Consider the following 115,343-nt stretch of genomic DNA (forward strand, 5'->3'; position numbering starts at 1 on the left):
GACGCTGTATCGGTACGCGCGGACAGCGGTTCGTCGAACCATGTGACGATATCGGCGAGTAGCGGCTCGAGACCCGGTGGCGGCGGTTTCTGGCCGTTGAACAACGCGGCCAGCGGGTCGCTGATCGCTGACATGATCGGCATCAGCAATTGCATCCGCCCGCGCAACGCCTGCGCCCGCGCGAGCACGTCGGGCCGGGTGTGGTCGTAGGCAAGCTGGCTCAGCAGGAACTCAAGCGCGTTGACGGTGACCGCGAGCCGTTGCCGGCACGCCGAGATGGTCTTGCCGCCCACGCGCCCGGAGAGCGTCTCTTTCGCGTAGAACGCGGCGTCTCGGAACCAGGCGTCGGTCCGTTCGATCAGCGTAGGCGCGAGACGGCTCGGCAAGATGGCGCTGCCGACCACGCTGGCGCACACGATCCCGAGCACGATCTCCTCGGTCCGCGATACCGCAAGATCAAAGATCCCCGCCGGGTTCATCACGGAGGGCAGTGCGATCAACGGCATGGTGTACGCAGCCAGCATGAACACATAGCTGCGCGCGGTGCGGTCCGAGATGGCGAGAAGCAGCAGCGTGCCCGTCCATAACGCGACCACCGCGCTAAAAAGGTAGGGCGACTCCACGAAGGGCGGCACGAACAGCACGGCAGCCGATGCGCCGATCATGGTGCCGAGCGCGCGATACAGCGCCTTGGAACGCGTCGCGCCGACGAACGGATTCGACACGATATAAACCGTCGCCATGGCCCAGTAAGGGCGCGGCAGCTCCAGCTTGAGGCCGATATACAGCGCCAGCATGGATGCCGCGAAGGTCTTGACCGAAAATATCCAGTCCCGCGAAGTGGGGTACATCATGGTGCGCTAGACGCCTTCTTCCGTATCGGTGCCGGCCGTGCCTTGGGGCGACACGTGTGTTGGAGCTTGCGACGGATCTTGCTGAGTTTGACTGGACGCGCCAAGTTTAAACGCAGCGAATACCCGCAGGGTCGCTTCCAGGTCTTCCCGGCTTACATCGTTCAGCACGCCGGCGCGCAGTCCGACCAGTTCTTTCTCGATCTTGGCGGTGACCGACCGGCCTTCGTCGGTGAGGGAGATGATTTTCGCGCGCCGATCGTCGGGATCTTCGTCGCGTCGCACCAGGTTGGCCGCGCACAACTGATCGAGCAGACGCACCAGCGACGGCCCTTCGATTCCCGTCAACTCGGCGAGTGCAACTTGCCGGATAGGCGCATCAAGCCGCGCCGCGATCAGCAGCGGCGTCGCGCAGGCTTCCGAGACGTTATAGGCCGCGATTACGTCGTGGCTCGTGCGCCGCCACTGGCGGGAGGCGATCACGAGCGCGCTGCTGACGGATTGACGGAGGACATCGATTGTTGGCATGGCGCGCATTGTATTTCGACGACAATTCGTTAGCAAGCTATTGAATTAATTTTTTGGGGCGGGATGAGCCTGGAGCGCGGTGGGGTGGGTAAAAGAGCGGCTTAGTGCCTGTCATGCCTGTAGCCGCGCTTGAGCAGGAGTTGGCTAAGCACCGTGAACGCCATCGTGGGGAGTTCGTCAAGTTTGCGCACAACAATGTTATGCGCATAAAACTTTTCTACGGCGTCGTCGAGAAGTCCGATGCCAATCAGTTCTATCCCCGCGTTTGTGATCTCGTCGATGCGCGCCCGCAGGTCGGTCCGCAATATCACGGGGTGACCGTCGCCCGTGGCGGGGTAGCCGTCGGATAGCACCATCAGGATGCGCCTGCCGGCGCGTTGTGCAGCCAGACGTTCGGCTGCCCACGCCAGCGCCTCGCCGTCCGGATTCTCGTGACCGCAATCAATTGCGCTCAAACCTGCCGGATTGTTCGAACCGAAGCGCTTGTAAATCTGTAGATCGAGCCGTTCGACGCGCCGGTTGAAACGGTTCACATCCACACCTTCAGCCAGCTTCTGCTCATAAAGTGCCCGCATTTCCGGCGATTCGACCGAGCTGTAGCCAAGCGCTTCGCACTTGAACGAAAGCTGCATCAACGCGTCGCAGAGCGCAGCGGCGCAGAGTCGGGCGAGCGCAATCTTTTCGCCGGCCATGGAGCCGCTGCGGTCAATCAGCAATGTGACGGCGGCGTCCCGGCCTTCGGTCGTTCGTTTGACGCGAAACGGCGTCCGGTATCCCGGCGATACAACCAGCTTCGCCAGCGCCGGCCGGTCAATTTCCCCGCGTTCCTGTTCGCGTTTCCAGTGCGTCTGTTCATCGGCTTTCAGCGCACGTTCAAGGCGCGCGGTCAGCGGTGCGGTTTCCGCGCGTGAGAGCGCGCGCAGGTTGCGCCACGCGGCGGCGTCGCCCAGGCCGGTGAGGTCGGTGATGACATCGAATTCGGTCGTGAGCGGAATGGAACGGCGAGGGCGACCATCGATCATGTCGATATCGAAGGTCATCGGCGCGGCCGGCGAGCGTGCTTCCGACGCCTCCGCGCTGGCGTCCGAGGGTGCTTGGGCCATGCTGGCGGCATCGGAGGAGGCTGCGTCGGACATTTCCTGCGACGCCGCATCCAATGCATCCGGATCGCCCGATACCTGCTCGGCGTCCAGCGCTTCGTCGGCGTCGGCGGTAAACATCATGGTGTTCACATCGCCGGCTGCCAGCGACCTGATCCGTGCCACGAGCGCTCGCGCGCCCACCACGCTTTCAAGAGTCGAGCGGCTGGCACGGGAGGTCTGAAGCAGCTCGCTCACGGCGCCGAGCGTGGCGATGAGGGCCGGAGTTCGTTCGGTTAGGTCGAGCGCTTCGTCCCAGAGCGCGCGTTCGATAAACCAGATCAGCTTGTCGCGCCAGGCCAGGGTCGGCCAGCGTTCATGTGTGTTCCGCGCCGTTTGTTCTCGCAGTTTCCCGACAAATCTGCGCGCACCCGGATAGTCACTGAATAGCCGCTCACAGACGCGCCGGTCTTCGATCGATTGTGCAATGCGCTGAGTGACGCCCGAATTGAGCGCGCTGATTTCACTGAGGGTGGAATACTTCGAACGGGCCACCAGCAAGTCGAGCTGGCCGGTGAGCGCGTCCAGATCGACTGCACCGGAAAGCTCCGGCAACACGATTCGATCACGTTCCACGCGCGGCCCGGATGTGTCGAACGATACCGTCACGCCGTATCGGCCCGTCAGCACGCGCGCCATCTTGCCGAGCATGGTTTGCGTCGTGTCGGAATGGGTCAGGTCGGAGGCGGCCACATTGGTTACCGGCAAGACGCGGTGGCGTCGCGCTTCAGGCTGTTTTCCACGTCGGCCGACTTGAAAATAGTGCTGATGGTCGGGGAGCATCGCGCAAAGCGGGCTTGATTGAGCATAAGTTCGTCGTTCATTCGTCGAACGCAATGTGATGCCGGATGATGCTGCGAATCAGCGCGGCGTCCTCGGCGCTTACTTTCGCGTAGATCGCCGGGCCGGCGGCGCGCTCCGGGTCGCCGGAGCGCAGCATCAGGTCGGCCCAGTCGAGCAGACGCCGCGTCGAGAACGCGCTTGCCAGATCTTCGCGGGCGAACGCTGCGCGGCAATCGGCGGCAATGGCCGCGAGCGTTTGCGCCATCGGCCGCGTGAAGCGCCCGCCAAGCGTGCGCATCAACACTTCCGCCTCCTCCTCGGGCGACAGGTAATTCATCAGATACACGCGCCAGCGATCAAGAAACGCCTCGTTCATCAGGTTGGCGCCCTGATACAGATGCCGATAAACGCTCATGGCTCCGACCGCGTTTGCGGTTGCGAACAGCCGGAAGGACGGATGCGGAGCCACCAGCTCGTTGCCTTTCTCCTTCAGCAACAAGCGGCCATGAGGTTCGAGCACGGCGGTGAGAACGGCGAGAATCGAGGGTTCGGCGAAGTCGATTTCATCGACGACAAGCCACAGGCCTTCGCGCATGGCTGTCGGCAGCACACCGTCCACCCAGAGCGTTTCACCACCTTTCACCGTCCAGAAACCCACGAAATCGCCGATGGTCGTCTGGCCGTTCATATTCGCCCGCAGCACGCCGTGTTGCGAACGCGCCGCGACCTGCTCGATCAGGCTCGTTTTTCCCGCGCCGGTATGGCCGATCAGCAGCACGCGCCGGTTCTCCACGATGTCCTGGAGGATGTCGCCGAAACGCTCGGGAAAGAGGTAGGCGGGGTTCAGGCGCGGCACGAGCGGACCAGGCTGGCCGACAGGCATGTCCACCGGGCCGATCGTCGTTGTTGCTTCGCTTGAATCCGGATTCGCAGCTTGAGGCGTTTGGCGAACGGCGTGCCGGAGTTCTTTCAGGAAGCCGGTTCGTCCTTGCGCGGGCAGCGGTGCGAGCGCCGGATCGTTGGGTCGAAAAAACCCCTCCCGATGCCACTTTTGCAACTTCGACTTGAGGTTTTCCAGGTCAACGACCGTATCGATATTGGCCGGCCCGTCGTCGTATCCATGTTCGATCCGATACATCTGCGGCCGATCGGAGAGCGTCACTTGCCACCACTCGGCGGCCTGTCCCGTCGAGCGCTCATAGCGGCCAATGTGAGGATCGTCTTGCAACTTTGGTTCGGGCGCGTTCATTGGCTTGCAGGCATGGGCAGGTGAATGGGTAAGGCGGAATGTTTGAAACTTTACACGGTCGAGGGTGGGAGTCTGCGTGATGGAGCGGTTTCGGGATGCACACCAAGGGAATTTTTAGGGCTGGAACAGTGGATGATTCTCGGCGCTAATTTAACCGATAAAGTGATTTAAATAGTTTGTGTAAGTTGTTGATAGTTAATGGATTTTGCGAAAAATTTTTCGGGTATTTCTAAAAATTAGAAATTAGTTTATAAAAGCTCTATAAGCCTATGTTTTGGAAAGAAAAATTTGTTTTATAGGGGTGGCTTCCTGAAGTGCTTTATCAAACATTTCTCATGCTCCTGCTTAACTGAAGAAAATCCATCTAACCAATTGATTTTATTAGTAAAATAATATTTATTTAAGTTTTAGATCAACTATCTATCATATCTATATGATTTTTAACGATTAAATCAGAAAATTAAGCACTGAACCCCGTCTCCGATCTCGAAACCCAATGAACTCCCACACGTACAACCTTGATCTTCCAACGCACGCTGCGCCACCTTGCCTCCCCATGATGGCAAAATACCCGCTCCACCCATCAGGAGCAGCAATGAGCACCCCGATCCAGCATGATTTCCGTTCCGACACCGTCACGCGACCCAGCCCGGCCATGCGCGCGGCGATGGCATCGGCGGAAGTTGGCGACGATGTCTTCCGCGACGATCCCACCGTCACGCAACTGGAAGCCGCGATGGCAGAGCGTTTTGGCAAGGAAGCGGCGGTGTTCCTGACCTCGGGTACGCAGTCGAATCTGGTTGCGCTGATGGCGCATTGCGAGCGTGGCGACGAGTACATCGTCGGGCAGCAGGCGCATTGCTATCGCTGGGAAGCGGGCGGCGCGGCGGTGCTGGGAAGCATCCAGCCGCAACCGTTGAACAATCAGGCGGACGGCTCGTTGCTGCTGGCGGAGATCGAAGACTCGATCAAGCCCGACGATTCGCATTACGCGCGCACACGACTGCTGGCGCTGGAGAACACGATCGGCGGGAAAGTTTTGTCGCGGGAGTACATGGAAGCGGCGACGGCGCTGGCTCGTCGGCACGGTCTTGCTACGCATCTCGACGGTGCCCGGATCTTCAATGCGGCCACGGTGTTGAATACGCCCGTTGCCACGCTGACGCGCTCCTTCGATACGGTGTCCGTGTGTTTATCGAAGGGATTGGGTGCGCCGGTCGGCTCGGTGCTGGTCGGCAGCGAGCAGTTAATCGCGAAGGCGCGGCGCACGCGCAAGATGGTGGGCGGCGGTTTGCGGCAGGTCGGCATTCTCGCGGCGGCCGGGCTTTACGCGCTGGAGCATAACGTGGCGCGCCTCGCCGACGACCACGCCAACGCGACAACGCTGGCTAAAGGCTTGGCGGCATACGAGCAACTGAAGGTCACGATGCCGGACACGAACATTGTGTTCGTAGAAGTGGACGGCACGATTGCCGCTGACTTCAAAGAACATTTGGCGGCGCGCGGGATTGGCATTACGTCGGCCTACAGCGCGACGAAACAGCGCTGGGTCACGCATCTGGACGTGGACAGCGCGGCGGTGGAAAACGCGCTGGCCGCGGTCCGGGCGTTTTTCTCGGAACGCTAATTGCCACGCGCGCGTTCAATCTTCCTTGATGAAGTCGATGAACGCGCGCAGCGGCGCGGGCATGTGCGTGCGGCTCTGGTAGTACAGAAACGGCCCTGAAAAACTCTCCCACCACTCGTGCAGCACGGGCACGAGTGCGCCGCTTTGTATCGCCGGCCGCAAGAATTCCTCGAACGTATAGATCATTCCGAGGCCCGCTGTCGCGGCGCCGACTTCAAGCTCCATCACCGACGCCACCAGCGGCCCATTCGGCGTGAATCGAACCTCTTCGCCAGCACGCTCGAAGCGCCACGCCGCCAGCACGCCGCTTGCAAACCGATGCCCGATGCACGCGTGCTCCAGTAAATCGCGCGGGTGTTCAGGCCATCCGTGCGCGGCAAAATACGCCGGCGCGCCCGCGGCCACGAAATGCTGCGTGCGCGGGCCGATCGGCACGGCGATCATGTCGCGCTCCAGGCGTTCGTCGTAGCGGATGCCGGCATCGAAACCTGCTGCCAGCACGTCGATAAACGTATCGTTCGATACCACCTCCAGCGTGATCCCCGGATGCGCGGCGAGAAAGCGCGCGACGATGGGCGGCAGCACGTGCATGGCTACGATAGTCGGCACGTTCAGGCGCAAGGTGCCGGTCGGGCTGTCGCGGAAACTGTTGATCGCGTCGAGCGCGCCGGCAATCTCGCCGAGCGCCGGCGCGAGCCGTTCCAGCAGACGCTGGCCGGCTTCCGTCACCGTGACGCTGCGGGTGGTGCGGTTCAGCAAACGCACGCCGAGCCGCGCTTCAAGCCGGCGAATCGCTTCGCTCAGCGCGGAAGCCGATACCCCGCGCAAACGCGCCGCGGCCCTGAAACTGCGTACCTTGGTGATGGCCACGAAGGCGCTGAGATCGGAGAGATCGGGATCGTTCATTGTGCGTTTTTTCGTACAGCCCGTGCTGTGAAGGCCGGATTGTCGCACGACAGAACGCCTCGCATACTCTCGTCAACGCTCGCAATCACGCGATGCCAGACCCCAGGAGACTTGACATGAACCATCTGCAACTCGGCGCGACCGGACCGCGTGTATCGGCATTGGGACTCGGCTGCATGGGCATGTCCGGCATGTACGGACCGGCCGACCGGAGCGAAAGCATCGCCACGATTCACGCGGCGCTCGATGCCGGCATCAACCTGCTCGATACCGGCGATTTCTACGGCAGCGGCCACAACGAAGCGTTGATCGGCGAAGCGCTCAAGGGCACGAAACGCGACGCCGCCATCATCAGCGTGAAATTCGGCGCGCTGCGCGATCCGAGCGGCGGCTGGGTCGGTTATGACGCGAGACCGGCCGCTGTGAAGAACTTCCTGACGTATTCAATGCAGCGTCTCGGGGTGGATTACATCGATATCTATCGGCCGGCGCGACTCGATCCCAATGTGCCGATTGAAGACACCGTGGGCGCGATTGCCGAGATGGTGAAAGCAGGTTATGTGCGTCACATCGGGCTGTCCGAGGTCGGTGCCGAGACTATCCGGCGCGCGGCGGCGGTACACCCAATCGCTGATCTGCAGATCGAGTATTCGCTGATTTCGCGGGGTATAGAAGGCGATATTCTCTCGACGTGCCGCGAACTCGGGATTGGCGTGACGGCTTACGGCGTGTTGTCGCGAGGGCTGATCAGCGGCCATTGGCAGGCGGCGCAAAATTTGGCCGGCAACGATTTCCGCGCGCACAGCCCGCGTTTTCAGGGCGAAAACGCGGAACGCAACCTGCAACTGGTCGAAGCGTTGCGGCGGATTGCGGAAGCCAAGGGCGTATCGGTGGCGCAGATCGCGATTGCATGGGTCGCGGCGCAGGGCGCGGATATCGTGCCGCTGGTTGGCGCACGGCGGCGGGACCGGTTGACGGAAGCGCTGGGGGCGCTGGATGTCGTGCTGACGCCGGATGATCTCAGTGCAATCGAATACGCCGTGCCGAAGGGCGCCGCAGCCGGTGACCGTTACGCTGCCGCGCAAATGGCCCATCTCGACAGCGAAGTCCGTCACGGATAACTGTTCGGGTCAGACTCAGGGCGGGTCAGACTCAAAGGCGTTGGCGCGATCCGATTGCAAGTTGGCGCGATCGGATTAGTGTTGCGGAGAGCGCGCTCCTAGAATCCGGTGGACGCAGTACTCATCGTTCACTGTTAAAGGAATCACGCTCATGTCTTCAGTCTGGTTTATTACGGGCAGTTCTCGCGGCATCGGCCATGAATTGGCGAAGGCCGTCCTGGCCGCGGGTCATCGTCTGGTCGCGACCGCGCGCCGTCCCGACGATCTCGCCGCGCTCGTGAAGCAGTATGGCGAGCGCGTGCGCGCCGTCGCGCTCGATGTGACTGACCCCGCCTCGGCACGGGCCGCCGTGCAACAGGCCGTGGCGTCTTTCGGCCGTCTGGATGTCGTTGTGAACAACGCGGGTTACGGCAACATCGCGTCGATCGAGGAAGGCGACGACGCCGATTTCCGCGCGCAGATGGAAACCAATTTCTACGGCGTCGTCAACGTGACGCGCGCCGCGTTGCCGGTCCTGCGCACGCAGCGCAGCGGCCATATCATCCAGATTTCATCGATAGGCGGACGCGTCGGTTCGCCTGGCCTTGCCGCGTATCAATCGGCGAAATGGGCCGTGGAGGGATTCTCCGAGGTGTTGTCGAAGGAAGTTGCGCCGCTTGGGATCAAGGTGACGATCGTGGAGCCGGGCGGCTTTCGCACGGATTGGGCCGGTTCGTCGATGACCATCCACGCGCCCGGCCCTGATTACGCCGCGAGCATTGCGCCCTTGCTCGAATACCGCGCGTCGCATAAGCCAGTCGGCGATCCGGTGAAAGCGGCGCAAGCAATCCTCGGCATAGCGGGACTGGACGAACCGCCGCTGCGTTTGCTGCTCGGCAGCGACGCGGTGCATATCGCAGGACAGGTGCATGAAGCGCGCGGCGCGATGGACGCCAAGTGGCGTCACGTGAGTTTGTCGACCGACGCCAGCGATGCCACCGAATGGCGCGGATTGATCGATAAACTCGAGATCGTGAAGCAGCCGGTAAAGGACTGAAAAGGGACTGAAAAGCTGATGAAAACCGATGGCGTTCCGATCAGCCACGCACTGCTCGTACGGCTAGAGACGCTGGGCGTGGATGTGCCGCGGACGTTCCGCGCGGCGGGCCTGCCCGTGCCGGCGACGACGAACGCCGAGGCGGGCCGGTTGCGGCTGACGACGCAGAAATATTTCGCGCTGTGGGAGGCTATCGCGCAGGTGAGCGGGGACCCGGCCATCGGCTTGCGGATTGGTGCTGAAACCTCGCACGGGCAACTCGACGCAATGTCGCTCGCGGCGCTGCATTCCGCCAATTTCGGCGAGGCGCTGGCGAAGCTCGGGCGTTACAAGCGGCTGAGTTGTCCGGAGGAGGTGGTGGTCAGCGTGCAGCGTGACGAGGCGGCTGTGACGTTCCGCTGGTTGCTCGCCGATGGTTTTATCCCCGACCTGCTGGCGGACGCCATGTTCGCTTCCGCGCTTGCGATGGCGCGGCGCGGATCGGGTGTGCCGATCAAACCGCGTCGCGTGGAGCTGACACGGCGGACGGCCAACCGGGCGATGTTCGCGCGCGATTATGGTTGCGAGATCGTGTTCGATGCCCCAAACGATGTGCTCGTATTCGATGCGGTAAGTCTCGCGTTGCCTTTCGTGACGCATAACGTTGATTTGCTTGCCGCTGTGCTGCCGCAACTCGATGCCGGACTGGCCGCGCTGGCCCGCGAGCAAACTTTCACCGATCACGTCGATGCCGTGCTCGCGCGGAACATGCGCGGCCAGCGGCCGAGTGTTGAAGCGCTGGCGCGGGAGCTGGGGATCAGTACACGCACGCTGCAACGCAAGCTTGCGCTCGATGGGACAAGTTATCAGCAGCAGTTGGACCGCGTGCGCAACCGGATAGCGCGCCGCTTGCTGGGGAGTACGGATCTCGCGGCCGGTGAGATTGCGTGGTTTTTGGGCTTTGAAGAGGTTAACTCGTTTTCACGGGCGTTTAACCAGTGGGAGGGAATGACGCCTCAGCGGTGGAGAGGGCACGAGGGTGAGGGCCGCGGTCGGTTGTTTCCGGCACCCGTGGTTTGATTCGGGATACTGATTAATAGTCCGCAGCGCTGAAATTAGGAATGAAGCTTCGTCAAGCCATCGGCCAGAATTAGCTGCTTCGTCGCTTCATTCCGGTTCGTGATTATCGGACACACGCCACGACGCACAACGATAAAATCCCCGTCCTGCAATAAACTATGACACTCGAATCCAGTCGCGGCCGTCATGGTAACCGTCTGGTCCCGGAATTCCCGTTTGAAAAGGACCGATCTTGCTTCACATCGAAACCCCGTTGATCCTGCATCCCGGACTGTCTACGTCCACGCGCCGCATCTGGCTCAAGCTTGAAAACCTGCAGCCCAGCGGCTCGTTCAAAATGCGCGGGATGGGCTTGCTGTGTTCGCGGGCGAAAGCGGCCGGCAAACTCCGCGTAGTGTGCCCGTCGGGTGGCAACGCCGGATTTGCAACGGCATTTGTGGCGCGCTTGCTCGGCATGCAGGCTGAGATCGTGGTGCCTTCCACGACGCCTGAAAACACCCGCAAGCGGGTTGCCGCGCTCGGCGCGACGGTGATCGTCCACGGCGATGTCTGGGACGAAGCCAACGAGCATGCGCTGGCATTGTCGGCCTCCGATGAAGTCGAATATGTGCCGGCTTTCGATCACCCCGTGTTGTGGGAAGGTCATAGCACGATGATCGATGAGATTGTCGCGGTGCTGCCGCAGGTGGATGCGGTCGTGGCTAGCGTAGGCGGGGGTGGTTTGCTTGCCGGCATCTTGACCGGTTTGCTGCGCCATGGCCGCACGGATTGTCGTGTGGTCGCGTGCGAGACGACGGGCGCGGCGTCATTTCGCGCGGCGCTCGATGCAGGGCATCCGGTGAAACTGGATCGTATCGACAGCATCGCAAAGTCGCTTGCTGCGCTTCAGGTGGCGAGCTGGCCGGTCAGTGCCATCAGGCAGTTTCCGCATGAGTCGGTTGTGCTGACGGATGCCGATGCGATCATGGGCGTGACGCGTTTCGCCGATGACCATCGGCAACTCGTGGAACCGGCGTGCGGGGTATCGCTTGCTGTCGGATACCTCGATCATCCGGCGATTGCTGCCGCGCACGATGTGGTGATCGTGGTGTGCGGCGGAGTCAGTGTGGATGCGCAGATGGTGGCGGACTGGGCGAGGTAATCGCTCATGCCGGACCTTTGACGGTGACGCGCTGTGCAGCACAAATACAAACACGCCAGCGCAACGCCTGGCGATCGTATTCGTCTTTAATCGCCTGATCGTCCTCGCCTTCGGTGATCACAAGCGGCATGACCGGAATGGACCCGGCAATGGGTTCTTCGATCTCTCACTATCTGCTCGACGTCATAGAGCGTGTGACGACAGCGAAGAAACCACGCCGCTGATCTAACCCGGATCGACGAATCAACCGCGGCGACCCGCCTCCCAGCGCTGGTAAACCCGCCCCTCTGCGCGAGCAACAAGCAATCGCGCCACCGCCCCTCAGCGCAATCCCATTCGCCCCAATCCTCGGTCGCGAAATCTCCTGCATCGCCCAAACGCTCTTCATCGCATCGCAGCAAAAAAAACGGCAAACCTGCCGCAGCGCCAGCGTTTCCGCCTCAATCGCACCGCACCACTCTCGACCCGCCAAACAAATCCACTTGACTAATACTGTGTGTGGAATATTGTATATCACAAACCAAACAACGCCAGCCAAGGAGGAGAGACGCTATGGCAGAAGTACTGAACCACCCGCAGACCGCCACTACAGCCGAGACAGCGAAGCAAGAAACCCCGGCGACCACCGACGGTTTCCATCTGGTCATCGATGCCCTGAAACTGAATGACCTCAACACGATCTTCGGGCTGGTCGGCATTCCCATTACCGATCTGGCGCGCCTCGCGCAAGCCGAAGGCATGCGCTTCATCGGCTTTCGCCATGAACAGCACGCGGGTAACGCGGCCGCCATCGCCGGCTACATGACGCAAAAGCCCGGCATCTGCATGACTGTTTCGGCGCCGGGCTTCCTGAACGGTCTAACGGCGCTCGCCAACGCGACCACCAACTGTTTCCCCATGATCCTGATCAGCGGATCCAGCGAGCGTGAGATCGTCGACTTGCAGCAGGGCGACTACGAGGAGATGGATCAGCTCAACGCCGCCAAACCCTACGCGAAGGCCGCGTACCGCGTCCTGCACGCGGAAGACATCGGCATCGGCATTGCGCGTGCGATCCGTGCGGCCGTGTCGGGCCGTCCCGGCGGCGTCTACCTGGATTTGCCGGCGAAACTGCTGTCCCAGACCATCGACGCCGTGAAGGGCAAGCAGTCCCTGGTCCGCGTGGTCGACGCGGCCCCGCGCCAGCTTCCGGCGCCTGACTCGGTCAAGCGCGCGCTCGATGTGCTGAAGGGCGCAAAGCGTCCGCTGATCCTGCTGGGCAAGGGCGCGGCTTACGCCCAGGCCGACGCGCAGATTCGCGAGCTCGTTGAAAAGAGCGGCATTCCTTATCTGCCGATGTCGATGGCCAAGGGATTGCTGCCCGATACCCACGAGCAATCGGCGTCCGCCGCGCGTTCGTTCGTGCTGCAGGAAGCCGACGTCGTGCTGCTGATCGGCGCGCGCCTGAACTGGCTGTTGTCGCACGGCAAGGGCAAGACGTGGGGTGGCGCACCGAAGCAATTCATCCAGGTCGACATCTCGCCGACGGAAATCGATAGCAACGTGGCAATTGCGGCGCCGGTGATCGGCGATATCAGCTCCTGCGTGTCGGCCTTGCTCGGGGGCATCGATGCCAGCTTCCCGAAGCCCCCCGCCGAGTGGACGGGCGCGATCTCCGAGCGCAAGAACAAGAACCTGGAAAAGATGGCCGCGACGCTGGCCAAGAACCCATCGCCGATGAATTTCCACAGCGCTCTGCGCGCGATCCGCGACGTGTTGAAGACGCGCCCGGATATCAATGTGGTCAACGAAGGGGCGAACACCCTCGACTACGCCCGCAGCATCATCGACATGTACGAGCCGCGCAAGCGTTTCGACTCGGGCACGTGGGGAATCATGGGTATCGGCATGGGCTTCGCGATTGGCGCCGCTGTAACAAGCGGCAAGCCGGTCGTCGCCATTGAAGGCGATAGCGCGTTCGGTTTCAGCGGCATGGAACTCGAAACCATCTGCCGCTACGACCTGCCGGTTTGCACCATCGTCTTCAACAACAACGGCGTGTATCGCGGCACGGATGTGAACCCGACCGGCGGCAAGGACGTTGCCCCGACGGTGTTCGTCAAGGGCGCGCGCTACGACAAGATGATTGAAGCATTCGGTGGCGTAGGCCGCCACGCCACGACGCCGGAAGAGCTGACGAAGGCGCTGCAGGAAGCCATTGCGTCCGGCAAGCCGACGCTTATCAACGCGGTTATCGATGAAGCCGCTGGTACCGAGAGCGGCCGCCTGACGAATCTGAATCCGCAAAGCACCGCGATGAAAAAGTAGTCCGGTTCGAGGACATCAGTGGCACGCGTCGCCGATGTCTTTGGAACAGCCGCAAGAACATGAGTAACCCACCTTTAGCCAGTGAGTCAGGAGACAGGAATCATGAGCAAGCCACTCGAGGGAATCAAGATTATCGACTTCACGCACGTGCAGGCAGGCCCGGCCTGCACGCAGTTGCTTGCGTGGTTCGGCGCCGACGTGATCAAGGTGGAACGTCCGGGCTCGGGCGACGTCACCCGCACACAACTACGCGATATCCCGGACGTCGACGCGCTGTACTTCACCATGCTCAACAGCAACAAGAAGTCGCTCACGCTCGACACCAAGAAGCCGGAAGGCAAGGAAGTCCTGGAGAAGCTTATTAAGGAATCCGATGTGATGGTGGAAAACTTCGGTCCGGGCGCGCTCGACCGGATGGGTTTCCCGTGGCAGTACATCAAGGAACTGAATCCGAAGATGATCCTGGCGTCCGTGAAAGGCTTCAGCGATGGCCACCATTACGACGACCTGAAGGTCTACGAAAACGTCGCTCAATGCGCGGGCGGTGCGGCGTCGACCACGGGGTTCTGGGACGGTCCGCCGACCATCAGCGCAGCGGCGCTGGGCGACAGCAACACCGGCATGCACCTCGCCATCGGCATCCTGACGGCGCTGATCGGACGCGACAAGACGGGCAAGGGACAGAAGGTCGCGGTATCGATGCAGGACAGCGTGCTGAACCTGTGCCGCGTGAAGCTGCGCGATCAGCAACGCCTGGACCGGCTCGGCTACCTTGAGGAATATCCGCAATACCCGCACGGCGAATTCAGCGATGTCGTTCCGCGCGGCGGCAATGCCGGTGGCGGTGGTCAGCCGGGCTGGGTGCTGAAATGCAAGGGCTGGGAAACCGATCCGAACTCGTACATCTACTTCACGATCCAGGGTCACGCCTGGGCGCCGATTTGCCGCGCGATCGGCAAACCCGAGTGGATCGAAGACGCGAACTACAACACGGCGACCGCGCGCCAGCCGCATATCTTCGACATCTTCAAGACGATCGAAGAATGGCTCGCCGATAAAACCAAGTTCGAAGCGGTCGACATCCTGCGCAAGTTCGATATTCCGTGCGCGCCTGTGCTGACGATGAAAGAGCTGGCCAACGATCCGTCGTTGCGCGAAAGCGGCACGATTGCTGAAGTCGCGCACAAGGAACGTGGCTCGTATCTGACGGTCGGCAGCCCGATCAAGTTCTCGGACATGAAGCCGGAAATCACGGCATCGCCGTTGCTGGGCGAGCATACGGACGAAGTGCTCGAGAGCCTGGGTTACAGCAGCGCGCAAATCGCCAACCTGCATCAGCAACAAGCCGTTTAAACGCGAAAGCACAGCGCCGTGGATTGCCTTGATGGACCCACGGCGCGGCCAGAATCGCCATGAATAGACAAGGCCATTTCAACAATGAATAGCGCCGTGCATACAAAATCCCCTATCGATTTCGAGCAACTGGTTGGCGTGATCGGCGACGCGGTTGTCATCTCAGACGCCAGTGGCGCGATCACCCTATGGAATCCCGCTGCCGAGCGCATGTTCGGGTTCACGCCCGAAGAAGCGCTGGGCAATTCGCTGGACCTCATCATTCCCGAGCGCTTGCGAGGGCGTCACTGGAGCGGCTACGAAAAGACCATGGCGACCGGCGAGACGCGTTACGGACACGACGTGCTGCGCGTACCGGCCGTGCACAAGGACGGCCGATCCTTATCGATTGCATTCACAGTTGCGCTGTTGCATTCAGCGGGACCGGAGCCGGGTGTGAGCGGCATCGTAGCCGTCATACGCGATGAAACCAGCCGCTTCACCGAAGATCGAAACTTGCGCAAGCGCCTCGCTGAACTCGAAGCAAAATCCGGCGCGTGATCCGAATACAGGGACGCTCGCGCGGGACCGCACTACGGTAAATGGAGACAACAATGACCGCCCAAGCGGACGTGAAACGTTACGAGCTGCTGATTGGTGGCCAAGCAGTGGCGCCCGGTGGAGGCGCGTATTCCAGCATTATCGATCCATCGACGGAGACGCCGATAGCAAGCGTTGCCCAGAGCACCGCGGCGGATGTCGACCGTGCCGTGCAGGCGGCGCGCGCCGCGTTGAAGCCATGGAATGCAATCAGGGCGTCCGAGCGCGGCCGAATCCTGATGCGCTTTGCAGAATTGATGCGCACGCATCAGGATGAAATTGCCGCGGTAGAAAGTCTCGACGCCGGCAAGCCGATTTCCGGCGTACGGCGCCAGGATGTACCCGCTGCCATCGACACCCTCGCGTATTACGCGGGCTGGTGCGACAAGATCAATGGACAAGTGGTGCCCACGCGCCCGGACGCGCTGACGTACACCGTGCGCGAACCGGTTGGCGTGGTCGCGGCCATCGTGCCGTGGAATTTCCCGTTGATGATCGGCATGTGGAAGATCGCGCCCGCGCTTGCCTGCGGCTGCACGCTGGTCGTCAAGCCGGCGGAGCTGACGCCGTTATCGGCGTTGATGCTCGGCCGTCTCGCGCTGGAAGCAGGCGTGCCGCCGGGCGTACTCAATATAGTCACCGGCAAGGGCTCGGTGGTCGGCGACGCGCTCGTGGCGCACCCGGGTGTGGACAAGGTCACGTTCACCGGTTCGCCATCGGTCGGGCGGGGAATCTTGCAGGGCGCGGCAGTCAACTTCAAGCGGGTAACGCTTGAACTGGGCGGCAAGTCCGCCAACGTCATTTTCGCCGATGCCAATCTCGATCAAGCGGCGCGCGCGGCTGCATCGGGGATATTTTTCAACGCAGGGCAGGTGTGTTCGGCAGGCTCGCGTGTCCTCGTCCAGCGACCGGTCTATGACGACATCGTCGAACGTCTGGCGCAGCGGGCGAAGTCAATCACGCTGGGTGATCCATCGCAGAAAGAGACGTCCATGGGGCCGCTTATTTCCGCGAAGCAGATGCAGACGGTGCTCGATTACGTGGACATTGGGAAGAGCGAAGGGGCGTCGATCGTGTCGGGGGGCAGGCGTTGGGGCGAGCGCGGCTATTTTGTCGAGCCCACGGTGTTTTCCAATGTCGAACATGAGATGCGCATCTCGCAGGAAGAGATTTTCGGCCCTGTGGTCAGCGTGATTCCTTTCGATGACGAAGCCGACGCCGTACGCATTGCCAACGGGACGCTGTACAGCCTCGCGGCGGGTGTGTGGAGCGCGGACATAGGCCGGGTGCACAGGATGGCGTCAGCGCTCAGGGCAGGGACGGTCTGGGTGAATACGTACGGTTATACCGATGTGCGATTGCCGTGGGGCGGCTCCGGTGATTCAGGCTTTGGCCGCGAGCACGGGGATGTGGCTATCGAGAACTTCACGGAGCCTAAGAGCGTGTGGGTGTCGTTGGCGCAATGAGGCTGGATGCAACGAGAAGAGGGGCGGGTTGATTAACCCGCGCCCTTTGAGAGCTTGGTACCTGTCAGGCGCGAACAACTCTACGCGACAAGCGACAAGCCTCAAGCGGCTTGCGCGTGTGGGCTGTCGCAGTCCGGCCGCCACATCTGTGCGCCGCGTGTGTCGTCGGCGCGGGCGATGGTCGTGGCACGGCACGCTTCGTAATACGCGTTCTTCCTGCTCACGATGGCCTGGCACAGGAACTCCGCGCTGTACGCCTTGAGCAAGTGTGGGCAATGCAGTTCGATGTACTGCGCAATGCGCGCCTGATCGCTCGCAGCGTGCGCCAGCGACCGAAGTGTTTCGACGTCCCAGCGGAACATCAGGTCAAGTTCTTCGAAGGCGCTGTTGTAGGCGCAAAGCTGGGTCTGGAGTTCGCGTGCGTCGGCGATCGTGGTTTGTGAACGGTTCATGGTCGTCTCCTTGTTAGCCATGAATGACAGCGTGATGTAGCTGCGTGGCTTAACTGCAGGATAGAAAGAACCATCCATATACGATAGTCACTTGTTTTAAGCCTAACTATTAAAGATACCTAATAGATGGTTTACCCGATATGCGTGATGGCCGAGATTTGCGCCGCCCCTTCTTCGATGAGGAATTGCTTGAACGCCATCGCCACTGCCGGAAGCCGCTTGTTATGACGATGCACGAGATACCAGTTGAGCATCACGGGAAAACCCTCTATGTCGAGCACGGCCAGCCGTCCGATCTGCAGCTCCATGCTGACCGTGTGCGCCGACAGGAAGCTGATCCCCATGCCGGCAATGACAGCCTGCTTGATGGTCTCCGTGCTGGTGATTTCCATGGCGATGTTGAGCGGCTTGAGCCGTCCCGCGAAACCTTCTTCCATCGAATTCCAGGTGTCGGAACCGCGCTCCCTGACGATGAACGGCTCATCGGCCAGCGACTCCAGCGCAATGTTCTTCTTGCCCACCAGCGGATGATCAGGCGGCGCTACGATCACGTAAGGGTGCGGGGCAAACGACACGTTCTCGGTGTCCATGTCCTTCGGCGGGCGGACCATGATCGCGAGGTCGGTGAGGTTGTCGGTGAGCTGATGCAGCAGTTCTTCGCGGTTATGAACGGCCAGGTTCAGCTTGACGTCGGTATTGCGTTTGGTGAATTCGGCCAGCAGGCGTGGGAAGAAATAATCCCCGGCGCTGATCACGGCCACGTTCAGCGTGCCTCCGGAAATACCCTTGAGTCGCGCCATGGCGTCGTCGGCTTCGCGGAACTGTTCGAGGATCGCGCGGCTGTGGTGAAGCATCTCCTGGCCGGCCATCGTCAGGTAGATCTTCTTGCCGAGCTGCTCGAAAAGCGGCAGTCCGGCGTGCTCCTCGAGCTGCTTGACCTGCGTCGAGACGGCCGGCTGGGTGAGGTAGAGCTCTTCGGCGGCGCGCGAAAAGCTAAGCCGCCGTGCAACGGTTTCGAATATTTTCAGTTGCCTAAGCGTCGCATTACGCATCATGACGGATGTCCACCTATAAACGATCCTTAATTTATACAATAAATTTTTCTAACTTTCCCTAATCGTTTTTCTGCCGCAGGATGCTTTCAACGTGCGGTAGTTTCGTAAGGTGCACGCGGGGAGAGGGCAGCAGTAGAGGCGTCCCCTGAATTGTCCCCATAAACATCAGAACATTGGGAATCGCTTAAAAATGATTCTTCTTTTCACCGCTCTTACTTTCACGGCCCGCAGGACGGGCATGGCCGTATCCGGCAGCACACGCCACGAACACGTTCCCTGACCGACCAAGACCCTCTCACACCGGTGACGAAGACACGGTGTGCCGCAGCCGATTGAGTAATCGACGAAGCAGTCGATGAAGCAGCCGATGAAGCTGTTGATTACGCGCCGTACGAGCGCTGAAACATAACGGAGACAGACATGGCAAACGCAGCGACGGCACCGGCCGCTGGTCAGCCCAAAATGGGGTGGCACAATAATCGGTGGGCTCAGCTCGCCATCGGCATCATCTGCATGGGGCTGGTCGCCAATCTGCAGTACGCGTGGACTTTGTTCGTAGTCCCGATGGATGCGAAACATCACTGGGGCCAGGCGGCGATTCAAACCGCGTTCACCATTTTCATTGTCACGGAAACCTGGCTGGTGCCGCTGGAAGGCTGGCTCGTCGATAAATTCGGCCCGCGGCCGGTCGTGATCGGCGGCTCGATCTGTGCGGCGCTAGGCTGGATCATCGATGCAAACGCGACCAGCCTGATCCATCTCTACATTGCGGCAGTGATTGCCGGCGTGGGCGCGGGTTGCGTGTACGGCACCTGCGTGGGCACTGCGCTCAAGTGGTTCCCGGACAAGCGCGGCCTCGCTGCCGGTTTGACGGCGGCGGGTTTCGGCGCGGGCGCGGCGGTCACCGTCATCCCCATCTCGAACATGATCCAGCGCTCCGGTTACGAACATACTTTCGTGTTCTTCGGCATCTTCCAGGGCGTCTGCATCCTGCTGCTCGGCATGTTTCTGGTGCGTCCGAGGCCGCCGGCTTACGCCGTTCCGGCCAAGCGCGTGGTTGCGTCGAAGATCGACTACACGACAGGTCAGATGGTGCGCTCGCCGCTCTTCTGGGTGTTGTACATGATGTTCGTGTTCGTCGCGGCGGGCGGGGTGATCGCCACGGCGCAACTCGGTCCGATCGCGAAGGAATACGGCTTCGCCAAGATGCCGGTCAACCTGCTCGGCGTGACCTTGCCGCTCCTGACCATGGCGCTGTCGATCGACAACCTGTGCAACGGTTTCACGCGTCCGCTCTGCGGCTGGATCTCCGACAAGATTGGCCGCGAGAACACCATGTTCTTCATCTTCATCGGTGAGGGCGTTGCGTTGCTCGGCCTCATGGAGTTCGGCCACAACCCGTATCTGTTCATGTTCTTCGCAGCCGTGACGTTCCTGTGCTGGGGTGAAATCTTCTCGATCTTCCCGGCCACGTGCGCCGATACCTTCGGCAGCAAATACGCCGCTGCCAACGCCGGTACGCTCTACACGGCGAAGGGCACGGCGTCGATGCTGGTGCCGCTCGCCTCGGTGCTGTCGGCCATCGGCTCATGGGACGCGGTGTTCATCGCGACGGCCACCATATCGATTGCCGCCGGGCTATGCGCCAAGTTCGTGCTCGCGCCGATGAGAAAGCGCTGGATCGATAACACGGTCGCCGAGTCGAGCCGGCTCGATGCCGCGACGTTTCAGGCTGCCTGGACAGAAGCCCCGCGCAACTCGTCGGCACAATGACCCGTAGCCAGACTGATGCCGTGCAGGGATTGAAGGCGTCCGGCGTGTCGCTGCAGCAGTTACGCCTGTTCGTGATCCTGGCGCAGCATCGGAGTTTCACGCAGGCGGGCAACGCGCTCGGGGTCACGCAGTCGGCGGCGAGCCGCAGCATCAGGGAGCTGGAAGACCTGCTTGAGATGAGGTTGTTTGACCGCACGACTCGCCAGGTCGCGCTCACCGATACCGGCCGCGCGCTGCTCCCGCGCATTGCGTTACTGGTCGATGAACTCGAAGTGGCGCTGCGTTTCGGGCGGCAGGTTTCTACGGCCGAAAACGGCGTGGTGTCGATAGCGAGCAGTTCCAGCCTGGTTGCATCGGTGCTGCCGGCGCTGCTCTCATCGTGCCGGGCGAGCTACCCCAATATCGCGCTGACGTTGCATGATGCACCGCAGGGCAGGGTGCTCGAACTCGTGCGCGCCGGCGATGCCGACATCGGTTTGCTGACCAGCTCCCTGGACGATAGTAATCCTGATGATATCTGCGATCTATCGACACAAACGCTTTTCTCCGAGTCCCTGTGCGCGATCTTGCCGGCGCGTCATACGTTGGCATCGCACGCCACGGTGCGATGGCGCGACCTGAGCGGTGCGAGTTTGTTCCTTCTCGACGACGACACCAGCAGTTTCGATGTCATCGCGCGCGCGCTCGACGAACACAGTGCGTCGAACGTCAGGCTTCAGCGGCTGACCCAGGCCGCGAGCGTCGTGCAGATGGTTGCGGCGGGACTTGGCATTGGCATCCAGCCGATGCACGCAGGCGCAGCCTCGGCTCAAGCGCTGGTGCAACCGGTGCCGCTATGGCCGCCAGTGACGCGAACTGTTGCGCTCGTGAGGCGCAAGAGCCGCACGTTGCCAGTGCAGGCAGCGCGTATCTGGACGCATGTCGTTTCGTCCTATGATGAAGAACACAAGCCGTTGCAAATCGCTAACGCCTGATCCCAATCCACCGAAATATCCGAAGCGCGGCTCCTTGAAAAAGAGTCGCGCTTTTTTCTTGCGCTTTCTCCATTGTTATCCAATACTGAATCTAATATGTTGTATATCAGAAGAGAGAATGGTCCAGGAGACGACAATGAAAATTTGCATTTACGGTGCCGGCGCGATCGGCGGTTACATGGGTGCACAACTCGCCCGAGCGGGAGCGGATGTGAGTTTCGTCGCGAGGGGGCCGCATCTGGCTGCCATGCAGGCGAACGGCGTGCGCTTGCAGATCGAGGGTGAGGAGCACACCGTCAAGGTCCGTTGCACGAACAATCCCGCGGAACTCGGGCCGCAGGATTATGTGGTGATTGCGCTCAAGGCGCATTCGGTGCCTGGCGTGGTGGACTTGATGCAACCGCTGCTGGGCCCGGATACCGCAGTGGTCACGGCGGTGAACGGCCTGCCTTACTGGTATTTCCATGAGCACGGCGGCGCGCTGGCCGGCACCACGCTGGAAAGCGTCGATCCGGGCGGCCGGCAATGGCAGGTGCTCGGACCGGAGCGGGCGATAGGCTGTGTGCTGATTCCCGCCGCCGAAATTGCGGAGCCCGGCGTGATCCGTCATGTGTACGGCAAGAAATTTCCCATCGGCGAGCCGAGCGGGCGGGTGACGCCGCGCCTGCAAGCGTTTCACGACATCATGAGCGCCGCCGACATGGAAGCGCCGATGCGCGACAACATCCGCGACGAGATCTGGCTGAAGCTGTGGGGCAACCTCTGTTTCAACCCCATCAGCGCACTGACAGGCGCCACACTCGACGTGCTTACCAGCGATCCGGCAGTGCGCGCACTGTCACGCAGAATGATGGAGGAGGCGCAGGGCATTGCCGAGCAGCTAGGCGTTCATTTTCGGGTGGATGTGGAAAAGCGCATCAACGGCGCGGCCGCGGTCGGCGCTCACAAGACCTCGATGTTGATGGATTGCGAAGCGCGCCGGCCCATGGAGATTGATCCGATCGTGACCGTCGTGCAGGAAATCGGCCGGAAACTGGCTGTCGACACACCGATGATCGACGCCGTGCTCGCGCTGATCAAGCTGCGCGAAGGGGTCAACCAGGGAACGGCCAAGCCCGGTATCAAAACGATTGAATCCTTCACGCGTTCGCAAAAAGCCGCTTAAACTGCGAACACAGAAGGGCTGTTGTTTGTGATATATCACATACGAAATATGTTGCGTTGCATTGCAACGCAACATATACTGAAGGCTCTTGGAGTAAACCACTAGGAGCTGGAAATGAGCATCGCTTTATTAGTCGTGATCGGAATTGCCTTGGTAGCGAGCGGTGTGGGTGTGACGTTTGCACTGGCATCGGCGGTGCCGCAAGACGTGTTGCAGCGCGCGCAGGACAATGGTCGGTACGCTGGGCTGACGGCGGATGACCAGGGCGGCAGCACGGGTACACGGGCGACGACGGGCGGGCGGAACCTGGGACATCAAACCATCAATGCCATCTGATACTGAAGTTGCTGCAACCCCGGCTAGTCTTCTGGAGCCGCGGTCGGAAGGTAAGCCTGTTGGCGTGACGCTTTCGCTGGCGCCGATCAACGCGACGGTTTCGTTGCGGGATCAGGCTTATGCGCGGCTGCGCCAGGCCATTTCCGAGGCGGATATTTATCGTTCGCGGGAAGAGATCCGGCTGGACGAGAAGGATTTGACTGAGGCGCTGGGCGTGAGTCGTACACCGATTCGCGAAGCCATGACGTTGCTCGAGCAGGAAGGGTTTCTGCGAACGGTGCCGCGTCGTGGGATTTATATTGTGCGGAAGACCAAGCACGAGATTGTCGAGATGATCAATATGTGGGCCGCGCTGGAAAGTATGGCGGCGAGGCTTGCGACTCAGCGCGCGACCGATGCAGAGATTGCAACGTTACGGCACATGTTTGACCATTTTCAGAATCAGGCGCCGGCCGAGCATATTGAAGAGTATTCGGAGGCGAATATTGCTTTTCACCAGGCGATTGTGCAGTTGAGCAAGTCGCAGATCATCTTCGATACGATCAAGAATATTTTTGTGCACGTGCGCGCGATCCGGAAGATGACGATTTCGCAAAGCGATCGGGCAGCGCGGTCGATTGAAGACCATATGAAGATTATTGAAGCGCTTGAAGCGCGGGATACTGAGTTGGTCGAGAGGCTGGTGCGGCAGCATTCGCTGGATCTGGCGGCGTTTGTTGAGGCTAATTGCGATTTTCTTGACTGAGAGTAGGTTTTTGTTCGCACTTGATTTGGGGCTGGGGGGCTGGGTTAGTCGGTTCTGGGGTTGCTAGGTTCTGGGGTTAATGGTCGGGGTCAATGCCGGGTTGGTGCTTTCGGCCTTAGCGGTCTGCGAGAGTCGGATTTTCTCTTTATCACTATTAGCCACTGTGCGTGGCGGCACGTCATTTCTTTGTCCAAAGCGACAAAGAAACGAAGCAAAGAAAACGCTTTAACCGCTCTACCCTAAGAGACTGTTGCAGAATTAAGTTTGCATATTTTTTAGCCGGGTCCAGCAAGTTAAAGCGCACGCGAGCGTGAGGAAGGCTTCGTGTATGTGCGCATATTTCTCGTAGCGCATCTTCAGGCGGCGATAGGAGTGCAGCCAAGCGATCGTACGCTCGACAGGCCAACGTGTTTTGCCTAGACCACTGCCATGGGGTGAGCGCAGTTTCGCGAGTTCAGGAGTGATGCCGCGTTTGCGAAAGCGTCGCCGATGTGGCTCAGAGCTATAGCCTCGGTCGCCCTGAACAATTTTGGGCTTACGCAAGGGCCGTCCTGGCTTGCCTCGAATTGGCGGAATGGCTTCGACCAGTGGGTCAAGCTGAGTGACGTCATGGCGGTTTGCGCCCGTCAGGATGACGCCGAGCGGGATGCCTTGCGCATCGACGATGATATGGTGTTTGCTGCCGAGTTTGCGCCGGTCCGTGGGGTTTGGGCCTGTTTTTTTCCCGCGTACAACGCGCGAATGGAGGAGCTGTCGACCAGTACTCTGGCCATATCGAGTTGGCCCCGACGGCGCAGTTCCGCCAGCATCGTTTCGTGCATGCGTTGCCATACGCCCGCTTTATGCCACTGGTCCAGGCGCCTCCAGCAAGTGGAGCCCGACCCGCAGCCCATTTCCTGCGGCAGCAAATTCCACGCGAGGCCTGCGCGCAGCACGAACACGATGCCTGTGAGCACGGCGCGATCAGGTATTGGCTTGCGTCCTGCATACCGGCGATTGCGCGGCGCAGCTTTGGGCAGCAACGGTTCGATGAGTGCCCATAATTGGTCGTCTATAAGTTCCTTAGCCATGGCTTCCTGTCAGGGAAAACAAGACAGAAGTTAACACCAGAGCCAAAAAGTTAACAGCCCCTTTTTGTAATTTCGCAACAGTCTCTAAGTGTCCACAGCGTGCAGTTTTGATTCATAGGTGCCCCAAAAGCACGGTGCTCGCCAGAGCGGAGGATGTGTGAACCCCTCCTTCTCCGAACACGGATACCCACACGCTTCGCCACCAGTGATTGAACCTGCCTAAGGGGCACCCCGCGCTATCCGCGGACAACCTCCCTCCAAATTGTTATGTATAACGAACTACTTCGAAACGAAGTGGCAAAATTGTTCAGGCTTGTTCAGACCGTAACCCACGAAAATAAGCGTGCGGACCACACCGCTAACCCACTAAGACATGAAGCAGTAAAGACGCGTGAGGCCGTGCAGGTTCCTTGGCAAATGTGCTTGCCCGAGAGCGTACGGGGCGAAGCGTGTTCGTGTCAGGGTTCGCGAGAAGGAGTGTTTCACACATCCGTGGCTCTGGCGAGCACCGTGCTTTTGGGGCACCTATGAATAGAAACTGCACGCTGTGGACACTTAGGGTAGCGCGGTTAAAGCGCTTTCTTTGCTTCGTTTCTTTGTCGCTTTGGACAAAGAAATGACGTGCCGCCACGCACAGTGGCTAATAGTGATAAAGAGAAAATCCGACTCTCGCAGACCGCTAAGGCCGAAAGCACCAACCCGGCATTGACCCCGACCACTAACACTGAAAGCACCAACCCGGCATTAACTCAAACCGCTGCCCCATAGCCCGCACACCCCAACCTGCGATAAGCCCCACAAACCCGCCACACTGCCGGGCCTCGCCATCTCCCGCACTGCAACATCAAACACCATCATCGGCCATTGTGCCGGCATCTCCGACCTACCGCATCGCACAACCCACCGCGTGCCACGCAAAATCACTTGACTAATACTGTGTATAGAATATTGTATATCACAGCGTCAGCACTTAAACCCATTGCCATGAGGGTCCTCTCCATCTACAGAAGCGGAGAAAAACAGCCCATCATGTTCAGCGCAATACGAAACAGAACAAACCCGAAACACCAAAACCCGGCACGGCCCGCAGGGCGCTAAAAAGGGCATCACAAGTACCACGATATAAAACCTGCTAAAGGTTAGGAGACAGGCATGAGCAAAGCCCTCGACGGGGTGCGTATCCTCGATTTCACGCACGTTCAATCAGGCCCGACCTGCACGCAATTGCTTGCATGGTTCGGCGCCGATGTCATCAAGGTCGAGCGCGCCGGCGCAGGCGACATCACGCGCGAGCAACTGCGCGATATCCCCGACGCCGACAGCCTCTACTTCACCATGCTCAACCACAACAAACGTTCGATCACCATCGATACGAAGAACCCGGACGGCAAGAAGGTCCTCGAGTCGCTCGTCAAAAAATGCGACGTGCTGGTCGAAAACTTCGCCCCAGGCGCACTCGACCGCATGGGCTTCACGTGGGAACACATCCAGGAACTGAACCCGAGGATGATCGTGGCATCGGTGAAAGGCTTCGGCCCCGGCCCCTACGAAGACTGCAAGGTCTACGAAAACGTCGCACAGTGCGCAGGCGGCGCAGCATCGACAACAGGTTTCGACGACGGCCCGCCGGTCGTCAGCGGCGCGCAAATCGGCGACTCAGGCACGGGCCTGCATCTGGCGCTCGGCATTGTCACCGCGCTCTATCAACGCAACGCCACCGGCCGCGGCCAGAAGGTGCTCGCGGCCATGCAGGACGGCGTGCTCAACCTCTGTCGCGTGAAGCTGCGCGATCAGCAACGGCTTGAACGCACGGGCACGATGAAGGAATACCCGCAGTACCCGAACGGCACGTTCGGCGAGGCCGTGCCGCGCGCCGGCAATGCATCGGGCGGCGGGCAGCCGGGCTGGATCCTGAAGTGCAAGGGCTGGGAAACCGATCCGAACGCGTACATCTACTTCATCACGCAAGCGCCAGTCTGGGGCGAGATCTGCAAGGTGATCGGCAAGGAAGAATGGATCGATCATCCCGACTTCCGCACGCCGGCCGCACGGCTTCCGCACCTTAAAGGCATCTTCGCCGAGATCGAACAGTGGACGATGACCAAAACCAAGTTCGAGGCCATGGAGATCCTGAACCAGCACGACATTCCGTGCGGCCCGATCCTCTCGATGAAGGAAATTGCCGAGGACCCATCGCTGCGCAAGACCGGCACGATCGTTGAAGTGGACCATCCGGTGCGCGGCAAATACCTCACCGTAGGCAACCCGATCAAGCTTTCCGACAGCCCCACGGACGTCGTGCGCTCACCTCTGCTGGGCGAGCATACGGACGAAGTGATGGCAGAACTCGGGTATTCGCCTGATCAGATCGCAACGTTGCGAAGCCTCGGGGCGATCTAGGGTCGGCTCGTACGTAGGTACCCGCGGGGCAGGCATTGCGGCGGGTTCCGGTTGCCGTTTTTCTCTAGACCGCAGCACCACTTCTTCAGGGCTTTCAACGTGGCTAACTGGATACGTTTTTCCCGCGCCGATGGCGTGGTGGGCTTCGGCACGCTATCGGAAGATGGCAGGCGCGTCATGCAATTCGAGGGTTCTCCCTTTGACAGTACGGAGCCCGAGCCGACGGGTAAGGAATTGGGCATAGACGAGCTCACGCTGCTGGCACCCTGCCAGCCGGGCAAGATCGTCGCGCTCTGGAACAACTTCTACGCGCTATCGAAGAAGCTCGATAAAGCGCCGCCCAAACATCCGCTGTTCCTGATCAAGCCCGCACGGTCGGTGATCGGTACGCATGAGCCGATCCGCCGGCCCGTCAGCTACGACGGCAAGATCGCTTACGAAGGCGAGCTGGGCATTGTGATCGGCCGACGTTGCTCGTCGATATCGGTGGAGGAAGCCGAGGCTTCGATCTTCGGCTACACGTGCGTCAACGACGTCACGGCCGGCGAACTCCTTCAGGAAGATCCGAACTTTCCGCAATGGTGCCGAGCGAAGGGATTCGATACATTCGGGTGTGTCGGACCTTCAATCGCGACCGGATTCGACTGGCGCGCGGCGCGCGTGATCACCACGCTCGACGGCGTCGAGCGGCAGAACTATCCGCTCGACGACATGATCTTCACGCCCGCGGAACAGGTCAGCCTGATCTCGCACGACATGACGCTCGAACCCGGCGATGTCATCGCTTGCGGCACGTCGCTCGGGATCGGCTCGATCAAGGACGGCGCCGAGGTATGTGTCTCGATCGAAGGTATCGGGACCCTGGTAAATCGCTTGCTCTGATGCGGAGACATCAATGCTCGACGGTGCGTTATGTGCGTTTGCAGTGATGGCATCCATGCAGAGCCTGAAAGCGCCGGGCGCGGTCTCGCCCACGCGACGGCAGGCATTGCGCGATGCAACCGGCGTGGGGGCCGCGGTGATCGTCGCTTACGGCATGGCGACGGGATTCGACTCGACGCTCGTCGCGCTGGCCATCGCTGCGTTCGCGATGCTGACGCCGCGGTTAGGCCGGACCACGCCCGTATCGATGCAAAGCGCGCTGGCGCTGGCCGCGCTTGCGTCGGCATCAGCCGATCGTGTGCTTGGTTTCGACCCGGGCGCTTCGCTTGAGTTGACGGCGCTCGGCGGCGTCGCGGCAATTGCGTCGGTGTTCGTGCTGAGCCGTGTGCGCTTCGGGTTATCGAATGCGAAACTAACGAGCACGATGCACTTCGCCTGCGCCGCGTTGTGCACGGTGATTGCCTATACGGCAGGGTTCGAGGGCGGCGCGGTGGCCGTGGTGATCATCGGGGCGATGGTCGCGTTGATCGGTGCTTACCTGGCAATGGCGATGGCCGATCGCGCGTATCCGGTTTTTATCGCTGCATTGAATGGGTATGCCGCGTGTTCGGTAGTCGCGGCCGGCGTCGGGCTGGCAAATGGCGCGCTGGTGGTGACCGGCGTGGCGCTCGTGCTGGGATGCGTGGCGACGTGTACGAGTGTCAGGCCATCGGGTGCGGCGAGCGAAAAGTAGGGCAATGAGTCTGCGCCGTGGGGTTAGGGAATAGCGTGCTTCGGCGCGCTATTTGCGTTATGAGGCGAAGTTTTTGTTGAGCCGAAAGGCGGAATTGGCATCAAGGCGTTGAGCCGGGAGCGAACGGCGCGAGCGTGCCGCCACGAGGCTAAGGCGCGTTACCATAGCGATACGTCGCCAGATGCCGTGGCCGGTGACGTTCATGTCCCCGAGTCTCCTCCAGCCCGTCAGCCCATAAGCCGCCTTAGCCGATGATCGACGACACACGCAGCACCCCGGCACACGCAGCACCTGTTCATGCATCACGCTCTCGGCGGAACACGCTTGTACTGGCCGCGGGCTTGTCATTCGGCAGCGCGATCGCGCTGGGTCTCACGCGCTTCTCCTACGCACTCCTGTTGCCGGCAATGAAGGCCGATCTCGGCTGGAGCTTCGCGCAAGCCGGCGCGATGAACACCGCCAATGCACTGGGTTACCTGCTTGGCGCACTCGTTTTTCCATTTGTATCGCGTCGATGGTCCGTGGGTCTCTGTTTCATCGCGGGATGTGTCTTGACGGCGGCGTTGATGACCATCGGCGGCCTGGTTTCCGATACCCATGCGTTGCTCGCGCAACGGGTTGTCACCGGTATCAGCAGTGCGTTGATTTTCGTCGGTGGCGGGGTGTTGGCCGCGCGTCTCGCAACGGCCCATCCACGCGATGCAGGTCTCGTGCTCGGGCTCTATTACGGCGGTGCGGGTAGCGGGATAGTCGTTGCGGCGCTGCTGGTGCCCATGACCACGTTCAGCGGTCCGCATGGCTGGCAATGGGCCTGGTTTGCGTTGGCCGCGGCCTGCGCGTTGGCGTCCATAGCGGCAATTGCCGCCGCTCGCAGGATCGAGCACAGCGAACCCGTCCCGCCTGTTCCCGCTGCGCCACACGCTGCCTTGCCGCTGCGCTCGAGCACTTTGCCCTGGCGACGTTTCGGTTTCATGTTGGTCGGTTACGCGCTTTTTGGCGTGGGTTATATCGGCTACATGACCTTTCTCATCGCGCTGCTTCGCGCGGCCGGCATGAGCGCGGCAGTAGTGACCGCCTTCTATGTGCTGCTCGGTCTGGCAACGATTGTTTCCGCCCGGCTCTGGTCGGGGCTGCTCAATCGCATGAGCGGCGGACAGGCGTTGGCGGTCTTCAACGCGGTCCTCGCGTTTGCGACCCTGATGCCCGCACTGTTCACGCAACCGGCAGTGGCATTTGTATCGGGCGCGTTATTTGGCGCGACGTTTTTGTCGGCCGTGGCATCGACCACGGCATTCGTCCGGCACAATCTTCCTGTCACGCAATGGACTCGCGGAATCGGCGTGTTTACGATTGTTTTCGCTGTAGGACAGATTGTCGGGCCAATCGTAATCGGCTGGATCTCGGATGGCGCGGGCCTCGCTCGCGGGCTCGTGTATTCGTCCATCCTGCTTGCCGCGGGCGCTATTCTCGCGATGTTGCAGAAGCCATTGGACGTTTAAGGGTTCTTTAAAGACTCCGTTGACGCGATCTTCGGATGTAAGAAATACTTTGCATAGCTTAGTTATTCGCCACACGTAAAAAATCGCTCAACGCCTTTAAGCGGTGAGCGATTTTTGGAGCCTTACTTTTTTGACTCTGCGCTAAGCGATCAATCCGCAGCGCAGTCGATCAAACCTCGATCAAATCTTAGTGACCGAAGTAAATCGAATGCTGCTCGTTGCCCGAGGCCGGCGCGACGGTGGTCCGCATACCTGAAGCCGATGTACCGCTGGTCGACGGGCCATACGCTTGTGCTGTTACTCCGTTCGATGCATCAACACGTTGCTGCGCGGCTTGAAGCGCTGCGGGGTAGTACTTGTCATTGCTTGACGGGCTATACCCGGCTTGTTCGAGCTGGACCAACTGGGCGCGCACTTCCGCACGCGTCACAGGCGCGTTGTTGTCCTGAGCAAATGCGAACGACGGAGCCGCGAGAGCTGAAGCAATCAGCAGAGCGGGAATAAGTGACTTCTGTGACTTGGTCATGATGAGATCTCCATAGTTTGTTTTCGGTTTCGGAAGTCGTTGAGACTGAGTGCCTCTGTCTGCATGCGCTTCTGATGAAAACAAGTCTAGGCCGCCTATCAACGATTTGACACGATAGTTTCAGCGAAATATATTTGCTGTTACCGCAACAATGGGCGTCCTCCCTAGCGTGGTGCATAGTGTTGGCCCTATTTCGGTAATAAATCTCCGAATTAACCGTTAGCCATTCGAATCAGCAATAAATGCTCGTCACAGCGCGTTTGCCGCGCTTTGACCCGTTCGAATCAGGGCATGTCTTTCACGTAACACGGATATTGCGCTTTCTGCGCACGAGCGGCATCAAGGTCGATCGTAACCACGCGCAGCGGCGTTGCTTCGCTGGTTTCCTCAAGCAGAACGCCCTCAGGCGACACCACGAATCCGGCGCCTCCAAACTGTTGGCCGAGTGCGCCCGGACCATGCCGGTTCGAACTGACGAACCATGCACCCGACACGATGACCGCCATCGTGCCCGCCGTTTTCCATCGCGACAGGGACGTTCCGGCTGCGCGCGGCGCCACGATGAGGTCGGCGCCATCGCGGCCATACGCGCGCGCGCGGTCGTTGAAGAACAACTCGGTACAGAGCAACACGCCGACCTTCACTTGTCCGACTTGCACGCAGTCGAATCCGCCCGCGCCACGCACGTACCACGCTTCCTCGAAGAAGCCGGGCTCCTGCGGGAAGTATTTCTTATGATGGATCATGCGATACGCATTCGATTCCAGTACGAACGCCTCGTTCGCGAGACGACCGTCGAAGGCCACCGGCCGCGATGAAATCACCGCTGCCGCGCCAAGGCTGCTCAATGCATCGAGGGCACGCTCATGCAGCGCGATGCTACGTTGCGCGGCTTGCGCATCGAAGCTTGCGTGTTCTGCAAGCCACGGGCCGAACGGCATTTCGTTGGTGACTAAAATGTCAGGGCGGGCAGTTTCAACGGAACGACGAATGGCATCCCATGCCGGACCGGCCGGTTGCAATCCTTCGGGCCACTGTACATACGCAATGCGAGCAGTTGTCATGAAAGAGCAGTCGATATCACCAGGAAGGGTTACTGGGACGCGCGGAAGTGCTCGACCAGGAAGTCGATGAACGCACGAATACGCGCGGGTTGATTGCGGCGGCTTGGATAGTAGACAAACAGGTCCGCCGGCGGCAGCAGGAAGTCCGGCAGCACGACTTTCAGCCGGCCGCTTTCCAGGTATTTTGCGAGGTCCCATTCTGAGCGGATCGAGATGCCGTGTCCATCGAGCGCCCAGCCGAGCACGATGTCGCCGTCATTGCTCGAGAGCCCGCCGTGCACCTTGACCGATACCGTCTCGCCGTCGCGGGTGAAACGCCAGACGCCGTAGGCGTCGTCGTTTTGCCGGTGAAGGATAGTCCGGTGGCGCACAAGATCCGCCAGCGCGGTCGGGTTGCCGTGCCGTTGCAGATAGGCCGGCGACGCGCACAGAAAGCGTCGGTTCGACATGATGCGGCGCGCGTTGAGCCGCTTATCGGGTAACGCGCCGAAGCGGATGGCGAGATCGAAACCCTGCTCGACAATATCCACGGGCCGGTCGGTCACATCCAGTTGAACCTCGACCTGCGGATAACGCTGCACAAACGCGGATACGAGCGGCGCGATGGTCGTGCGGCCGAAGCCCAGCGAGGCATTCACCCGCAATATGCCGCGCGGTGCTTCGCGGCTACGCGATACGGCGTCTTCCATCTCGCTCACGGCGGCAAGAATACGCGTAGCGTGCCGCAGATACGTGTCGCCTTCGTCAGTGAGGCTCGCGCTGCGCGTGGTGCGGTTCACGAGCCTCACGCCCAGCCGCTGTTCCATCAGCGCGAGCCGCCGGGTGGCGGCCGGTGGCGTCAGGTCAAGCGCACGCGCGGCAGCCGACAAGCTGCCCAGGCGCGCCAGTTGAACAAAAAACTCGAGATCGGAGGTGACGTCGTTCTTCACTTAAACTGAATACGCTGTTGAGTGTTTCAAATCGATGGTCCATGACTTCAGTCAACGGGCCAGGCGTCTTACCTGACAAGGGTTTTAGCCCAATATCAATTTCAAAACCCCCATTTTAAATTCGAGTGGAATCCATCGATTTCAAGCGAAATGTGAGCAAGCTTCTGGCAAGCGGTGGCGCTGGTCAAATCCTGAAATTTTCCGTCCCCGACAAATGGCTTCGCGATGAAACCGCACTCACCCATCGCCGACTCGAAGTGTACAAGAACCTCTGGACCGAACCGGAGCGCTTGAACGTTGCGCCGGGTTTGCGCCTGCTCGTTGCCGGCGAAATGAACAAGCCGAGATCGGCGCATTCGAGTCCGGAGAAAACAAAATAAGCCTTGATTGAACCGCATCCAATATTCAAGACGGCGTGGCTGAGCGCGGGAACATCCCTTGCAGGTCGAAATGAAAACAAAAACTCGCCCTTAGGTTAGGACATTTCGTCCAAACATAGCTGAGCCGCCCATGTCAAGCTTGCAAGCAATAAGCTACGTCCGTAGAAACGTCTAAAAAACCACGCCTGGTCAGAAAGGTCATGGCTGCGTCAGGTTTGTGCCATCTGCGTTGCGTATGCTTGGAACCGGAGCAATCGTAAGGAGGGCAAATGGAATCATTCCCGCTTTTCATTGTTGGTTCGCCCCGGTCTGGAACGACCTTTCTTTGTTCCGTCCTGAACGCGCATCCGCTCATTCAACTGACCAATGAGTGCCGGGTCTTCGCGTTACTCAAGGACATGCTGGACGTCGGCAGCAATCGTCCCGACTTGTTGAGTCCGGCCTGCCGTGACCGCTTTTCCACTTTCAGCCATCGCACGCTTGGCGCGTGGGTCGAACGCTTTTATCGCGAAGAGCTCGAGATAACGGCGCCCATCTGGGGAGATAAGCATCCGTCCTACGCCGACCCCACGGTGCTCTCAGGCCGGACAGGTTCGATCGAACGCTTGCCACGTTCAGGATCGTGTCTGGGCTTGATACGTGAATTGCTGCCGCAAGCGCGCTTCATTCATATCCATCGCGATCCTCGCCACGTTGCCAATTCGCTGCTGCACAAGCACTGGATTGGATCTATCGAAGATGGGATACGTGTCTGGGAACAATATGTGGGCGAGATCATCGAATTTTTCGAAGAGATCCCGGCGGACCTGGCACTGACGGTTTCGTATCGCACGGTGATCGAGGACCCGGGCGCGACGGCGGCGAGTATGGGGCAGTTCCTCGGCCTGGCGGATGCGTCACCGATCAGCGACTTTCTTATGTCGCAACGTCATGCCCCGACGCCGTTCAGTGATCCTGTTACCGATATTGCCGATCTCTATGTCATTCCTCGTGCGTCGACGGGTGGCGACAAACTCCTAGCCCTTGCGGGAACGACGGCGACACATCTGGGATATGCGACTGCGTAACGGGATGCGCGCGGCTTGCCCATGCGGCAGCCGCGTCGCGACGCACCGCCGTACCGAAGATCCAAAAGAAAATAACAGTAAGGTAACGTAGCCGGACCCCGCTGCGTAAGCCCCCAGCCCTCCATACCCCTGATTCATAAAGCCCACGCGTTTCGCGACTTCTCCAGTGCGTTTCGCGACGCATATGGCCGATCCGTCGCAAATCGCTGGAGACGAGCACGCGTTGGAGCGAATATTTGCCTGTCGCAAGGAATTGATGTCCGGCGCCGGCCGATAAGGCGACGCCGAGATACCAACCCCGTATTTTGATCCGTTTCAAGAAAAGTGCGGAATAAATCCTGGGTCCCTGTGTTTGCCCTCATATAGACAGGCGTGAGGCAACCAGACGGGACCGGACGAGAAGAGTTGCGGTTAGCTATCACGTTCCATACCGAGGATAAGTTGCCATTCAGTTAGGAATGCGATGTGAATGAATGTCTGCGCCCGAACATAACAGATTGGTAATGATCGCGTCGCTTTTTTAAATCACGGGAGGATCAGACTGCTTCTGAGTCACCTGAAAGTAGTTTCAACCGGATTATGTATCACCCGCTGACAGGCGTTCGTGCCGCTCAGTTAATTTAACTTAATAGAGGAGTCTTAATCATGTCGAAGATTTTTGTTGGTATCGCTTTCGCCGTCGCCACCCTTGGTGCTCCGGTTCTCAGCTTCGCCCAGTCGAATGCACCGCTCACGCGTGCAGAAGTTCGCGCTGACCTCGTTCGTGTCGAGAAGGCCGGTTACACGCCGGGCGCTAACGACATTAACTACCCGTCGGACATTCAGGCGGCTGAAGCCAAAATCGCTGCGCAAAACGATCAGCAACTGGCAAACCAGGCCGTTGGCGGTGTCGCGGAGAACGGTAGCTCAGCGTCGGGTGCACCGACCCGTTTGGCGACCCATACGGCAACCCATACGGGGATGCAGTCCGACTGCGTCGGTCCGGTCAGCTTCTGCAATGTGTTCTTCGGCAGCTAAGTGCGGCGGTACGGATCCTGTGCCATGTGCCGGCGTAAGCAGGATCCCCGCTTGTTCTACTTGTAGAAATAGACGGCTTGATAGACGAGTGCATCGCGCAGCCCTGCGCGATGACGGATCAAGCCAGCTATTTTTTAAATTGCATCCCCCTTATTTCACCCCCTTATTTCACACCTATTAATGGAGTTTCGTCGTGAAGATCTTGCCTTTCGCTGCATCTGTTCTGTCCCTGTCCGCTTGCGTGTTCGCCTCTTCCGCAGCAATGGCGCAGGACGCCCAACCTGCCACCACCGCGATCAAGAACATTGTCCTGGTACACGGCGCGTGGGTGGACGGCTCGGGCTGGAAGCCGGTCTATGACATCCTGACCAAGGATGGCTACCACGTCACCATGGTGCAGGAGCCGCTGACCTCGCTCGACGACGATGTCGCTGCCGCCAAACGCGTGATCGACCTGCAGGACGGCCCGGCCATTCTCGTGGCGCACAGCTATGGCGGCTCGATCATCACTGAAGCCGGTGTCGATCCGAAGGTGGCAGGCCTGGTGTATGTGGCCGCGCATGCACCGGCCGTCGGCGAGGACGAGTCCGATCTGGGCAAGAAGATGCCCAGCTATACGTCGAAGCAGCCGGGAGCGATCAAGAAGACCGACGACGGTTATACGTACCTGAATCCGGCTGATTTTCCGAAGGACTTCGCTGCTGACCTGCCGCTCAAGCAAGCGCAGTTCGAAGCGCAATCGCAGATCCTGACGGCGGCGAAAGTCTTCTCCGCGCCGATGACGGTCGCCGCGTGGACCACCAAGCCGAGCTGGGGCATCGTGGCCGGCGCCGACAAGATCATCAATCCGGATCTGGAGCGCTTCTATTACCAGCGCGCCCATAGCCACACCACCGTGCTGGCGGGTGCAAGCCACTCGGTCTATGAATCGCGTCCGAAGGAAGTGGCCGCGGTGATCGAAGACGCAGCGAAGCACGCCCAGCAATAACGCGCCCAAGGGCAGTCAGATGCGCGGTCGCGTCGGAAGGCGCGTCCGCGCATCTGACTGTCCGTTTTCGGCAGACCAACGAGGGCAGCCACAATCAAGCGACAGAACGCCTGGAATTGCCCGGCGGCGCTTGGTTGACGTTTCGCGGCCGCTACAACGGGGCATCTTCATCGATTTGATGATCTCATGATCTTTCGCCTGCAGGCGCATGCAGGCCTAACCGGCAACTGACTTGCGTTCCGCGATGGTGAGGAGACCTTTCGCGACCTGTCACGCCGCTTCGTCGCAATGCGCTGGTGAGTCGTGCGCAGGATGTCCAATATACGCACCGGAGAAAGCGAACCCGCTGTCTCCGGGACGCGGCCCTATCGGTGCGGTAAGCCGAGTGAAAGCGGGACGGCGATTGCTACCAAATTGAAGGGATCTATATGAAACGCACCGCGATTGCAGCTGTCTTGCTGACTTTTGGAGCACTTCAGGCCGCGCAGGCGCAAGACAGCGTCGGCAGTGTTTTGACGGGTGGGGCCAGGGTCGATAAAGTCGAGGTTGGCGGGGACGTTCACGATCTTCCTAAACCGGAGATCGTGCTGGTACGCGACTTGGCGCCTCCCGTCAGCGGAGTAGCGCTGGACACGTCTCTTGCGGCGAGGTTGCGCAGGCACAGAATGAACTTGTTCGGTACACCTGACGACCTGACGCCGGAGATGCTGGCTCAAAACGTTCAGACGGCCTTCACGAAGGGGCTGTCCGACGAGCTGGAGAAGGTCCAGATTCCGACCGGGAAAGTGGGGGAGCCTGAGGGGGCCAGCGCCCGTTCCACTCTTGTGGTTGACGGTGAATTCCTTGCTATCAACGAAGGCAACGAAAGCAAGCGGATCATGGTCGGGCTTGGACGGGGCGCAAGCACGGTCAGGATGCACGTCACCGTGTCTTCCGTCAGATCCGGTCGCTCGACGGTTGTGTTGGCTTTCGACATAAGTTCGGCTAGCGGTAAGTCGCCCGGTGCGCTTCTAACCATGGGCGGCGGGTCGCTTGCTGTCGGTACGGCCAAGAAAGCGGCCGGAAACACACGATCGACTACAGAGCACGATGCATCCGCCATGGGAAAACTGGTGGCGCTTCAGATCGAAGCGTCGCTGGACAACCAGCAGCGGGTTGCAAGCCAGTAGTGTGGACCGTGCTGGCCCATACCGAACCGAAAATAGGACTGAGCACGATAGGCAGGGCTACCCATTGGGCCGGCCATATTATTGGCTTGCCGTATCGCACTGACGGTGACCGCGTCGTGTAAATGACCATCACCGCATCAGTTGCTTCCCACACCCGTTTTTACGGCTTTCCCGGCGCAGTGCCGGGAAGCCTCGTGCTGGCGTTTTTGGAAACGGAACGCTGGTGGAGTGCGGATCGGAGCCCCCTTGGGGTGTACCCCAGTTAGCAATGCAACAAAAGCCTTTCCCAACAAGAGCCCCGGCATTTTCTGACTAGTCATTCTTCACTTAAACTGAATAATCATATGTGTAGCGGTGAAGTGCAATGCGGGTGCACGAGCGTAAGCTTCGTTATCCGCTTAAGCATTCATTCGCGTATTCCTTGGCACTCAGGAGACAGTCACATGAAAATCGTGGAAATCCGCGAGCAAACCATTCCGATCAGCTCGTCCATTCGGAATGCATATATCGATTTCAGCAAGATGACGCTCAGTCTCGTTGCCGTTATCACCGACGTCATCCGCGACGGGAAACCCGTCGTAGGCTACGGCTTCAATTCGAACGGACGGTACGGCCAAGGCAAGCTGATGCGCGAACGTTTTATTCCGCGCGTGCTGGAAGCCGAGCCGGATTCGTTGCTCGACATCTCGGGTAACAACCTCGATCCACACAAGATCTGGGCCGCGATGTTCACGAACGAAAAGCCCGGCGGTCATGGCGAGCGCTCGGTGGCCATCGGCACTATCGACATGGCGGTATGGGACGCGGTCGCGAAGATCGAAGGCAAGCCGCTGTTCCAGTTGCTGGCGGACCGCTACGGCAACGGCACGCCGGACCGTGAGATATTCGTTTATGCGGCGGGCGGTTACTACTATCCGGGCCAAGATTTCGGCAAGCTCAAGGACGAGATGCGCAGCTATATTGACCGCGGTTATACGGTGGTCAAGAAGAAGATAGGCGGCGGTTCGCTCGACGACGACCTGCGCCGCATCGACGCGGTGCTGTCCGTGCTGCAGGACGGTCAAAAGCTCGCTGTGGATGCGAATGGCCGCTTCGACCTGGACACGGCCATTCAGTATGCAAAGGCCCTCTCGCAATACGACCTGTTCTGGTACGAAGAGGCGGGCGATCCGCTCGATTTTGAACTGCAGGCCACGCTGAGAAATTACTACGACAAGCCAATGGCAACTGGCGAGAATTTGTTCTCGATGCAGGATGCGCGTAACCTGATCCGCTATGGCGGCATGCGGGCCGACCGCGATTACCTGCAATTCGACTGCGCGTTGAGCTATGGGCTGGTCGAATATTTGCGTACGCTGGACATGCTGCACCAGCATGGCTGGTCGCGTTCGCGCTGTATCCCGCACGGCGGCCACCAGATGTCATTGAACATTGCAGCGGGTCTTGGTCTGGGCGGCAACGAATCGTATCCGGATCTGTTCCAGCCATTCGGCGGCTTTCCGGACGGCGTGAAAGTGCACAACGGCTATGTGACCTTGCCGGAACTTCCCGGCATCGGCTTTGAAGGCAAGAGCGATTTGTATGTCCATATGCAGGCTTTGTCGTCGTAAGGCTTTCTTCTCTTCGTCGTCGCGTGGCTTGGCTATTTTCTAGCGGTTGGTGTGGCGGCGCCCGACGCGACGTATTCATACGCTATTCGGCGCCATCCCGAAGCGCCGGCTGACAGGAATATTGCAATGCAAAAACCTAGCGAGCTTACCGGCCGCGATCTCCTTCGCGATCCCCGTCTTAACAAAGGCTCCGCCTTTACCGAAGCAGAACGCCGCCAATACCATCTCGAAGGACTGCTTCCGCCGGGCAGCAGTTCGCTGGAATTGCAGGTCGCGCGTACGCATACGGAACTGGGCGCCCTCGACAACGACCTGCAAAAATATCTTCTGTTGTCCGATCTCCAGGCCCGCAACGAGACCTTGTTCTACGCCACGATCATGTCCGATCCGGCGACGTTCATGCCGCTCGTGTACACACCGACAGTCGGTGAGGCATGCCAGAAATTCAACCATATATTCCGTGCGACGCGGGGCATGTATGTGCCCATCTCGGCGCGCGGAAGGGTAAAAGAGCTGCTGCAAAACTGGCCTGAAAAGGATGTTCGCTTCATTGTGGTGACGGATGGCGAACGCATTCTCGGACTTGGCGACCTGGGCGTCGGCGGGATGGGCATTCCTATCGGCAAGCTCTCGCTCTATACGGCCTGCGCAGGCGTGCCGCCCCAATATTGCCTGCCGGTGACGCTGGATGTGGGCACCAATAACCGCGACCTGCTCGACGATCCTCTGTATCTGGGCCTGCGCCAGGAACGTGTACGCGGTGACGAATACCATGCATTCGTGAACGAGTTTGTCGAAGCCGCGCTGGAGTTGCATCCGAAATGCTGCATCCAGTGGGAAGACTTCGCCAACTTCAATGCCGTGCCGCTGCTCGCGCGATACAAGGACAAGATCTGCACCTATAACGACGATATCCAGGGCACCGCAGCCGTCGCGCTGGCGGGGATATTCGCCGCGCTTCACATCTCGAAGCAAAAGCTCGTCGACCAGCGGTTCCTGTTCCTGGGCGGCGGCTCGGCGGGGACCGGCATTGCCGAATTGATCAGCCAGGCGATGGTGCTGGAAGGCTTGAGTATCGACGAAGCAAGGGCACGCAACGCGCTGTTCGACGTGAATGGGCTGATGGTGAAATCGCGCCAGGACCTGGCCGATTTCCAAAAGCCTTTCGCTGTGGATCATGCGCCCGTGGATACGTTTGCCAACGCGGTGAAGGCGCTGAAACCGACGGGCATCATTGGCGTCAGTACCGTGCCGAAGCTGTTCAACCAGCAGGTGATCGAGGCCATGGCGCAGATCAACGAGCGTCCAATCATCTTCCCGTATTCCAACCCGACCTCACGCTCCGAGTGCACGGCCGAGGAAGCGTACCGGTGGTCCTCCGGCCGCGCTATTTTTGCGAGCGGCAGTCCGTTCCCGCCGGTGGAAATAGAAGGGCGCACGTTTGTGCCCGGACAAGGCAACAACGTCTATATTTTTCCCGCGCTAGGCATGGCCGTGTTCGCCACCCAGGCAACTCGGGTCACGGACGAAATGTTCATTATCGCGGCGAAAGCAGTGGCCGAGCAGGTTTCCGAAGCCAGTCTTGCAACCGGCCTGATCTATCCGCCGCAGAGCAAGATTTTCGAGGCCTCGCTTCATGTGGCCGTGCGCGTGGCCGAGTGTATTTTCGATAATCAACTGGCGCGCGTGCCAAGACCGGACGACATCACTGCACTGATCCGCGACTGCGCCTATAAGCCGGCATACGCGCTCTGAGTCGGGCGGGCGTTCGATTTGGCCCATGCCCGATCGGGGCTGGAACATGTCGAACGCTTTCGGTGGGTTCGGGCCCGAGATTCCGGCCCAAGCGGTTTCACTCTGCTTTCATCGTGCGGATGCGTTAGGCAAGCGCGGCCCGGATGCGGTCGATCGCCGGGATCTTCGGCGCGCGCCCGCCGACCTGTTCCCGAGGGCACCACGGGTACGGCAGGGCGTCGGCCCATCGCAAGATCGGCTCGACAGCATCTTGCGGCAATGTCGTCATCTCTTCTATCGTGATTCGAAGTTGCCGGACCTGTCCCGAATCGTCCGATGCCAACCAGTCGTATCGGCCGAAACCGACGCGCGCCAAGCCGGTGCTTTTCTCCGACATACACACAAGCCAGTCGCAACTAAATGCCGGTCCGGCAGCGGGCGGATCGCCGATGCAGAAGGTGTAGACGTTCTCATAACGCTGGGCAAATTCGCTCACCAGAACATTCGAAATAGCTTTCGCGCCTTTGACCGTAGCCGGGAACGAGATTTCCGAGGTGTTCACTTGCATTGTCAATTCGGCATCGGCGGTAAATGCGTCGGTGATCAAAAACGGGCGATTGCTGTCCTTTGCCCGAATATAGATTTCGATGGATTTTTGCAGAGTGATCATGGGCGGTTCAGTGACTATGCCGACAGGGTGGGAGCGGGTGCGGGCCCAAGTCTAGCGCCGCCTGGCGCGTACAGGGCGGTACCCCTTCGCCTTTGGCGGACATGCGGGCGGCGCGTTATCGGGGTCTTTGACGGCCGGATAATTCAGGCGGGACCCTGTCTTTACGCGATGTCGGAAAAGCCGCGCCTGGGATAATTGCTTCCGCGAAAGCGAGTTTTCGCGTAGATTTGCGACCGCGAAACAATTGTTACCCGGTAAAAGTAAGAGGAAACCATTCATGACCATTGCCCGGCGAATCCGCGAAGTGTCCAAGTTGAGCGGCGATTTCCTGCTCCGTTCAGGCAAGCGCAGCAACACCTACTTCGATAAATATCGCTTCGAATCCGATCCCGTATTGCTGAAAGCGATTGCGGAAGCGATGGTGCCCCTGATCCCCCCCGGCACCGAAATATTGGGCGGTCTCGAGATGGGCGGTATTCCAATCGTGACCATGCTCAGCCAGGTGACTGGCTTGCCCGCCGCGTATATCCGCAAGGAAGCGAAAGAGTACGGCACCTGCAAGTATGCGGAAGGCGCCGAGCTGGCCGGACGCAAGCTGGTGCTGGTCGAGGACATTGTGTCGAGCGGCGGCGCAATTTCCGACGCGGTGGCTAAACTGCGCGCCGACGGCGTGCCGGTTTCGTTGACGCTGTGCGTGATCGACCGTGAAAGCGGCGGCAAGGAAATGCTTGAGGGAATCGGGATTGAATTGAGATCCCTCTATACCTTCTCGCAGATAGAAGCCGGGCAGTAAGGGCTTGCTTTGAAGGCTTGCGCTATCCCGGTCCTGTGCGCTGTGAGCACGCCATCCTGAGTCTCCCTCCTTGAGCGCCCGAGCATGCAGCTTCTCGATCACGTTTCTATCGGTGTTCCCGATCTCGACATTGCCCGGCGCTTTTACGACGCGATCATGAGCGTGCTCGGCGCAGCGAAGGTGTACGACTTGCCTCACGCGCTGGGATACGGCGAACGGTGCACGCCGCAGGATGCTGGATCGACTTATCTCGCGGTGTACCTGGATCAGGGCCTGATAGGCGACAACAAGCGGCATTGGTGTTTCAAGGCCGCTTCCCGTGGGCAGGTCGACGCATTCCACGCGGCGGGCCTTGTGGCTGGGGGCCGCTCGGATGGACTTCCAGGATTACGATCCGACTACCATCCAGGTTATTACGCCGCGTTCCTCCGTGATCCGGCGGGCAATCGCGTTGAAGCGGTGTGTCACCTCGTCACCTGACGGCTGGTTTGCTCAAGCCTTCACCCTGTATCCGCGCTACCCGAAAAATAGTTGTATGCGCCGGAGAAGTCATCGGCGGTGATGGCTTGCCATGAATACTTTGTCCCGGGTCTTGAGTTCTGCACCGAGCGCTTCCGTGGACTTCGTAGTCAAGCCAGGTGAACTTGCTGCGGCAAAGTAGAACTAACCATTAGCATTGCCAAGTTGTTATGCGATCTGACCGGTCTCGCGCATGAGCGCGGCTCCTTGGGTGAAATCCTTGCCTCCAGTTGCATGGCTGACACGACCCACGGGATTGTGAACGCGCGTGCGCAGGATCAGAGTTCAAACCGGGGGCGCCAGCGTTCGCAATCCAGACAACCAATGAGCGTTTCGCTGCCGTCCACAGAATGGCGAGCGTTGCCCCAAGCGTGGCTATTGAGCCTGGTCGGTGTCGGTCGAGGCCTGCTGGTGCCGATGCCCATGGCCTCTTCCGGTTGCGGCCGGTGCGCTGGCTTGAACCGGCGGCGCGGGCGGATGGTTCATGTACTGGAAGTTTTGCGCGATGGCCGAGTTGGCCATGTCCGGACTGGACTGTGCGTAAGCTGAGGAAATGAACAACAGACAGGCGACGCCCGGGGCAAACGGGATACGGTTCATGTGTGACTCGGTTGTATTGATCAGCTCGTGATGCTCAGTCGCGCGATCCGGTCGATGGAAATAGCATGCTTGCCGCGAAGGCTCGTGAAAGTGATCAAAGCGACTGGATCAAAGCGTGAAGAAAAAAACGGCCCACCCAAGAGGGCGGGCCAAGCTGCAGTCACTTGCATCACTCACAACCGCGTCTTTGGGAGAAGACGCATGTTGAGTGTATGCCGTGCTTGCCGCGAATGCGTTGCAGGGCTGCTTACATGCGTTACACCGCATGACAAGTGCTCCCTGGCACAGGTGGAACAAACCTTGCGCATGCTTCTATTGCTGCATGCCGCAACTTGGCATGCGGGGTGAAGAATGAAGGGGTCCGTAACACCCGGATAGATTACAAAATGCCGACATCACAATCATATCAACTGAAGTTTGATGAGCATCAATCCGTGTCCTGACCGGCGTTAACCCCATTGCCCGTGAGCAAAAAAAATTGCAGAAAGTTGTTATCCAAATCGGCATTCAAGCCGTTAATAGGCAAGTAGATGGGCAACCATCGACCGGCGGGCAGGTTCTTGGGATGTTTGACCGACGGCATCATCGATCGTTAGACGGGCTAAAGCGACGAGCTAAAGCTCGTTGAGCGCCGGGGTTGATGTCTGTCGTTGAACTTGTCCGCCGATGTCGGCGTCTGTACCACCTGTGCATGAATGCACGACTCGCCATGTGAAGCTACTTCACTTTTTACCCGCCTCGCACTTATGGAAAACACCATGAAGAAAATTGCCATCACCCTCGCTCTCGTAGCAACGAGCTTCTGCGCTATCGCTCCGGCCTCCGCTGCGCCGTATCATCATCGCGAGTGCCACAAAGTGAAGGTGCATCACCATTGGGTGAATCGCTGCCATTGATTCGGAGCTTTCCGGCTGATCGATGCGCAGGCATGGCGTCGAAGCCCGGTTAAATCCGCTGCGTCCGCATCAACAAAGCGCATCAACAAGGCATTAAACAGTCTTTGAAAAAGCCGTTCTGCATTTCGCAGGAACGGCTTTTCCGCGTCTGGCATTGCCCTGTGCGACGCGTAGCCTGACGGCGTTGGATCGCGGTGACAGCCTCGACGGACAAACGCGTACAAGAAGAAAGATCATCGCGCGCCAGCCCAGAGCGCATAGAATAATTGCATGACGAATGAGCGCTGGACTGCTCACAGGACCAGACAGGAAAGAAAATCGAAAGGTGGGACGTGCATGCAAGGCATTGACTGATTGCGTGGGTGATCGCGGCTTTAGGGAAACCGTTAGGGAAACCGTTTTCCGCAAGCAGGAGGGGCGATCGGCGAAGTGCGAACAGGCGCGGGTCGGCTCGGGTCCGAGAGCGTCAGACAATACCGCCTTAGCGTTGGAAGCCTTCGAATGTTAAAAAAAACGACTATTTTCTTTCGGCTAAGAGCGGCTTTAGCGCGCCATCCGAATGCAATAGGTCTAGGCAGCATCGCTTTCTCGGTGATCGTGCTCGGGTTCGCCCTGGCTGTCCTGGTGCAGGCGCGTGAGGACGCAACCGCTCGCGCTATCGAGAATGCAGACAATCTCGCGCGGGTCATTGAACATGACATCACCTACACCTCCGAACTCACGGACCTCTCCATTCAAGCGGCCGTGGACGGCGCACAAGACGCAGACATCATGCGGCTGCCGGACCACCTGAGGCGGGAACTTCTATTCGATAGATCCGCTACCGCCAGCCAGTACATAGGCGCGTTGTTGTGCCTTGATTCGAGGGGCAGGATCATTGTGGATTCCACCAGCGTGGTTCCACGCAGCGTGGATCTGTCCGATCGCCCATGGTTCACCGTTCATCGCGACAATCCAAAGCTGGGCCTGTTCGTCAGCCGTCCGCTACAGTCGCGCCTTAATCCCGGTGAAGTCGATCTCATGTTCAGCCGGCGGGTGAACCATCCTGATGGCTCGTTCGCTGGTGTGGTAGTGGCGGCCTTTCGGCTCGACTACTTCCAGAACCTGCTGTCGGGCGTCCAGCTTGGTCCTGGGGGTGCCATTACGCTCTTGCAGGATGACGGCCATGTGATCCTGCGTTATCCGAACGATGGAACCCCGGTCGACGAGAACTTCAGCGGGAGAAAAAACTTCGAGCGGTTCAGGCAGACGCATGAGACGTCGTTCATCGACACATCCGGGAAAGACGCAGAGGAGCGGCTGTACAACTTTCGCCGGTTCGACAAGCTGAAAATGATTGTGATCATTGCGCCCGCGACCCGTTACGTGTTTGCGGACTGGACGAGCCGGGCGTGGTACATCGGCATTGTTACTGCGCTGCTGATCATCGGCATGTTGTTTGCCGCGCAGCTTCTCTCCGTGGAATTCCGGCACAGGCTGATTGTCGAGCAGCAGTTGCGCGACATGACGCGTATCGATGGGCTGACGGGTCTGAGTAACCGGCGCAGTCTGGATGATCGTCTCATGCTCGAATGGCACCGCTCGAAACGCTCGGGAAAACCATTGGCGCTTTTGTTCGTGGATATCGACCGGTTTAAAAGCTACAACGACACGTACGGTCATCAGGCCGGTGACGACGCGTTGACCGCCGTGGCGCAAGCGATCGCGCGTAACAGCCAGCGGCCGGGCGATATCGCTGCGCGCTTCGGGGGCGAGGAGTTCGTCGTCTTGCTGCCGGAGACGGACGGCGCGGCGGCGGCTGTAGTTGCAGCCGCTATTCACGCAGCGGTGCGTGGACTGGCTATCGAACACAACGGCAGCGAACATGGGTTGATCACGGTGAGCATCGGCGTGGCGTGTACAGATACCGAAGAGGTAACCGACGCGCTCGCGTTGATCAAGGCGGCAGACCAGGCCGTGTATCGAGCGAAGGCTTCAGGCAGAAACCAAACCAGCATGGCCGAGCCATTCGGCGGAGCGGCCGTTACGACATAGGCCGGATTTAAGTGCCCACGGCCTCATGCAAGGCGCGACCTTGGGCTGATCCTTGGGCTGATAGTGATGAGCACGCGCCCTGGCGTTCGTTTAGCCGGCTCCGGTCGAAGAGGCCAGGGCGCTGATGGTTTCCCTTATGTTGCTCGCGGCAACATCCTTTAACCGTGTGCTCAGGCCGCGCCGGTGACTGGGGTTTTATCGCGGATTGACGTGACATGCTGCCTGGCCGCCTCGTTCCCGTGAGATAGCGCGCGCACGGCAAGGGAAAACGCTAACTGGGTATCGTGCGCAACAGCGCTACGGTCATCGTCGAAGAGTTTGGCTGCGTGGCGCAAATGCTGTGCCGCTTGCCCATGGAGTTCCGCAGCTGTTGCGTGATGCTGCGCGGCGGTCGTGCTGTGTTCAGCGGAACCCGTTGGCGGCGGCAATACTGTCGACGAACCGGCGTTGTGTTTGACGACGCTGTTGGCCTCGTCTATGGCGTGAAGCGCATAACCGTGTGCCATGACCGCCTGATGGGCGGCGTGGTCGTAGTCCTTGCCTGCTTCGAAATGGTGTGACGCCTCGCGGTGAAATCGCGCGGCCTGCTCGTGATGCGACGCTGCGGCTTCGAGATGTCCCTTTTTACTTTGTTTTGTGTTCATGGCTGCTCCTCCTGTACAACTTGTCCGACTTCGACGTTTGACCCGTCGCATGATCCACGCAACAGGCCGGAACCTATCCAATGAATTTACGCTTCTTCGGTTCCCGGATGTCTTTTTTCTGCAGGTGGGTGCGCTCTGGCGCTACTTGCTTGTACCCCGGCCGCAGTGAAACACGATGACGTTGCCGGGATGGCGGTGGCTAAGTCGATCACCAGGAGTTCAGCGCAGCGGATGACCTACACGCTTGAAAAGCTGAGGTATGTGAAGAAGCATCCGCGCACGAAGCGTTACCAGCTTGCGTTGAATGCGATGCAGATTGGCTTTAACCAGGCGTGAGCGTGTGGTGCATACGCGGTACACGGTGACGGATCTCGGCGAGATTGATTCTCGGCTGATGCAAGGGAGGCTTAGCGGCTATGCGTCGAACGGGGAAGGGCTGATTATTGGCGATATGACGATTCCAGCGGCCGTGGTTGACCGGGAGCGGCGGCCAATGGGATCGGTGTTGTTGTCGCGCCGACGAGTCACCGGACGCTCGCCGAAGCGAAGCAGCGCCGGGCACCGGCAGTAATTGATTGCGCGCGCACAATCAACGACTCAATCCATACGCATGGATAGGTTTTTCGTTCGCACTCCTCCAACTGAACCCTTTGGCCGGGTGCGAACGAAACCAACGAAAGCGCGCCTTCTTCAATACCCCGGCGGCGGAGGAGGCGGCATTCCGGGCGGCGGTGGCGGAGGAGGCGGCTGCGTCGAATAAACGCCTTGCGGCGGCGGTGCGCTCATCATCCGGCCGCGCATTGGCACGCGGTTGCCGTTCGCATACATGCACTGCAGATACGCGTAGTCATAGCGTCGCTGCACGTCATACGCCGAACCTTGCGCATTGGTCGCACCAAACAAACTGCCGCCCAGCAAGCCAGCGCCGGCACCAATAGCTGCGCCCGAACCGCCACCGAACGCCGCACCTGCCGCGGCGCCCAACGCCGTACCGACCACTGCACTGCCCACCGCGCTGTTGGTCGTGGCCTGATTGGCCGACTCGCCGCCCACCTGCCCATACGCAAACTGGCGACACGAACCGTCATCCGCGCGGAACTGGTCAAAAGTCTTGCCAGTGCCAGGAAGGGCCATCACGCTCGGTCCCGACGGCACTACGGCGCACCCGCCAAGAATGCCCAGCGAAACCCCCATTGAAACGAGTAATGCAAGTCTTGGATACTTCATGACGCTTTGATCTTCCATTCAAGGATTACTGAGAGTTGCCTGGCTGCGGCGCCACGGGACGCCAGCCGGACGGGCAGTCCTTCACATACGGGTAGTACGCTTTCGATGCATCGCAGTAGTACCAGGAACCACCCTGCTGTCCGGAGGCATCGGCCGACGGCCCCGGACCCTGCGCTTGTCCCTGTTCGACATAGTTGACCGGTGGCGGTGCCGGTACAGCCACGACCGGAGGATAGGGGTAGTAATACGGAACAGGTGCAACCGGATAGTAATAAGGCACACCCACGCCCACCCCAACAAAAACACGTGCAGCATTTGCCGGCCCGCAGAGACAGGCTGCGGCGACTGCGACCGCCGCCAGCGGCAAGCAAGAATTCAGGCGTTTCACGACATTTCTCCCAACCTGGTTTGACGATACGCTCCCCGATTCTTTACCGTAAGCGGTAAGCAGATATCGCACCGCCCCGCGATCTGCTGCATTAAAAGGAGCACACCTGAACGCTAATTCAGTTGACCACGAAGCGCCATTACAGACGTTACTCGCCATTTTTCCGATCGTTACAAAACTGCAGTGAACGTGTCTATTAGAAAGAAAATTGACAGTATAAAGTAATATATTTTACGAGAATCGTTCGAAAATCGCCTGTAATTCCGGGCACTTGGCGGCGAATGCATGCATTCGCCGCCAAGTGCCCGAAGCAGGGTCTCAGGATTGAAAACGATCAATTCGCCCGATAATTCCAGGTGCAGTGTTGTTTACATGAGACGCCGAATTGTCTTCAGGCACAAGAGCAGGTGTCTATGAATAGTTGCTCGTGCAACCAGCGGTTATTCGCGAGCAAGTGTCGGTGCGAATGGCGATGGAAGAGAGCGCGTTGACGCAACACCTGACGCGGCCGCAAGCGTAGCAGAACCGCAAGGCGACGTAGCGCCGCTGGAAAACGGTCGCCGGCAGTGGCGCCACAAGGAAGCGGCGAGGTCGGATAAAAGCGCAAGCGCAGCAGCGGTCCGGGCCAGGCCAGGCCATGACGCGGACCATCACGCCGGCCCGTGGTCCGCGAACAAATGAACCGCGGACCACGGGCTTCAGCCGTCCGCTTCCGGTTATTGCCGCGTTTCAGCTCTGATCGCTTCGGCGAACCGCTTGATGTAGACCGGCGATGCGTCGCTGATGGCCCAATACACCATGCCGTCCTGACGCCACTCGACCAGCGAGTAACCATCGTCGGATTGCGTGATCAGAGGCGTGGACGACGGAGCGCTTCTGCCATCGCTTTTGCCACGATCATCAGGGTAGACGTACAAGTCGATCGGATGTTTCAGATACCGGTAGATCATGACGGCAACGGGGCGATGATCCACGTAATCGAGCCGCCCGCCGACCAGCGGAAAGCCTTGCGCCTGGGGATCGACCACGGGTGGCGCATAGTCAATACGTCCATTGAACCAGGGCTTCACCGTGTGCTGGTCGCTCGACAACACATCCATCGTGCGCGCCGACATCAGTGCCCGTACATGGCTTGAAACGATCTCCTGTTGCAGGTCACTGCCACGGGGCGGTTGCCGGGTCCAGAGCAGCGTCATGAAGACCAGCGAGCACAAGCCGATCCCCGCGATTCCCCCGCCGATGAACGGCAATCCCGCCATGCGCCACAACCCGTTCCAAGGCGATGGACTTTTCCTGGCCGTTTCTGCTTTCAACTGGGCTTGCACCTGCGCGCGCAAGGATTCCGGGGCCCGTTCGTAAAGCGAGCCGTCGCGCAGTTTCCCGGAGAGCGATGAGTTGGATTTAGTTTCCACGCTTGGACTCCTCCGGACCGGCGGGTGGTGTTTTGACCAGGCGGATCGCCTGCTGTTCCGACCCGCCCTGCGCCGCCCGTACAGCCGCGCACAACAGGCGGCGCGCGCGCGAAAGCCGTGACATGACTGTGCCCAGCGGGATGCCCGCTACGGCCGCTACGTCCCTGTAGCTCATGTCTTCCAGTTCACGCAAGACGATCACCTCACGATATTCAACCGGCAACGTAGCCAACGCCCGATGCACAAGTTCGGTTTCGTCCTGACGCACCGCCAGCTTTTCCGGATCGTCGCCGCTTTCATCGGCCCAGCCGGGGAGTTGATCGTCGACGTTGAGCGAATCGTCGTAGGGCGTGGCATCCACACGGTTATGTTGCCTGCGCCATTCGGTGAACCACGTGTTGCGCACGATCGCCAGCAGCCAGGCGCGCGGATTGTCGCCCTCGTAACTATCGAAGAAACGGAAGGCTCTCAGGAAGGCTTCCTGCACGACGTCGTCGGCGTCCGTGGGACTGCCGCTCAACCAGCGGGCAAGGTTATACGCCGCGTCCAGATGCGGCAGCATCACCGCATCGAAGCGATTCGGCGAGTGCTTCGCCATCGGTACTCTCCCTGGCAAGCGGTGTTGCCGCGGAACCTGTGGAACGCGCGGAACGTGCAAACGTGCGCTACGCGCCGACGCGCACGACGGGTCGCCGGTCGGTCCGCAATACCGCAATTCAAGACGCCGGCTCTCGACTGTACTTACCGGTCAACTACCTGATTTATTCCCGATTATGCGAGTTTGGCGAAAAAATTGACCAGGAATAAAGCGCTGGACCTCTGAGTTTGATGGGCATGGGCCAATGCATAGCCACGTGCATACCCGTTTTGCACACCCATCCATCAGGAGCCGTTCATGCCCGACCTCGACAAAAAAATCCTCCCGCCCGACCCCCTCACGGAACACGGCGCCAGACGGCGCACCGCGCTGACGTGCATGGCATGGGCCGGTGCGGGCATGCTGTGGACCCTGAACGGCGGCGTGCCTGGGTCGAAGCTGATAGGCGGGACCGCGCAGGCGGCCGAAACCGACCACCACGCGTTCAGCTTCGTGCAGATCAGCGACAGTCATATTGGCTTCAGCAAGGACCCGAACCTTGATCCGGCAAGCACCTTGCAGGAAGCCGTCGACAAGATCCGCGCGAGCTCGGAGAAGCCCAGGTTCATCATCCATACCGGCGACATCAGCCACCTGTCCAAGCCCGGCGAGTTCGACACCGCCACGCAGATCGTCCAGAGCGCCGGGCTCGATGTGCACTACGTACCGGGCGAACACGACGTGCTCGTCGATGACGGCGGTTCATATTTCGAGCGCTTTGCCAAACCCGCGGACCCCAAGTGGTACAGCTTCGATCAGGGCGGGGTGCATTTCATCGGCCTGACCAATGTGCTGGATCTGCGTGGAGGCGGCCTGGGTTTTCTCGGCGACGAACAGCTAGCGTGGCTGAAGCAAGACCTGCACGCGCGCACGAGCAGCACGCCGCTGGTGGTGTTCGCGCATATCCCCCTCTGGTCTTTGTATCCGCAATGGGGCTGGGGCACCGACGACAGCGCGCAGGCACTGAGCCTGATGAAGCGTTTCGGCTCGGTCACGGTGCTCAACGGCCATGTGCATCAGGTCGCACAAAAAGTTGAAGGTGAGATCAATTTTTACTCCGCGTTGTCGACCGCTTTTCCGCAACCCGCACCGGGCACGGCAGCAGGTCCCGGTCCGATGAAGGTCCCGGCGGACACGCTACGCAAGATGCTCGGGGTGCGCACAGTCAACTATGTTCCAGGCAAAGCTGACCTGGCCATTGTCGATACGCGGCTCAGCGTATGAGCGCCATCTTGAACAAGCGGAGAACGATGATGTCTGATCTTCGGCGTGTATGGGTAGCGAAGACCGCCGCCAAAACGCTGGTCGCAGTATCCTTTGCAACGGCGCTGGTGGCTGCGCCCGCATTCGCCGCCGAGGCGAAGCCGGCGGCTATCGTTGTGATCGACAACTTCTCGTTTAGTCCTGCTCAGTTGTCGGTTTCAGCAGGGTCGACCGTGACCTGGGAGAACCATGACGACATGCCTCATACCATCGTCAACGATGCAACCCCGCGCGAATTCAAGTCGGCGCCGCTAGATTCCGGGGAGCAGTTTTCACAGACGTTCCCGAAGCCCGGCACGTACAAGTATTTTTGTTCGATCCATCCGCACATGACGGGCACGATTGTTGTGAAATAGAAGGGACTACTACGGGCTATTGCTGCAGACCCAGCCGATACCACGTGACCTGCCGGTACGGTTCACCGGGGCGCACGATCACGCTTCCCGCGTCCGCCATGTTGACCTGGTTGGGAAACGCACCGGCCTGGAGACACAGGCCGGCGTGTTTGCCGTAACGCTGTCCGTGCCGTCCCACGATGCCATCCAGATGATTGCCGGTATAGAACTGCACGCCGGGGGCATTGGTTCCCATTGTCAACTCGCGGCCACTGCCTGGGTCGTAAAGCCGTACCACGGGCTTGAGTGTTTTGCCGCTTTCGCCTACGACATAGCAATGGTCGAAACCGCCCGCACGCGCGAGCTGGTCGTGCGGCCAGTCGAGCCGTGCGCCGAGCGGAGCGCTCGCGCGAAAATCGAACGCATGGCCCGCGACCTGAGCGCGGCCTTCGGGGATCAGGGCGGCGTCGACTTCGAAGAACGTGTCGGCATCGATGGAAATGACATGGCCGCGGATATCGGCGGTTTCGTCGCCGGACAGATTGAAGCAGGCATGGTTCGTCAGGTTCAGCGGCGTAGGTGCATCCGATACGGCTTCATACGCGAGCGTCAAGGTGCCGTCGTCGTCGAGCGTATAGCGCAATGTGGTTGACACATTGCCTGGAAACCCCGCGTCGCCTTCTGGCGATTCATGCGTAAGGACCAGTGCGCCGTCCACTTCCCGGGCGTCCCACAGCGCCCGATGAAATCCTGCCGCACCGCCATGCAGCAGGTTATCGCCCTCGTTGCGATCAAGCGAATAGGCGACGTTGTCGAGCGCGAAGCGGGCGTTCTCGATACGGTTTGCCCAGCGTCCGATCACGCCGCCCAGATAAGCATGGCCGGCGAAATATTCGGCGGGCGTGTCGTGACCCAGCAGGACATCTGCCACGCGTCCCGCGCGATCAGCGGTATTCCACGAGACCAGCGTTGCACCGAGATCGCTGATTGCGACGCGCATGCCGTGCACATTGCGCAGCGTGAACAGGCGCGCAACATCGCCGCCGGGCAACTCTCCCCAGCGTTCGACACTTACGCGCGCAGAGCCTGGGCGGAGAGGGGGGGGCATATCGGCGAAAATTTCGGCGAAACTCATGGAGGGCGGGGATCAGCCGGGTTGTGCGCAGGGCGCGACCGCCAGGCGCTCCTGATATTCGCGCGGCGTACAGTCCAGCTCGCGGCGGAACACGGCGTACATGTATTGCAGCGAAGTGAAACCGCAGCGGATGGCGACTTCGGCGCTGGATAGATCGTGACGAGCGAGGAGTTGCTTCGCGACATCGAGTTTGTGATTCAGTATCTCCTGATGCACGGTGCAACCGAGTTCGCGGCGGAAGTGATCCTCCAGCGACGAGCGCGATACGCCCACGTAATCGGCCACTTGTTCGGTCTTGATGCCCTGGCATCCGTATTGGCGGATGTAATGGCGCGCACGCATGACATAGGGACTCGACACCGGTTGATGGCGAGTCGATTCGAGCACGTTGATGCCCACCGGCGGCACGAGGATGCGTCTGCCGTGAAAGCGCGCGCCACCCAGCATCTGGTGCAGCAAATGAGCCGCTGTACGGCCCATTTCCTCGGTTCCCTGAATCACGGAAGAGAGCGGAATGCGGGTGAGCGAGCGGGTCAGCGGATCGTTGTCGATGCCAATGATGGCCACTTGCTCAGGTACGGGAATACCCGAGATAAGGCACGCTTGCAGCAGATGCCGCGCGCGGGCATCGGTCACGGCGATCACGCCGACGGGCTTCGGCAAGCTCTCGAGCCATGAGGTCAGTTGTGCGCTTGCCTGGCTCCAGACCGGCGCGCTGGTCGGCAGGCCGCGATGGATATCTGCCTCCAGCCCATCGGCTGCGAGCAGCGTCTTGAAGGCCAGTTCACGCTCTTGTGCCCAGCGGTTTTCCGGCGCTTCAGGCAGGCTATAAAGCGCGAAACGTTGCAAGCCCGCACCGATCAGATGCGTGTACGCAAGCGACATCAGCTTGGTGTTGTCGGTTGCGATATAGGGCAGCCTGGCTGGATAACATGTCGGGTCCGCATAAGACGAACCTACGGCGACCACGGGCAGTTGGGAATCTCCCAATGCTTCGGCCACTGCTGGATCGTCGAAATCCGCGATGATGCCATCGCCTTCGAAGCGTTCAATGCCATTCAGCCGGCAGCGGAAATCCTCCTCCAGGAAGAGATCCCATGCGACGCGCGTGGACAGCAAATAGTTGCCGATGCCGGTAATCACCTCGCGGTCATACACTTTGTTCGCGTTGAACAGCAGCGCGATCCGGTGTGAAGCCTGAGCGGTCTGTGGTCGTGTCATCGAACTCCGTATGGATGCATGCCGCTGGCCGCGATATGTCCATCGTCTCTGTTGCGGCGCAATATGCGCCTGTTTTTTTACGGGGTCTTTTTAGCGTTTGCTGATTTTAGGCCCGCGCGTCGGGGAACCGCCAGCCTGATTTTCACTTAGTGGTGTTACGAAATTGGGTAGGGGTTTTCGTTCGCACTCGGGGTTTGGGCGTTGATTTTTTGGGGGTATGGTGGGTTCTGGGGTTGGCGGTCGGGGTTGGCGGTCGGGGTTAGTGCTGGGTTGGTCGGTTCCGGGGTTAGTGGTCGGGGTCTATGCCGGGTTGGTGCTTTCGGCCGTGGTGGTCTGCCTGAGTCGGATTTTCTCTTTATCACTATTAGCCACTGTGCGTGGCGGCACGTCATTTCTTTGTCCAAAGCGACAAAGAAACGAAGCAAAGAAAACGCTTTAACCGCTCTACCCTAAGTGTCCACAGCGTGCAGTTTCTATTCATAGGTGCCCCAAAAGCACGGTGCTCGCCAGAGCGAAGGATGTTTGAACCCCTCCTTCTCGCGAATCCTGACACGAACACGCTTCGCCCCGTACTGAGGTTCCCTCGATATTTCGTCTTCCAGTAGGTGGAACTTATGCAGCTTGCTCGCCCTGATTTTGTTCACTGATCCAGCGGTCGAGATACTGGATTGGTGACCTGTAGCCGAGCGTTGAATGCTGCCGTTTGCGGTTATAAAAGACTTCAATATAGTCGAAGCTCGCCGCCTTCATTTCGGCGTGTGTGGCGTAACGCACGCCATGATACCGCTCGTTTTTAAAGCTGTTAAACCAGCTTTCAGTGGGGGCGTTGTCCCAGCAGTTGCCCTTGCGACTCATCGAGCAGGTCATGCCATATTCTTTGAGCTTGTCTTGGAACGCGTGGCTGGCATATTGGCTGCCCCGATCCGAGTGATGCATGACGCCCTCGGCCGGCCGGCGGCGAAACCAGGCCATCGCCAACGCGTCCGTCGCAATGTCTGCCGTCATGCGCGGCTTGAGCGACCAGCCAATTACCTCGCGGTTGAACAGGTCCAAAACGACAGCCAAATACAGCCAGCCCTCGTCGGTCCAAAGGTACGTGATGTCCGATGTCCAGACCTGGTTCGGCGCTGCCGGAGTGAAGTTGCGATCGAGCAGGTTCTCAGCCACCGGCAAGCCGTGCTTTGAGTCCGTGGTGACCTTGTAGCGCCGCTTGTGACGAGCATGGATGCCATTCTCACGCATGAGCCTTTCGACTCGCTGCTTGCCGGCGCTGAAGCCTCGCAGGCGCAATTCACGCATCATGCGCGGACTGCCGTAAGCGCCCTTGAGTTCGGCATGGATGGCGCCAATCAAGGCCAGCATTTGATCATCGGTCAACCGCTTGCGATCAGGCGTGCCACCGCGCTTCCACGCTCTGTAGCCACTGATGCTAACGTCGAGCACCACGCACATTTCAAGCAGCGCGAACGCCTTGATATGCGTGCCAATCCAGGCGTACTTCACAGAACATCCCGCGCGAAGTACGCCGCTGCTTTTTTTATGATCTCGTTCTCCCGCTTCAAGCGAGCGACCTCGGAGCGCAGGTGGGACAGCTCCATTGCTTCCGGCGTGACGACCTTGCTGCCAGCCCCCGTCAGCTTGCCCGCCACAGCGGCCTTAATCCAGTTGCGCAGACTCTGGCTGCTCAAGCCGAGCTCCTTCGCCGCTTCCGTGATCGTCTGTCCATCGCTCACGCGTTTGACAGCAAGTTCCTTGAACTCTGCCGTGTACGCCTTTTTCGGTATCTTCTTCATTTCTAGTCTTTCCAAAGTAACGTCAATTTTACGTCACCTGTGGAAGGCTAAATTTCGGGGGAAGCTCATACGCTCTCGGGCAAGCACAATTGCTAAGGAACCCGCACCGCCTCACGGGTATTTACGGCTGCGGTTTTTTGACAGGTTAGCTACCTGGTCCGTGCGACCATATTCATAGGCCACAGCTTCTTGCGTGTTTGTGTTTACTGCTTCAGTTTTTGTGAATTGGCTGCGCGTTCTGTACAGCTATTTTCGTCGGTTAGGCCACCCGCATCTTCGCGGCATTGTTTCTTGACGGGTTGGCTACATGGTTCGAGGTGCGTACAAATTTGTTGGGGCGGTCGTCCGCGGATAGCGCGGGGTGCTCCTTGGGCGGGTTCAATCACTGGTGGCGAAGCGTGTGGTTCCTTGGCAATGGTGCTTGCCCGAGAGCGTACGGGGCGAAGCGTGTTCGTGTCAGGATTCGCGAGAAGGAGGGGTTCACACATCCGTGGCTCTGGCGAGCACCGTGCTTTTGGGGCACCCATGAATGAAAACTGCACGCTGTGGACACTTAGGGTAGCGTGGTTTGAAAGCGTTTTCTTTGCTTCGTTTCTTTGTCGCTTTGGACAAAGAAATGACGTGCCGCCACGCACAGTGGCTAATAGTGATAAAGAGAAAATCCGACTCAGGCGGACCACCACGGCCGAAAGCACCAACCCGGCATAGACTCCGACCACTAACCCAGAACCGACCACCCCGGCATTAACCCTGACCACTAACCCCCGGGAACCCACCACCCCACCATAGCCCCCCAACCCCAAGTGCGAACGCTCCCCCTCCCGCTAACCTCCAACCTCAAGAAACACCATAAGCGCTGGCGGATTTCGCAATTGCCCGGTCCGCGACGATGCTGGCAGCATGGTGACACATTAAAAAGAAGGAGACGCCCATGTCATATTTCGAACATTTGCCCGCCGTGCGTTACGAAGGCCCCCAGTCGGATAACCCCTTTGCTTATCGCCATTACGACCCTGACAAACTGGTGCTCGGCAAGCGCATGGAGGATCACTTGCGGCTGGCCGTCTGCTACTGGCATACGTTCGTCTGGCCGGGCGTGGACATGTTCGGCCAAGGCACGTTTCACCGTCCGTGGCAGCAACCCGGCGACGCTATCGAACGCGCCCATCTGAAAGCCGACGCGGCGTTCGAATTCTTCTCGAAACTGGGCGCGCCGTATTACACCTTCCATGACACGGACGTGTCACCCGAAGGCGACAGCATCAAGCACTACGTCAACAACTTCAAAGGCGTCACGGACTATCTGGCGGCCAAGCAGGAAGAGACCGGCATCAAGCTGTTATGGGGTACGGCGAACCTGTTCTCGCACCCGCGCTACGCAGCAGGAGCCGCGACCAATCCAAACCCCGAAGTATTTGCGTTCGCAGCCACGCAGGTGTTCCAGGCACTTGAGGCCACGCATCGGCTTGGCGGCGAAAACTATGTGTTGTGGGGCGGTCGCGAAGGTTACGACACGCTGCTCAATACCGATCTCAAGCGCGAACGGGATCAGCTCGGACGTTTCCTCAACATGGTGGTGGAGCACAAGCACAAGACGGGTTTCAAAGGCGCGTTGCTGATCGAGCCGAAACCGCAAGAACCGACCAAGCACCAGTACGACTACGACGTAGCGACAGTCCACGGTTTTCTCGCACAGTTCGGTTTGCAAAATGAAATCCGCGTAAACATTGAAGCGAATCATGCAACGCTGGCGGGACATTCGTTCCACCATGAAATTGCGACTGCATACGCGCTAGGTATCTTCGGCAGTGTCGATGCAAATCGCGGCGATCCGCAAAACGGCTGGGACACCGACCAGTTTCCAAACAGCGTCGAAGAGCTGACGCTGGCGCTGTATGAAATCCTGCGGCACGGCGGCTTCAGCACCGGCGGCATGAATTTCGATGCGAAGGTACGGCGCCAGAGCGTAGCGCCCGAAGACCTGTTCTTTGGGCACATAGGCGCGATCGACGTGATAGCGATTGCACTTGAACGGGCCGCCACGCTGGTCGAGAACGACAAGCTTGCCGAATTCAAGACGCAGCGTTATGCGGGTTGGGACACAGAATTTGGCCGCAAGATACTCTCGGGCGGTTACTCTCTGGAGTCGCTGGCTATCGATGCGCTTGGACGTCGTGTTAACCCTCAGCATGTGAGCGGACAACAGGAGCAGCTTGAAAATATCGTGAACAGGGCGATCTATAAGTGATGTGCGTATTCGCGGAAACCCGCATCGAAAATCATTAAGCGGCCCGGCTGATTTCGCAATTGCATCCAAGGCGATCAAGGGCCCAAGCTAACGACAAACTAAAGAGACGACCCACCCGCAAAACCGACGACCGCGAACATCGATTCGCGGCGCAAGCAGTAGATTCCACCGACGTCCCCTCTCTCGCACATGCGTTGTCCTGACCGGCTACGCAGGGAGACGCATCGGCTAGTCAACCATAAAAAGGAGTGAGACATGAAGTTCGCAAAACGCCGTGCCGTGCTTGGATCGCTGGTCTGTGGAGCGATGTTCGCCAGTTTGACCGTGCTTCCTACCCTCGCTCATGCGAGCAAGGACAAGCCTGAAATCGGCTTCTGTATTGACGACCTGCGGGTCGAGCGCTGGTCGCGTGACCGCGATTATTTCGTCGCCGCCGCCACGAAGCTGGGCGCCAAGGTGTCCGTGCAATCCGCCGATGCCAGCGAAGAACGGCAGATATCGCAGATCGAAAACCTGATCTCGCGGGGTGTCGATGTCATCGTGATCGTGCCGTTCAATTCGAAAACCCTCGGCAATGTAGTGGCGGAAGCGAAGAAGGCGGGCATCAAGGTGGTGTCGTACGACCGCCTGATCCTCGACGCCGATGTGGACGCCTATATCTCCTTCGACAACGAAAAGGTCGGCGAAATGCAGGCGCAAGGCGTGTTCAACGCCCAGCCTAAGGGTAACTACTTCATGCTCGGCGGCGCACCGACCGACAACAACGCGAAGATGCTGCGTGCAGGGCAGATGAAGATCCTGAAGCCGGCCATCGATCGCGGCGACATCAAGGTTGTCGGCCAGCAATGGGTGCCGGAATGGAGCGCCGCGACCGCGCTGCGCATCACCGAAGACGCGCTGACCGCGAACGACAACAAGATCGACGCGATCGTGGCGTCCAATGACGGCACGGCCGGCGGCGCGATCCAGGCGCTTGCCGCGCAACACCTCGCGGGCAAGGTGCCTATCTCCGGGCAGGATGCCGACCTGGCAGCAGTCAAGCGCCTGGTGGATGGCACGCAGACCATGACCGTCTATAAACCGCTGAAGCTGATTGCAGGCGAAGCGGCCAAACTGGCGGTGGACCTGGCGAAAGGGCAGCAACCGGCCTATAACGCGAAATACGATAACGGCATGAAGCAGGTCAACACCGTGTTGCTGCAGCCGACGCTCCTGACCAAGAGCAATGTCGATACCGTGATAAAGGACGGCTTCTATACGCAGGCCCAGTTGGCGGGAAATTAATACGCCTTTTGCGTCATGCCAGGCGTGAGGGCCTTGAAAATACGCTCTAAGCGTATGAGGCCTTCACGCTGATTCACTGTCCAGGATAAAAACCGCATGGCAAACGCGCTGCTGGAAATGCACGGCATCGTCAAGACGTTTGGCGGTGTGAAGGCGCTCGATGGAATCGACCTCGTGGTCTCGCCCGGGGAATGCGTGGGTTTGTGCGGCGAGAACGGCGCAGGCAAATCGACGCTGATGAAAGTGCTGTCCGGGGTGTATCCGCACGGCACGTGGGAAGGAGAAATCCTCTGGGAAGGTGAGCCTTTACGGGCATCAACCATCCGCGAAACGGAAGATGCCGGCATTGTCATCATCCATCAGGAACTGATGCTGGTGCCGCAATTGTCGGTGGCGGAAAACATCTTCCTCGGCAACGAAATCACGTTGAGCGGCGGCCGGATGAACTACGCGGCCATGTATCAGCGCGCCGACGAACTGCTGCGCGAACTGAACATCAGCGGCATCAACGTGGCTCAACCCGTGATGAACTACGGCGGTGGCCATCAACAACTGATCGAGATCGCCAAGGCGTTGAACAAGCGCGCGAAGTTGCTGATTCTGGATGAACCTTCGTCGTCCCTGACCGCAAGCGAAATCCGCATCTTGCTTGATATTGTGCGCGACCTGAAGAAGCGCGGCGTGGCGTGCGTGTACATCTCGCACAAACTCGACGAGGTGGAAGCAGTCTGCGACACCATCACCGTGATCCGGGACGGCAAGCATGTCGCCACGCAGCCCATGAAGGATCTGAGCACCGACAGCATCATCGCGATGATGGTCGGCCGGGAGATCAAGAACCTGTTCCCGCGCGAGCCGCACGACATTGGCGAAGTGATTTTCGAGGCACGCCACGTCACCTGTTTTGATGTGACCAACTCTCGGCGCAAGCGCGTGGACGACGTCTCGTTTTCGCTGCGCAAGGGCGAGATTCTCGGCGTTGCCGGGCTGGTCGGCGCGGGGCGGACCGAACTGATGCAGGCAATCTTTGGCGCTTACCCGGGGATCAGCGAGGCGGAGGTTTATCTGAACGGCAAACGGCTCAAGATCAAGACGCCGGCCAATGCGATCGATGCCGGTATCGGCATGGTGCCTGAGGACCGCAAGCGTCATGGCATCGTGCCGCAACTCGGTGTGGGACATAACATCACGCTTGCCGTGCTGAACCGTTTTGCGAAGGGCGGGCGGATTGATTCGGCGGCCGAACTCGACACGATCAATACAGAAATGAAGCGGCTTTCCGTACGTGCCGCCACGCCTATGCTGTCTATTGCCAGCCTGTCCGGCGGCAATCAGCAGAAGGCCGTGCTGACCAAGATGCTGCTGACCGATCCAGCCATTCTTATCCTCGATGAACCCACGCGGGGCGTCGACGTCGGCGCCAAGTTCGAGATCTACAAGCTCATGTTCGCGCTGGCCCGGCGCGGTATGTCAATCATCGTGGTGTCGTCAGAGCTCAATGAAGTGCTTGGCATGAGCGACCGCGTGCTGGTCATAGGCGAGGGCCAACTGCGCGGCGACTTTATTAACGAAGGGCTCACGCAAGAACATATCCTGGCAGCGGCCATCCGCGCGACCCCACAGACAAACTCTTTTCAAGCGAGCGTCGCATGACTCCTGACGTCACCTCGTCGCCCAAACGCAGCGTTACCGGCGGCGCAAGCACCACATCCGGTCAGCGCTTCAAGCAGCTTTTCACGCGTTATAAATTGCTCGCGTTGCTGCTGGCGGTAACCGTCATCTGGATCTTCTTTTCCTTCCTCACCGACGGCGCGTTCGTCACGCCGCGCAACCTGTCGAACCTGCTCCGGCAGATGTCGATTACCGGCATGCTCGCATGCGGCATGGTGTTCGTGATCATCGCGGGCGAGATTGATTTGTCGGTTGGATCGCTGCTCGGTTTGCTCGGCGGCGTGGCCGCTATTCTCGATGTCTCGCATCACTGGCCGATCCAGTTCACCGTGCCGGCCGTGATGCTGCTCGGCATTGCGATCGGCATGTTCAATGGCTGGTGGTCGACCTATCTGCGGGTGCCGTCGTTCATTGTCGGGCTTGGCGGCATGCTGGCGTATCGGGGCGTGCTGCTTGGCGTGACCGGCGGTTCGACGATCGCGCCGGTCTCCAGCAATCTCGTGTTTATCGGCCAGGGATATTTGCCGCGCATGGCGGGCAATGCGCTTGCTGTCGTGCTGTTTGCGTTGCTTGTCACGCTGACCGTGCGCCAGCGGCAGAACCGTCTGCGTTACAACCTGGCCGTCGTGCCGCTTTGGCAGGACGGCGTGAAGATCGTGGCAGCGGGGCTGGTGCTGGTCGCGTTCGTGACCACGTTGAACCAGTACGGCGGCATTCCCGTGCCGGTGCTGCTACTGCTGGCGTTGCTCGGTATTTTCACCTATGTCGCGACGCAGACTGTGTTCGGCCGGCGCATTTATGCGGTGGGTTCAAACCTCGAAGCAACGCGTTTGTCGGGCGTGAATACGAACCGCGTGAAGCTGATGATCTTCGCGCTGATGGGCCTGATGTGCGCGCTTGCCGGGCTGGTCAACACGGCGCGGCTCGCGGCCGGGTCGCCGTCGGCGGGGACGATGGGTGAGCTCGACGCCATTGCTGCGTGCTTTATCGGCGGGACGTCCATGCGCGGTGGTTCGGGGACCGTCTATGGCGCGTTGATCGGGGCGCTGGTGATGGCGAGCCTTGACAACGGCATGTCGATGCTCGACGTCGATTCGTATTGGCAGATGATCGTGAAGGGCGGGATTCTCGTGCTCGCGGTGTGGATCGATGTCGTATCGGGCTCCAATCAGCGTTAGGGTCAGGGTCTGAGGGTTTCCGCGGACGGTGCTTCCGGCGCTTAAGTGTCACAAAACTTGGCGCATAATCCGAGCATCGTACGTGCCAGATCCGGGAGACGACATGCTGACCAAGAGCGAAGAGCGCGTTGCGCACCTTCTCACTGACGTAGTCGATTTTGCACGGGGACGGCTTCCCGCGCCCGCGTTCGATGTCGTTGAACCACTGCTGAGCCACTACTACGCGCTTGCGGACCCCGAAGACATCCAGAGCCGCGACATAGCCGATCTCTACGGCGCGGCCATGGCGCACTGGCAAACGGCGCAAAAATTCACGACCGGCCGCGAAGTCCTGCGCGTATACAACCCCAACCTTGAACAACACGGCTGGCACTCCGATCACACGGTGGTCGAGATCGTCAACGACGACATGCCGTTCCTCGTCGACTCGGTCACGATGGCGGTCAACCGACTCGGCCTGGCGATGCATTCCGCCATTCATCCGGTGTTCCGGGTCTCCCGCGCCGCAAGCGGGGCAATCACGCGTATCGCGTTGGGTCACGTTGACGGCGGCGATCCGCAATCGCGCCTCGAGTCGTTTATTCACTTCGAAGTGGATCGCTGCGGCGAGGCGGCCAAGCTCGACGAGCTACGCCGTGACATCGCTCGCGTGCTCGGTGACGTACGTGCTTCAGTGGAAGACTGGCCGAAGATTCTTGAGGTTGCACGCGCCACTATCGGAGAAATGAAAGCGCGTGAGACCAGCGCGGATGGCATCGAGGCACGCGCGTTCCTGGAGTGGATGGTGGCGGATCATTTCACCTTCCTCGGGCATCGCGACTACGAACTCATTACGCAGGATGACGGCTTTGCGCTGCGCGGCGTGCCGGGTTCCGGCGCAGGATTGTTGCGCGAAAGCCTGCGCCCGCCCGCAGCCGATAACGTCACGCCATTGCCTCCGGCTGCAGCGGCCATCATCAACGGCTCGGTGCCGATCTTTCTCACCAAGGCGAATTCGCGCGCGACGGTGCACAGGCCCGGTTATCTGGATTACGTGGGCGTGAAGCGCGTTGGTGCGGATGGCAAGGTGATTGGCGAGCGGCGGTTTATTGGCTTGTACACGTCCACCGCGTATCTGGTGCCCACGTCCGAGATCCCGATTGTGCGGCGCAAATGCGCGAACATCATCAGGCGTGCCGGCTTTCTCGCCAAGGGACATTTGCATAAGTCACTGGTGACCGTGCTCGAACAATATCCGCGCGAAGAACTCTTCGAAGCTGATGAGGACGACCTGTTCGATATCGCGCTCGGCGTGCTGCGATTGCAGGAACATCAGCGCACACGCCTGTTCGTGCGGCGCGACCGGTTCGACCGCTTTGTCTCATGCCTCGTGTTCGTCCCGCGCGACAAGTTCAACACGGACCTGCGCAAACGGATCGCGACCGTACTCATGCAAGCGTTCAACGGCAAGAGCATCGAATTCACGCCGCTGCTGTCCGAGTCTCCGCTCGCGCGCATCTATATCACGGTGCGTTCGGATAAAGGCGCGATGCCCGAAGCCGATACACGCGAACTCGAGCAACGGATCGTGCAGGTCGCGCGCCGCTGGCAAGATGATCTCGCCGATGCACTGGTCGACAGCTTCGGCGAAGAGCAGGGCAACCGGCTCCTGAATCGATACGCGGATTCATTTCCGGCGGGTTATCGCGAAGATTATCCGGCTCGTACGGCGGTGCGCGATATCGAGTTGATCGAACAGACACAGGTGAGGGCGGGCGGCCTCGCGATGAGCCTTTACAGGCCGATTGAAGCGGGGCGCCGGGCGTTTCGCTTCAAGGTATACCGGGTGGGCGACCCGATCGCGCTGTCGCATAGCCTGCCTATGCTGGAACATCTCGGCGTGCGCGTGGATGAAGAGCGGCCTTATCGCATTGAACCGCTCGGTGCGCCGCATGCGTGGATACACGACTTCGGTCTGGAGCTTGCCGACGACGTGGAGTTCGATATCGATCGCGTCAAGGAACTGTTCGAGAACGCGTTCGCAAGCGTCTGGACCGGTGAAGTCGAGAACGACGACTTCAACCGGCTGGTCCTGCGCGCGCAACTCGGCGCCCGCGACGTCACGATCCTGCGCGCTTATGCCAAGTACCTGCGGCAAGTGGGCTCAACGTTCAGCGACGCCTACATAGAGCGCGCGCTGACCGGTAACCCGGCGATCGCGCGCAAGTTGCTTGAACTGTTCCTGGTGCGCTTCAATCCGGCTCTTCCAGGGATACTCAGCGATAACCCTCAAAGTCGTGAGCTTCGCGAAACCCGCACGCAGCAGGTGCGCGCCGACATAGAAGCCGCGCTTGATAACGTACCGAATCTGGATGAAGACCGCATCCTGCGGCAGTTCCTGGGTGTCATCAACGCGACGGTACGAACCAATCATTTTCGTAAGGATGCCGAAGGTAATCCAAAACCTTATCTGTCATTCAAACTCGATCCGTCGATGGTGCCGGGCTTGCCCGAACCCAAGCCAATGTTCGAGATCTGGGTCTATGCGCCGCGCGTTGAAGGCGTGCATTTGCGGGGCGGAAAAGTGGCGCGAGGTGGCTTGCGCTGGTCGGATCGACGGGAAGACTTTCGCACGGAAGTGCTCGGCCTCATGAAGGCGCAGATGGTGAAAAACACCGTGATCGTGCCGGTTGGATCGAAGGGTGGTTTCGTGGTGAAGAACCCGCCGCCCGTCACGGACCGCGAGGCGTTCGCGCGTGAAGGCGTAGCGTGCTACCAGATGTTCCTGCGTGGTCTGCTCGACGTGACCGACAACCGCGTGGCCGGCGTTATCGTGCCGCCGCCGGATACCGTTCGCCATGATCCCGATGACCCCTATCTCGTCGTCGCCGCCGACAAGGGCACGGCCACGTTCTCCGACTATGCCAACGCCATTGCGCGCGAATACGGCTTCTGGCTAGACGACGCGTTTGCGTCCGGCGGTTCGGTAGGCTACGACCACAAGAGAATGGCGATCACCGCACGCGGCGCGTGGGAATCGGTCAAGCGGCATTCGCGCGAGATGGGCGTCGACACGCAGACGACCGACTTCACCGTAGTGGGTATCGGCGATATGTCCGGCGATGTGTTCGGTAACGGCATGCTGCTCTCGCGCCACATTCGCCTGATCGCGGCGTTCGATCATCGTCATATCTTCCTCGATCCGGAGCCTGACACCGTCGCGAGTTTCAACGAACGCGAGCGCCTGTTCGCGCTGCCGCGATCGAGCTGGGCAGACTACGACGCCACGCTGATTTCAGCCGGAGGCGGAATATTCCCGCGCACGGCGAAAACGATCGCGTTGTCGCCGCAAGTCCAGGCCGCGCTCGGCGTGACAGCCGTGACGCTTGCACCGAACGAATTGATCCGCGCGATCCTGCTGGCCGAGGTGCATCTGCTCTACAACGGTGGCGTGGGCACCTACGTCAAGTCGACGCGCGAGACGCTTGCGCAGGTCGGCGATCGAACCAACGACGCCGTACGCGTCAACGGCTCCGAACTGCGCTGCAAGGTCGTGGCCGAGGGCGGCAATCTTGGCGTGACGCAACTCGGCCGGATCGAATACGCGCAGCATGGCGGGCGTATCAATACCGATGCCATCGACAACTCCGCAGGCGTCGACTGTTCCGACCACGAGGTGAACATCAAGATCCTGCTGGGCCTTGTGGTGGCTGACGGCGAGATGACTGAAAAGCAGCGCAACGCGCTGCTTGCCGAGATGACCGATGAAGTCGGCCTGCTCGTGTTGAACGACAACTACGCGCAGACGCAGGCGTTATCGATTGCGAACCGCTACGTGGCCGAGATGCTCGACGCCGAAGCGCGGCTGATGCGCTGGCTTGAGCGCGCGGACCGGTTGAAACGCAAGATCGAATTCCTGCCGTCGGATGAGGACATTGCCGAACGTCAGGCGGCCCGGCTTGGGCTCACGTCACCCGAGCGCGCGGTGCTGCTGGCATACAGCAAGATGTGGCTGTACGACGAACTGCTCGCATCCGACGTTCCCGAGGACGTGCTTGTAGCAGGCATGCTGCCCGACTATTTCCCGCTGCCTTTGCAGACGCGCTACAGCGAACCGATGCAGCGTCATCCGCTCAGGCGCGAAATTCTGGCGACGCACCTGACGAATGCACTGATCAACCGGGTGGGCTGCACCTTCGTGCATCGGTTGATGGAAGAAACGGACGCGCGTCCGAGCGAGATCGTGCGTGCCTGCATCATGGCGCGTGACGTGTTCGATCTGAACGATATCTGGCGAAGTATCGATGCGCTCGACAATCGTATCGCCGATGAAGTGCAAGCCCGGATGTTCGTCGATGTCGTGCGGTTGCTGGAAGGGGCGACGCTCTGGTTCCTGCGTCATTTGAAGGTATCGACGGAGCAGGTTAACCTTGCGATCGAGCGTGTCATGCGTTGTCGTGAAGCGGCGCAAAGGCTTGCGCCGCAGTTGCCGAATTTGCTGCCTGCCGACGAACTCAACGGGTGGACCGAACGGCGTCGCGTGCTGGAAGAGGCGGGCGTTGAAGGCGAGCTCGCGGCAAAAGTGGCGAGCGGCGAGTTATCGACTGCGGTACTGGATAGCGCAGAAGTAGCGGCCAATTGTGATCGTAGCCTTGAGACCGTCGCGAGCGTGTACTTCGCCATAGGCACGTTGCTGAACTACGGCTGGATCGCGGAGCGCGCGATGGCGTTGCCCGCGTCCACTCACTGGGACCTGCTTGCACGGGCGGCTGCTTTGGAAGAGCTCGCGCGGCTCAAGCGCGCATTGACGGTCAGTGCGCTCGAACAAACACGCGATATAGATACGCCTGAAGTGATCGTTGAAAACTGGCGGTCAAGAAGGGAAGCCGCGGTCGAACGTTATGCACGTTTGCTGGCGGAATTGCGAGCAACAAGCGGCGCAAGTCTTTCGATGCTGCTGGTTGTGGTCCGTGAGATAGCGACGCTGGAACGCGCGTAGTGGCGCCGGGCTGGAGTCATAAATATGCCTCCAGCCCAGCGGTCTCACACCGTCCAGTCCAGAATCACCTTGCCGCTCTGGCCTGAGAGCATGGTCGCGAACGCTTCTTCATAGTCGTCCACCGCGAAGCTGTGCGTGAGGATAGGCGAGAGATCGAGGCCGCTTTGCAGCATGGCGACCATCTTGTACCAGGTCTCGAACATCTCGCGGCCATAGATGCCCTTGATCTCCAGTCCTTTGAATATCACCTGGGTCCAGTCGATCGCCATGTTCGCGGGCGGGATGCCAAGCAATGCGACCTTGCCGCCGTGATTCATCGCTTCGAGCAAGCCCGTGAACGCGCTCGGCACGCCTGACATTTCCAGCCCTACGTCAAACCCTTCTGTCATGTGCAGCTCGGCCATGACGTCGCGCAGTGACGTCTCCGAGACATTGACCGCCCGCGTTGCGCCCATCTTGCGGGCAAGCTCCAGCCGGTAATCGTTCACGTCGGTGATCACTACGTTGCGCGCGCCCACATGCTTGGCGATGGCCACGGCCATGATCCCGATAGGCCCGGCACCCGTGATCAACACATCTTCGCCGACCAGATTAAACGATAGCGCCGTATGCGTCGCGTTGCCGAACGGATCGAAGATAGCAGCGAGGTCATCGGAAATTTCCGGCGGAATCTTGAACGCGTTGAACGCCGGAATGACGAGGAATTCGGCAAATGCGCCCGGACGATTGACACCCACACCCACCGTATTGCGGCACAGATGCCGACGTCCCGCACGACAGTTTCTGCAGAACCCGCAGGTGATATGACCTTCACCCGACACGCGGTCGCCGATAGCGAAGCCGCGCACTTCCTGTCCCATTTCCACGATCTCGCCAACGTATTCGTGACCCACATGCATGGGCACGGGAATCGTTTTCTGCGCCCACTCGTCCCATTTCCAGATATGGATGTCGGTGCCGCAGATCGCCGTGCGTGTGATGCGGATCATCACGTCGTTGTGGCCGACTTCAGGCTTCTTGACGCGTGTCAACGTCAGCCCCGGACCCCGTTCCAGTTTTGCCAGTGCTTTCATGATTGTTCCGATTTGTCCCGATGCCTCAGATAATGCCCAGTGAACGGCCGACGCGCGCAAACGCATCCACCGCGCGATCGATCTGCGCTGGCGTGTGCGCGGCGCTCATCTGCGTGCGGATACGGGCGCGGCCTTTCGGCACTACCGGGAACGAAAACCCGATCACGTAGACGCCTTCCTGCAGCAACGCGTCCGCCATGCGCGATGCCAATTGCGCATCGCCAAGCATCACCGGGATGATCGGATGTTCGCCGGGCACGAGCGTGAAACCGAGCTTGCTCATGGCGTCGCGGAAGTGCGCGCCGTTGGCACGCACGCTTGCGCGCAGTTGGGCGCCTTCGTCGCTCGCAAGCAATTCGAGCACCTTCAGCGTGGCAGCGGCAATGCTGGGCGCGAGCGTATTCGAGAACAGATAGGGACGTGAACGCTGCCGCAGCAACTCGACGATCTCGCGGCGTGCAGCGACGTAACCGCCGGACGCGCCGCCCAGCGCCTTGCCCAAGGTGCCGGTGATGATATCCACGCGAGAAAGCACGCCGCAATACTCAGGCGTGCCTCGTCCGTGTTCACCGATAAAGCCGACCGCGTGCGAGTCGTCGACCATGACCAGCGCACCGTATCGATCGGCGAGGTCGCAGATGCCGGCGAGATTCGCGATGATGCCGTCCATCGAAAATACGCCGTCGGTGGCGATCAGTTTGAAGCGCGCGCCGGCAGCATCCGCTTCGCGCAGCTTCGTTTCAAGGTCGGCGAGATCGTTGTTCTTGTAGCGGTAGCGCTTCGCCTTCGACAAACGCACGCCGTCGATAATGCTCGCGTGATTGAGCTCGTCGCTGATGATTGCGTCGGACTCGTCGAGCAGGGTTTCGAACAGGCCGCCGTTGGCGTCGAAGCAGCTTGAGTAGAGGATACAGTCATCGGTTTGAAGGAACGAAGCGAGCGCTTGCTCGAGTTCCTTGTGGACGGTCTGCGTGCCGCAGATAAAGCGCACTGACGCCATGCCGAAACCATCGTGGTCGAGGCCCGCTTTGGCGGCTTCGATCAGGCGGGCGTCGTTGGCGAGACCGAGGTAATTGTTCGCGCAGAAGTTCAGCATGTCGCCGCCGCTCGCGAGCCGGATGGCGGCCGATTGCGGACTTGAGATCACGCGTTCGGTCTTGTAGAAACCGTCGGCGCGAATCTGGTCGAGAGTACTGCGCACGTGCGTGAGATAAGAATCATGCATGGATCATGCTCCTGAGTAATACGATGCCTGCGACGGTACTTGCACGATACCCGCGATGGATCGCATCGCGGGACCGCAAGGCAACGCTGTTTCGATAGTGCGGCTGTCAGTATGCAGGAACTGACGTCCGGCATGAAGCAAAATGCCGGATCAAAGCACTGCCAGCCAGCCTCCATCGACATAGATGATCTGGCCGTTCACGTAACTCGACGCGGGTGACGAGAGATACACGGCCGTGCCGACCAGCTCTTCGGGTTTGCCCCAGCGTTGCGACGGATTGCTGCTTTTCACCCATGCATCGAACGCGGCGTTTTCTATGAGCGCCTGGTTCATGTCGGTCAGGATGTAGCCGGGGCCAATGGCGTTCGCCTGGATATTCGACGCCGCCCATTCGGCGCTCATGGCGCGCGTCAGCATCTTGATGCCGCCCTTGGCCGCCGTGTAGGCGCCCACGGTTGCACGTGCTCCCTCGCTCGTCAGCGACCCGATATTGACGATCTTGCCGCCCGAGCCGCGCGCGATCATTCGTTTGGCCGCCTCCTTCGAGACGATGAAGGCGCTGGTCAGGTTGGTATCGATCACGCGCTGCCAGTCGCTGAGTTCCAGTTCCACGAGCGGCTTGCGAAACTGGATGCCGGCGTTGTTGATCAGGATGTCGATGTGGACCCCATCGTGGTCCCACTGCGCGAAGGCATCGGCGACAGCGTGTTCGTTGGTGACATCGAATGCACGGCCGGTCGCGGCAAAGCCTTGGGCGTCCATCCGGGCGACTGCCTCGGCGACGGTGTCCGCGCGTGTGCCGTTAAGAATCACGGCCGCGCCTGCGTTTGCCAGTCCTTGCGCCAGCGCAAAACCAATACCGCGCGCCGATCCCGTAACGAGCGCCGTGCGGCCGCTCAAATCGAATAACGTTGACATGCCTTGCCCTCTTGGTGGAATTCACCCGGCATTGTCGCAGGCTGCATGAAGGGTTGCACGAAGGGCAACCCAGGGCGATCACTCCAGCTCGACCCCGCGCAACTCTGGAATCAGAAAGACGGTTGCCAGCAGATCGAGAATATAGATCGATGCCAGCAAGGCGATTGCCGTACCGAACGAGTAGTGTGTGGCGAGCGCACCGATAGCGAGCGGACCAAATCCGCCGACTCCGCGCCCGATGCTCCACAGCACATTTTGCGCGGTGCTTCGCGCGTGCGTTGGATAAAGCTCGGCCATCAGCGCGCCGTAACCGCCCATCATCCCGTTCACGAACAAGCCCATGAAAATGCCGCCGATCAGCAACGCATCCGGGGTGCTGAGCGTCGAGTAGACGAACACCATGACCAGCGCGCCGACCTGATATCCGATGAAGGCCGGCTTGCGTCCTATGCGGTCCGCAAGCTGGCCGAAGATCCAGATGCCGGCGAGCATGCCGAGGATCGAACAGCCGGTCCAGATGGCTGACTTGGTGAGCGTGTAGCCGAACATCTTCGACAGATAAGCCGGCATCCATACGATGAGGCCGTAGTACCCGAAGTTCTGAACCGAGCACAGGATGATTACGCCAATGCTGTGTTTGGTCGTGGCCTTGTCGCGGAACAAGGTCTTGATCGGGAACTCGCGTTTCTTCGCGGCATGCGTGCGCACGAACAGGTCGGATTCACCGATAGCCTTGCGGATCACGAACGATCCCACTGCCGGAAACAGGCCGACCACGAACATGCCGCGCCAGCCGATATGCGGCAGCAGCAGCGGTGTGACCACGGCCGCCGCGAGGACGCCCACTTGCCAGCCCATGCCGACATACGACGACACGCGGCCGCGTTTGTCCGCCGGCCATGCTTCGATGGCAAGCGCCATGCCGATACCGAACTCGCCACCCAATCCGAGACCTGCAATAAACCGGTAGACGAGCAGATCGCCATAACCCGTTGCGAGCGCGCAGAGGCCCGTGAAGAGTGCAAACAGCAGGATGGTGTAGGTCAGCACGCGGACGCGGCCGAGGTAGTCGCTCAAGATGCCGAAGCCGAGGCCGCCGGCTACTCCTCCGATTAATGTCCACGTGACCAGCGATCCGGCCTGTGAACTCGTCAGGCCGAGGTCGGCGGAAATCAGGTTCAGCATGAAGCCGAGGATGAGCAGATCGAAGCCGTCCATCGCGTAGCCTGAAACGGCTGCGATCAGGGCGCGAACCGGGCTTTGCGTTCCGGCCGCGAGAGGCGCGCCGTTGCCGGCCGGGACGTCGAGCGTTTCGACGCGGTCTTGCTTGTAGCTTGTCATGAGGGAAGGGCTCCGTGCGGATGGCGGCGACTCTGCCATGCACACGGGTGTCGAGCTGCTTGTGGATCATGCTTATCGATCAACCCAAGAACTCGAAGCCTGGTGTGCGCCCGTGATGATACAGCGCGCCGTGCCCGGTCAAAAAAGGGCGCGTGGCCCGCTGCATTCGTTGTGATGTAAGTGAAAGCCAGATGTCATGCTGACACCCGGCGTTAGCTTGCGAGTCGGTCCCGCGCTGTGGGACCGATAGCGAAGCGCTCTTACTTCACCACGACTTTCACATCAAAGTACTTCGATCCCAGCTTGTCGATGGTGCCGTCAGCCTTCAGATCCGTCAGCGCCTGATCGAGGGCAGCCTTCAGCGCGTGGTTGTTCTTGGCCACGCCGAAACCCACACCCGCGCCCAGCAGTTTTTCGTCGGCCACGGCGGGTCCGGTGAACGCGAAGCCCGCACCCTGCGGCGTCTTCAGGAAGCCCTTCGACGCCGCTTCCGCATCCTGGAACGCGGCATCCAGCCGGCCGGCCGCGAGATCGGCATAGACCTGGTCCTGCGCCTGGTACGACACTACATCGATACCCGCCGTTGCCCACTTGGCCTTCGCGTAGGTTTCCTGGATCGACCCTTGCAGCACGCCGACGAGCGCGCCCTTCAGGCCGTCGGCTGTGGGCAGGATCTTGCTGCCTTTCTTCGCGATCAACTGGTTCGGGATTGCGTAGATCGGATTTGTGAAATTGATGGCCGCCTTGCGCTGGTCGGTGATGGTCATGTCCGAGTTGATCGCGTCGAACTTGCGTGCCTGCAAGGCTGGAATCAGGCCGTCGAACGAATTCTCGACCCAGACGCATTTGACTTGGAGCTTCGCGCATACGGCGTTGCCGACATCGATGTCGAAACCGATCAACTCGCCGCTGGGCGACTTCGATTCGAACGGCGCATACGATGCCTCGACGCCAAAGCGAATTTCCTTGAGATCCGCTGCCTGCGCGCTTGGTGCGGCGAATGAGGCGGCGAACACCGTGGTGGCGGCAACCGCGAAAGCGGCGACTTTATGATTCATCCAATAGACGTTCTTCAATGCATACCTCTCGGGGGTGGGGCGGTGATTTTAAACGTTCGCACGGTCACGTTGCCGGCGAACGCGAGATGGGGGCGTACACAAGCCGATAAAAGAGCTTCAAACACGGGCTCAAGCACAAGCTTCAAACAGGCTCACGTGACGAACCGAGCAGCGCGCCGCCACGCGGTTCATCGGGTGCCTGTCCGCTATGTTTTTCGATCCAGTTGCGGCGTTCCTCGCGCGGTGTCACGCCGAAGCGGTCGCGATACGCGTTGGAGAAATGCGCCGCCGATGCAAACCCGCACGCGAGGCTGATCTGCACCACCGATTTGCTGGTGCGCTGCAATTGCGTACGGGCTTTGGTCAGGCGCAGGTTGACGTAATACTTCGATGGCATCGCGCCGAGGTATTGTCGAAACAGCCGTTCGAGCTGGCGTCGCGAAATGCCGACAAGCCCGGCGATTTCATCGGTGGCGAGCGGGTCTTCTATGTTCGCTTCCATTAGTTGCAGCGCGTCGTTGAGTCGCGGATGGCGTTCGCCCGGCGCGGTCACGAACGGAATGCGCTGGCGCTCTTCGCCTGAGCGCAACACGCCGATGCCAAGTGAATCCGCGATCCGTTCCGCCAGGTCCGCGCCCTGGTCGCGTGCGATCATCGCCAGCATGAAGTCGACGGTCGCCTGGCCGCCGGTGCAGGTCGAACGATCTCGGTCGATCTCAAAGATTTGCTGCGTGACGATCGAGCGCTCGAACTCCTCGGCGAACTGCTGGTAGGTTTCCCAGTTCACCGCCACGCGGTAGGCGCTCAATTGACCGGCCATCGCGAGCCACCAGACGCCGTGGTGAATGCCGGTCACGCGGGGCGTGCGGCTGCCCACGCGCGCGAGGCTTTGCAGGAACAGCCGGTAGTCCGCGAATTGCTGATACCGCTCGCTGACCACGATTAGCCAGTCGCAAGTGACGGCATCGCCGAATGCTGTGTCCGCGGGAAGTTGCGCGCCGCCGGCGAACGTTACGGGGCGTCCGTCCCACGAACAGATTTGCCAGTCGTAGAGCGCGTGGCCGTCGATCTCGTTCGCGAGACGCAGGCTGTCGAGGATTAGCCCTACGCCGCTCATGGAGCAGGGTGGCAGCACCACGATCGCGACTTTGAGTGGCCTGGTGCTCGGGGCCGGGTTAACGCTCGCGCTCATGTTCGAAATTGGTTTTTGTTCGCACTAGGGATGGGGAGGGGTAGTGGTAGGGGTCGGGGGGCTTTCGGTGTTAGTGGTTGGGGTCTATGTTGGGGTGGTCGGTTCTGGGGGCAGCGGTCGGAGTCTATGCCGGGTTGGTGCTTTCGGTGTTAGTGGTCTGCGAGAGTCGGATTTTCTCTTTATCACTGTTAGCCACTGTGCGTGGCGGCACGTCATTTCTTTGTCCAAAGCGACAAAGAAACGAAGCAAAGAAAGCGCTTTTAAACCACGCTACCCTAAGTGTCCACAGCGTGCAGTTTCTATTCATGGGTGCCCCAAAAGCACGGTGCTCGCCAGAGCGAAGGATGTGTGAACCCCTCTTTCTCCGAACACGGATACCCACACGCTTCGCCACCAGTGACTGAATCTGCCCAAGGTTCACCCCGCGCTATCCGCGGACAACCTCCTGCCGAATTTGTACATGACGGACCACGTCGCTAACCCACCAAGACACGGCCCACGCGGATGCATCAGGCCGTAGCTGGCGAAAAGAATCGTGCACGCCGCACAACTACCCACCAAACATGAAGCCGTAAGTATGCGTTCGGCCGTGTAGCCCACCAAAAAAACAGTGCGCGCTTGGCCGACGCTCCAAGAAACGCGGCGGCGAATACGTGTGAGGCCGTGCGGTTCCCTCGGCAATTCGTGCTTGCCCGAGAGCGTACGGGGCGAAGCGTGTTCGTGTCAGGATTCGCGAGAAGGAGGGGTTCACACATCCTCCGCTCTGGCGAGCACCGTGCTTTTGGGGCACCTATGAATACAAACTGCACGCTGTGGACACTTAGGGTAGCGTGGTTGAAAGCGTTTTCTTTGCTTCGTTTCTTTGTCGCTTTGGACAAAGAAATGACGTGCCGCCACGCACAGTGGCTAATAGTGATAAAGAGAAAATCCGACTCTCGCAGGCCGCTAACATGGAAAGCAGCAACCCGGCATAGACCCCGACCGCTAGCCCCAGAACTGACCACCCCAGCATAGACCCTGACCGCTAACCCTGAACCCTGGCATTGACCTCACCCGTTAACTCCAACGCCCAACGCCCAACGCCCAATCACCGCCCCCACCATCGCGCACCCCCCCCCAAACCCCAAGTGCGAACGAAACCTCACTTAAGACTACCAGACAGAAACTGTCGCAGCCGCTCGCTCTTCGGTGCAGTGAGCACATCACCCGGCGCGCCTTCCTCTTCCGTGCGGCCCTGATGCAGGAACATCACATGGTTCGAGACGTTGCGCGCAAAGCCCATCTCATGCGTAACCACGATCATCGTGCGACCCTCTTCGGCAAGCTTCTGCATCACCTTCAGCACTTCGCCGACCAGTTCCGGATCGAGCGCCGAAGTGGGTTCGTCGAACAGCATCACGTCAGGATGCATCGCCAGCGCACGCGCAATCGCCACGCGCTGCTGCTGCCCGCCCGACATGTGCGAAGGATATTGCTTCTCGATGCGAGGCGCGAGCCCCACCTTCTCAAGGTACATCCGGGCCCGCTCCTCCGCTTCCTTCTTCGAAAGACCGAGCACATGCCGCGGCGCTTCCATCACGTTTTCGATGGCGGTCATATGCGACCACAAGTTGAAGTGCTGGAACACCATCGCGAGCTTGGTCCGCACCCTCTGCAACTGCTTGCGGTCAGCCACGTCATGGCTGCCCGCGCGGTCGGCGTTGACGAGCACGGTCTCGCCATCCACCACGATCTGCCCCGCGTTCGGCCGCTCGAGAAAGTTGATGCAGCGCAGGAACGTGCTCTTGCCCGAACCGCTCGCGCCGATGATGCTGATGACGTCGCCCGCGCGCGCGGAAAGCGATACGCCCTTGAGCACCTCATTGTCGCCGTAGCGCTTGTGAATGTCCTGCGCGACCAGTTTCGTCGCGGCATCTTTGGCGGTTAGCTCCAACTCATACTCCCGGGGTGATTGGCTGAACTGCGGTTTAAACCAAGGTGACGCTCTAACGCGCCGATTCCAAGCGGCGACCTTCAACGACGGCTGGTGCCCAGATACCCAAGCCAGCGCTTTTCCGCGCGCCGGAATGCGCCGATCAACACGAACGACACGGCCAGGTAGATCAGCGCCGCGAGCCCGAACGACTCGAATGACTGATACGTAGCCGAGTTTGCGTCGCGCGCGACCTTCAGGATGTCCGGTACGGTCGCGGTGAACGCAACGGTTGTGGCGTGCAGCATGAGGATCACTTCGTTACTGTACAGCGGCAGCGCGCGTCGCAGCGCGGACGGCAGGATCACGCGCCGGTACACCGTGAAGGTGCTCATGCCGTACGCGCGAGCAGCCTCTACTTCACCGTATGGAATCGAGCGGATCGCGCCGGCGAAAATCTCGGTGGTGTACGCGCAGGTATTGAGCGCGAAGGCCAGTATCGCGCAGTTGAAACCGCTGCGAAAAAAGGCTTCGAGCAGCGACTGCGAGCGTACGAATTCGAGACTGTACAGGCCGGTGTAGAGCAGCAGCAACTGCACGTAAAGCGGCGTGCCGCGAAACACGTAAGTGTAGAGGCGCACCGGCGTCGAGAGCCAGCGGTTCTTCGATACACGGGCGCAGGCAAGCGGAACCGCCGCGACAAAACCGAGCGCAAGCGAGCTTGCCAACAGCCACAAGGTCACGACAAGACCCGAGGCGCGCATGCCGTCGGAGTAAAGAAACGGGCGCCAGTAATCGGCAAGTATCTGGATCATGATGGTCGCTTTTTCCTGTTTGCTAAGAGGTCGCTCAGGCGCCGCTTAGAGGTCGGCATGCCGCACGCCCGTGGAATAGCGGCGTTCAAAATACAGCAGGACGACGTTCGAAACCGTCGTGATGGCGAGATAGGCAGCGGCTGCGACCAGCATGAAGAAGAACATCTTGTAGGTGCTTTTGCCGGCGTCTTGCGCGGCCTTGACGATATCGGCGAGACCGATGATCGATACCAGCGCCGTCGCCTTGATCAGCACCTGCCAGTTGTTGCCGATCCCCGGCAGCGCGAAGCGCATCATCTGCGGAAACAGGATCCGCACGAACACCCGCACGCCACTCATGCCATAAGCGCTGCCGGCTTCCAGCTGGCCGCGCGGCACCGCGAGAAACGCGCCGCGAAAGGTTTCGGTGAAGTAGGCGCCGTAGATGAAACCGAGCGTAAGGACGCCGGCCGTGAAGGGATCGATGTCGAACTGGTCCAGGCCGAGCGCGTCGGTCAGGTGGTTGACCGCAATCTGGATGCTATAGAAAAGCAGCAGCATCAGGACCAGGTCGGGCACCGCGCGAATCAGCGTCGTGTAGGCGGTGGCAAGGCTGCGCGTGACGCGGTTGCGCGACAGCTTCGCGCTTGCACCCGCGAGCCCGAGCAGGATGGATACCGCGAGAGACAGGACTGCAAGCGCGACCGTCTGTTTCGCGCCCGCCAGCAGGAGTGGACCATAGCCGTAAAGGAACAAGTGCATGTCTCCGTCTGTTGAAGGAATCGTGCGGGCATGCGCCTTATCACGGCGGCTTGCCCGCACGACTGGCGCCGATAGTCACCAGCGAAAAAGAATTGCTCAAACGGGGTAGAGGTTGTTTATTGCGGCGCAACAAACGCTTTGTCCGATGGGGGTTTCGAACGATGAACCGTGGGACAGGGCGTTCAGGCAGGTTGCGGCTTTCGTAAGACATCACCCGCGGTATTACGCGGCGAGCGGAATCCACAGGTTTTGCGTCGCTTTTCCGATAGAAACAAAGGGGCTCGGGAAGGCGCCTTGGCAGGTCTGAACGTGGAAAATCCGCCGGCCCGATCCATCGTGGATGGAGATGCGACGCAAAAGCGTATCCACTTGCTTTCGCTGAGCGTCGGCGAGCGCAAGCGAGTGGAAGCAAGCAAATACGCCAACTGCTCAGCCGCTGTTCAGAGTGCGTGAAGCAGCCTTAGACCGTAGGCGCTGTGAAACCAGATGTGGTCTACAGCCAAGGCCGCCGCGATCCACGCCGCGCCGACTATCAGCGCGTCGCATCGGCCGCTGTTCCACCAGTTCAGGGAGTGTCGCGAGACGAGCCACGGCACGCCGAGCGGGTTGGGCCAGTCGGCGAAGAGATGCATCAAGCCGCCGCAGGCGAAGCCGAAACTGACGGCGGCCCAAGGGCGCACACCGAGCAGATGGTAAGAAACCGCGAGCAGCGCAACCCAGCCAACGCCCCAGTGCGTGAGCGTGCGATGCGTGATCCATAACCTTCGCCCCCGCGTCCACCACGCCACTTCAAGCCAGTCCGGTGCGGTACCGCCGAACACGCCGGCACAGAAACTGAGTACACCCCAGAGGTGATACGGACCGGTCGCGCCGGCCTTGCTGACGACCGCAGCAGCGATAAGACCTGCTGCCCACCCGGTCGCGTGATGCGCATTGCTCGAAGCCATGAAGGGATACCGCATGTAGCGAATGAAATGAAGCTGCGCATGTTGACACAAGAGTTGCGTAATGTGCGCACTGTTCCGGCGGATCGAGGCACGTTCGGGTGATGGCGGATTTTTCAGGCGTCGCGCAGGAGGAAGGGCGGCCGGTAAGCGTCGATGCGGGCTGCCAGAGTCCGCAGGCGGCCCTCAGGCAAGGGGCGGGCGCGCGATTTGCTGAATGAGGATATCGCCACAATTTTACTGATGCCATGGCCCGTCTTTTACTGACCGTTTTTTCCTTGCTTGGAATCCTGCTGACGAGTGCTGCGTTTGCCGCCTCCCGCGAGGAGCAGACCGCAGCCTGCAAAGGCGACGCGCTTCACTACTGCGCATCGGAAATTCCGAACGAGCAAAAAATCACCGTCTGTATGAAGGCGCATCTTGAGCAGCTCAGCCCCGAGTGCAAGGCGATGTTCAAGCAACCAGCGACAAGCAAGCACAAGAAGGTGCTCAAGCCCGCATGAACAAGGAGCAATCATGCTGACGCAGACTTTCGAAACGATTCTCGCGCTGTTCTCGCTCGGCTTTATCCGCCTGTCAGCGCTTACGCCGCTCAATGTCGCGCACGGGTTCGGGTCGGTATTGGGAATCCTGATCGGCATTGCGATCCCGCTGGGCATGGCGATGACAACCCGCAAGCAGTTGGAAAGACTTTGAAGATTTGACCTGTCAGGAGGGAAAGGGAACCGGCCGTGGGATTCGTTCGGAATGTGTGCAAGCGAGGCAAGCGACGCACGAGCACTGGCGCACTCCGGCATTGAGAACGATGCAACAGCGTTGCGCCCGATGACGCAACGCTTTTTCAACCAAAGCTGCCCGATTCAAGCACGCGCCGCCGTATAACGACGCGCAACTTCAGCCCAGTTAATCACGTTATAGAACGCGGCGATGTACTCCGGCCTGCGGTTCTCATACTTCAGATAATACGCATGCTCCCAGACATCCAGCCCGAGAACAGGGTGGTTGCCTGACGTCAATCCAGCCATCAACGGGCTGTCCTGATTGCCTGTATTTTCTACGACCAGGCGTCCCTGCGTGTCGACGCAAAGCCATGCCCAGCCGCTGCCAAAACGCGTCAGCGCAGCCTTGGTAAAAGCTTCCTTGAAGGCCGCGAACCCGCCCAGGTCGGCATCGATCGCGCGGGCCAGTTCACCATCGGGTTCACCGCCACGTTGAGGCGACATGACGGTCCAGAAAAGGCTGTGATTCGCATGGCCGCCGCCGTTGTTGCGCACGGGCAATTTCAGAGACTCGGGCAGTGAATCAAGTTGTGCCATGAGCGATTCCACCGGCAGGTCCTGATACTCCGTGTCCTTCACCGCGGCATTCAGATTGTTGACGTAGGTTTGATGGTGTTTCGTGTGGTGAACTTCCATCGTGCGGGCATCGATGTGGGGTTCGAGTGCATCGAATGAATAGGGCAAGGCGGGCAACGTATAGGGCATCACGAGTTTCCTTTCCGGTTGGGGGTGAGTCAGTGCGGTATCGGATGAGCGGCGCTCAACGCGAGGCAGCCTGCGCCAAGCGCGCGGGTCACGAGCGGATGGGGTCCGTGCGCACGTATGTGGTTCAGCAAGGCGAAGTGCGTCTCGCGGCTGTGGCGCAATGCGGCTTGTTGCAGGCTTGCGTCCTGGCTGCCGTCGAGAAACAGGTGGATGAGGATTTCATGGGCGTGGCAAAGATGCGCGGCGGCGCTGTCCAGATCACCCAGTTCAGCGTGCAGGTCGGCCAGGTTGTGATACGACACGACCAGTGCGGCGACACAGTCATCCGCCCGTCCTGGCGGCGGTTCCCCGATCAGCCGACCAGCAAGTTCCAGCGCTTGCTGGTAAGCCTTCAGCGCGACATTCCCAGGCGCCGCCGGTGAAGTACGCACAGCTTCGCGCATCACACGTTCCCACGCGGACAGGCTCGATCCATTGTTCGGGGCAAACTCGTTTTCCGCAGCATTGGCGATGTGCTGGTGCATGAAAGGGCTCCTGTTTCTGCACCCTTTGCGTTGGCGGACGCCTGCGTACTTGGGATTTTAAATGATAATCATTCGTGTTTGTGGTGTCTAGTGAAATTCAGGTTTTGCGGGGTGTTTTCGTCGCGGGTCCATTTGCAGGCGGCGAGATTCGCACCCCGGCTTCGCACCCCGGCGCAAGTTCACATCGTCGAGCTGACAAAGCCCTTTGGCAATCCCGCCCGCGCGATGGCGCCTGCGAACGGCTCTCCTGGCAGCCACGAAGCCACCTGTTCGCGGATGGCGAGGAGGGCGTCAATATCGATACCCGTTCGCATTCCTTCCGATTCCAGCAGGAACACCGTGTCCTCCGTATTGATGTTGCCGGTGGCGTTCGGCGCGAACGGACAACCGCCCAGGCCCCCGAGCGATGAATCGAAGGCGCGCACGCCGGCGTCGAGCGCGGCGACCACGTTCGCAAGTCCAAGTCCGCGCGTGTCGTGAAAGTGGCAGGTGACGGGGAGGTCACCGGTCAGCGCCAGGACCTGCCGCATCAGCTTGCGCACTTGTCCGGGGTGCGCATAACCGACGGTGTCGGCGATGGCAATCTCATCGGCGCCGGCCTTCAGCAAAGTTTCGACCAGTCGGAGCACGTGCTGTTCGTCGACATGCCCGGAGATCGTGCAGCCGAACGCCGTCGCCACGCCCGCACCGAGCTTGATATCCTGCCGTCCACTTTCATCGCGTGCGGCGATGATGTTGCTGAAGTCGTCGACGGATTCTGCGGTACTGCGCCGCACGTTCTTGAGGTTGTGTTCGTTGCTCGCCGAGAGAACGTAATGCACTTTCTTCAGGCCGGCGTCGAACGCGCGCTGGGCGCCTTTCAGGTTCGGCACGAGCGCCGATGCGTGCAGTCCGGCAATGGTCAACGCGCCGCGCGCGACCTCGTCCGAATCGGCGAATTGCGGCACGATCCGGGGCGGCACAAACGATGTCACCTCGATTTCGGTGCAGCCCGCCGCGACCATGCGCCTGCACCATTCGAGTTTTTGCTCTGCGCTGAGAATGGTCTTCACCATCTGCAAGCCGTCGCGCAGCCCGACCTCCCTCACCTGGGCGCGACTATCGTTCATATCGCTTCCTGTTGCCGATTCCATTCCTGTTTCCTCGATATTGCTCGTTAAAGTGCACTGCGGGGCACAGCGCTCGCGTGCGCCTTCACTGAATTGCCGGATTCACCGAATGACCGGCATCGGCGTCGGGTTCGTTACTCGCACCCGCCGCGTCAGCCTTTGCCTGCAGCGCGCGGGTTTGCGGCGCGAACAGGATCACCGCCAGCGCACCGATCAGCATGAGCAGCGCAATCGCGCCAAGGCCACCTATCATGCTGCCGGTCATCGTCTTGATCGAGCCGATGATCATCGGGCTGACAAAACCGCCCAGCAAGCCGACGCAGTTGATGATCGCGACCCCGCCGGCGGCGCCGCTGCCGCGGATGTAATCGGTGGAGATTGCCCAGATCAGCGGGTTGGGCGCGAGGATGCCGGCGGTCGCCACCGAAAGCGCGATCAGCGACAACGTGAGGTTCCCGGCGAGCAGGCTGGCGGCAACCAGTCCAATAGCACCGGCGATCATCGCGCCGCCGCAATGCCAGCGGCGCTCCATCGTCCGATCCGAATGGCGGTTCAGCAGGATCAGCGCGATCCAGCTCACGAAGTACGGGATGGCCGAGTAGCCGCCGATCGCGAGCGGGCTTGCGACGCCCGAGTTTTTGATCAGCGTGGGCAGCCAGAAGCCGATCGCAAACACGCCGGCGATCTGCGCGAACCACACGAAGCCCATCAGGTACACGCGCGGATCACGCAGCGCGCGGGCGAAGGTGTGTTCGGCATGACCATCGCCGAAGCTTGAGCTCTTGCGCAGGTCGTCGACGATCATCTTCTTTTCCGGCGCCGTCAGCCACTTGGCTTCTTCCGGACTGTTGTCGAGATAGAAGAAGGCGACTACGCCCAGGACGCTTGCCGGCAGTCCCTGCGCGATGAACATCCATTGCCAGCCGTGCATGCCGTGAAAGCCGTTCATGTGCGTGACGAGCCAGCCGGACATTGGGCCGCCGAAGAGGCCCGCTATGCCCGTGGCGCACGTGAAGATCGCGATGACCTTGGCGCGGCGCTCGACCGGATACCAGCGCGTGAGGTAAAAAATCACACCGGGATACAGGCCCGCTTCGGACAGGCCGAGCAGAAAGCGCACCGTGTAGAGATGCGCGGGCAGGGTGACGAACGCAGTCGCCGCCGCGACGATGCCCCACAAAATCATGATGCGCGAAAACGTCTTTTTCACGCCGATACGCGCGAGCAGCAGGTTGCTCGGCACTTCCATCAGCACATAGCCGAGAAAGAAGATGCCCGCGCCGATGCTGTAGGTCAGGTCATTGAAGCCCACGTCCTGCTTCATGTCGAGCTGGGCGATGCCGATGTTGATGCGATCGAGGAACGCGAATACGTAGCACAGGAACAGGAACGGGATCAGCCTGCGCGTGATTTTCGCGTAGGCCCGGTCCGCGTCGTAGGCCGGCTCAACAGGTGTAACGGGGGTCATGATGCGTGTCTCCTCCAGTATGTGGCCGGACGGATCGGCGCCGTCCGTGCCGGTTTGCTGAGTGCGTGCTAGCGTCCCTTGAACGTCGGCTGCCGTTTCTCGTTGTACGCGCTGATACCCTCGAGCCGGTCGGCTGTCGGGATCAGGCGGTTGTATGCCTCTATCTCCACATACAGTCCCGTGCGCAGGTCGGCCTGCATGCCAAGGTCGATCGCCTTCTTCGCCTGCGTCACCGAAAGCGGCGCGCTGGTGCAGATATCGCGTGCCGCGGCCAGTGCTTCGTGCAGTACATCACGCGCCTCGCAGAGCTTGTTGACCACGCCCCACGCAAGCGCTTCCTCGGCGGTAAAGCGCGCGCCGCGAAAGATCAGTTCCTTCGCCCGCCGCGTGCCGATGGTGCGTGGCAACTGCTGCGTGCCGCCGCCACCCGGCATGATGCCGCGCTTGACTTCGGTGAAGCCGAACACCGCGTCCTTCGATGCATACGCGAAGTCGCAAGCAAGCATCAGTTCGAGGCCGCCTGCCACCGCCGAGCCATTCGCCGCGCAGATGAGCGGGACCGGGCAGTTCGTGATCGCGCGGTTCATGCGTTCGAACAGGTAGTGCTGACGGCCGAACTGTTCATCGGTCATGCCTTCGCGCTGCTTCAGGTCCGCGCCGCCGCAAAACGTGCGCTCGCCCGCCGCCGTGAGAATCACGCAGCGGTAGAGTTCCGGATCGAGTTCGATCGCACCGAACACGCGGATCAGTTCGCGGCCCATCTGCGTGCTGATCGCATTCGATACCTCCGGCCGGTTGATCCGGACGACCAGGATATGGGCGTCGACTTCTTCGAGCTGCAAGGTAGCAAGGGACTCGGACCCCAGATATTCGTTGATCTTCACGGTTTCTCCTGATCTGTCTTTTCAAGTTCTTCAAGTAGATGGTTGTGTTCGCCGAGTCCCGGCGTGCGGCCGATATTGCCGGGCCGAACGCCGCCAAACGATATCGGCAGGCCGACGACCGTCGCCGAGCCATCCGACGTGCGCTTGAGGATATCGAGCGCCTGGGTCTGTTCGTGGACGACCACCTGATCGATGGTCTGGATCGGACCAGAGGGGATGCCGGCTGCGTCGAGCGTATCGAGCCAGTAAGACGACGGCTTCGCGCGAAAAGCCTGTTGCAGCAACTCGATCAACGCGTCACGATTGCTCACCCGCGCGCCGTTGGTCATGAAACGGGCATCGTCGGCGAGCGCGGCAATCCCGAGCACCGCGCAGAGCTTGCGGAACAGGCCGTCATTGCCGGCCGCGACCATGATGGTGGCGTCGGCGCATTCGAACGCCTGGTGCGGCACGATGGCGGCCGTGCCGGAACCCCATCGTCCGGGCAGAACACCGGACGCAAGGTAGTCGGCAATCTGCACGCCGCCCCAGCTGATCGCCGTTTCGTATAACGAAACATCGACGAGTTCGCCCGAGCCGCTCACCTGCCGCCGGAACAGCGCGGCTAGTACGCCGATCGCGGCCCAAAGGCCGGTGCCCATGTCGTTGACCGACACCGGTATGCGGCTCAGTGGTTCGCCGGGGCCGCCGAGGAAACTCATCAGGCCGCCGAGCGCCTGGACGAGCGGGTCATAGCCGGGCTTGTCCCGCAGCGGACCCGTCGTGCCGAAAGCGCCGAGGTTGCAGTAGACGAGCGACGGTTTATCGGCCATGAGTTGCGCCGCGCCGAGGCCATACTTTTCGACACCGCCTGCTTTCAGGTTCTGCAGCACGACATCGGCACGCCGTTCAATCAGCGCCTTCAGCAGGCTCACTTCCTCAGGGTTGCCGAACGACATCGAGATGCTCGACTTGCCGTGGTTGATCGCGTGGAAGAGCGCGGCGGCGCCGTCGATGAAAGGCGGCCCCCAGTCGCGCGCATAGTCGCCTTTGCCGGCATTCTCGATCTTGATCACTTCGGCCCCGAGCGAACCCAGGATCATGCCCGCATAGGGCGCGGCGAGGCTATGGCCGATCTCGACCACGCAGATGCCGGCCAGCGGCAGGGGCGTGCGCTGCGTCGTTTGCACGGTCGCGTCCTCACTCATGCGCGATGGCCGGTTCTGGCGTCTCGTCGAGTTCCACGCGATACAGCCGGCGCGCGGCATCGGCGCTGATGTAGCCGTCGGCGATATCGCCGAGGACACGTTCGCGCTCGCGTTCGAGCGGGTCGCCGTAGCCGCCGCTGCCCGCGGGCTGGACGATCACGCGTTCCCCGCGGCGCACAACTGTCTGGCCGCCTTTCGCCGCCACGACCGTCGCGGTGCCGTCGGGCTTTTCCACGCTGCAAAGAAACGGTGTTCCCGACAGGCCGCCGAAGTGGCCTTCGGGTGCGGAACGCCCGCGCTCGCCGGAGACCGTGAACGTGGCTTCGTCATAGTCGACCCGATACACCCGGCGCGATGTCAGTCCGCCCCGATACCGCCCCGCGCCGCCGGTGTCCGGCACGAGGGTCCATTCTTCGAGCAACAGCGGTGAACTGCGTTCGATCATCTCGACCGACTGGCTGCCCGCATTGCCCACATACACGCGAATGCCGCTCACGCCGTCCTTGTCCGCACGCGCGCCCATGCCACCGGCGTGAACATCGTGCATCGTGACGAAGGCCTGTCCGGTCTGCTCGACGCGGGCGGCGTTCGTATCGCGGCCGCTGAAAATGCCCGCGCAAGAGGCGCAGTTGCTCTGCCCGACAATGCGTTCCGGAATGGCCGACGCGAGCGCTTTCAACAGCAGGTCGATCACGCGCGGCGAGGTTTCGGTGTTGCCCGACACCACGGACGCGGGATACTGGCAGTTCAGCACGCTGCCTTCCGGCGCAATGATGGTGACCGGCCGATAGCAGCCCTGGTTGATCGGAATGCTGATGTCGGTGATCGCCTTGACGGTGAACCAGGTGCTGTTGCACGTGACCGACAGCGGGCAGTTGATGCCCCCGCGCACCTGCGCGCCGGTACCTGTGTAGTCGAACGTCATGTGGTCATCAGCCACCGTGATCTTGACTTTCAATAACGGGCGTTCCTGCTTCCAGCCATACGCTTCGATAGGATCGAGATATTCCTCAGCCTCGTAGGTTCCATTCGGAATCCTTCCGATTGCCGAACGGATCAGCTTCTCGGAATGATCGAGACTCTGGCTCATCGCGGCGCGCAGATCGGCCACGCCGTACTTTTCGACGAGATCCACCAGGCGGCGTTCGCCCACGAACGTGCCCGCGTATTGCGCCTGGATATCGAGCAGCAGTTCATGCGAATTGCGGCTGTTGCGGCTCAGGATTTCCAGTACGTCGCGCACCGGCTTGTCGTCGCGGTAAAGCCGCACCGGCGGAATCCGGATGCCTTCGGCGAACACGTCCCAGGTCGTAACGGTATAACTGCCCGGCGATTGCCCGCCGATATCCGTCCAGTGGCCACGCGTCATGACGAACGCAACAATCTCATCGCCGACGAACACCGGCCGCGTGAACTGCACGTCCGGCTGATGATTGCCGCCGCCCACGTACGCGTCATTGCTCACGATCACGTCGCCCGGACGCAAGTTCTCCCGGCCGATGGCTTCAACGGACACGCGCGTCGAGATGACGGCTGAGCCGAGCATGGTCGGAATGTCATTGCCTTGCGCGACAAGTTGCATCTCGGCGTCGAAGATCGCGGCGGAAGAATCGCCGCTTGCGTGCATGAGCGGGCTGCCCGCGGTGCGCATCATCGCAATCTTCATTTCACGCGCAATCGCAAAGAGACTGCTGCGAATAATTTCGTAGGTAACGATATCCATAATCAGGCCGCCAGTTCAATCACAAGGTTCAGGGCTTCATCGACAACGGCGTTTTGCGCCGCTTTCAGCACGGAGCAACTGCTGTGCTCCTCGATGACAGCGGGCCCCTCGACGCGCGTGCCGACCGCCAGCGCGCTGCGTTGATACACGGGAAGGGTATGCATGGCGCCATCGAAATAGACGGAGCGTGTTGCTTTGGACGCGCGCGCCGATGCCGATGGTGTCACGGCAGCCGATTGCGCCACGCCGCCGCGCCAGCCGGTCGGCGTGACGATTTGCAGCCGCAGGTTCGCGACCACGATGGGTTTATCGGCGCTCACGAAATTCCACAGGCGCTGGTGGGCCGCCTCGAAGCTGCTTGCGAGCGACTGGCACAAGCCGTCCTCGTGGCCCTGCACCTCGACGGTAATGACGTCGGGCTGCCCCGCATAGCGGCAATCCGCAAGCCGGACGATATGCGCGCTTTCAGGATCGACATCAAGCCGGCGAAGCTCGGTTGCGCCCAGGTTGAGAAGTTCGGCGAACTGCGAGAAAAGCCCGGCGTCGTCGAGATGATCGAGATCCCGTTCCACTGGCCGCTGGTAGTCGTATTGCTGGTCCGCGACCGTCATGCCGAACGCACTGAACAAGCCCGGCAGCGGTGGAATCACCACGCGGCGAATCCCCATCTGCTGCGCGAGATCCAGCGCGTGAACCGGGCCTGCGCCGCCGTAGCAAATATAGGAGAACTCGCGCGGATCGTAGCCGCGCTCGACCGTCATGATTCGAATGGCCTGCGCCATCAATGCGTTGGCTACCGAGCGCACGGTCTGGGCCGCCTCGAGCACGCTCATGCCGAGCGGCTTCGCCACGCGCTCTTCCACCACGCGATGCGCGGCCTCGGCATCGAGCTTGAATTCGCCGCCGAGGAAACTGTCCGGATCGATATAACCAAGCACGAGATTGCAGTCCGTCACGGTGGCGCGCTGGCCGCCGCGGCCGTAGCAGGCCGGTCCCGGATCGGCGCCCGCGCTCTCCGGTCCGATACGCACGCCGCCGCCCGCATCGATCCATACGATCGAGCCGCCGCCTGCGCCGACCGAGTCGATATCGATACTCGGGCTTCGCACGGCGTAGGTGTGCAAGAGGCTCTTGTTGCGCAGTTCAGGACGGAATTCGCGGATGAGCGAGACATCGAATGTGGTGCCGCCCATGTCGCCGAGAATGGCGTTGCGCAGGCCGCTTTTTTCGCAACTGCGGATGGCCGCGCTGACGCCGCCCGCCGGGCCCGATTCAAGCAGTACGATAGGACGATCCGCTACAACGGCCGTGCTCGCGAGACCGCCGTTCGACTGCATGAAGAGGAGCTTGCCGTTAAAACCAAGCTCGGCAAGGCCGTGGCCAAGGCGCTCGATATACCGTCCGCAAACGGGGCCGAGCATCGCGTTGATGACGGTTGAACTCGTGCGTTCGTACTCCATCACCTCGGGGTTGACGTCGTGCGATGCACAGATGAACCGGTCGGGCAGCAAGCGGCGCAAGATCTCGACGGTCTCGCGTTCATGCTGAGGATTGACATGGGCATGCAGGAACGAAACCGCGACCGCTTCCACGTCGGAAGACCGGATCAAGGCCGCCAGGTCGTGCAATTCGCTACGCTGCAGCGGCGCTTCAATGCGCCCGTCGAAGGTCATGCGCTCGGTGACCTCGAGCCGCCAGCGGCGCTCCACCAGCGGACGCGGGTTATCGAACAGCAGGTCATAGAGATCGGCCCGGTCGTGGCGCGATACACGCCGCAATTCGAGGATGTCGCGAAAGCCGCGCGTGGTAATCAACGCGGTCTTGGCGCCGGTTCCTTCGACCACCATGTTGGTGGCCATGGTCGTGCCATGGCCGAGAAACGATACGTCCGCGCTCGTCGAGCCCGATATCTCCAGGATGCGCCGGTAGCCTTCCATTGCGCCGACAACCCGGTCCTTGGGCGTGGTCGGCACCTTGGTCGACCAGACCTGACCGCTTGCATCGTCCACCATGACGACGTCGGTGAACGTGCCTCCCACGTCGATTCCAATTCTTCTCACGCTGCTCATCTCCACGGTCTCTGGGTTTCATGGCGCGGCATTGATCAGCTATGATCGGACGCCCGCCGCATGCTCTGCTAGTGAATGAATGAGTGTAGTGATGCAGGAGGGTGCACAGATAATGAAACCTTCCGATCACGTGAGACTGTGGAGTTATATCGGTGATAACCAGTATCGACGCAATTCTCAGGCGCTTGCGCGGCAGCCATGTCGCGCTCCTGATCGCGCTCGACGATCACGGCTCGTTGCGTCGCGCCGCGCAGCAGGTGTCGCTTTCGCAACCGGCCACGACCAAGTCGCTGCGGGAAATAGAATCGATGTTCGGCACGGAACTGTTCGCGCGTTCGCCGCGCGGCATCGTGGCGAACGAACTTGGACGCTGCGTGATCCGCCACGCGCGTACCTTGCGCGCGGACGTCGGCGCGCTGCGCGACGAGCTGGCCGCGATCATGCGGGGCAGGGGCGGCACGCTTGCCATCGGGGCCGTGATGGGCGCGGTGCCAGGCTGGCTCACGCCGACGCTCAAGGCGCTGCGCGAAGTGGAACCGGATGTCGCGGTGGAAGTGTGGGAGGACAACAGCGCGCGGCTGCTTTCCATGCTGGACCAGCGTACGCTCGACCTGGTACTGGGACGGCCAAGCGTCAGCGTTCATCCGGAGGCTTACGACTTCATTCCGCTTGCCGTGGAAGAGATGTGCATTGTCGTGGACGGGGCGCATGAACTCGCCCGCAAGCCGGACGTCAGCTTGCTCGACATCGCGACGAATCCATGGATCGTGCCGCAGGCGCACTTGCCGCTGCGCTCGTTGCTGGAGCAGGTGTTCGAGGACGAGGGCCTGCCGTTTCCCGCTTACGCGACCGAAACCTCGTCCACGTTCGCCACGCTTGCGCTGCTGCGTTCCGGCGATGGCGCCGTCGGCCTCATCCCCATGATCGTCGCGCAATATTTCGCGGAGGGCGGGTTGATCGGCATCCTGCCGATCAAGATCACGCGCACCGGCGCGCCTTACGGTATTGCTACACGCCGGGGCGCAACGCTCACCCGGCCGGTCCAGATGTTCATCGACCTTTGCCGCAGCCGGGCCGAAAACGCCACCCCCTGACGCGTCCGCCATGCGCAGCTGAGCGCATAGTCGAATACTTTTCCCTGCTCTCATGCCCGCGCCCCGGTCCCGAGGCATCGGCGTGCGGCCGCTTGCAACCCGGCCGCACGCGCTTTTCCCCTCGCTCCCGCCCCGCTGTTTTCCCATTCGCCGATTCCCGGATACACCCGCTCAGGGCAAACCCCTAACGCGGCATCGATTGTGTATTTGCATTATATTTATATAAAATATAATTTATGGGTCTCGATGCCGGTCGAGATTTCGTATGGCGTCGCGTATTCAAGTATCCGACTATTCATGATCATTCGCTGGCATCCGCTGCCGGGCTTAAAACGGCATCCGACCTGAGAGCGAGCTCATTCCTAGAAAAACCAACAGCATTCAGGAGACATTCGTGCAGCCCACCGATCCTGTAACACTTGCATCACCCACCTCTGTTTCCGGCGACCATGCGCAAGTCTATGGCCGCATTGCGCGCCGCTTGCTGCCCTTGCTTTTGATCTGCTATGTCGCGTGTTACCTGGATCGGGTGAACGTCGGATTCGCGAAGCTGCAGATGGCGGCTGACCTGGGCTTCAGCGACACCGTCTATGGACTTGGCGCGGGGATGTTCTTTATCGGCTACCTCGCGTTCGAAATGCCGAGCAACATGATCCTGTATCGGGTAGGAGCGCGCCTGTGGCTGGCGCGAATCATGATTACGTGGGCGCTGGTGTCCGCCGCGACGCTCTTCGTGCATACGCCGACCATGTTCTATGTCATGCGTTTCCTGCTCGGCATCGCGGAAGCCGGCTTCTTTCCGGGTGTGGTGCTGTATCTGACCCAGTGGTTCCCTTCGGAGCAACGCGGCAAGGTCATCACCCTGTTCATGATCGGCATACCCATTGCCGGTGTGCTCGGCGGTCCGGTATCGGGATGGATCATGGAGCATATGAGAGGGACGGGTGGCCTGGCCTCATGGCAGTGGCTGTTTCTGCTTGAGTCATTGCCGTCCATCGTTCTTGGGTTCGTGCTGTTCTTCTTCTTGCCAAATAACCTGGCCGACGTCAAATGGATGACCTCGGATGAGAAACAGTACGTCCGCTCGCAACTTGCGAACGAACGGCGAGGGAAGGCCGACGCGTCCTTCACGCAGATGCTGCTGGACCGGCGCGTGTGGATATGCGTGGCGATCAACTTCTGCAATGCGATGGGACAGTACGGCATCGGTTTTTGGCTGCCCACGCTGGTACAGAAAATGGGCATCCACGATAACTTCGAGATCGGCTACCTGAGCGCGATTCCTTATGCAGTTGCCGTGGTCGCGATGGTGCTGGTCAGCCGAAGCGGCGACCGCCTGCGAGAACGGCGCTGGCACGTGGCTGGCCCCGCACTGGTCGGTACGCTGGGTTTTGTTCTGAGTACCTTGCTGGTCGATCAACCGTCGTTCGCCATTGCTGCGCTGACGCTCGCGACCGCTGGCGTGATGACAACGCTGCCGCTTTTCTGGTGCCTCCCGACAGCGTTCCTGAAAGACGCATCGGGCGCGGCCGGTATCGGGTTGATCAATTCCGTGGGCGGCCTGGCGGGATTCGCGAGTCCGTTCCTGACAGGACGGCTCAATGATGTGACGCACGACGCGCGCTACGGCGTCTGGATGCTGGCCGCGTGGCTGGTTCTGAGCGCCTTCCTGATTCTTTCCATCCCGGCAAAACTGGTGAACCGATAACGGCATACACCCGTCGCGCGTTACCGGCGCACGTCACCCGCGGCCACTGACAGGTCCCATGCCGAGACGCAAACCATGCGACCGCGAAGCTCAGGTGAGCCGGCCTCCGACCGACTGTATCGACCTTGATGATGCTTGCAGCGTTTCGCCGCCAGGGCCCGCGCTCCCCCATGCGCTGAAGTCCCGCGTGCTCAAACTGTCGCTTGACAAAGGCCGACGAGACATAGAATATAAAAAATAAAAAATATTTCTGTCATGGCCGATGATATAAATACAGGCGCGTTCGTACCGGATGCACACGCCGGAGAATGCGCTCGGGGTCACAGGAAAACAGGTGCAAGCCGGCTTCAGCCGGGCATCACGACGTAGTGAGCGACAAGACACACGCGTCGCGCAATCGTGGTCAGGCCGGCATCTCGATCGAGCGGCGACGCTCGCAACATTTGGATGAACCGCGGTAAGAAAAGATTCAGGAGACTGACTTGAACGTTCAGAAGATTGGCAACGTAGCAATCCATAAAGTCGATGAGATTGCGCGGATGGCGCTGGAAGCAAAGTGGCTGTTTCCATCGATTGACGAAGAGCTTGTCGCAGCGCATCGGCACACGCTCGGTCCGCTGCTCGTGGAACCCGGGTCCACGAGGCTGTACATGAGCTTTCATAGCTATGTCATCCGCACCCGGCATCACACCATCCTGGTCGATGCCTGTAACGGCAACCACAAGCAGCGTCCCTCGATGCCGGCCTGGAACGACCTCGATACGCCGTATCTCGCCAACCTCGCCGCTATCGGCGTGCGGCCTGAAGACATCGACATCGTGTTGTGCACGCATTTGCATGCGGATCACGTTGGCTGGAACACACGCCTTCAGAATGGCAAATGGGTGCCGACGTTCCCGAACGCGCGCTACCTGATGGCGCGCGTGGAATACGAGCACCTGTTGAAGCAGAAACATGCCGATCCGCACACGCCGGTCAATCGCGGCTCATTCGACGACAGCGTCCTGCCGGTTGTCGAGCACGGCCGCGCGGACATGGTCGAGTTGGACCACATGGTCGAGCGCGAACTGGGCGAGAACATCTGGTTGTCTCCGGCATGCGGCCACACACCGGGCCATGTGTTCGTCAATGTGGGCGAGCATGGCCGCGAACGCGCCGTGTTCACAGGCGACGTCATTCATCACCCGATCCAGTTCATCGATACGAGCGTCGCCAACCTGGCGGACTTCAACCCGCAGCAAGCGCGGGACACGCGCCTGGGGCTCATGCGCCGTTACGCCGATACCGACACGCTTGTCATGACAGGACACTTTCCTTCGCCGACCGCGGGCCGCATCGTGAGTCATGGTGATCAGTTCCGCTTCGCGTTCAAGGAAGACTGACGCCCGGGCAAAAACCGCGCAATGGAGCAGGGGGCTTTCGTTGCCGGTTGAAGTAATCGCATCTCGGGCGGGTAGTTAGCTGCCCGGACAATTCCAACTGGAGACATGTATGAGCAAGAGGAAGTTTGGGGCGATCGCGACACGCGCGTTGTGCGCGGGTGCTTTGTGCGCAATCGCATTGTCGGCCCATGCGCAGGAAGTGATGAAGATTGGCGTGATTGCTTCGCTGTCCGGAGGCGGCACTGCCTGGGGCCTCGGGCTCGAGCGGGGCGTACAGATCGCGGCTGACCAGATCAACGAACAGGGCGGTTTGAAGCTCGCGGGCAAGACCTACAAGCTGGAGGTGATCCCCTACGACGACCAGTACAACGCGGCGCAGGCGAAGACGGCCGCTGACCGGCTCGTCAATCGCGACGAAGTGAAGGTTATTTTTGGCCCGGTCGGCTCACCCGGCGCAATGGGCTCGCTGCCGGTCACGCAACCGGCGAAGGTAATTCAGTTCGTCGACGGTTATGCCCCCGCGATCCTGAAGAACGAGTGGCAGGGCGCGTACGTATTTCGTATCAACAACAGCACCCTCGAATTCTCCGAACCCATCGTTGCGTGGTTGAAGAAGACTTATCCGAATGCGAAAAAGGTCGGCATGATTGCGCCGAACGACGCGACGGGGCAGGCGGGCGTGCCGATCCTGGCGACGGCCTACAAGAACCAGGGGTTCACTGTATGGACCGAGAACTATGAGCGGGGAACGAAGGAGTTCACGCCGCTGGTGCTGCGCATGATGGCGCAGAACGTCGATGTATTCGATCTCAACGCGAACGCGCCGGGCGAAGCCGGGCTCCTCGTCAAGCAGGCGCGCCAGGTTGGCTACAAAGGGCTGATCGTGCAGTCGGGCGGGGCCGGTATTGATGAGCTGATCGCTATTGCGGGGCCGCTTGCCAACAACATGCTGAAGTACGACGTCATTGACGAATCCTTGCCACGTGTCCAGCCGTTCGTGGCGCTTTATCACAAGAAGTACACCGGTGTGATGAACGGGCTCGCACCGGTCTACTACAACGCCGCGAACATCTACTTCGAAGCAATGCGCCGCGCCGATTCCACCGACACAACCAAGATTCGCGACCAGATCGAAAAGCTGGGCGGAAACTATGACGCACCGATTTTCGGCAAGGTGGTGTGGACCGGCGAGAAGAACTACGGCGTGAATCACCAGCTTCTGCATACGTTCGTGATCAAGGAAGTGCAGAACGGCAAAGCAACGGTGAAAGCGGTGATCACGCCCTAACGGCAGCCCGGCAGCCCCGGATTGCCCACGGTCGATGCCCGCGCTCCACGCGCGGATTCGGCTGCTGCGGTAATCGGTGAAAAGCGATTCAGGAGCGTTCATGTTTTCTTTTTCTGTTTTAGCGCAAGTGTTTGTGGACGGCATAGGCCTGAGCGCGATCTATATTCTGATCGCGCTCGGGTTCACCTTGCTGTTCGGCATCATGCGTGTCGTGAATTTTGCGCATGGAGCATTTGCGATGCTGGGGGGCTATGCGCTCTATTACCTTTACGGCAATCTCGGATTGCCGTACCTGGTCGCGGCGCCGCTCGCCGCGTTCGTTGTTGCCACGGGAGCGCTCGTGCTTGAGCGGCTCGTATACCGGTTTTTCTATCAGAAGATGTTCCAGAGCATGATCGGGCTGCTCGGGCTCGACATGGCGATCACGTACCTCGCGGTCATTGCGTGGAATGCCGAGGAGCGTTCGGTGCCGCCGAGCACGGACGCGCTGATGCAAGCGGGCACTCTCGTGTTTCCCGCGCAAAAGCTGATCATTGCCGGGATCGCGGCCGTGGCGCTGCTGGCGTTCTATCTGTTCACGCATTACTCCCGGTACGGGCTCGCCATGCGCGCGGCATCGCAGGATGTCGACATTGCCGAGGCGCAAGGCGTCAACAGCAAGTCTATTTATCGGCTCGCGTTCTTCATTGCAATTTTCATGGCGGCGCTCGCCGGCGGCTTCTATGCGCAGACCTATGCGCTCTCGCCGTTCGCCGGTGAGCCACAGTTGATGATCGCCTTCGTGGTCGTGATCCTGGGCGGCATGGGCAGTATTCCAGGGGTGGCGCTGGGCGGCTTGCTGCTCGGTTTCGCCAATAGTTTCCTCGGGACGTTCTACGGCAGCGCGACATCGGTTTTCGTGTCGTTCGGGGCGGTCATCCTGTTGTTGATCGTGCGGCCCTGGGGCCTGTTAGGAGCGAGGGAAGCATGAGCAAACCATCGACTATCGATTCCGGCGCATTGCATCAAGGCGTGAGGCCGCGCAGGCTCGGTGAACAGCCGGTGCGCCGCTGGCTCACGCATCCGGGTGTGCTTGCGATCATTGTGCTGGCGCTGATTGCATTGCCGCTGGTGTTCACGAACAAGTTCATCCTGTCCGTTGCGGTGACCACCTTCATCACGGCGATTGCCGCAGCGTCCTTGCACCTGATCGTGCGGACGGGTCACGTCTCGCTTGGGCATGCGGCGTTCATGGGCATTGGCGCTTACGTATCGGCGATTGCGACCATGCAGTTGAACCTCGCATTTCCGCTGGCCCTCGCGCTCGGTTTTCTCGCGCCTGCCGTGATTGCATTGCTGATTGGCCCGGTCGTGCTGCGCCTGACCGGCAAGTACTTCGTGCTGGTTACATTCCTGCTCGGTGAAATTGTCAGGACCGTGTTCGTCAACTGGTCGAGCGTGACGGGCGGATCGAGCGGCATATCGGGCGTGCCCTCGCCGAGTCCGCTGTTTGCGCAGCCGGTACCGTTCTATTATCTCGCGCTTGCGTTCGTGGTCGTGATCCTGGCGTTCATCGCACGGCTGCTGACTTCAGAGATTGGCCGCACGATCGAATCGATCCGCGAAAGCGAGGCGCTTGCGCGCTGTTCCGGTGTGCCGGTCCTGCGCACGAAAGTGGTCATCTTCATGCTGGGCTGCGGACTGGCCGGCGTGGCCGGTGCGCTGCAAGGGCACTTCGTCCACTACATCGATCCAACGTCGTTCTCGATGGACCAGTCGCTCAATCTCGTGGTCATCAATGTGGTCGGCGGCATGTACACGCTGATCGGGCCGATTGTCGGCACGTTGTTCATCGTCCTGCTGCCTGAGTTTCTGCGTGGTTATGTGGAACTTCAGCATGTGTTCTTCGGCATCGTGCTGATTCTCGTCATGGCGTTTTTCTCGGGAGGCATTGCGGATATCGGCACGTTGTTCAGGCGGCTCTCGCAAGAGCGCGGCGCGAGGAGGGGAACGCAATGACCCATCTGCTCGATATCGACAAGCTCACCCGGCACTTCGGCGGCTTGGCCGCCGTATCCGACCTGACCTTTCACGTCGATGAAAACGAAATCCTCGGCATCATTGGACCCAACGGCGCAGGCAAGACGACGGCCATCAATCTGGTGAGCGGCGTGATCCGGCCGAGCAGCGGTCACGTACGGGTCGCGGGCGAAGACGTGACCGGGCTGCTGCCCCACGTGCTGGCCCGCAAGGGGCTCGTCCGCACCTTCCAGTCGACGACGGTGTACGGCGAGCGCACGGTCCGCGAGAACGCGATGCGTGGTGCGTATCTCGGCATGTATCCGGGCGCTGTTGCGGCGTTCCTGAATACCGCGCGTGCGCGTCGGCTAAGGGAAGAATCCGTGCGTCGCGTGAATGAATTGCTGGAATGGCTCAATCTCGCCGATGTCGCCCATCTCAAGGCGGGCAGTCTTCCGTACGGACATCAGAAGACGCTCGGCATGGTCATCTCGCTGGCGGCGCAACCGCGCATCATCATGCTCGATGAGCCCGTCGCCGGCCTGAGCGCCGAGGAAGCCGATCACGTGCGCGACACCATTCTGAAAATTCGCGAGCGCGGCATCACGGTCGTTGTCATTGATCACAACATGCGTTTCATGAAGGGACTCTGCGACCGCGTCATGGTGATGAACCAGGGACACGAGTTGACAACGGGCTTGCCGCTCGAGGTGCTTGCGAATCCGCTGGTCATCGAAGCGTATCTTGGGAGGGGTCATGCCGCAGCTCATAGTATCTGATTTGAACGTGCGCTATGGCCGTGTGATCGGCACGCAGGACGTGTCGTTTTCCGTGGACGAGGGCGAGATCTTCGCGCTTGTCGGCAGCAACGGCGCGGGCAAGAGCAGTGCGATCAAGGCCATCATTGGAATGGCGCATTACAGCAGCGGCAAGATCACGTTCGAAGGCGAGGACCTGGCTGGACTGAAGACCAGTGAAATCGTCCGCCGTGGCATTGCGCTGTCGCCGGAGGGGCGGCGCGTCTTCCCGCAATTGACGGTGGAGGAGAACTTGCGCATGGGCGCATTCACGCGTGCACGCGATGAGTCCCAGGTGCGCATGCAACAGATCTACCGCTATTTTCCGCGCTTGAAGGAACGCGTGAAGCAGCACGCCAGCAACCTGAGTGGTGGCGAGCAGCAGATGCTCGCTATCGGCCGGGCGCTCATGTCGCGGCCAAAACTGTTCTTGCTCGACGAGCCGTCGCTTGGGCTTGCGCCGATCATTGTCGAGCGTATTGGTGACGTACTCGACGAGATCCGCCGTGAAGAGAAGCTCACGGTGATTCTCGCCGAGCAGAACGCGCACTGGGCGATGCACCTTGCGTCGAGAGCGACGATCTTCGAGCTGGGCCGCTCGGTGAATACCGGGCAGACCGAGGCGTTGCTCCAAGATCCTGCCGTGCGTAACGCTTATCTCGGCGTGTGACGCGGTACCCGGTGCATCACGGCATCACACTTCAAGCCCCGCTCTTTTGCATACGATGCGACAGGCCGCAACGGCCTCCAAGGAAACGATGAAGAAGATACTGAATCAACCGGACGATTACGTCGACGAGACACTCGACGGAATGTGCGCAGCGCATCCCGATGTGTACCGGCGCACGGGTGAAAGCGGTCGCGTCATCATGCGCGCCGAGCCTGGTTTTGACGGCAAGGTCGGCGTGGTATCCGGCGGCGGCTCGGGACATCTGCCCTTGTTCACCGGCTACGTGAGCCCGGGCCTGCTCGACGCATGCGCGGTCGGCAACGTCTTCGCGGGGCCGGCGATTGGCGATTGTATCGACGCAATGCGCGCAGCCGATCACGGCGCGGGCGTGCTGCGCCTGTATGGAAACTACGGCGGCGACCGGATGAACTTCGACATGGCGGGTGAGCTGACCGAGCTTGATGGCATGCGAAGTGCGACCGTGCTGGTTGCCGACGACGTCGCCAGCGCGAGCCATGAAGAGCGCGCGAAGCGGCGCGGCGTGGCGGGTGTGGTCTATGCGTACAAGATCGCGGGTGCGAAAGCGGAAGAGCGGGGCGCATCGCTGGAGGACGTCACGCGCGTGGCCCGTAAAGCCGTCGATGCCTGCGCTTCGATCGGCGTGGCGCTCACGCCTTGCATCGTCCCTGAAGCCGGTGTACCGAGCTTCACGATCGGCGACAACGAGATCGAGATGGGCATGGGCATTCACGGTGAGCCGGGCATCTGGCGGGGTGAACTGAAGACGGCCGATACGCTTGCTGCCGAGATGCTCGAGCGCGTGTTGAGCGACCTTGGCATTGGCACAGGCGAGCGCGTTTCGGTGATGGTCAACTCGCTGGGCGCAACGCCTTATGAGGAACTTTATATTCTTTATCGCGCGGTCGCCCGGGAGCTTGCGGCCAACGGCGTGAGCATTGTTGCGCCGCTGGTTGGCCGCTATGCGACATCGATGGAAATGACCGGCGCGTCGCTCACGCTGCAACGGCTCGACGGCGAACTCGAGGCATTGTTGCGCGCGCCGGCGAATTGTCCATTCTGGAGATCGTGAGCATGCCGATAACCGTAGGTGCAACCGATCATGCGCTGCGTCGTTGGGCCGATGCAATGGACAGCGCCGCGCCGGAACTGAACCGGCTTGACGGCCAGCTCGGCGACGGCGATCTGGGCGTGACGCTCGTCAAGTCTGCGGCGGCTGTGCGCACGGCGCTCGATGCGGGGCCGTATGCCGACCTTGGGCAGCTCTTCAAGGCTTGCGCGATGGGGTGTGCGCGCGCATCAGGTTCAAGCTTCGGGACGCTGTTGACCTTGACGTTCATGACGCTCGCGAAGCGGCTCGAGGGTTGTGCGACGCTTGAGTGGAATGCATTGCCGGCTGAGCTACAGGCGTCGCTTGATGCAATGTCGCAGCGTGGTGGTGCGAAGCTCGGCGACAAGACTGTGCTCGACACGCTGGCAGCGGCGAGGGACGCGATTGAGGGGTTATCGGATCCGAAGGCGCAGCATGCAGCGGCGAGTGCGGCGGTGGATGCGGCCATCGAGAATTTCCGGACGCGGCCAAACCGAATTGGGCGGGCGCGGATGTTCGCACAAAAATCCATCGGTCTGGATGATCCGGGCATGATCGCGTTTCGGTATATGGTGGCGAGTTTTTCGGAGGGGTAGGAGGGCGGGGTTTCGTTCGCACTGGGGATTGGGCGGGGGTAGGGGCTATGTTCGGGGGTTTGGTTATTGGGGGGGTAGCGGTCGGGGTCTATGCCGGGGTGGTCGGTTCTGGGGTTAGTGGTCGGGGTCAATGCCGGGTTGCTGCTTTCGGCGTTAGCGGCTTGCATGAGTCGGATTTTCTCTTTATCACTATTAGCCACTGTGCGTGGCGGCACGTCGTTTCTTTGTCCAAAGCGACAAAGAAACGAAGCAAAGAAAACGCTTTTAAACCACGCTACCCTAAGTGTCCACAGCGTGCAGTTTTCATTCATAGGTGCCCCAAAAGCACGGTGCTCGCCAGAGCGAAGAATGTGTGAACCCCTCCTTCTCCGAACACGGATACCCACACGCTTCGCCACCAGTGATTGAACCTGCCCAAGGGGCACCCCGCGCTATCCGCGTGAACCAGCCACCGAATTTGTACGCATAACGAACCACGTAGCCAACCCGCCAAGAAACAACGCTGCAGAATGCGTAAGGCCGTAACCGACGAAAATAGCTGTACAGAATGCGCAGCCAATTCACAAAAACTGAAGCAGTAAACACAAACACGCATGAAGCTGTGGCCTATGAATACGCTCGCACAGACCAAGTAGCTAACCTGTCAAAAAACCGCAGCCGTAAATATCTGTAAGGCCGTGCGGGTTCATTGGCAATTGTGCTTGCCCGAGAGCGTACGGGGCGAAGCGTGTTCGTGTCAGGATTCGCGAGAAGGAGGGGTTCATACATCCGGCGCTCTGGCGAGCACCGTGCTTTTGGGGCACCTATGAATGAAAACTGCACGCTGTGGACACTTAGGGTAGCGTGGTTTAAAAGCGTTTTCTTTGCTTCGTTTCTTTGTCGCTTTGGACAAAGAAATGACGTGCCGCCACGCACAGTGGCTAATAGTGATAAAGAGAAAATCCGAGTCAGGCAGACCACCACGGCCGAAAGCACCAACCCGGCATAGACCCCGACCACTAACCCCAGAACCGACCGCCCCGGCACTGCCCCCGACTAACCCCGGAACCGCCTCCGTCCCTCCAACGACCAAACCCCGCCCGCACCAGAAAACCCCAAGTGCGAACGAAACCCAAATCAAGGTCGCTGCGCGCCACTCTGCCCCACATACACCGCCATCAACGACGAAGCCGTCGTCACGAACAGCCGATTTCGCTTCGGACCGCCGAAGGTCAGGTTAGTCGCGACCTCAGGCAAATGGATCTTGCCGATCAACTCGCCATCGGCTGCATAGCAATGCACACCATCGCCGGCTGTCGTCCAGATATTACCTTCAGTATCAACACGAAAACCGTCCGCCACACCCGGCGAGATAGTCGCAAACACACGTTGATCGCCAAGCCGGTGCCCATCGATCACGTCATACGCGACAATATGATGCGGTCCCGACGGATCGTGAGAAACCCCTGAATCCGCGATATACAAAATGGTCTCATCGGGCGAAAAGGCAAGCCCGTTCGGCTTCACCAGCGCGCCCGTTGCAATCGACATTTCTCCGTTGCGCGGATCAAGCCGATACACATTGTTCGCCCCGATCTCACTTTTCGCCTTATGACCGGTGTAGTCACTAAGGATGCCGTAGTCCGGATCGCTGAACCAGATCGTGTCATCGGACTTCACGACAATATCATTCGGTGAATTGAGCCGCTTGCCTTCGAATCGATCGGCAAGCACGGTGATCGTTCCGTCGACTTCAGTACGGGTCACACGGCGCCCGCCACTCTCGCAGGTAATCAGTCGTCCTTGACGATCGCGAGTATTGCCGTTGGCATGATTGCACGGGCTGCGATAAACCGTCGCCGGCGCACCTTCCACCCAACGCATGATACGATCGTTTGGAATGTCGCTCCACAGCAGGTAATCGCCGTCGGCGAAATAAACAGGACCTTCCGGCCAGCGCATGCCTGTATGCAGCACTTCAATGCGTGCGTTCGCAACCAGGCTCGTGCGAAAACGCGCGTAGTTGATGATTTCGAATTCCGGGCTCACAACGTGTCTCCATAAAAAATGAATGCGGGCGATGGGTTGCGCCGGAACGCCCGCGGGCTTGCAATCATTCGGTTGCGGTTTTCGAATTCCACGTGGCGACAGGAATCGTCGGCATGTTGAAAATCTCGCTGGTGCGCACGTAGTGATGGCCATGCATGCGCCCGACAAGCTGTAGCCGCGGGGTATCGATCAAACATCGCCCGGCGTCCAGCACAGCGTGATCGCTGATGTGCATGGCGAGCACTTCGCCAATGATCAGCGAGCGGCGTGTGCCCAGCGGAACGATCTGCATCAACTCGCATTCGAACGAGACGCTGCTTTGCGCAATCCGCGGCGTGCGAATCAGCGTAGAAGGCGCCGGCGTCAGACCCGCCGCGACGAATTCATCGACCTCCGGCCCGAATTCGATCGCGGTGATGTTCATGCGCTCGACCGTATCGTCGCTCACGAGATTGACGACGAACTCGTTTTGCAAGCGCACGTTTTCGCCAGTGTCTTTGCGATCGATATCGGAACGATGGTTGATGGCGAAGCCGAGCGTCGCCGGATCTTCGGCGAAGACATTGAAGAACGAGAACGGCGCGGCATTGGGCTGGCCGTTTGCATCCATGGTCGACACCCAGGCAATAGGGCGAGGCGTGACCGTCGACGACAGCAGCTTGTAACGCTCATGCGGGGTATGTTTCGCGAAATCGAAGTACATGACGATCCTGTTGATAAATGAATAGCCGACAGCGGCGCACCGCGCCACGGCCCTTGCATCAAGACGCGTGGCAAGCTCATGGCGGCGACATGTATCCGCATGTAGCGCTTCAGATCACGCCTTCTTCGCGCAATCCTTCAATCTGCGATTTCGAGAACCCCAGCCACTGTTCGAGGATGTGCTCGTTGTCTTCGCCATAACACGGCGCACCACGGTCGATCACGCCGCCGCTGTAGGCGGGCGTCGCGCTCATCTTCACGGGGAATTCCGCGACCGGCCAGCGGCCGATGCGCGTGCCGGTGACTTCAGTCAGCCATTCGAGCGACGCCAGTTGCGGGTCGCTGTCGCACCGGTCGCCTGCCGTCTGGCACACGCCTGCCGGCACGCCGGCGCGCTGCAACCGTTCCATGCCGGCGTAGGCGTCCTGTGTCGATGACCACGCGTTGACAAGCGCATCAAGCGCATCCTGGTTCGCGAGCCGCAACTCGAGTGTCGCGAAGCACGGATCCGACTTCAGGGCGGACAACTCCGTGACGTCGGCGAAAGCGCGCCATTGGGTATCGTCGAAACACGCGATGCTCAGCCACCGGTCGTCGCCCGCGCATCGATACGCGCCGTGCGGCGCAGCGGGCTTGTAGGGCGAGCGGTTGCCATAACGCGACCAGACGCGGCCGTTCGCGGACCAGTCGAGCACGGCCGTTGCCGTCTGGAAAATGCCGGACTCGCATTGCGATGAATCGATCCACTGTCCTTCGCCCGTCTGCTCGCGGTGATAAAGCGCACCGAGCGCGGCGAGCGCGAACCCATATGCGCCGATCCAGTCGAGATATGAATATCCCCAGCCGGCTGGCGGCGCCGGATCGGGCAGGCCGGACATTTCCGTGCTGCCGACAAACGACGCCGCCACCGGCCCAACCGTGCGGAATCGTCCGTACTTGCCGATCGCGCCCATGCCGGCCTGCTGCACATAGATGATGTCCGGACGGATCGACTTGAGTACGTCGTAGCCAAGTCCGAGCCGCTGCAACACGCCCGGCGAAAATCCTTCGGCGACAATATCCGACATCCGGATAAGGTCCTTGGCAATAGAAAGTCCTTTAGGATGCCGAATGTTAAGAGACATCCCGAGTTTGCCAGCGTTCTTGTTGTTGAACTGGCCACCCATGTCGGAATCGGTGACGGCTTGCATCGGTCCGGTCGCTTTCATGCGCGCCTCGCGGCCGCCGACGGGCGCCATTGCGCCAAGCCGCGTGTCGGGATTCTCTTTCCACTCGACCTTGATGCTTTCCGCACCCAACGAATTCAGGAACCGCGTGCCGCCCGCCGATGCCAGGAACCACGAAAAGTCGAAGATCCGGACTCCTTGCAGCGGGAACGGTTTGCCGCGCGTGGAGAGCGCCGGCGCACGGGCTTGGGCGGGAACGCGGGCTGTGGTTGTCGTGGCCTGCGCGGGACGTGCAAGACTTCTTACAAGACTTTTATCGCCGTTGTGCTCGCCGAGCAGGGGCGCGCGGGTACCCGGTTGCCACGCCGTGGCGGTGCCCATCCATTTGCTGGTCGGGTATTGAAAGATGCGGCCCAGCTCGGGATGCTCGACGTCCGAAAACGTGGAACGCATGAGCCAGTGCTCGTCCTGCGCGTTCTCGTGCGGCTTGCGCACCGGCGCCCACAGCAACCCGGCGTCCTGCGCTTCGCGCCAGGGCAGATGCGCGTAGTCATACGACGCGACAAAGCGCTGGATCACCTCCAGCATGTGCTCGGTTTCCTTGTCGAGCCGTGCCGAACCGGGAGTGTCGCGCGCGGAAAGATCGCTATCGAGGGTTGGTGGGCGCAGGTCTTCCGCCCGGTCGTAGTGCTGGAGGAACGGCACGAGCCGGGCCTTGTCGCGCGCCGATACACCCCACGTCATGTTCCATCGGTTATCGGCCGTGCGGCTGATGTTGAGCATGCTGTTCGTTGCTTCCGCCGCATGACGCGCGGTCTGGCGCATCAGCGGCGCGCGGCGCATCACCCACGACATCAGGTCCAGTTCCGTATTGATCGCAACGGCCTGATGGATCGCACACGAGAGATCCTGTCCTTCACCCGTTAGCTTGCGATGCAGCAGCGCTGCAACGATCGCCACCGCGGTCTGATCGCCGGCGATGTGATACGCGTGCCACACCTGCGGCGCAATGGGCGGCCTGGCATAGCTGCCGTCCGGTTCCGGATCGTATCCGCAATTCATCATGACGCCGCCAAGCGCGAGATGAATCAGGTCGGACGCCTGGTAGTCCTTCCATGGGCCGCTGTCGCCGAACGGCGTAATGCGCGCGACGATGAGACCCGGAAATCGTTCTGTCAGCGGCTGATCGAGTCGCAACTCGCGCGCAAGGCGGCCGCAACTGCTGTCGAGCAGAATGTCAGCGTTCCCAAGGAGGTTTAGAAACTGTTCACGTCCATCCGCGGCTGCGGTATCGATGACAACCGACTTCTTGCCGCGGTTATAGGCCCAGTAAAACAACGAGCGTTCGGGACCGGGCTCGTCTTCGAAGAACGGCCCGATCTTGCGCGTCGGGCTGCCTTCTGGCGGTTCGATCTTGATGACTTCGGCACCCAGGCCGGCTAACACGAGTCCGCAGTATTCGCCCAGTTCATCGGCGACTTCGATCACGCGCAACCCAGCCAGCATGCCGGGCAGGGTCTTTTGATCGGGCATCAGCGAGCTCGGGGCAGCGGAGGTGCTGGAAGTGGGATGCGACATGATTTCCTTATATTGAAAGGACCAGACCAGCGGAGACTCGCCGCGCCTCGCCAAGCGCCGGTTGCCCGACGCTTGCTGCAAGAGCGGGATACACCACCCCACGGGGAGAGCGGTGTTGCCATACCCCGCAATGGCAGCGCAGTTGCGACCTAGCGCGAGTTCTGGATGTAGACGACGTGGGTCTGGGTGTACTCGTAGAGCCCGTGCTTGCCGTCCGCACCGCCAATTCCAGAACGGCGCACACCGGCGTGAAAGCCCTGCATCGCCTCGAAGTTTTCGCGATTGACGTAGGTTTCGCCGAAGCGGAGTTCGTTGCAGGCGCGCATCGTGTTGCCGAGATTGCGCGTATAAATCGATGACGTTAATCCGTAATCCGAATCATTTGCCATATCGATCGCCTGATCGAGCGTATCGAAGACCGTCACCGGCGCGACCGGACCGAATATCTCGTGGCGCATGATCTCCATGTCCTGGCGACAGTCCAGCAGTACCGTAGGTTCGAAATACTGGCCACCTTCGCGTTCCACCCGATTGCCGCCAGTCGCGAGCCGGGCGCCGTCTGCTAGCGCGCGCTCGACCAGTCCATGCACCTTTTCCGCGGCGGCGACATTGATAAGCGGTCCCATGTTGACATCGGCTGAGCCAAGCGGGTCGCCGAAGGTAGTCGCGCGCATGGCGCGCACGAGTTTCTCGCTGAACGCATCCGCCACCTTACGATGCACGTAAATGCGCTCCGCGCAATTGCAGACCTGGCCACTGTTGATGATGCGTGAATCCTTGATGGCGTTGACGGCCAGATCCAGATCGGCGTCATCCATCACGATCGCCGGCGCCTTGCCGCCGAGTTCCAGATTGACCTTGGTGATGTTCTTCGCCGCAGCGGCCATGATGCGCGAGCCGGTTTCCACGCTGCCGGTGAAGCTGATCATGCCAATGTCGCGATGACCGGCCAGCGCGCTGCCAGCTTGCGCGCCGTTGCCATAGACAAGATTGAACACGCCTTTGGGCAGGTCGGTTTGCGCAAGCAGTTCGGTGAATAACGCAGCGTTGTTCGGTGTCTCCTCGCTCGGCTTGATCACGATAGTGTTGCCGGTGACAAGCGCCGGCGCCATCTTGCGGGCAATCAGGAAGAACGGGAAGTTCCACGGCAGGATCCCTCCGATCACCCCAATAGGCTGGCGGAACAGGAAGATGTTTTCGTCGGCGCGGTCGCTGGTAATGACTTCGCCTTCCAGTCGGCGCGCCCATTCCGCCATGTAGTCGAGGTAGTCCGCCGTGAACGTGGCCTCGGTGCGGGCGAGTGAAAGAATCTTCCCTTGCTCCTGCGAAATCACGCGGGCAATTGCCTCGGCATTGTCACGGATCTTGCCGGCGATACGCCGCAGATGCCCGGCTCGTTCGATTGCCGGAAGGCGTGCCCAACCGCTCTGGGCGCGCTTCGCGGCTTCTATCGCCTGGTCGACGACCGCTGCGGGCGAGTTCGGTATTTCCGAAATGACGGCGCCGGTGGCGGGGTTGAGGACCGCGATACGTTCGCTGTTGTCCGGGTCGATGAAACGGCCATCAATGTAGTTACGGTGCATGTGTCTCTCCATGTCGTGTGAGCTGGCCGGCCGCGCCTGGCTGGCATCCGGCGGGTCAGTAGGGGGCAGTTTTAGAGAATTTATATTGAATATAGATTATATAATGCATTGTATTCGTCCAGGTCGTCAACGCTGAACAGGCTATCTGGCACCTCGCCAATCCACCTCTTGTGCGCAGGTAAAATATAAATTATATTCTTTTCATTGAAAACAAATAGCAACGAGGAGGGAGGATGGAAAGGCCGTTCGACAACGTACGGATTCTCGACATGACGTACGACCTGGGACGCTATGTCGGGCGTCTGTTTGCAGACCTCGGAGCGTCAGTGACGCGTTTGGAGCCGCCCGGCGGATTGCCTGACCGGCGCTCGGTCAGCAGCAGCGACCCGGCCACGCGCGAGCCGGCGGTCTACGAGTTCGAGTTCCTGAATGCCGGGAAAGAGAGCCGCACGCTCGACCTGCAATCGGCGGACGGACGCGCGGCGTTCGCCGCGCTGGCGAAGTCCGCGCAAGTGATCCTGCTGGAGCGCGGTGGCCCGCTATATGACGAGCTTGACTGGATCAGGTCGCTCTCGCCGTCTGTTGTCGTGACATCGGTGTCGCCTTTCGGGCGCACCGGCCCGTGGGCGGATGCTGCGGCGACCGATCTGACGCTGCAAGCGGCGGGCGGCATTGCGTGGCTGTCAGGACGGCTCGACGATGCGCCGCTGCGCCTGCCCGGTTCCCAGGCGACCATGATCAGCGGCGTCTATGCTGCTGTGGCCACGTCGCTCGCGCTGTATGACGCGAATGCGACGGGGCGCGGCCATGTCGTCGATGTCTCAGCGCAGGAATGTATTGCGCACTCGCTGCAGAATTCCATCCAGATGTGGGACTTCGAGAAGAAGATATCGATGCGTGGCGGAGAGGGTACCCGCGACGCGAGCGAAGACATGTTTGCCTGCAAGGACGGCCTGATCTTTCTCGCCGCGCCCCGATCGCTGGGCGTGTCGTGGAATGCGTTGGTCGCCTGGATCTGCGAGACCGGACATCCAGCTGGCGAGGCATTGTCCGAAGCGCGCTGGGGTGATCGTGTGTGGCGCCTGACCAAGGAAGCAAAACACATCTTGCGGGAGACGCTTGAGTCGTTCACGCGGCAGTACACCAAGCAGGAACTGACGCAGGAGGCGCTCAAACGCAAGATCGTGCTGGGGCCGGTCAGCACCGTTCTCGACGTGCTGGAAGACCCGCAGTTGCGGCACAGGCAATTTTTCGAGTCGGTTGCGTTGAGCCATTTGAACGCCACTGAGTTGAACGCCACTGCGCTGGACGCCAACTCGAACGCGACCGCGCGCTTTCCCGGCGCCCCCTACCGGCTGTCTGAACCGGTATGGTCGGTCAGTCCGGCGGCGCCTCTCGACCAGCCCTCCGCTCGATCCTAGGAACCTTTCATGCGACCCAATTTTCTCAAGGGCATCCGTTTCACAGACCTGACATGGGCCGGTGCCGGTCCTTTCGGCACCAAGGTATTTTCGGATTTCGGCGCCGAGGTGCTGAAGATCGAAAGCATGACGCGGCCCGACTCGGTGCGCACTGCCGGGCCTTTCAAGGACGGCGTGGTCGGCACTAACCGCAGCGGTTACTTCGCGTCGCGCAATACAGGCAAGCACAGCGTCTCGCTGAATCTCAAGACGGAGGAGGCGCGGCAAATCGTGCGCGATCTGGTTGCCCACTCCGACGTCGTCTGCAATAACTTCGGACCGGGCGCGATGGATCGCCTTGGCTTTGGCTACGAAGCGCTGTGCGAGATCAAGCCCGACATCATCTATCTATCCATGCCGATGTACGGCCAGGACGGCCCGCGTGCGGACCTGCTCGGCGTTGGCATGACGATCAGCGCGGTGACGAGCATCATGTGGCAGACCGCGTATGGTCCAGGTGACCCGGTCGGCCCCGGCACGCATTATCCCGACCATGCAGCGAACCCGTACCACGCGGCGTTTGCCGTGCTGGCTGCGCTCGCGCATCGGCGCAAGACGGGGCGCGGCATGAAGATCGATTTATCTCAGGTCGAATCCACCACGAACTTTGTCGGACCCTCGATTGTCGAGGCGGCCGCGACCGGGATCGAGCCGCCGCAGATCGGCAATCGCAGCCGCAATGACGCACCTCACAACATCTTCCGGGCGCGTGGTGACGACGCATGGATCGCGATCGCGGTCACGGACGATACCCAATGGCGCGCGCTCACGGACGCGATCGGCCGCCCGGATCTCGCCGCCGATGCAACCCTGTCCCACGCCGCCGGCCGGCTTGCAGCGCTGGCACGCGTGGAAGATGCGGTTGCGGGTTGGGCGCGGGAACGCGACGTGGACGACATCATTGCTGCGTTGCGTCCTCACGGTATCGCGGTGGCGCGCGTGTCATCGTCGCGGGAACTGATCGAAAACGATCCACAGTTGGCGTATCGGCACTATTGGCAGCATGTCGATCACCCCGAAGTCGGTCCGGTGCTGCTGAGTTCATTGCCGTTCACCATCGACGGGGAGCGCGTTCAGCTTGAGCGGCCGCCGCTCTTTGGCGAGCACACGAACGCAGTGCTGGGCGGCTTGCTTGGCCTGTCCAGCGAGCGCATCGACGCGCTGAATGAACTTGGAGCGTTGTCATGAGCGAGAAGGAATTCAAACGGCCCAGCTCGAGTTTGCGCCGGGCGGCGGCCGTCGTCGGCGTGGGTCATACCGATTGGACCGGCGACTGGAAGCGGGTTCGCGCCGGCGAAAAGCCTACCGACAGCTACGGCTACGGCGCGCTCGCATTGCGCGAGGCGTTGGCGGACGTGGGGCTGACGCGCGCCGATATCGACGGCTTGATTGTCGGTCCGACCACGGCCTACGAGCGCATGTCAGAAGTGCTCGGCATCAACCCGCGCTGGGGCGACCAGGCCGACGCGGTTCTTTCTGTGGCGCAGGCCGTCACGGCGATCGAAGCCGGGCTTGCCGAGACCATTGCGCTGGTTTATGGAAACGATCAGCGCTCCGCTGAAATCCAGTACGGCGGACCGCAGGCGATGGGCGGCGACGCGTTCTTGTCCTACGTGTATCACTCACCGTGGGGCCTGACATCGCAAGGCGCGCTCTACGCGCTTACGTTTCGCGCGTACTGCCATGAGCGCGGCTTCGATCCGCTGGACCTGGGACAAGTTGCCGTTGCGCAGCGTGCATGGTCCTCGATGAACCCGAACGCGGTCATGCGCAAGCGCATTACGCTTGACGACTACGCGCAAGCGAAATACATCTGCGAACCGTTGCGGCTTTACGATTACTGCATGATCAACGACGGTGGAGTGGCGTTGATCGTCACCACCGCCGAGCGGGCGAAAAAGCTGCGCAAGCCGCCGGTGTATATCGAAGCGCTGGGGCGGCGCGACCTGAATCGCGGGGCAACGAGCCTCGAGCCCAGGCTGACCGATTTTTATCTGTCCGCACAGCAGGATTGCGCGCGTCAGGCGTACGACATGGCCGGCTTCGGACCGCGCGACATGGACCTGTTCCAGGTGTACGACAGCTTCTCGGTACACGTCCCGCTCGCGCTCGAAGGCTACGGCTATTGCGATGTCGGCGACGCGGGGCGTTTCCTGCGCGAAGACGGCATTGGCCCGGGCGGAAAATTGCCAACCAATACGAGCGGCGGCCATCTGTCCGAAACCTACATGCAGGGATGGGCGCATCAGATTGAATGCGTGCGCCAGTTGCGCGGCGAATGCGGCGAGCGGCAGGTGCCCGACTGCCGGCACGCGCATTACACCTCAGACGTTGCCGGCAAAGCGGTGTCGATCATTTATAGCCGATAGGGAAAACGCGATGAGCCAGGCAACATCTGAAGCGGCGCGTACGCCGCAGCCCGTGATGGGCCTCTACGACCGGCCGATGTGGGAAAGCATTCGTGAACGGGCGATGAAACTGCAGTGCTGCGCCGAGTGTGGAGGGTTTCAATATCCGCCTGCGCCGGTGTGCGTGCACTGCTTGTCGTCGAAGCTTGAATGGCGCGTTTTGTCCGGGCGCGCAAGCATCATCTCGTGGGTGATCTTTCACAAAAGCTATCTTGGCGCGTATCCGGCGCCTTATAACGTTATCGCGGTCAGGCTGGAGGAAGGGCCCGTGATGATTTCCAATCTGGAACCGCCGCTGCCCGAGGGAGACTGGATCGGCAAGGCCGTGCGTTTGACGTACGTGACGATGGCGGATGAACTCGTTCTTCCGCGGTTTACGATCGACGCAAGCGAACCGGTATCGACTTGATGTCCGGCGATTGCTTAGCAGAATATTGTCGATATTCACGCATGAAGCAATCACGCGAAGCGGTCCGGAAAGCCCGAAAAAAGCGTGCGCCGCGTGCGTAATCGCTATTTCGGGCTTCAGCAATTGTGTGTCCGGGAGGGGCCTGGACTGCTCGGGTAAAATCCCGCATTGCTTCCGGCAATAGGATAATTTATTTTATATGTATAAAATATGCGGCCGGTTCAGTGTTTGCGGAGCGAGGCGCGTTGCCGCTTTCCTGTTGACGGGCAGCGCGCGTTCCCGCTTTTTCTCATGACCCCCGCCGAGTATGCCGGTGCGACCGCATAGGCGCGCTCGATGCGAACTACAGCAGGCACCCTCGCCGGGGTCGCCCCTGATAACAAACGGTCATCATCGATGGGTGCGGCCTCGTACAATGCCGGGAATCGGGCACTGGCCCGGTCGACATGATTTACCGCCCCCGTCACGGCGCTCCGGCGCCCAGGTCTTATTGACCCTTGCGGGACGTGCACTGGAAACCCTTGGAATGCATATGACTTTTTGGACGAAACTCGATCAGGTTGCCGAACGATTGCGCGAACGTATCATCTCGGGCGAATACAAGCGCGGTGACAAGCTGAAGCAGGCTGATATTGCCGCCGAACTCGGCGTCTCGATCACGCCGGTGCGCGAAGCGCTGAAGGTGCTCGAGATGGAAGGGTTTGTGGTGAGCGTCCCTCATAAAGGGCTTTCGGTTCCCGAGATCGAGCCGGAACGTGCTCGCGAGATTTTCGAGTTGCGTGTCATGCTCGAGCGCAGCCTGACGGAAAAGGCGCTTGCGCGGATCACCAAGGAGGAGATCGCGGAGATTCGGACGCTGCATCGAGAACTGACGGCGCTCGTGAAGGCGCGTGAGGTATACCCGGTGCGCGCGGCCAACGTGCGTTTCCATTTTCGACTTTACGAAATTGCGGATTGTCCGCAAACCCTGCAGTTCGTGCGTGTGTTGTGGGCGAAATATCCGTTCAATTTCCACGACGACCAGGCGGTACGCTTCAAGCAACTCTTGCAGGAACACGGCGAAATCATTCGCGCGCTCGAGTCGGGTGATAAGAAAGTGGCGCTTGCCGCGATGATCAATCATATTGAAAGCGGTTGGAACCGTGTCTCCGACAACGTGATGTCCACAAAACACCCGTAACGCCAAAACGGTACGTTATAAAAGAACCCGGCAACGACGGTTAGTCTGCCGGCAAGCCCGTGCTCATTTTTATAACTCATGCGTTGCGGCTCATTCGTTGCAACGTCGCTGCGCGTGGGCAATCCACGCGCAATCTCTCAGGTTCCCCGCACTGGTCCGGTCTCCGCACCCTGACACTCATCCCCTTTCCGGTTGCATGAAGCCCGCCGCAAGAGCGCTGCGTCGCGGATGCTTTTGATCCTTGATTCGTAGTGTATAGCCGATAAAAACCGTCCGGAACTTGGTCGGACCAATTTGTCCGGGTCCCACGCGTTACTCATGATGGCGGGCAGCAGCGCATGCATCGCGCAGCGCTTCTCAAGCAGATATATCCCCGCATTGGAGAACACGATGGACACGCTTTCGCAGATTATCCGGCTGCATGAAGACGACAATGTTGCGATTGCCCGCAATACCCTGCCGGCCGGCACCGTGCTGGACGAACTGGATGGACTCGTCGTGCGCGCCGAGGTTCCGGCGGCGCACAAGATCGCGTTGCGCGACGTCGAGGCGGGTGCACTCGTGCGCCGCTACGGACAGACGATCGGACGCGCGTCATGCCGCATCGAACGGGGAGACCATGTCCATACCCATAATGTATCGATGGGCGATTTCGAGCGAGATTATGCCTTCGGCGAAGACATGAAACCCGTCGACCAGGCACGCGAGACGCTCACGTTCCAGGGCATTCGCCGCGCGGATGGCCGCGTGGCGACGCGCAACTATATCGGCGTGGTCAGCACGGTCAATTGCTCGGCTACCGTCAGCAAGATGGTCGCGCAACATTTCTCCGCGCCGGGCCGGCTCGACGCTTATCCGAACGTGGATGGCGTCGTCCCTGTCACGCATAGCTTCGGCTGCTGTATCGATCACAACGGCGAAGGCATCCAGCAATTGCGGCGCACGATCGGCGGATTTGTCAAACACGCCAACTTCGCGGGCGTGCTTGTCATCGGCCTGGGTTGCGAGGCCAATCAGATGGGCGCGATCTTCATGACCGGCGGCATTGCGCCCGGTCCCACGATGGTGCCGCTCGTCATGCAGGAACTGGGCGGTACGCAAAAGACCGTCGATGCCGCGATCAAGGCGATAGAAACAATGCTGCCTCTGGCGAACCAGGTGGTGCGTGAACCCTTGCCGATCTCGCACCTGAACATCGCCTTGCAATGCGGCGGTTCGGATGGCTACTCGGGAATCACGGCCAATCCGGCGCTTGGCGCGGCAGTCGACTTGCTGGTCCAGCACGGCGGTACCGCCATTCTTTCGGAGACGCCCGAGATCTATGGCGCGGAGCATTTGCTGACGCGCCGTGCGGTCTCGCGTGAAGTGGGGGAGAAGATCGTCGAGCGCATTCGCTGGTGGGAATCCTATGCGGAGCGCGAGAAGGGCAGCATCGACAACAATCCGACTCCGGGCAACAAGGCCGGCGGCCTGACAACGATCCTCGAGAAGTCGCTGGGCGCAGTCGCTAAAAGCGGCTCAACGCCGCTGATGGGCGTCTACCGTTATGCGGAGCCAATCGATACTCATGGCCTCGTGTTCATGGACGCGCCTGGATACGATCCGATGGGCGCGACCGGACAGATTGCGAGCGGCGCCAACCTCGTTGTATTCACCACAGGCCGTGGTTCATGCTTCGGCGCCAAACCCGCACCATCGATCAAGCTCGCGACCAATACGCTCATGTACAACCGCATGCGCGACGACATGGACATCAATTGCGGTGACATCATGGATGGCTCGGTCAGCGTGCGCGAGAAGGGCGAGGAAATCTTTCGCTCGATCATCGAAATCGCTTCAGGTGCGCAGAGCAAGAGCGAGGCGCTGGGCGTCGGCAACGAGGAATTCGTTCCATGGATGATCGGCGCGCAGATGTAGGCGTGACGATGAAGAGCGTGCCCGGTCTTTTGCTGTGACCCGGGGCCGCGGCTCAGGGCAAACCCTGAAACGGCGCGGTTTTTGGTTGTCGCTTAATAAAATATAAATTATATTATAACTCCAATATAAACCGGCCGGCAGTGAGGCGCATGCGCGCTTCGCAGATTCGAAGATCCGCATGCCGCGTCGCAACGGAGATAAAAGTGACCTGGAAATCCCGCTACTGGGTATTCTTGATGTTGTTCGCGCTCGCGACCATCAACTACCTGGACCGAGTCGCTCTATCTATTTCCGCCGGCAGGATATCAGCCGATCTGGCCATCACGAAGGTCCAGCTCGGTTACCTGTTTTCATCGTTTCTGTGGGGCTATACGCTCTTTCTCATTCCGGTCGGCTTGATGGTGGACCGCTACGGCTCGCGATCGGTCGCGGCCGTCAGCATGGCGGTGTGGTCGGCGGCTACGGTGCTGACGGGCGCGGCAATGTCGGTGGGCGCGGTGATCGCGGCACGTATCGTCATGGGTGTGGGCGAGTCCAGTTGTTATCCCGCGGCGGGACGGATCATCCGGGAATGGGTGCCGAACAGCGAGCGGGCAACCGCCATGACCATCTTCAATTCGGGTGCGTACTTCGGTCCTGCGTTGGGCGCCGTCGGGTTGTCGTGGCTCGCGTCGGTAGCGGGCTGGCGCTGGTCCTTCGTGATTTGCGGCCTTGTCGGATTTGTCTGGCTCGCGTTCTGGCTCGTGTTTTTCCGGACGCCAGAGAAGGCTAAATGGTTGCCGGAAGCGGAGCGCCGCATTATCGAACGTGATCGGGAAACCGGCCGGCAGGTGCGTGGCAATACAGCGCCGCCGGTCGGACTGGCCGGCCTGATACGCAGCAAAACCATGATCGGCCTGATGATCACGCAAGGCTGCAACTCTTACACGCAGTACTTGTTCCTCACGTGGCTGCCCAACTATCTG

Annotated in this window: 99 protein-coding genes (2 of these 99 running past the window's edge); 55 read left to right on the top strand and 44 right to left on the bottom strand. The window is 60.4% G+C overall.

The genetic code is table 11. The annotated features are described in order from the left end of the window. The 4 genes from ACSQ8V_RS23260 to ACSQ8V_RS23275 form a co-directional block, all read right to left on the bottom strand. On the bottom strand, window positions 1-854 hold the beginning of the coding sequence (locus tag ACSQ8V_RS23260; RefSeq protein ID WP_436207294.1) for an FUSC family protein. It extends 1,276 nt beyond the left edge of the window; 854 of the gene's 2,130 nt are visible here — the first part of the coding sequence; its start codon is at window positions 852-854; its stop codon lies off the left edge, out of view. Window positions 855-860: 6 nt separating this feature from the next. Continuing rightward, a complete protein-coding gene (locus tag ACSQ8V_RS23265; RefSeq protein WP_213766312.1) occupies window positions 861-1,379 on the bottom strand; it encodes a MarR family winged helix-turn-helix transcriptional regulator in 519 nt (172 codons plus the stop codon). Between the two features lie 101 nt (window positions 1,380-1,480). Next, window positions 1,481-2,194, bottom strand: a complete 714-nt coding sequence (locus ACSQ8V_RS23270; protein WP_436207994.1) for a cobaltochelatase CobT-related protein — start codon at window positions 2,192-2,194, stop codon at window positions 1,481-1,483. A gap of 1,144 nt (window positions 2,195-3,338) precedes the next feature. Next, window positions 3,339-4,550 carry an AAA family ATPase gene (locus tag ACSQ8V_RS23275; RefSeq protein ID WP_436207295.1) on the bottom strand — a complete coding sequence of 404 codons (1,212 nt, stop codon included), beginning with the start codon at window positions 4,548-4,550 and terminating at the stop codon, window positions 3,339-3,341. Window positions 4,551-5,145: 595 nt separating this feature from the next. Here ACSQ8V_RS23275 and ltaE point away from each other — a divergent pair. Beyond that, complete coding sequence (gene ltaE, locus ACSQ8V_RS23280; protein WP_436207296.1) at window positions 5,146-6,177, top strand: low-specificity L-threonine aldolase; 1,032 nt, start codon at window positions 5,146-5,148, stop codon at window positions 6,175-6,177. A gap of 15 nt (window positions 6,178-6,192) precedes the next feature. On the opposite strand, the gene ACSQ8V_RS23285 is transcribed toward ltaE, so the two are convergent. Further along, complete coding sequence (locus tag ACSQ8V_RS23285) at window positions 6,193-7,083, bottom strand: LysR substrate-binding domain-containing protein (protein WP_436207297.1); 891 nt, start codon at window positions 7,081-7,083, stop codon at window positions 6,193-6,195. A gap of 116 nt (window positions 7,084-7,199) precedes the next feature. Here ACSQ8V_RS23285 and ACSQ8V_RS23290 point away from each other — a divergent pair, with 116 nt between their 5' ends. The 4 genes from ACSQ8V_RS23290 (at window position 7,200) to ACSQ8V_RS23305 (ending at window position 11,440) form a co-directional block, all read left to right on the top strand. Next, entirely contained in the window at window positions 7,200-8,204 is a 1,005-nt protein-coding gene (locus tag ACSQ8V_RS23290) for an aldo/keto reductase (RefSeq protein WP_436207298.1), read from the top strand. Window positions 8,205-8,355: 151 nt separating this feature from the next. Next, window positions 8,356-9,240 carry an oxidoreductase gene (locus ACSQ8V_RS23295; protein WP_436207299.1) on the top strand — a complete coding sequence of 295 codons (885 nt, stop codon included), beginning with the start codon at window positions 8,356-8,358 and terminating at the stop codon, window positions 9,238-9,240. Window positions 9,241-9,258: 18 nt separating this feature from the next. After that, a complete protein-coding gene (locus ACSQ8V_RS23300) occupies window positions 9,259-10,299 on the top strand; it encodes an AraC family transcriptional regulator (RefSeq protein ID WP_436207300.1) in 1,041 nt (346 codons plus the stop codon). A gap of 232 nt (window positions 10,300-10,531) precedes the next feature. Then, a complete protein-coding gene (locus ACSQ8V_RS23305) occupies window positions 10,532-11,440 on the top strand; it encodes a pyridoxal-phosphate dependent enzyme (protein ID WP_436207301.1) in 909 nt (302 codons plus the stop codon). 4 nt (window positions 11,441-11,444) lie between these two features. Here ACSQ8V_RS23305 and ACSQ8V_RS23310 read toward each other — a convergent pair whose 3' ends face one another. Further along, window positions 11,445-11,570 carry a hypothetical protein gene (locus ACSQ8V_RS23310; RefSeq protein WP_436207302.1) on the bottom strand — a complete coding sequence of 42 codons (126 nt, stop codon included), beginning with the start codon at window positions 11,568-11,570 and terminating at the stop codon, window positions 11,445-11,447. Window positions 11,571-11,992: 422 nt separating this feature from the next. Between ACSQ8V_RS23310 and oxc the strand changes: the two genes are divergently transcribed. The 4 genes from oxc (at window position 11,993) to ACSQ8V_RS23330 (ending at window position 17,145) form a co-directional block, all read left to right on the top strand. Beyond that, window positions 11,993-13,747 (top strand): oxalyl-CoA decarboxylase, encoded by a 1,755-nt coding sequence (gene oxc, locus ACSQ8V_RS23315; RefSeq protein ID WP_436207303.1) that lies wholly within the window; start codon window positions 11,993-11,995, stop codon window positions 13,745-13,747. 102 nt (window positions 13,748-13,849) lie between these two features. Continuing rightward, window positions 13,850-15,100, top strand: coding sequence for a formyl-CoA transferase (gene frc, locus ACSQ8V_RS23320; protein WP_436207304.1), 1,251 nt, complete (start codon window positions 13,850-13,852; stop codon window positions 15,098-15,100). Window positions 15,101-15,196: 96 nt separating this feature from the next. Further along, window positions 15,197-15,640 (top strand): PAS domain S-box protein, encoded by a 444-nt coding sequence (locus tag ACSQ8V_RS23325; RefSeq protein WP_436207305.1) that lies wholly within the window; start codon window positions 15,197-15,199, stop codon window positions 15,638-15,640. 53 nt (window positions 15,641-15,693) lie between these two features. After that, window positions 15,694-17,145, top strand: coding sequence for an aldehyde dehydrogenase family protein (locus ACSQ8V_RS23330; protein ID WP_436207306.1), 1,452 nt, complete (start codon window positions 15,694-15,696; stop codon window positions 17,143-17,145). A gap of 101 nt (window positions 17,146-17,246) precedes the next feature. Here ACSQ8V_RS23330 and ACSQ8V_RS23335 read toward each other — a convergent pair whose 3' ends face one another. Beyond that, window positions 17,247-17,597: a hypothetical protein gene (locus ACSQ8V_RS23335; RefSeq protein ID WP_436207307.1), complete on the bottom strand. Its 351-nt coding sequence runs from the start codon at window positions 17,595-17,597 to the stop codon at window positions 17,247-17,249. Between the two features lie 131 nt (window positions 17,598-17,728). After that, the gene (locus tag ACSQ8V_RS23340) at window positions 17,729-18,649 is read right to left on the bottom strand and encodes a LysR family transcriptional regulator (protein ID WP_436207995.1); all 921 of its coding nucleotides are present in this window, start codon (window positions 18,647-18,649) and stop codon (window positions 17,729-17,731) included. Window positions 18,650-19,072: 423 nt separating this feature from the next. Between ACSQ8V_RS23340 and oxlT the strand changes: the two genes are divergently transcribed. From oxlT to ACSQ8V_RS23365, 5 genes are all read left to right on the top strand, one after another. Next, entirely contained in the window at window positions 19,073-20,425 is a 1,353-nt protein-coding gene (gene oxlT / locus ACSQ8V_RS23345; RefSeq protein ID WP_436183878.1) for an oxalate/formate MFS antiporter, read from the top strand. Next, a complete protein-coding gene (locus ACSQ8V_RS23350; RefSeq protein ID WP_436207308.1) occupies window positions 20,422-21,399 on the top strand; it encodes a LysR family transcriptional regulator in 978 nt (325 codons plus the stop codon). Before oxlT ends, ACSQ8V_RS23350 begins: the two co-directional genes overlap by 4 nt. A 136-nt stretch (window positions 21,400-21,535) precedes the next feature. After that, complete coding sequence (locus tag ACSQ8V_RS23355; protein WP_436207309.1) at window positions 21,536-22,564, top strand: 2-dehydropantoate 2-reductase; 1,029 nt, start codon at window positions 21,536-21,538, stop codon at window positions 22,562-22,564. Between the two features lie 114 nt (window positions 22,565-22,678). Then, window positions 22,679-22,900 (top strand): hypothetical protein, encoded by a 222-nt coding sequence (locus ACSQ8V_RS23360; RefSeq protein ID WP_436207310.1) that lies wholly within the window; start codon window positions 22,679-22,681, stop codon window positions 22,898-22,900. 64 nt (window positions 22,901-22,964) lie between these two features. Then, window positions 22,965-23,645 (top strand): GntR family transcriptional regulator, encoded by a 681-nt coding sequence (locus ACSQ8V_RS23365; protein ID WP_436184933.1) that lies wholly within the window; start codon window positions 22,965-22,967, stop codon window positions 23,643-23,645. A gap of 258 nt (window positions 23,646-23,903) precedes the next feature. Here ACSQ8V_RS23365 and ACSQ8V_RS23370 read toward each other — a convergent pair. Then, window positions 23,904-24,715 (bottom strand): IS5 family transposase gene (locus ACSQ8V_RS23370; protein ID WP_436180705.1). Its coding sequence is split into 2 segments (ribosomal slippage): window positions 23,904-24,367 and window positions 24,367-24,715, totalling 813 coding nucleotides; the frame shifts between segments, so codons are not numbered across the junction. Between the two features lie 1,152 nt (window positions 24,716-25,867). Between ACSQ8V_RS23370 and frc (ACSQ8V_RS23375) the strand changes: the two genes are divergently transcribed. From frc (ACSQ8V_RS23375) to ACSQ8V_RS23390, 4 genes are all read left to right on the top strand, one after another. Then, on the top strand, window positions 25,868-27,115 hold the full coding sequence (frc, locus tag ACSQ8V_RS23375; protein WP_213766332.1) for a formyl-CoA transferase: 1,248 nt from the start codon (window positions 25,868-25,870) through the stop codon (window positions 27,113-27,115). A 99-nt stretch (window positions 27,116-27,214) separates the two neighbouring features. Further along, window positions 27,215-27,997: a fumarylacetoacetate hydrolase family protein gene (locus tag ACSQ8V_RS23380; protein ID WP_213766333.1), complete on the top strand. Its 783-nt coding sequence runs from the start codon at window positions 27,215-27,217 to the stop codon at window positions 27,995-27,997. Window positions 27,998-28,010: 13 nt separating this feature from the next. Continuing rightward, window positions 28,011-28,730 (top strand): hypothetical protein, encoded by a 720-nt coding sequence (locus ACSQ8V_RS23385; protein ID WP_436207311.1) that lies wholly within the window; start codon window positions 28,011-28,013, stop codon window positions 28,728-28,730. Between the two features lie 251 nt (window positions 28,731-28,981). Next, window positions 28,982-30,229, top strand: a complete 1,248-nt coding sequence (locus tag ACSQ8V_RS23390; protein WP_436207312.1) for a YbfB/YjiJ family MFS transporter — start codon at window positions 28,982-28,984, stop codon at window positions 30,227-30,229. 187 nt (window positions 30,230-30,416) lie between these two features. Here ACSQ8V_RS23390 and ACSQ8V_RS23395 read toward each other — a convergent pair whose 3' ends face one another. From ACSQ8V_RS23395 to ACSQ8V_RS23405, 3 genes are all read right to left on the bottom strand, one after another. Then, window positions 30,417-30,755: a DUF4148 domain-containing protein gene (locus tag ACSQ8V_RS23395; protein ID WP_213766337.1), complete on the bottom strand. Its 339-nt coding sequence runs from the start codon at window positions 30,753-30,755 to the stop codon at window positions 30,417-30,419. A gap of 284 nt (window positions 30,756-31,039) precedes the next feature. Then, a complete protein-coding gene (locus tag ACSQ8V_RS23400; RefSeq protein ID WP_436207313.1) occupies window positions 31,040-31,819 on the bottom strand; it encodes a carbon-nitrogen hydrolase family protein in 780 nt (259 codons plus the stop codon). Window positions 31,820-31,848: 29 nt separating this feature from the next. Next, window positions 31,849-32,748, bottom strand: a complete 900-nt coding sequence (locus ACSQ8V_RS23405) for a LysR substrate-binding domain-containing protein (protein ID WP_213766339.1) — start codon at window positions 32,746-32,748, stop codon at window positions 31,849-31,851. Window positions 32,749-32,900: 152 nt separating this feature from the next. On the opposite strand from ACSQ8V_RS23405, the gene ACSQ8V_RS23410 reads away from it, so the two are divergent. The 7 genes from ACSQ8V_RS23410 to ACSQ8V_RS23440 all read left to right on the top strand — a co-directional run bounded on the left by ACSQ8V_RS23410 (window position 32,901) and on the right by ACSQ8V_RS23440 (window position 40,734). After that, on the top strand, window positions 32,901-33,128 hold the full coding sequence (locus ACSQ8V_RS23410) for a hypothetical protein (RefSeq protein ID WP_436207314.1): 228 nt from the start codon (window positions 32,901-32,903) through the stop codon (window positions 33,126-33,128). Window positions 33,129-33,397: 269 nt separating this feature from the next. After that, a complete protein-coding gene (locus tag ACSQ8V_RS23415; protein WP_436207315.1) occupies window positions 33,398-34,195 on the top strand; it encodes a sulfotransferase family protein in 798 nt (265 codons plus the stop codon). Window positions 34,196-34,840: 645 nt separating this feature from the next. Next, on the top strand, window positions 34,841-35,212 hold the full coding sequence (locus ACSQ8V_RS23420; RefSeq protein ID WP_436207316.1) for a DUF4148 domain-containing protein: 372 nt from the start codon (window positions 34,841-34,843) through the stop codon (window positions 35,210-35,212). Window positions 35,213-35,474: 262 nt separating this feature from the next. Continuing rightward, window positions 35,475-36,200 (top strand): alpha/beta hydrolase, encoded by a 726-nt coding sequence (locus ACSQ8V_RS23425; RefSeq protein WP_436207996.1) that lies wholly within the window; start codon window positions 35,475-35,477, stop codon window positions 36,198-36,200. 428 nt (window positions 36,201-36,628) lie between these two features. Beyond that, window positions 36,629-37,369: a DUF4410 domain-containing protein gene (locus ACSQ8V_RS23430; RefSeq protein ID WP_436207317.1), complete on the top strand. Its 741-nt coding sequence runs from the start codon at window positions 36,629-36,631 to the stop codon at window positions 37,367-37,369. A 443-nt stretch (window positions 37,370-37,812) separates the two neighbouring features. Then, entirely contained in the window at window positions 37,813-38,979 is a 1,167-nt protein-coding gene (locus tag ACSQ8V_RS23435) for a mandelate racemase/muconate lactonizing enzyme family protein (protein WP_436183892.1), read from the top strand. 126 nt (window positions 38,980-39,105) lie between these two features. Next, window positions 39,106-40,734 carry an NAD-dependent malic enzyme gene (locus tag ACSQ8V_RS23440; protein WP_436207318.1) on the top strand — a complete coding sequence of 543 codons (1,629 nt, stop codon included), beginning with the start codon at window positions 39,106-39,108 and terminating at the stop codon, window positions 40,732-40,734. A 124-nt stretch (window positions 40,735-40,858) separates the two neighbouring features. On the opposite strand, the gene ACSQ8V_RS23445 is transcribed toward ACSQ8V_RS23440, so the two are convergent. Then, window positions 40,859-41,383, bottom strand: coding sequence for a hypothetical protein (locus tag ACSQ8V_RS23445; RefSeq protein WP_436207319.1), 525 nt, complete (start codon window positions 41,381-41,383; stop codon window positions 40,859-40,861). Window positions 41,384-41,660: 277 nt separating this feature from the next. On the opposite strand from ACSQ8V_RS23445, the gene pyrE reads away from it, so the two are divergent. Both pyrE and ACSQ8V_RS23455 read left to right on the top strand, forming a co-directional pair. Continuing rightward, entirely contained in the window at window positions 41,661-42,176 is a 516-nt protein-coding gene (gene pyrE, locus ACSQ8V_RS23450; RefSeq protein WP_213766351.1) for an orotate phosphoribosyltransferase, read from the top strand. 84 nt (window positions 42,177-42,260) lie between these two features. Beyond that, window positions 42,261-42,656, top strand: coding sequence for a VOC family protein (locus ACSQ8V_RS23455; RefSeq protein ID WP_436207320.1), 396 nt, complete (start codon window positions 42,261-42,263; stop codon window positions 42,654-42,656). A gap of 414 nt (window positions 42,657-43,070) precedes the next feature. Here the strand turns inward: ACSQ8V_RS23455 and ACSQ8V_RS23460 are convergent, their stop codons facing one another. Beyond that, a complete protein-coding gene (locus tag ACSQ8V_RS23460) occupies window positions 43,071-43,295 on the bottom strand; it encodes a hypothetical protein (RefSeq protein WP_213766353.1) in 225 nt (74 codons plus the stop codon). Window positions 43,296-44,053: 758 nt separating this feature from the next. On the opposite strand from ACSQ8V_RS23460, the gene ACSQ8V_RS23465 reads away from it, so the two are divergent. Both ACSQ8V_RS23465 and ACSQ8V_RS23470 read left to right on the top strand, forming a co-directional pair. After that, a complete protein-coding gene (locus tag ACSQ8V_RS23465; RefSeq protein WP_436183895.1) occupies window positions 44,054-44,191 on the top strand; it encodes a hypothetical protein in 138 nt (45 codons plus the stop codon). A 501-nt stretch (window positions 44,192-44,692) separates the two neighbouring features. Beyond that, complete coding sequence (locus tag ACSQ8V_RS23470) at window positions 44,693-46,225, top strand: sensor domain-containing diguanylate cyclase (RefSeq protein WP_436207321.1); 1,533 nt, start codon at window positions 44,693-44,695, stop codon at window positions 46,223-46,225. A gap of 170 nt (window positions 46,226-46,395) precedes the next feature. On the opposite strand, the gene ACSQ8V_RS23475 is transcribed toward ACSQ8V_RS23470, so the two are convergent. The 5 genes from ACSQ8V_RS23475 to ACSQ8V_RS23495 all read right to left on the bottom strand — a co-directional run bounded on the left by ACSQ8V_RS23475 (window position 46,396) and on the right by ACSQ8V_RS23495 (window position 50,494). Continuing rightward, window positions 46,396-46,869, bottom strand: coding sequence for a hypothetical protein (locus ACSQ8V_RS23475; RefSeq protein ID WP_436207322.1), 474 nt, complete (start codon window positions 46,867-46,869; stop codon window positions 46,396-46,398). Between the two features lie 690 nt (window positions 46,870-47,559). After that, window positions 47,560-48,096, bottom strand: coding sequence for a YMGG-like glycine zipper-containing protein (locus tag ACSQ8V_RS23480; RefSeq protein WP_213766358.1), 537 nt, complete (start codon window positions 48,094-48,096; stop codon window positions 47,560-47,562). 25 nt (window positions 48,097-48,121) lie between these two features. Then, the gene (locus tag ACSQ8V_RS23485; RefSeq protein WP_436183898.1) at window positions 48,122-48,484 is read right to left on the bottom strand and encodes a hypothetical protein; all 363 of its coding nucleotides are present in this window, start codon (window positions 48,482-48,484) and stop codon (window positions 48,122-48,124) included. A 716-nt stretch (window positions 48,485-49,200) separates the two neighbouring features. Beyond that, window positions 49,201-49,896 (bottom strand): anti-sigma factor family protein, encoded by a 696-nt coding sequence (locus tag ACSQ8V_RS23490; protein WP_436207323.1) that lies wholly within the window; start codon window positions 49,894-49,896, stop codon window positions 49,201-49,203. Further along, window positions 49,886-50,494, bottom strand: coding sequence for an RNA polymerase sigma factor (locus tag ACSQ8V_RS23495; protein ID WP_436207324.1), 609 nt, complete (start codon window positions 50,492-50,494; stop codon window positions 49,886-49,888). The genes ACSQ8V_RS23490 and ACSQ8V_RS23495 overlap by 11 nt, the downstream gene beginning before the upstream one ends. A gap of 297 nt (window positions 50,495-50,791) precedes the next feature. On the opposite strand from ACSQ8V_RS23495, the gene ACSQ8V_RS23500 reads away from it, so the two are divergent. Beyond that, a complete protein-coding gene (locus tag ACSQ8V_RS23500) occupies window positions 50,792-51,757 on the top strand; it encodes a metallophosphoesterase family protein (RefSeq protein ID WP_436207325.1) in 966 nt (321 codons plus the stop codon). A gap of 26 nt (window positions 51,758-51,783) precedes the next feature. Then, window positions 51,784-52,152 (top strand): cupredoxin domain-containing protein, encoded by a 369-nt coding sequence (locus tag ACSQ8V_RS23505; protein WP_213766363.1) that lies wholly within the window; start codon window positions 51,784-51,786, stop codon window positions 52,150-52,152. A gap of 16 nt (window positions 52,153-52,168) precedes the next feature. Here ACSQ8V_RS23505 and ACSQ8V_RS23510 read toward each other — a convergent pair whose 3' ends face one another. The 3 genes from ACSQ8V_RS23510 to ACSQ8V_RS23520 all read right to left on the bottom strand — a co-directional run bounded on the left by ACSQ8V_RS23510 (window position 52,169) and on the right by ACSQ8V_RS23520 (window position 56,280). Then, the gene (locus tag ACSQ8V_RS23510) at window positions 52,169-53,239 is read right to left on the bottom strand and encodes an aldose epimerase family protein (RefSeq protein ID WP_436207326.1); all 1,071 of its coding nucleotides are present in this window, start codon (window positions 53,237-53,239) and stop codon (window positions 52,169-52,171) included. Between the two features lie 39 nt (window positions 53,240-53,278). Further along, window positions 53,279-54,487 carry a XylR family transcriptional regulator gene (locus ACSQ8V_RS23515; protein ID WP_436183903.1) on the bottom strand — a complete coding sequence of 403 codons (1,209 nt, stop codon included), beginning with the start codon at window positions 54,485-54,487 and terminating at the stop codon, window positions 53,279-53,281. 612 nt (window positions 54,488-55,099) lie between these two features. Continuing rightward, a protein-coding gene (locus ACSQ8V_RS23520) for an IS3 family transposase (RefSeq protein ID WP_436207327.1) occupies window positions 55,100-56,280 on the bottom strand; the annotation gives its coding sequence in 2 pieces (ribosomal slippage) (window positions 55,100-56,028 and window positions 56,028-56,280; 1,182 coding nt in all). A gap of 931 nt (window positions 56,281-57,211) precedes the next feature. Between ACSQ8V_RS23520 and xylA the strand changes: the two genes are divergently transcribed. The 5 genes from xylA to ACSQ8V_RS23545 all read left to right on the top strand — a co-directional run bounded on the left by xylA (window position 57,212) and on the right by ACSQ8V_RS23545 (window position 67,639). Continuing rightward, complete coding sequence (gene xylA, locus ACSQ8V_RS23525) at window positions 57,212-58,528, top strand: xylose isomerase (protein ID WP_213766367.1); 1,317 nt, start codon at window positions 57,212-57,214, stop codon at window positions 58,526-58,528. A 255-nt stretch (window positions 58,529-58,783) separates the two neighbouring features. Beyond that, on the top strand, window positions 58,784-59,812 hold the full coding sequence (gene xylF, locus ACSQ8V_RS23530; RefSeq protein WP_436207328.1) for a D-xylose ABC transporter substrate-binding protein: 1,029 nt from the start codon (window positions 58,784-58,786) through the stop codon (window positions 59,810-59,812). A 96-nt stretch (window positions 59,813-59,908) separates the two neighbouring features. Next, window positions 59,909-61,465 carry a D-xylose ABC transporter ATP-binding protein gene (gene xylG / locus ACSQ8V_RS23535; RefSeq protein WP_436183905.1) on the top strand — a complete coding sequence of 519 codons (1,557 nt, stop codon included), beginning with the start codon at window positions 59,909-59,911 and terminating at the stop codon, window positions 61,463-61,465. Then, window positions 61,462-62,661: a sugar ABC transporter permease gene (locus ACSQ8V_RS23540; protein ID WP_436183906.1), complete on the top strand. Its 1,200-nt coding sequence runs from the start codon at window positions 61,462-61,464 to the stop codon at window positions 62,659-62,661. Before xylG ends, ACSQ8V_RS23540 begins: the two co-directional genes overlap by 4 nt. A 103-nt stretch (window positions 62,662-62,764) precedes the next feature. Further along, the gene (locus ACSQ8V_RS23545) at window positions 62,765-67,639 is read left to right on the top strand and encodes an NAD-glutamate dehydrogenase (RefSeq protein ID WP_436207329.1); all 4,875 of its coding nucleotides are present in this window, start codon (window positions 62,765-62,767) and stop codon (window positions 67,637-67,639) included. Window positions 67,640-67,683: 44 nt separating this feature from the next. Here the strand turns inward: ACSQ8V_RS23545 and tdh are convergent, their stop codons facing one another. The 10 genes from tdh to ACSQ8V_RS23595 all read right to left on the bottom strand — a co-directional run bounded on the left by tdh (window position 67,684) and on the right by ACSQ8V_RS23595 (window position 78,861). Next, entirely contained in the window at window positions 67,684-68,712 is a 1,029-nt protein-coding gene (gene tdh / locus ACSQ8V_RS23550; RefSeq protein ID WP_436183908.1) for an L-threonine 3-dehydrogenase, read from the bottom strand. Window positions 68,713-68,737: 25 nt separating this feature from the next. Beyond that, the gene (locus ACSQ8V_RS23555; RefSeq protein WP_436207330.1) at window positions 68,738-69,937 is read right to left on the bottom strand and encodes a glycine C-acetyltransferase; all 1,200 of its coding nucleotides are present in this window, start codon (window positions 69,935-69,937) and stop codon (window positions 68,738-68,740) included. 150 nt (window positions 69,938-70,087) lie between these two features. Then, the gene (locus ACSQ8V_RS23560) at window positions 70,088-70,855 is read right to left on the bottom strand and encodes an SDR family oxidoreductase (protein WP_436207331.1); all 768 of its coding nucleotides are present in this window, start codon (window positions 70,853-70,855) and stop codon (window positions 70,088-70,090) included. 78 nt (window positions 70,856-70,933) lie between these two features. Continuing rightward, window positions 70,934-72,196 carry an MFS transporter gene (locus ACSQ8V_RS23565; RefSeq protein WP_436207332.1) on the bottom strand — a complete coding sequence of 421 codons (1,263 nt, stop codon included), beginning with the start codon at window positions 72,194-72,196 and terminating at the stop codon, window positions 70,934-70,936. Between the two features lie 260 nt (window positions 72,197-72,456). Next, window positions 72,457-73,254 carry an ABC transporter substrate-binding protein gene (locus ACSQ8V_RS23570; RefSeq protein ID WP_436207333.1) on the bottom strand — a complete coding sequence of 266 codons (798 nt, stop codon included), beginning with the start codon at window positions 73,252-73,254 and terminating at the stop codon, window positions 72,457-72,459. 142 nt (window positions 73,255-73,396) lie between these two features. Next, the gene (locus tag ACSQ8V_RS23575) at window positions 73,397-74,446 is read right to left on the bottom strand and encodes a GlxA family transcriptional regulator (protein WP_213766379.1); all 1,050 of its coding nucleotides are present in this window, start codon (window positions 74,444-74,446) and stop codon (window positions 73,397-73,399) included. A 1,141-nt stretch (window positions 74,447-75,587) separates the two neighbouring features. Next, complete coding sequence (locus tag ACSQ8V_RS23580) at window positions 75,588-76,379, bottom strand: ABC transporter ATP-binding protein (RefSeq protein ID WP_213766380.1); 792 nt, start codon at window positions 76,377-76,379, stop codon at window positions 75,588-75,590. An 80-nt stretch (window positions 76,380-76,459) separates the two neighbouring features. Beyond that, window positions 76,460-77,173: an ABC transporter permease gene (locus tag ACSQ8V_RS23585; protein WP_436207334.1), complete on the bottom strand. Its 714-nt coding sequence runs from the start codon at window positions 77,171-77,173 to the stop codon at window positions 76,460-76,462. Between the two features lie 45 nt (window positions 77,174-77,218). Beyond that, window positions 77,219-77,908 carry an ABC transporter permease gene (locus ACSQ8V_RS23590; protein WP_213766454.1) on the bottom strand — a complete coding sequence of 230 codons (690 nt, stop codon included), beginning with the start codon at window positions 77,906-77,908 and terminating at the stop codon, window positions 77,219-77,221. Window positions 77,909-78,354: 446 nt separating this feature from the next. Beyond that, the gene (locus ACSQ8V_RS23595; protein WP_436207335.1) at window positions 78,355-78,861 is read right to left on the bottom strand and encodes a metal-dependent hydrolase; all 507 of its coding nucleotides are present in this window, start codon (window positions 78,859-78,861) and stop codon (window positions 78,355-78,357) included. A 275-nt stretch (window positions 78,862-79,136) separates the two neighbouring features. Here ACSQ8V_RS23595 and ACSQ8V_RS23600 point away from each other — a divergent pair, with 275 nt between their 5' ends. Both ACSQ8V_RS23600 and ACSQ8V_RS23605 read left to right on the top strand, forming a co-directional pair. Next, window positions 79,137-79,361 carry a hypothetical protein gene (locus ACSQ8V_RS23600; protein ID WP_436183916.1) on the top strand — a complete coding sequence of 75 codons (225 nt, stop codon included), beginning with the start codon at window positions 79,137-79,139 and terminating at the stop codon, window positions 79,359-79,361. Between the two features lie 13 nt (window positions 79,362-79,374). After that, window positions 79,375-79,554: a hypothetical protein gene (locus ACSQ8V_RS23605; protein ID WP_436207336.1), complete on the top strand. Its 180-nt coding sequence runs from the start codon at window positions 79,375-79,377 to the stop codon at window positions 79,552-79,554. A gap of 164 nt (window positions 79,555-79,718) precedes the next feature. Here the strand turns inward: ACSQ8V_RS23605 and ACSQ8V_RS23610 are convergent, their stop codons facing one another. From ACSQ8V_RS23610 to ACSQ8V_RS23645, 8 genes are all read right to left on the bottom strand, one after another. Continuing rightward, the gene (locus ACSQ8V_RS23610; protein ID WP_436207337.1) at window positions 79,719-80,342 is read right to left on the bottom strand and encodes a superoxide dismutase; all 624 of its coding nucleotides are present in this window, start codon (window positions 80,340-80,342) and stop codon (window positions 79,719-79,721) included. 29 nt (window positions 80,343-80,371) lie between these two features. Next, a complete protein-coding gene (locus ACSQ8V_RS23615) occupies window positions 80,372-80,866 on the bottom strand; it encodes a tetratricopeptide repeat protein (protein ID WP_436207338.1) in 495 nt (164 codons plus the stop codon). Between the two features lie 179 nt (window positions 80,867-81,045). After that, a complete protein-coding gene (locus ACSQ8V_RS23620) occupies window positions 81,046-81,975 on the bottom strand; it encodes a hydroxymethylglutaryl-CoA lyase (RefSeq protein ID WP_436207339.1) in 930 nt (309 codons plus the stop codon). Window positions 81,976-82,060: 85 nt separating this feature from the next. Next, the gene (locus ACSQ8V_RS23625) at window positions 82,061-83,443 is read right to left on the bottom strand and encodes an MFS transporter (RefSeq protein ID WP_436207340.1); all 1,383 of its coding nucleotides are present in this window, start codon (window positions 83,441-83,443) and stop codon (window positions 82,061-82,063) included. A gap of 68 nt (window positions 83,444-83,511) precedes the next feature. Then, the gene (locus ACSQ8V_RS23630) at window positions 83,512-84,321 is read right to left on the bottom strand and encodes an enoyl-CoA hydratase-related protein (RefSeq protein ID WP_436184936.1); all 810 of its coding nucleotides are present in this window, start codon (window positions 84,319-84,321) and stop codon (window positions 83,512-83,514) included. A gap of 2 nt (window positions 84,322-84,323) precedes the next feature. Continuing rightward, window positions 84,324-85,514 (bottom strand): CaiB/BaiF CoA transferase family protein, encoded by a 1,191-nt coding sequence (locus ACSQ8V_RS23635; protein ID WP_436207341.1) that lies wholly within the window; start codon window positions 85,512-85,514, stop codon window positions 84,324-84,326. Then, complete coding sequence (locus ACSQ8V_RS23640) at window positions 85,507-87,237, bottom strand: hydantoinase B/oxoprolinase family protein (RefSeq protein ID WP_436207342.1); 1,731 nt, start codon at window positions 87,235-87,237, stop codon at window positions 85,507-85,509. Before ACSQ8V_RS23640 ends, ACSQ8V_RS23635 begins: the two co-directional genes overlap by 8 nt. Window positions 87,238-87,239: 2 nt before the next feature. After that, a complete protein-coding gene (locus ACSQ8V_RS23645; RefSeq protein ID WP_436207343.1) occupies window positions 87,240-89,297 on the bottom strand; it encodes a hydantoinase/oxoprolinase family protein in 2,058 nt (685 codons plus the stop codon). A gap of 161 nt (window positions 89,298-89,458) precedes the next feature. On the opposite strand from ACSQ8V_RS23645, the gene ACSQ8V_RS23650 reads away from it, so the two are divergent. From ACSQ8V_RS23650 to ACSQ8V_RS23695, 10 genes are all read left to right on the top strand, one after another. Then, window positions 89,459-90,400: a LysR family transcriptional regulator gene (locus ACSQ8V_RS23650; protein ID WP_213766399.1), complete on the top strand. Its 942-nt coding sequence runs from the start codon at window positions 89,459-89,461 to the stop codon at window positions 90,398-90,400. A gap of 394 nt (window positions 90,401-90,794) precedes the next feature. Beyond that, a complete protein-coding gene (locus ACSQ8V_RS23655) occupies window positions 90,795-92,108 on the top strand; it encodes an MFS transporter (protein WP_436207344.1) in 1,314 nt (437 codons plus the stop codon). A 482-nt stretch (window positions 92,109-92,590) separates the two neighbouring features. Then, the gene (locus tag ACSQ8V_RS23660; protein WP_213766401.1) at window positions 92,591-93,490 is read left to right on the top strand and encodes an MBL fold metallo-hydrolase; all 900 of its coding nucleotides are present in this window, start codon (window positions 92,591-92,593) and stop codon (window positions 93,488-93,490) included. Between the two features lie 109 nt (window positions 93,491-93,599). Beyond that, window positions 93,600-94,778 (top strand): ABC transporter substrate-binding protein, encoded by a 1,179-nt coding sequence (locus tag ACSQ8V_RS23665; RefSeq protein WP_213766402.1) that lies wholly within the window; start codon window positions 93,600-93,602, stop codon window positions 94,776-94,778. 100 nt (window positions 94,779-94,878) lie between these two features. Continuing rightward, window positions 94,879-95,748: a branched-chain amino acid ABC transporter permease gene (locus ACSQ8V_RS23670; RefSeq protein WP_213766403.1), complete on the top strand. Its 870-nt coding sequence runs from the start codon at window positions 94,879-94,881 to the stop codon at window positions 95,746-95,748. Then, the gene (locus tag ACSQ8V_RS23675) at window positions 95,745-96,776 is read left to right on the top strand and encodes a branched-chain amino acid ABC transporter permease (RefSeq protein WP_213766405.1); all 1,032 of its coding nucleotides are present in this window, start codon (window positions 95,745-95,747) and stop codon (window positions 96,774-96,776) included. The genes ACSQ8V_RS23670 and ACSQ8V_RS23675 overlap by 4 nt, the downstream gene beginning before the upstream one ends. Next, window positions 96,773-97,555, top strand: a complete 783-nt coding sequence (locus tag ACSQ8V_RS23680; RefSeq protein WP_213766457.1) for an ABC transporter ATP-binding protein — start codon at window positions 96,773-96,775, stop codon at window positions 97,553-97,555. Before ACSQ8V_RS23675 ends, ACSQ8V_RS23680 begins: the two co-directional genes overlap by 4 nt. Further along, window positions 97,533-98,243 (top strand): ABC transporter ATP-binding protein, encoded by a 711-nt coding sequence (locus ACSQ8V_RS23685; RefSeq protein WP_213766406.1) that lies wholly within the window; start codon window positions 97,533-97,535, stop codon window positions 98,241-98,243. The genes ACSQ8V_RS23680 and ACSQ8V_RS23685 overlap by 23 nt, the downstream gene beginning before the upstream one ends. An 88-nt stretch (window positions 98,244-98,331) precedes the next feature. Beyond that, entirely contained in the window at window positions 98,332-99,333 is a 1,002-nt protein-coding gene (locus ACSQ8V_RS23690) for a dihydroxyacetone kinase subunit DhaK (RefSeq protein ID WP_436207345.1), read from the top strand. A 2-nt stretch (window positions 99,334-99,335) separates the two neighbouring features. After that, window positions 99,336-99,947 carry a dihydroxyacetone kinase subunit L gene (locus ACSQ8V_RS23695; protein ID WP_436183929.1) on the top strand — a complete coding sequence of 204 codons (612 nt, stop codon included), beginning with the start codon at window positions 99,336-99,338 and terminating at the stop codon, window positions 99,945-99,947. A 1,116-nt stretch (window positions 99,948-101,063) separates the two neighbouring features. On the opposite strand, the gene ACSQ8V_RS23700 is transcribed toward ACSQ8V_RS23695, so the two are convergent. From ACSQ8V_RS23700 to aldA, 4 genes are all read right to left on the bottom strand, one after another. Beyond that, window positions 101,064-101,975 (bottom strand): SMP-30/gluconolactonase/LRE family protein, encoded by a 912-nt coding sequence (locus ACSQ8V_RS23700; RefSeq protein ID WP_213766410.1) that lies wholly within the window; start codon window positions 101,973-101,975, stop codon window positions 101,064-101,066. 64 nt (window positions 101,976-102,039) lie between these two features. Beyond that, the gene (locus tag ACSQ8V_RS23705) at window positions 102,040-102,678 is read right to left on the bottom strand and encodes a flavin reductase family protein (RefSeq protein WP_436183931.1); all 639 of its coding nucleotides are present in this window, start codon (window positions 102,676-102,678) and stop codon (window positions 102,040-102,042) included. A 109-nt stretch (window positions 102,679-102,787) separates the two neighbouring features. Beyond that, window positions 102,788-105,421, bottom strand: a complete 2,634-nt coding sequence (locus ACSQ8V_RS23710) for a CoA transferase (RefSeq protein WP_436207346.1) — start codon at window positions 105,419-105,421, stop codon at window positions 102,788-102,790. A gap of 149 nt (window positions 105,422-105,570) precedes the next feature. Continuing rightward, window positions 105,571-107,004, bottom strand: coding sequence for an aldehyde dehydrogenase (aldA, locus tag ACSQ8V_RS23715; protein ID WP_436207347.1), 1,434 nt, complete (start codon window positions 107,002-107,004; stop codon window positions 105,571-105,573). A gap of 233 nt (window positions 107,005-107,237) precedes the next feature. Between aldA and ACSQ8V_RS23720 the strand changes: the two genes are divergently transcribed. From ACSQ8V_RS23720 to ACSQ8V_RS23750, 7 genes are all read left to right on the top strand, one after another. Further along, complete coding sequence (locus ACSQ8V_RS23720) at window positions 107,238-108,425, top strand: CoA transferase (protein WP_436207348.1); 1,188 nt, start codon at window positions 107,238-107,240, stop codon at window positions 108,423-108,425. A gap of 9 nt (window positions 108,426-108,434) precedes the next feature. After that, window positions 108,435-109,652 carry a CaiB/BaiF CoA transferase family protein gene (locus tag ACSQ8V_RS23725; protein WP_436207349.1) on the top strand — a complete coding sequence of 406 codons (1,218 nt, stop codon included), beginning with the start codon at window positions 108,435-108,437 and terminating at the stop codon, window positions 109,650-109,652. Beyond that, window positions 109,649-110,833, top strand: a complete 1,185-nt coding sequence (locus ACSQ8V_RS23730) for a thiolase family protein (RefSeq protein WP_436207350.1) — start codon at window positions 109,649-109,651, stop codon at window positions 110,831-110,833. Before ACSQ8V_RS23725 ends, ACSQ8V_RS23730 begins: the two co-directional genes overlap by 4 nt. A gap of 10 nt (window positions 110,834-110,843) precedes the next feature. Further along, a complete protein-coding gene (locus ACSQ8V_RS23735) occupies window positions 110,844-111,281 on the top strand; it encodes a Zn-ribbon domain-containing OB-fold protein (protein WP_436207351.1) in 438 nt (145 codons plus the stop codon). Between the two features lie 526 nt (window positions 111,282-111,807). Next, window positions 111,808-112,461, top strand: a complete 654-nt coding sequence (locus tag ACSQ8V_RS23740) for a GntR family transcriptional regulator (protein ID WP_255631558.1) — start codon at window positions 111,808-111,810, stop codon at window positions 112,459-112,461. Between the two features lie 390 nt (window positions 112,462-112,851). Beyond that, window positions 112,852-114,378 carry a UxaA family hydrolase gene (locus ACSQ8V_RS23745; protein ID WP_213766420.1) on the top strand — a complete coding sequence of 509 codons (1,527 nt, stop codon included), beginning with the start codon at window positions 112,852-112,854 and terminating at the stop codon, window positions 114,376-114,378. A gap of 203 nt (window positions 114,379-114,581) precedes the next feature. Next, a protein-coding gene (locus tag ACSQ8V_RS23750) for an MFS transporter (RefSeq protein ID WP_436207352.1) crosses the window boundary here: on the top strand, window positions 114,582-115,343 show its 5' portion. Its footprint extends 546 nt past the window's final position; 762 of the gene's 1,308 nt are visible here — the first part of the coding sequence; its start codon is at window positions 114,582-114,584; the stop codon falls past the right edge of the window.

Source organism: Caballeronia sp. LjRoot31 (assembly GCF_964253885.1).
Taxonomy (GTDB): domain Bacteria; phylum Pseudomonadota; class Gammaproteobacteria; order Burkholderiales; family Burkholderiaceae; genus Caballeronia.

Excerpts from the sequence above, each read along its gene's own strand:
- ACSQ8V_RS23265 (WP_213766312.1), bottom strand. The coding sequence starts at position 1,379 with ATGCCAACAATCGATGTCCTCCGTCAATCCGTCAGCAGCGCGCTCGTG.
- ACSQ8V_RS23275 (WP_436207295.1), bottom strand. The coding sequence starts at position 4,550 with ATGAACGCGCCCGAACCAAAGTTGCAAGACGATCCTCACATTGGCCGC.
- ltaE (WP_436207296.1), top strand. The coding sequence starts at position 5,146 with ATGAGCACCCCGATCCAGCATGATTTCCGTTCCGACACCGTCACGCGA.
- ACSQ8V_RS23285 (WP_436207297.1), bottom strand. The coding sequence starts at position 7,083 with ATGAACGATCCCGATCTCTCCGATCTCAGCGCCTTCGTGGCCATCACC.
- ACSQ8V_RS23290 (WP_436207298.1), top strand. The coding sequence starts at position 7,200 with ATGAACCATCTGCAACTCGGCGCGACCGGACCGCGTGTATCGGCATTG.
- ACSQ8V_RS23295 (WP_436207299.1), top strand. The coding sequence starts at position 8,356 with ATGTCTTCAGTCTGGTTTATTACGGGCAGTTCTCGCGGCATCGGCCAT.
- ACSQ8V_RS23300 (WP_436207300.1), top strand. The coding sequence starts at position 9,259 with ATGAAAACCGATGGCGTTCCGATCAGCCACGCACTGCTCGTACGGCTA.
- ACSQ8V_RS23310 (WP_436207302.1), bottom strand. The coding sequence starts at position 11,570 with ATGCCGCTTGTGATCACCGAAGGCGAGGACGATCAGGCGATTAAAGAC.
- oxc (WP_436207303.1), top strand. The coding sequence starts at position 11,993 with ATGGCAGAAGTACTGAACCACCCGCAGACCGCCACTACAGCCGAGACA.
- frc (WP_436207304.1), top strand. The coding sequence starts at position 13,850 with ATGAGCAAGCCACTCGAGGGAATCAAGATTATCGACTTCACGCACGTG.
- ACSQ8V_RS23330 (WP_436207306.1), top strand. The coding sequence starts at position 15,694 with ATGACCGCCCAAGCGGACGTGAAACGTTACGAGCTGCTGATTGGTGGC.
- ACSQ8V_RS23335 (WP_436207307.1), bottom strand. The coding sequence starts at position 17,597 with ATGAACCGTTCACAAACCACGATCGCCGACGCACGCGAACTCCAGACC.
- ACSQ8V_RS23340 (WP_436207995.1), bottom strand. The coding sequence starts at position 18,649 with ATGCGTAATGCGACGCTTAGGCAACTGAAAATATTCGAAACCGTTGCA.
- oxlT (WP_436183878.1), top strand. The coding sequence starts at position 19,073 with ATGGCAAACGCAGCGACGGCACCGGCCGCTGGTCAGCCCAAAATGGGG.
- ACSQ8V_RS23350 (WP_436207308.1), top strand. The coding sequence starts at position 20,422 with ATGACCCGTAGCCAGACTGATGCCGTGCAGGGATTGAAGGCGTCCGGC.
- ACSQ8V_RS23355 (WP_436207309.1), top strand. The coding sequence starts at position 21,536 with ATGAAAATTTGCATTTACGGTGCCGGCGCGATCGGCGGTTACATGGGT.
- ACSQ8V_RS23360 (WP_436207310.1), top strand. The coding sequence starts at position 22,679 with ATGAGCATCGCTTTATTAGTCGTGATCGGAATTGCCTTGGTAGCGAGC.
- frc (WP_213766332.1), top strand. The coding sequence starts at position 25,868 with ATGAGCAAAGCCCTCGACGGGGTGCGTATCCTCGATTTCACGCACGTT.
- ACSQ8V_RS23385 (WP_436207311.1), top strand. The coding sequence starts at position 28,011 with ATGCTCGACGGTGCGTTATGTGCGTTTGCAGTGATGGCATCCATGCAG.
- ACSQ8V_RS23390 (WP_436207312.1), top strand. The coding sequence starts at position 28,982 with ATGATCGACGACACACGCAGCACCCCGGCACACGCAGCACCTGTTCAT.
- ACSQ8V_RS23395 (WP_213766337.1), bottom strand. The coding sequence starts at position 30,755 with ATGACCAAGTCACAGAAGTCACTTATTCCCGCTCTGCTGATTGCTTCA.
- ACSQ8V_RS23400 (WP_436207313.1), bottom strand. The coding sequence starts at position 31,819 with ATGACAACTGCTCGCATTGCGTATGTACAGTGGCCCGAAGGATTGCAA.
- ACSQ8V_RS23415 (WP_436207315.1), top strand. The coding sequence starts at position 33,398 with ATGGAATCATTCCCGCTTTTCATTGTTGGTTCGCCCCGGTCTGGAACG.
- ACSQ8V_RS23420 (WP_436207316.1), top strand. The coding sequence starts at position 34,841 with ATGTCGAAGATTTTTGTTGGTATCGCTTTCGCCGTCGCCACCCTTGGT.
- ACSQ8V_RS23425 (WP_436207996.1), top strand. The coding sequence starts at position 35,475 with ATGGCGCAGGACGCCCAACCTGCCACCACCGCGATCAAGAACATTGTC.
- ACSQ8V_RS23430 (WP_436207317.1), top strand. The coding sequence starts at position 36,629 with ATGAAACGCACCGCGATTGCAGCTGTCTTGCTGACTTTTGGAGCACTT.
- ACSQ8V_RS23435 (WP_436183892.1), top strand. The coding sequence starts at position 37,813 with ATGAAAATCGTGGAAATCCGCGAGCAAACCATTCCGATCAGCTCGTCC.
- ACSQ8V_RS23440 (WP_436207318.1), top strand. The coding sequence starts at position 39,106 with ATGCAAAAACCTAGCGAGCTTACCGGCCGCGATCTCCTTCGCGATCCC.
- ACSQ8V_RS23445 (WP_436207319.1), bottom strand. The coding sequence starts at position 41,383 with ATGATCACTCTGCAAAAATCCATCGAAATCTATATTCGGGCAAAGGAC.
- pyrE (WP_213766351.1), top strand. The coding sequence starts at position 41,661 with ATGACCATTGCCCGGCGAATCCGCGAAGTGTCCAAGTTGAGCGGCGAT.
- ACSQ8V_RS23455 (WP_436207320.1), top strand. The coding sequence starts at position 42,261 with ATGCAGCTTCTCGATCACGTTTCTATCGGTGTTCCCGATCTCGACATT.
- ACSQ8V_RS23460 (WP_213766353.1), bottom strand. The coding sequence starts at position 43,295 with ATGAACCGTATCCCGTTTGCCCCGGGCGTCGCCTGTCTGTTGTTCATT.
- ACSQ8V_RS23465 (WP_436183895.1), top strand. The coding sequence starts at position 44,054 with ATGAAGAAAATTGCCATCACCCTCGCTCTCGTAGCAACGAGCTTCTGC.
- ACSQ8V_RS23470 (WP_436207321.1), top strand. The coding sequence starts at position 44,693 with ATGTTAAAAAAAACGACTATTTTCTTTCGGCTAAGAGCGGCTTTAGCG.
- ACSQ8V_RS23475 (WP_436207322.1), bottom strand. The coding sequence starts at position 46,869 with ATGAACACAAAACAAAGTAAAAAGGGACATCTCGAAGCCGCAGCGTCG.
- ACSQ8V_RS23480 (WP_213766358.1), bottom strand. The coding sequence starts at position 48,096 with ATGAAGTATCCAAGACTTGCATTACTCGTTTCAATGGGGGTTTCGCTG.
- ACSQ8V_RS23495 (WP_436207324.1), bottom strand. The coding sequence starts at position 50,494 with ATGGCGAAGCACTCGCCGAATCGCTTCGATGCGGTGATGCTGCCGCAT.
- ACSQ8V_RS23500 (WP_436207325.1), top strand. The coding sequence starts at position 50,792 with ATGCCCGACCTCGACAAAAAAATCCTCCCGCCCGACCCCCTCACGGAA.
- ACSQ8V_RS23505 (WP_213766363.1), top strand. The coding sequence starts at position 51,784 with ATGATGTCTGATCTTCGGCGTGTATGGGTAGCGAAGACCGCCGCCAAA.
- ACSQ8V_RS23510 (WP_436207326.1), bottom strand. The coding sequence starts at position 53,239 with ATGCCCCCCCCTCTCCGCCCAGGCTCTGCGCGCGTAAGTGTCGAACGC.
- ACSQ8V_RS23515 (WP_436183903.1), bottom strand. The coding sequence starts at position 54,487 with ATGACACGACCACAGACCGCTCAGGCTTCACACCGGATCGCGCTGCTG.
- xylA (WP_213766367.1), top strand. The coding sequence starts at position 57,212 with ATGTCATATTTCGAACATTTGCCCGCCGTGCGTTACGAAGGCCCCCAG.
- xylF (WP_436207328.1), top strand. The coding sequence starts at position 58,784 with ATGAAGTTCGCAAAACGCCGTGCCGTGCTTGGATCGCTGGTCTGTGGA.
- xylG (WP_436183905.1), top strand. The coding sequence starts at position 59,909 with ATGGCAAACGCGCTGCTGGAAATGCACGGCATCGTCAAGACGTTTGGC.
- ACSQ8V_RS23540 (WP_436183906.1), top strand. The coding sequence starts at position 61,462 with ATGACTCCTGACGTCACCTCGTCGCCCAAACGCAGCGTTACCGGCGGC.
- ACSQ8V_RS23545 (WP_436207329.1), top strand. The coding sequence starts at position 62,765 with ATGCTGACCAAGAGCGAAGAGCGCGTTGCGCACCTTCTCACTGACGTA.
- tdh (WP_436183908.1), bottom strand. The coding sequence starts at position 68,712 with ATGAAAGCACTGGCAAAACTGGAACGGGGTCCGGGGCTGACGTTGACA.
- ACSQ8V_RS23555 (WP_436207330.1), bottom strand. The coding sequence starts at position 69,937 with ATGCATGATTCTTATCTCACGCACGTGCGCAGTACTCTCGACCAGATT.
- ACSQ8V_RS23560 (WP_436207331.1), bottom strand. The coding sequence starts at position 70,855 with ATGTCAACGTTATTCGATTTGAGCGGCCGCACGGCGCTCGTTACGGGA.
- ACSQ8V_RS23565 (WP_436207332.1), bottom strand. The coding sequence starts at position 72,196 with ATGACAAGCTACAAGCAAGACCGCGTCGAAACGCTCGACGTCCCGGCC.
- ACSQ8V_RS23570 (WP_436207333.1), bottom strand. The coding sequence starts at position 73,254 with ATGAATCATAAAGTCGCCGCTTTCGCGGTTGCCGCCACCACGGTGTTC.
- ACSQ8V_RS23575 (WP_213766379.1), bottom strand. The coding sequence starts at position 74,446 with ATGAGCGCGAGCGTTAACCCGGCCCCGAGCACCAGGCCACTCAAAGTC.
- ACSQ8V_RS23585 (WP_436207334.1), bottom strand. The coding sequence starts at position 77,173 with ATGATCCAGATACTTGCCGATTACTGGCGCCCGTTTCTTTACTCCGAC.
- ACSQ8V_RS23595 (WP_436207335.1), bottom strand. The coding sequence starts at position 78,861 with ATGGCTTCGAGCAATGCGCATCACGCGACCGGGTGGGCAGCAGGTCTT.
- ACSQ8V_RS23605 (WP_436207336.1), top strand. The coding sequence starts at position 79,375 with ATGCTGACGCAGACTTTCGAAACGATTCTCGCGCTGTTCTCGCTCGGC.
- ACSQ8V_RS23610 (WP_436207337.1), bottom strand. The coding sequence starts at position 80,342 with ATGCCCTATACGTTGCCCGCCTTGCCCTATTCATTCGATGCACTCGAA.
- ACSQ8V_RS23615 (WP_436207338.1), bottom strand. The coding sequence starts at position 80,866 with ATGCACCAGCACATCGCCAATGCTGCGGAAAACGAGTTTGCCCCGAAC.
- ACSQ8V_RS23620 (WP_436207339.1), bottom strand. The coding sequence starts at position 81,975 with ATGAACGATAGTCGCGCCCAGGTGAGGGAGGTCGGGCTGCGCGACGGC.
- ACSQ8V_RS23625 (WP_436207340.1), bottom strand. The coding sequence starts at position 83,443 with ATGACCCCCGTTACACCTGTTGAGCCGGCCTACGACGCGGACCGGGCC.
- ACSQ8V_RS23635 (WP_436207341.1), bottom strand. The coding sequence starts at position 85,514 with ATGAGTGAGGACGCGACCGTGCAAACGACGCAGCGCACGCCCCTGCCG.
- ACSQ8V_RS23640 (WP_436207342.1), bottom strand. The coding sequence starts at position 87,237 with ATGGATATCGTTACCTACGAAATTATTCGCAGCAGTCTCTTTGCGATT.
- ACSQ8V_RS23665 (WP_213766402.1), top strand. The coding sequence starts at position 93,600 with ATGAGCAAGAGGAAGTTTGGGGCGATCGCGACACGCGCGTTGTGCGCG.
- ACSQ8V_RS23670 (WP_213766403.1), top strand. The coding sequence starts at position 94,879 with ATGTTTTCTTTTTCTGTTTTAGCGCAAGTGTTTGTGGACGGCATAGGC.
- ACSQ8V_RS23675 (WP_213766405.1), top strand. The coding sequence starts at position 95,745 with ATGAGCAAACCATCGACTATCGATTCCGGCGCATTGCATCAAGGCGTG.
- ACSQ8V_RS23680 (WP_213766457.1), top strand. The coding sequence starts at position 96,773 with ATGACCCATCTGCTCGATATCGACAAGCTCACCCGGCACTTCGGCGGC.
- ACSQ8V_RS23685 (WP_213766406.1), top strand. The coding sequence starts at position 97,533 with ATGCCGCAGCTCATAGTATCTGATTTGAACGTGCGCTATGGCCGTGTG.
- ACSQ8V_RS23690 (WP_436207345.1), top strand. The coding sequence starts at position 98,332 with ATGAAGAAGATACTGAATCAACCGGACGATTACGTCGACGAGACACTC.
- ACSQ8V_RS23695 (WP_436183929.1), top strand. The coding sequence starts at position 99,336 with ATGCCGATAACCGTAGGTGCAACCGATCATGCGCTGCGTCGTTGGGCC.
- ACSQ8V_RS23705 (WP_436183931.1), bottom strand. The coding sequence starts at position 102,678 with ATGTACTTCGATTTCGCGAAACATACCCCGCATGAGCGTTACAAGCTG.
- ACSQ8V_RS23710 (WP_436207346.1), bottom strand. The coding sequence starts at position 105,421 with ATGTCGCATCCCACTTCCAGCACCTCCGCTGCCCCGAGCTCGCTGATG.
- aldA (WP_436207347.1), bottom strand. The coding sequence starts at position 107,004 with ATGCACCGTAACTACATTGATGGCCGTTTCATCGACCCGGACAACAGC.
- ACSQ8V_RS23720 (WP_436207348.1), top strand. The coding sequence starts at position 107,238 with ATGGAAAGGCCGTTCGACAACGTACGGATTCTCGACATGACGTACGAC.
- ACSQ8V_RS23725 (WP_436207349.1), top strand. The coding sequence starts at position 108,435 with ATGCGACCCAATTTTCTCAAGGGCATCCGTTTCACAGACCTGACATGG.
- ACSQ8V_RS23730 (WP_436207350.1), top strand. The coding sequence starts at position 109,649 with ATGAGCGAGAAGGAATTCAAACGGCCCAGCTCGAGTTTGCGCCGGGCG.
- ACSQ8V_RS23735 (WP_436207351.1), top strand. The coding sequence starts at position 110,844 with ATGAGCCAGGCAACATCTGAAGCGGCGCGTACGCCGCAGCCCGTGATG.
- ACSQ8V_RS23740 (WP_255631558.1), top strand. The coding sequence starts at position 111,808 with ATGCATATGACTTTTTGGACGAAACTCGATCAGGTTGCCGAACGATTG.
- ACSQ8V_RS23745 (WP_213766420.1), top strand. The coding sequence starts at position 112,852 with ATGGACACGCTTTCGCAGATTATCCGGCTGCATGAAGACGACAATGTT.